The sequence below is a fragment of the Microbulbifer sp. ABF4_143 genome, from assembly GCF_056160225.1.
In genome coordinates, this window is the sequence record NZ_JBSWWT010000004.1 from 113,782 (window position 1) to 219,749 (window position 105,968).

Genomic DNA, 105,968 nt, shown 5'->3' on the forward strand with positions numbered 1-105,968 from the left:
TCGAACAGGACTTTATCGATCACATTACCAAAGGCGGCTGCCCCTATGTGTAGGAGCCCCAAAAAGTGTCAGTAACGGCAAAATAAAACGGACTCAAAATGCCAACCATCACTATCGACGGCGAACAGTATCGGGTAGATGAAGACCAGAACCTGCTCAGCGCCTGCCTGTCTCTGGGCATAGACCTGCCCTACTTCTGCTGGCACCCGGCCATGGGTTCGGTGGGCGCCTGCCGCCAGTGTGCGGTGATCGAGTACAAGGACGCGGACGACCAGCGCGGGCGGCTGGTCATGGGCTGCATGACACCGGTCAGGGAGGGCGGCATCTACAGCGTCGATGCGGATTACGCGCGGGAATTCCGCGGCGGCATCATCGAAGATCTGATGACCAACCACCCCCACGACTGCCCGGTGTGCGAGGAGGGGGGCGAGTGCCACCTGCAGGATATGACCGAGATGACCGGTCACACCAGCCGGCGCTACCGCGGCACCAAGCGCACCCACCGCAACCAGTACCTGGGCCCCTTTATCAATCACGAGATGAACCGCTGCATCGCCTGCTACCGCTGCACCCGCTTCTACCGCGACTACGCCGGTGGCGAAGATCTGCAGCCACTGGGCAGGAACAGCCAGGTCTATTTCGGGCGCGAACGGGACGGCATGCTGGAAAGCGGCTTCAGCGGCAACCTGGTGGAGGTCTGCCCGACCGGTGTCTTCACCGACAAGACCTTTAGCGAACACTTCGTGCGCAAGTGGGATCTGCAGACGGCACCGTCGATCTGCGAACACTGTGCGGTGGGCTGCAACACAGCCCCCGGCGCGCGCGAGGCGGGCAACGGCCAGGACGCGATACTGCGCCGGGTCGTCAACCTGTACAACCGGGATATCAACGGCTATTTCCTCTGCGACCGCGGCCGCTTCGGCTACGACTATGTGAACAGCGACGCGCGCATCAAGGAAGTACTGGCGGCGCGCCGCGACCCCCTGATCGGCTCCACCGCGCAGACCGGCAACAAGGTGCACGAGGCGATTGCGCCGGAACAGGCCGTGCGGCGCTTCGCAGACAGTCTCTCCGCCGCACAGAAAAACCGGCGCCGCCTGATCGGCATAGGATCGCCGCGCAGCTCGCTGGAAAACAACTTCGCGCTGCGGCAACTGGTCGGCGCGGATAATTTTTATTCCGGTCTGAACCGCCGCGACCTGGCGCTGCTGCAACTAGTCGATGAGATCCAGCGCGACCGGCGTATCCACAGCCCGACCACACCGGAGATCGAAGCCGCCGACGCAGTGCTGATTCTCGGCGAGGATATCGGCAACACAGCGCCGCGCATCTCACTCGCGGTGCGCCAGGCGGCGCGCAACCGGCAGCGACAGCACGCCACCGAACTGAAAATTCCCCTGTGGCAGGACGCCTCGGTGCGCCAGCTGCGCGGAGAATACAGCCCCGTTATCTTCGCCGGCAGCGAACCGCCGGATCTGGCGGATATCACCTGCGCCTCGCTGCTAGACTCGCCCGCGCAGATCGCGCTGTTTGCCGAGGCAATAGCGCAACTGATTGGCGGCAGCAGCCCGGCGGCGCTCGAGCTGCCCGCCGAAATCCGCGAACTCGCCGCGCGCAGCGCGGATATCCTCAGCGCCGCAGACAGGCCGCTGGTCATCTCCGGTTGTGCCACTCGCAGCGGCGATATTATCCGCGGCGCCGGCAGGATCGCCACGGCGCTCGCGGATAAATCCGCGCGCAGCTGCCTGCTCTACCTCGCCTGCCCAGAGGCAAACAGCCTCGGTATAACGCAGCTGTTCCAGCCCGGCCGGGGCGATCTGGAACGGCTGGCACAACGGCTGCAGGACGCTGGCGCGGAGGCCGCCCCGCTGACCCTGGTGATTCTCGAGAACGACCTCTACCGCCGCGCAGAGCGCGCAACCCTGGAGCGGATTCTGTCCCGCGCCGACGAAGTGATACTGCTGGACTCGCTGCTGAACGAAAGCGCCAGGCGCGCAGACCTGATCTTTCCGGCGGCGGCGACCGCGGAATCCCAGGGCACCTTTATCAACAGCAACGGCGTGGCACAGCGTTTTTACGCGGTCTACGAGGGGCCGGGATTTATCCAGGAGAGCTGGCGCTGGCTGGTGGATGCCGCCGGCTACTGCGAACAGAAGTCCGCCCAACTGTCGGCCATCGCCGGCTGGCGACACAGTGTGGACTTGAGCGAGGCCGTCGCCACCGAGTTTCCGCAGTTCGAGGTACTGGAAAAACTCGGTCCCGACGAAGACTACCGCATCGACGGCCTCAAGGTCGCGCGCCAGAGCCACCGCTACAGCGGGCGCACGGCCGTGCGCGCCAGAGCCCAAGTGGCGGAGTTCCCCCCGCCTGTCGATCCCGACGCGCCCATGACCTTCAGCATGGAGGGTATACAGAGCCCCGGCATCACGCCGCTATCCGCCAATATCTGGTCGCCGGGCTGGAACTCGAACCAGTCGATCCTCAAGTTCCAGTGCGGTGTCGGCGGTGCGCGCAAGGGCGCCGACGGCGGCGTACAGATACGCCGGCAGCCGCGGCAGATACCCGAGTGGAGCTCTCCCCCGCACGCGGGAGAGGCGCTGCAGGCCGGCCAGTTGCAGCTGCTGCCCCTCTATCGACTGTTCGGCTCTGACGAGTTGAGTGCAAGCGCCGCCGCCATCGCCAGTGTCATAGAGGCACCCTTTGTGCAGATGCATCCCAGCGATGCCGCGGCACTGGACATCGGTGACGGAAATCTGCTGGAACTGGAAGTCAGGTCGCAACACTATGTGCTCGAAGCGCGCCTCTCCGGCACCCAGCCGCCGGGCACCGTCGGAATTCCCTGCGGTACGCCGCAGGTGCAAAGCCTCTCCCCCCTGCTCCCGGGCCGCGCAACCCTGAAGCGAGCCGCATCGCCCACCACCGAACGCGGAGAAAGCCAATGACCTCTTCCGCCATCATGACCCTGTTGAATATCTTCGGCGTACTGCTCGCGGCGGTGCTGCTGGCGGCACTGCTGACCTGGGGAGAGAGGCGCCTGCTGGGCTTCTGGCAGGACAGGCCGGGGCCGAACCGGGTGGGCCCCTTCGGCCTGCTGCAGGTGGTGGCGGATATGATCAAGCTGTTTTTCAAGGAGGACTTTGTCCCGCGCTTTGCCGACATACCGGTGTTCGTGCTCGCCCCCACGGTGGTGATGGCGACCATGCTGCTCGCCTTTGCGGTGGTACCCTTCTCACCGGCGATCGGCGTGATCGATCTCAATATCGGCCTGCTGTTTGTTCTCGCTATGTCGTCCATAGCGGTTTACAGCGTGATTCTCGGCGGCTACGCCTCCAATAACAAATACGCGCTGCTGGGCGGTCTGCGCGCGGCCGCGCAGACGGTCTCCTACGAGGTGTTTATGGGGCTCAGCCTGATGGGCGTGGTCATGCTTGCGGGCAGCTTCAACCTGCGCGAGATAGTGCTGGCCCAGCAGGGCGGCTGGTTCATACTGCCGCAGTTTATCGGCTTTCTGGTGTTCTTTGTCGCCGGTGTCGCCGAGAGCCACCGGCTGCCGTTCGACCTGCCGGAGGCGGAACACGAACTTACCGCGGGCTTCCACACCGAGTATTCGGGCATGAAGTTCGGCATGTTCTTCGTCGGAGAATACCTGTCCGTGATCCTGATTTCCGCGCTGATCACCACCCTGTTCCTCGGCGGCTGGCTCGGGCCCTGGCTGCCGCCGCTGATCTGGTTCGCCCTGAAGACAGCGCTGCTGGTGATGGTGTTTATCCTGCTGCGCGCCGCAATACCCAGGCCCCGCTACGACCAGCTGATGCAATTCGGCTGGAAGGTGATGCTGCCGCTGTCGCTGCTCAACCTTCTGGCGACCGCGGGGGTGCTGCTGTGGATCGGATAAATAAACGCAAAAGAGCCGGAGAATACCGATGATTACGAGCCAACTGCGCAGTATGTGGCTGGTCTTCAAGCACCTGTTCCAGCGCAACGCGACGGTGCAGTACCCGGAGCAAAAGCCCTACCTGGCGCCGCGCTACCGCGGCCGCATCGTCCTGACGAGAGATCCCGACGGCGAAGAGCGCTGCGTGGCCTGCAGCCTGTGCGCCGTCGCCTGTCCGCCCGATTGCATCTCGCTGCAGAAAACCGAGAGCGAGGACGGCCGCTGGCGCCCGGCCTATTTCCGTATCAATTTTTCCCGCTGCATCATGTGCGGGCTGTGCGAGGACGCCTGCCCCACCTATGCAATCCAGCTCACGCCTGACTTCGAAATGTGTGAATACGACCGGCAGAACATGGTGTACGAAAAAGAGGATCTCCTGATCAGCGGGCCGGGCAAATACCACGACTACAGCTTCTACCATGTGGCCGGCAAGGCGATTGCCGGCAAGGACAAGGGCGAGGCGCAGAATGAGGCCGAACCGATCAATGTAAAAAGCCTGAATCTATAAATAACCATAAAAGAAGGCCCCCTCCCCCCGCAGGCGGGAGAGGGGGCTTACTGTTCACGTTGAGGAGTAGCTATGGTCTTCTACCTTACCGCGGCAATCGCCATCGCCTCGACGGCCATGGTCATCTGCAGCCGCAACGCGGTGCACGCCCTGCTCTACCTGATCGTCTCCCTGCTCGCGGTCGCCGTGATCTTCTACCAGTACGGTGCGCCCTTCGCCGCCGCGCTGGAAGTGATCGTATACGCCGGCGCCATCATGGTGTTGATGGTCTTCGTCATCATGATGCTGAACCAGGGCGACGCTGCGGTGGAGCAGGAAAAGGCGTGGCTGCAACCGCGCGGCTGGCTCGGCCCCGCGCTGCTCTCCACAGTACTGCTGGTACAGCTGGTGCTGCTGCTCGGCGGCGGGGCGGAAGACGCGCCGCAGGCCCATTACGTCGGCCCCCGGGAAGTGGGCGTGGCCCTGTTCAGCCGCTACCTGCTCGCGGTGGAGCTGGCCTCGATGCTGCTGCTGGCCGGGTTGGTAGGCGCCTTTCACCTGGCGCGACACAAGCGCGAAATACCGCCGGAGGTGGACCATGCCGACTGAAGCGATGCCGGGCCTGCACGCCGGCCTGACCCTGGCCGCGATCCTTTTCTGCCTCGGGCTCGCGGGGCTGCTGGTGCGACGCAATATCATTTTCATGCTGATGTGTGTGGAGATCTGCACCAACGCGGCCGCACTCGCCTTCGTCGTCGCCGGTGCCCACTGGGGCAATGCGGATGGCCAGGTGATGTTCATTTTCGTCATCACACTGGCCGCCGCGGAAGTCGCCATCGCCCTGGCCCTGGTACTGCAGTTCTATCGCCGCCGGCACACGGTGGATATCGACCAACTGAACGGACTGAGAGGTTGATATGCAGGAATCCACAACCTGGGCTGTGAACACTATGGTGGCCTGGATCCCGCTGCTGCCGCTGCTTGGTTTTCTGCTGCTTGTTTCCATACCGCTGTTTCGCAGGGATGAGCCCCCCGAAAGGGTCAGCGCCCTGATAGGCGCCGGCAGCGTCGGCCTGGCCGCGCTGCTCACCGCGGCCGTCGCGCTCTCGGTTTTCCGCCGGGATGCGTCGGCGGTGCTGCAGGTGCCGCTGTGGCAGTGGCTCAGTATCGGCGACCTGCAACTGGGCTTCAGTTTTTACGCCGACTGGCTGACGCTGGTGATGCTGCTGGTGATTACCGGCGTCGGCTTCCTGATCCACCTCTACTCCGCCGGCTATATGCGCAACGATGCCGGCTATCGGCGCTATTTCGCCTATCTGAACCTGTTTGTCTGCGCCATGCTGATCCTGGTACTGGCGGACAACCTGGTACTGCTCTACCTGGGCTGGGAGGGGGTGGGGCTGTGCAGCTACCTGCTGATCGGTTTCTGGTACCGGGATCCGGCCAACGGCGCGGCGGCGCGCAAGGCATTTATCGTAACCCGCGTCGGCGACACCGCCATGGCCATCGGCCTCTTCCTGCTGTTCAGCCAGTTCGCGACGCTGAATATCCGCGAGCTGATCTCGGCGGTGGGCAGCTCTGCGGCGAACGATCCGACCATCACGCTGGCCGCACTGCTGCTGCTCGGCGGCGCCGTGGGCAAGTCCGCACAGCTGCCGCTGCAGACCTGGCTGCCGGATGCGATGGCGGGCCCGACGCCGGTCAGCGCGCTGATTCACGCGGCCACCATGGTTACCGCCGGCGTCTACCTGATCGCGCGCATGCACCCGCTGTTCGCGCTTTCGGAAACGGCAATGAGCGCGGTCGCAATCGTCGGCGCCCTGACGCTGTTGCTGGCCGGCTGCAGCGCGCTGGTGCAGAGCGATATCAAACGGGTGTTGGCCTACTCCACCATCAGCCAGATCGGCTATATGTTCCTGGCTCTCGGTGTGGGCGCCTGGTCCGGGGCCATCTTCCACCTGATGACACACGCGTTTTTCAAGGCGCTGCTGTTTTTGTCCGCGGGCTCGGTGATTCTGAGCCTGCACCACGAGCAGAATATTTTTAATATGGGCGGCCTGCGCCGGAAAATCCCTTTCACCTTCCTCTGCTTCGCGATCGGCAGCGCCTGCCTCGCGGCCCTGCCGTTCTCCTCGGGTTTCTACAGCAAGGATCAGATTCTGCTCAGCGCCTGGGACTACCACCACGGCTTCAGCGGCATCTGGCTGGCGGGAATACTCGGCGCCCTGGTGACCGGCGTCTACAGCTTCCGCCTGCTGTTCCTGGTGTTTTTCGGCGCCGAGGGGCCGGCCTCGGCCCGCTGCAAGAATGCCAACAACGGTGTCATGAGCACACCGCTGCTGGTGCTGGCCGCGCTGGCCCTGTTCGGCGGTCTGCTGGCGCCGCCACTGCAATCGGTGTTCGGCCAGTCCCAGGCGGGCCACCCCGCGGACTGGGTGGAGGGCATTGCCACGGCGATGCCGATTGCCGGACTGGTCATCGCCTGGTGGCTCTTTGTGCACAGGCGCCGCGCCGCTGCAACGGCGCCAGCCCCGCGACGCGCGCCCTCGGCACTTTATAAATTGTGGTTCGGCGGCTGGGGGTTCGACTGGCTCTACGACCGCCTGCTGGTGAAGCCCTTTGTATTTCTCGCACGGGTGAACCGCAATGACATCGTCGACGCGCTCTACACGGGCACGGCCACTGCGAGCCGGCAGATGAACCTGCTGCTCAGCAGCTCCCAGAACGGGCAGGTGCGCTGGTATATGGCCACGCTGGTGGCCGGTTCCATTCTCTTCCTCGCGCTTTTGGTGGCTCTATGACCCTACTGGCTATTATCGCGATACTGTTTGCCGGCGGGCTGCTGGCCTGGCTCGCCGAGCGGCTTTACAACCGCGGCGGCGACTGGGTTTCGCTGTTCTCCCTGATGGCGGCGACGGCACTGCTCGGCGGCTACTGGCCAGAGTTTTCCGCCGGCGCGGCGCCTGCCGGCGGCGGCCCCTGGTGGGACAGCCTGCAGATAGAATGGATACCGCGCTTCGGTATCAGCTTCCATCTCGCAATCGACGGCCTCGGCTTCCTGATGCTGGCGCTGACACTGCTGATGGGGTTGTTCGGCCTGGTGGCGACCTGGAGGGATATCCGCTTCCGCCGCGGTTTCTTCTATTTCAATTACCTCTGGACCCTGGCCGGCGTGGTCGGCGTCTTCACCGCAATAGATCTGTTCCTGTTCTTCTTTTTCTGGGAAGTGATGTTGATCCCGATGCTGTTTCTGATTGCCGTGTGGGGCTACGAACAGCGCATCTATGCCGCCATCAAGTTTTTTATTTTCACCCAGGCCAGCAGCCTGCTGATGCTGATCGCGATAGTCGCGCTCGTGTATATGCACTACAGCAGCAGCGGCCAGCTGACCTTCGACTACCGCGAACTTCTGGCCGCACAGCTTTCTGCGGACGCCGCCTACTGGCTGATGCTCGGCTTCTTCGTCGCCTTTGCGGTGAAGCTGCCGGCACTGCCGCTGCACACCTGGCTGCCGGACGCGCACACACAGGCGCCCACGGCGGGCAGTATCCTGCTGGCGGCGATACTGCTGAAGACAGGCGCCTACGGCCTGCTGCGTTTTACGCTGCCGCTGTTTCCAGAAGCCTCGCTCGCCTTCGCCCCGGTCGCCATGTCGATCGGCGCCATCAGTGTGATCTACGGCGCCGTGCTGGCCTTCGCCCAACGGGATATGAAGCGGCTGGTGGCCTATTCCAGCGTCAGCCATATGGGCTTCGTCCTGCTCGGCCTCTACGCGCTCAACACCATTGCGATCCAGGGGGCGGTCATGCAGATGATCGCCCACGGGCTCAGCACAGCGGCGCTCTTCGCCCTGGTGGGCGCGCTGCAACACCGCTTGCACACGCGCGATATGGCACAGCTCGGCGGCCTCTGGGGCAGGCTGCCGAAACTCTCGGCGATCGCACTGTTTTTCGCCGTGGCCTCCCTCGGCCTGCCCGGACTGGGCAACTTTATCGCCGAGTTCCTGGTGCTGCTCGGCAGCTTCGGCACCAACCGCTGGATCACCGTCCTCGCCGCCACAGGCCTGGTGGGTGCGGCGCTCTACGCACTGCTGATGATGCAGCGGGTCTTCTTCGGCGCGGAGCGCGGCGCCGAACGGGAAGGTACCCTGGCCACGGACCTGAATGCCCGCGAAACCCTAGCGCTGCTGTCCCTCGCCGTCGCGCTGCTGTTCCTCGGTCTGCGCCCGCAGCCGGTGTTCGATATCGCCGGGCCCGGTATCGCCGGATCCATCGGGCGAGTTGAGGCGGCGCTGACGCAACGGCGCGAGGGCTTTTTTGCAACCGATTTTCAGGCAGCCGCCGACAGCGGCTGGCCGGACTCGAATCACAGCGGAGGGGAATCGCCATGAGTGCCCGGGAACTGTTCGCGATACTGCCACTGCTGGTATTGAGTGGCGGCATAGTACTGCTTCTGTTGCAGGTGTCTTTCTGGCGCGGGCACCTGGCCGCACTGGCCACGACACTGGTCACATTGACGGCAGCCATCTACGCCTGCTTCGGGGTCGCCGGCACACTGTCCGGCGGCGTCGGTTCCATCGAGGTCACGCGCCTGCTGCTGGTGGATCACGCGGCGCTGTTCTTTTGCCTGCTGCTACTGTTGGCGGCGCTTGCGGTTGCCGTACTCGGCTTCAATTACCTCGAAAAGCGCTGTGGCCACCGCGACGCTTCCGACAGCTATCCGGAAGAGTTCTATATCCTGCTGTTGCTGGTCATGCTCGGCGCCTCGGCGCTGGTATTTGCCAACCATTTCGCCAGCTTCTTCCTCGCCATGGAGCTGATGGGGCTCGCACTCTACCCGCTGCTCGGCTTTTCGGTCAGCGGCCTGTTCTCCCGTAACAGAGAGCAGATGCACGCGCTGGAAGCGGGCATCAAATACCTGCTGCTGTCCGCGCTTTCCACGGCCCTGGGGCTTTTCGGCATAGCACTGATCTACGGCGCCGGCGGCGCACTGGATTTCGACGGCGTGGCGGCGGCGGTGGCGCGGCTGTCGCAGGCACCGTCACTGCTGCTGGCGGGACTGACGCTGCTGCTGATCGCGCTGGCTTTCAAGTTGTCGCTGGTGCCCTTCCATATCTGGACCCCGGACGTCTACCAGGGGGCGCCGACACCTGTGACGGCGCTGATCGCCACCGTCGGCAAGGGCGCCGTGGTCGCACTGCTGCTGCGCTTCTTTGCCCGCGCGGACCTCTTCTCGGTGCCGGCGCTGACGGACCTGCTCGCGCTCGCCGCCGTGGCCAGCATGCTGGCGGGCAATCTGCTGGCGCTGATGCAGAACAACATCAAGCGCCTGCTGGCCTACTCCTCCATCGCCCATATCGGCTATTTGATCGTCGCCTTCCTGATCGGCAACAGCGCCTTCGGCAGCGAGGCGGTGGTCTACTACCTGGTGGCCTATGTGATCACCACCCTGGGGGCGTTTGCGGTCGTCGGCCTGATCGCAGACTCGGCAGTGGCAAAGGCGCCGGGGGGCACCGGCCCGATCAATGACCCCGCCGCGGATCCCTATCAGCGGGTTTTCTACCGCGGCCTGCTGTGGCGCTCGCCCTGGCTGGCCTGCTGCCTGGCGGCAATGCTGCTTTCCCTGGCGGGCATTCCGCTGACTATCGGCTTTATCGGCAAGTTCTATATCTTCGCCGCCGGCGTGCAGGGCCAGCTGTGGCTGCTGCTGGCGGCGGTCGTGCTCGGCAGCGCACTGGGCCTCTACTACTATCTGCACCTGCTGCTGACGATGGTACAGCGGGACCCGGAGCCGGCGGCCGGCGCGGAAGCCGCTCAAATAGCCGTGTCCGGCCGGCTGCTGCTTTTCTCCCTCACCGCGGCGCTGTTGCTGTTTGGAGTGTTTCCGCAGATCTTGATCAATTGGATAAATGCACTATAAACAACATATGGAGCGATGATTGACGAGACACGCATTCTGTTTTGCCGCCATCACAAAAGATAAAACATCAAAAGGCGATTCTATGAAAACCTTCAAGCAGGCGTTCGAAATCCTCAAGGACGCGGAAAAATTCCACCTGGAAATGGCGGACCTATACGAAGAATTACTGAAAAAGTCCGAGGATAAGCGAACACAGTTGCTGCTGAAGCATATGCTGGAGCACGAGCGGCGCATGGCGAGAAACCTGGCCAACTACGGCGAGGTTGCGCAGCACAAGGTGATGCAGACCTGGCTGCAGTACACCCACGAGGAGTCGGCGAAGGATTTCATCAAAAAGCTGGAACTGAGCGACCCGCCCACCATCAAGGAAATCAACAATATGGGCCGCGAGGTGGACCGCTATTTTTCCGACCTCTACCAGGCGGTCTACGGCGCCATCGAATCCTCCGAAGTGAAGGAGGTCTTCGAGGACCTGAAACAGATCCAGGACAAGGAGCGTATCACCCTGTCCATGGCCACCAACTCCCTCTGGGATATGTAGGCAAACCCGAAAACGGATTTGAACAGGCTTGCCTAAGGCCGATCGACAGAAACTTGACGAACCATCGCACAAAAGAAAAACCCCACTGCCACCAGCGGGGTTTTTCTTTTATCGACCCGGCATCGAAGCTGCCGGATTAAGGCTCGCCTTCCACTGGCCGCTTAGAACTCGTAGCGCGTACGCAGATAGTAGAAGCCACCGTCGAAGCCAAAGGGCGAGAACTGGCTGTAGCGGTTGCCCACGCCATCGGCCGCGCCGGGATTCTCCTCCGGAGTCTGATCCAGCAGGTTCTGGGCGCCGAGGGTCACCGAGACCTTTTCGGTGAAGTTGTATGCCAGCTCCGCATCGACGATATACTCGCCGCTGTAGACCTGCCCGTCCTCGGAGTCGAACCAGTCATCGAAATAGCTGACCCTGGCCATCAGGCGCCAATCCGCCAGCAGTGTATTGGCGGAGAGGTTCCAGCGGGTCTGCGGCAGCCCCTCTTCCAGTTCGCGAATACGCGTCGCGTCGATGGTTTCCGGGGAGTACTTGTCGACGCTGGTATCCGTCTGGTTGAACGCCAGGCTGAAGTCGGTGCTGTCCCCTATTGCCTCTGTGCTATAGGTCGCGACTATATCGATGCCCTTGGTAGTGGTATCGAAGTCGTTGGTAAAGAAGCGGAAGTTCTGCAGGTTGGCGGCACTGGTCACACCGGAGGCCACCAGATTGTCGATTTCGGCCTGCGTCAGCGAGTAGAGTTGCGACGGCGCTATCCGGTCTTGCAGCTCGATATTGAAGTAGTCGATGGTCACATCCACCGGCCCCAGGGCCAGCACTGTGCCCACTGTCCAGCTGGTGGACTTCTCGGGGTCCAGCGCCTCACCGCCGCGCAGCTCTGCCACCGGGTTGGTCGACGGAATGGTGCCGTTGTTGACCAGCTCACCCAGCGCAATATCGAACTCGGTGGAGACGTTGAAGGCGTTGGACTGCCCCGGCGTCGGCGCGCGGAAGCCGGTGCTGACGGAGCCGCGCAGGGAGAGGTTGTCGCTGATATCGATATTGGTGGCCAGCTTGCCGTTGGTGGTGGTGCCGAAGTCCTCGAAATCCTCAAACCGCAGCGCCAGCCCCAGCAGCCATCCCTCGGTTACGTCGGCCTCCAGATCCAGGTAGGTGGCGACATTGGAGCGCCCCCAGCTGCCCCCCGCCAGCGGGCCGAAGCCGGGGAAACCGTTGGAGGCGGCGCCGAAACCCTGCGCCGCCAGCGGGCCTATCTCGTAGGAGGCCTGGTCGCCGGTGGTGATCTCGAAGATCTCGTCGCGCCACTCGAAACCGGCCGCGACGCTGAGCTCGGAAGCCAGACCCACCTCAAAGCCCTTGTTCACATCGATATTGAAGTTCTTCTCCAGCTGGGTATAGGCGCCGGGATTGAAGGAGGTCGGGGATTGCGGCCCCAGGGAGGCGTTGACGGTGTTGTAGATAAAGAAATCCACATCGTTGTAGCCGAGGGCGGCGCTGATATCGTAGTGCCAGCCGCCCTCGGTTTCGCCGCGCACACCGGCGACACCCGCGAGGTCGGTCACATCGCCGCCGAAGCGCGGGGTAAAGCCGCCGGGGAACATTTCGTTAAAAACGAAACAGTTCGGATCCGACATGACAGCCGCCAAACCAGCCGTATCTTTGCTATCTAAATCCGTGGGGCAGTTTCCACTCATGTTTCCGGTTAAGTCACCCACGAGACGATGGAAAACATTATCCCCGCCTGCATCTTTAAGCGGGATCTTATCGCCATTCCCGTCGAGTACGAAGTCGCCATTAATATCTTTTTCAAACTGCTGTACCCCAAAAACTCCAGAGCGAGTATTCGGGTTGCGGAAGTAGAAACCGCCGTCCACCGTCTTGCTGCCGTAGTTGCCGAATGCGTAGAACTCCTTGCTGCTGTCCAGCTCGAGCCCGAGATTGAGCACCGACTTGAAGTCGTCCTTGATTTCCGGGCGTCCCCAAACCTGTGCCGGGTCTGCCACATGGGTGTTGCCCGCCTCGATCAGGGCGATGGCGTCGTTGCGCTGCACGCTGCGGTCGGTGGGATCGGAGCTGCCGTACTCGAAACTGACATTGGCGAAACCATTGGCGGTAAACGGCATGCCGTAGTTCGCCGCCACCGTGTACTGGGTGCCATCGCCCTCGTAGAACTGGCCCGCCTTGACCTCGATGGAACCGCCGTCGGGCGAATCCTTGAGCTTGAAGTTCATCACGCCGGCGATGGCATCGGAGCCGTACTGGGCCGCGGCGCCGTCGCGCAGTACTTCCACCTGATCCAGCGCGATCGACGGAATCTGGGAGATATCCGGCCCCTGGGCTCCGTCGGACACGCCGTTGCCCAACCACGCAATCACCGCCGCGCGGTGGCGACGCTTGCCGTTGACCAGCACCAGCGTGTGGTCCGGAGCCAGGCCGCGCAGGTTGGCCGGGCGCACGATACTGGCCGCATCGCTGATCGGCTGATTGTTGACGTTGTACGACGGTACTATGTTGCGCAGAAGATTATTTAAATCCGTGTCCCCCTGATTGACGAAGTCCTCGCCGGTAACGATATCAATGGGCACCGCCGAATCCGTAGCCGAGCGTCCCTCGACCCGGGTGCCTATGGTGATCACCTCTTCAATCAGTTCGTCCTGCGCCAGCACCGGCGTCGAGACCGAAGAAATGGCCACAGCCAGCAGAGATGGAGCAGAGATTATTTTCTTGTTGATCATAAAAAAATACCCGAGAGCTTATTATCGTAGTTAGTACGCAGACCCAATTTGTCGCGGAGACGAGCGTAAAAACCAGCTTTCGACTCCCAAAGGCATTATGCAAAAACTGTGACGAAAATGTGCATCGGTTACCGAAGTCGAGAGAGAAATAAACTATTTTTTTGCGGAAAATACAGACCGTTTTTTTATTTCACGAACAAACAGCTTTTGTTTATTTTCTACAAGAGAATAAAAATCCTGACTTTGCTGCCGAAAGGTATTCACATTAAAAAGCTGCAAGCCACCGACCGGTAGCGAGGACCAGTGGCGCGGAAAACGGTTTGCGAAAGAAACCGATCTGCGCCCCCGGGGAGGCGTCCGCCAATCGGCGGTGACACAGCCTCGCAAATCTTCGCAATTCCACCCCCGGCCGGAGAGTCGGTGACGATCAAAAAACAGGCGGGCACCGCGAAAACTGGCATCAAATACTTTTTGTACTTCACAAATACGGCAATTTGCCATTGCCTCCACCGGGTCGAGGCTGCTAGTTTTGACAGCGGTGTCATCTCTTCGCGGCGCGCCAGCTCTTCCCGCGGCGCCCGCGGCCCGGCTCTATCGCCGCCGGGGGCACGACAACCATTGGTACCCGGAAAATTTCAATAATAACGGTGAAGAAGATGAAACTAAGACTCGCAGTGGCACTGGCGTCCGGCCTGATCGGCGCCCAGGGCTACGCCTACGATTGCGGCGGGCTGCCCGTCTATATGGACGGCTCCAGCTACAACACCGGCGATCAGGTTAAGAACAACGGCGCGGCCTACGAGTGCACTGTGGGCGGTTGGTGTACCGTCGGCGGCCCCTATGAGCCGGGTGTCGGCTGGGCCTGGAGCAATGCCTGGAGCGAACTGGGCGCCTGCGGCAGCGGCAACCAACCCCCGACCGGCGCCATCACCGCCCCCGCAGACGGCGCCACTTTCAGCGAAAATGACAGCGTTATCATCTCCGTCGACGCCAGCGATCCGGACGGCCAGGTGGTCGCCGTGACTTTCCTTGTCGACGGCAGTGCGATAGGCACCGACAACAGCGCCCCCTGGTCCATCGGCTGGACCGCCACCGCCGGCAACCACCTACTGAGCGCCCGCATAGAAGACAACGCCGGCGACAGCGTTACCGCGGCGCCCGTATCGATCAGCGTCAGCTCGGATCAGCCGCAGCCGCCGCAGGTGAACCTGGACTCCCCGGCCGACGGCGCCGCCTACACCACCGGCGACAGTGTCCAGATCAGCGCCAGCGCGAGCGATGTGGACGGCAGTGTCACCGCGGTGGAGTTCTTCGTCGACGGCAACAGCATCGGCACCGACAGCAGCGCGCCCTATGCGGTGACCTGGACCGCGACCGCCGGCACACACACGATCACCGCGACGGCCACCGACAATGACCAGATGAGCGCCGACTCGGCGCCCGTCTCGATCAGCGTCGGCGATCCCGACAATCCACCCAGCGTCAGCCTGGATTCCCCCGCCGACGGCAGCGTTTTCGACGAGGGCGTCAGCGTCTCCCTGGCGGCCAGCGCTTCGGACAGCGAGGGCGCCGTGGCCAGAGTGGAATTCTATGTCGGCGGACAGAAGGTCGGTGAAGACAGCAGCGCGCCGTTCACCTACGACTGGACCGCCACCGCCGGCAGCCACTCGGTCTACGCCCGCGCCTACGACGGCGTAGGCCAGTTTGCCGACTCCTCACCGGTGTCCATCACCGTCAACGGCGAACCAGTCAGCAGCGACCACCCCTGCCGCCCGGACGGCCTCTACACCACGCCGGGCACCAGTCCGAACTACTGCGATATCTACGATGCCAACGGCCGCGAGAAGATGGGCGCGGACCACCCGCGGCGCATTATCGGCTACTTCACCAGCTGGCGTAACGGCGCCAACGGCCAGCCCAGCTACCTGGTGAAGGATATCCCCTGGGACAAGATCACCCATATCAACTACGCCTTCGCCCACGTCGGCAGCGACTACTCGGTATCCGTCGGCAACACCGCGGATCCGGGCAATCCGGCCACCGGCATGGAGTGGCCCGGCGTGCCCGGTGCGGAAACGGACCCCGACTACGCCTACAAGGGGCACTTCAACCAACTGTCGAAATTCAAGGAACAGTACCCGGATGTGAAGACCCTGGTATCCGTCGGCGGCTGGGCCGAGTCCGGTGGCCACTTCGACGAGCACGGCAACCGCGTCGCGGACGGCGGCTTCTACACCATGACCACCAATGCCGACGGCAGCATTAACCACCAGGGCATAGAGGCCTTCGCGAACTCCGCGGTGGACTTTATCCGCACCTACGGCTTCGACGGCGTGGATATCGATTACGAATACCCCACCTCGATGAACGACGCCGGCAACCCGCTGGACTTCGGCGTGGCCAACCCGCTGCGCGCCCACCTGATGGACTCCTACGTGGAGCTGATGCGGGTGCTGCGCGAGAAGCTGGATGAAGCCGGCGAGCAGGACGGCACCCACTATATGCTCACCATCGCCTCGCCCTCCTCCGGCTACCTGCTGCGCGGCATGGAGACGATGCAGATCACCCAGTATCTGGACTACGTCAACATCATGACCTACGACCTGCACGGCGCCTGGAACGAGTATGTGGGCCACAACTCCGCGCTCTTCGACAACGGCGACGACCCGGAGCTGAAGGCGGCGAATGTGTACGGCACTGCCCAGTACGGCGGTATCGGCTACCTGAATATCGACTGGGCGGTGAAGTACTTCCGCGGTTCCATGCCCCCGGGCCGGATCAATATCGGCATTCCCTACTACACCCGCGGCTGGCAGGGCGTGAGCGGCGGAGTCAACGGCCTCGGCGGCAGCGCGGTATTGCCCAACCAGTCCGACTGCCCCACCGGGACCGGCATGAACGATCCCTGCGGTTACGGCGCCATAGGTATCGACAACATGTGGCACGACCTGGATGAAAACGGCAACGAAATGGGAGCCGGCTCCAACCCCATGTGGCACGCAAAGAACCTGGAAAACGGCATACTCGGCAGCTATGCAACCGACTACGGCCTGGATCCGGCCAACGATCCGGACGACGCGCTGGTGGGCAACTATGTGCGCCACTACGATTCGGTTTCCGAGGCCCCCTGGCTGTGGAACAGCAGCAAGAGCGTATTCCTGTCCACCGAAGACGAAGAGTCCATGGACGCCAAGGTGCAGTATGTGATCGACCAGGGCGTGGGCGGCATCATGTTCTGGGAACTGGCCGGCGACTACGACTGGGATGCCAGTAGGGGAGAGAGTGGCGAGTACTTTATGGGCTCCACCCTGACCAGCCTCGCCTACGACAAGTTCAAGACGGCCCCCCCCTACCGCGAACTGCGCAGCGACCGCCCGCTGCCGGCAGAGGCGGTGGATATCCAGATGGTGGTGGACGGCTTCAAGCTGGGCGACCAGAACTACCCGCTCAATCCCAAGCTCTATATCACCAACAACACCGGCAGCACCATTCCCGGTGGCACAGTGTTCGAGTTCGACATGCCGACCTCCACGTCCGACACTATCAGCGACCAGAGCGGTGCCGGCCTGGAGGTGATCGAGAGCGGCGCCAACGCCGGCGGTGGCAATGTGGGCGGCCTCGAGCACGAGTTCCACCGGGTGCGCTTCTCACTGCCCGGCTGGCAGGACCTTGCCGACGGCGAGACCTGGGACCTGACCCTGAACTACTACCTGCCGGTTTCCGGCCCCCAGGCCTATACCGCCACCATCAACGGCACCACCTACGCGCTCGCCTTTGAGCACCCGCAGCTGCCGCTGGCGGACCTGTCCAGCGGAGGTGGCGGCGGCGATGGTGGCAGCGGCGGCACCAGCTGCGCGTCCGCCGGTGTCAATCCGGGTGACTACCCCACCTATCCCGACTGGCCCTCCGGCAACCACGCCAAAGGCGGCGAGCGGATAGTGCACGACGGCAGCGTCTGGCAGGCCAAGTGGTGGACCAACTCAGAGCCGAGCAGCAGCGACGGCAGCTGGGAATTTGTCTGCAGTGTGAATTAAAGAAGTCGTTCTCACAGGATGGACCCACAGGAAGTTCTCTCTCGTTGTTGATCTATAGGCAATGCTCCTATCTTGCCCCGACTTCTCCGGGGCTTTTTTCGTTTTTATCTGTAACGGAAGTGCACCCATGTATAAAAAAATGATCGCCCTGACCGCAGTACCGTTACTCGGGCTGCAACTCGCCGCCTGCGGCGACACCCGGAAACCGGAAGCGGCCGCAGAAGAAAGCGCGCCGATATTCTTCGACGACTTCTCCTATACGAATCTGGACGCGATGCGCGAAAACGGCTGGCGCGTGCGCACCGAGACAGGCCACCCGGGTGTGGCCGGCGCCCGCTGGTCCGCCGACGGCATCTCCTTCCCGGCGGACGGCGAACAGCGCGGCAACACCCTGCTGCGCCTGACCTCCTCCACCGACGGCAGCGGCGAAAACACCAATCACACCCAGCTCTGCCACCAGCGCAAATACCTCGAAGGCACCTATGCCGCGCGGGTATTCTTCCGCGACGAGCCGGTACAGGGTCCGGATGGCGACCAGATTATCGAAACCTTCTACACCATCAGCCCGCTGAAGGCGCCGCTGGATCCGGACTACAGCGAGATGGATTTCGAATATCTGGCCAACGGCGGCTGGGGCGAGACAAACAGTGCCCTCTTCGCCACCAGCTGGGAGACCTTCAAGCTGAACCCGTTCGAAAAGGTCAACGAATACTCGGTGAAACCCGGTAGCTTTGCCGGCTGGCACACTCTGGTGTTGCAGGCAGCGGACAATGAGATCCGCTACCTTATCGACGGCGAGGAGTTCGCCCGCCACGGCGAACAGGTGTTCCCGGAGGAGCCCATGTCGATCAATTTCAATCTCTGGTTCACCCAGGAGGGACTGATCGACTCTGACGCGCTGCGCGTCTACCAGCAGGACGTGGACTGGGTATTCCACAGCGCGAACAAAATCCTGAGCCCGGATGAGGTCACCGAGGCGGTGGCGAAGCTGCGCGCGGACAGGGTCGCGTTCAGGGGCACAGTGCCGGACTGGAATCCGAAACTGGATTCCCCCTGCGGCCTTTAGCGAACTGTAGGAGCGGCCCATGGCCGCGATCGGTCTTGCCGAAAACCGCCGAACGCCAATCGCGGCCGCGGGCCGCTCCTACCAACAACAGAAAGAAATGCAAGAAGTACCCATGACCACAAAAAAACAACGCTTGGCCTCGGTGGACGCCCTGCGCGGCTTCGACATGTTCTGGATTATCGGCGGCGAGGCCCTGTTCCTGCCCCTGCTCGCCCTCACCGGCTGGTCTGTCTTCGCCTTCGGCCACGAACAGATGCAGCACAGCGACTGGCACGGCTTTACCTTCTACGACCTGATATTCCCGCTGTTTATCTTCCTGTCCGGCGTCACTCTCGGCATCGCCGACAAGTCCCTGCGCGGCCAGCCGATGGCAGAGCGCGCGCCCGTGTACCGCAAATCCGTCAAGCGCCTGCTGATACTGATTATTCTCGGTATCGTCTACAACCACGGCTGGGGCAGCGGCATCCCCGCGGACCTGGCGGAAATCCGCTACGCCAGCGTGCTCGCGCGCATCGGCTTCGCCTGGTTCTTGGCCGCGGTGATCGTCTGGCACTGCGCCCCGCGCAGCCAATACCTGATCGCCGCGGCGATACTGCTGGGCTACTGGCTGCTGCAGGTGCTCTTCGGCTCACTGACCCCGAGTGGTTCCGTCAACGCCTGGCTGGACCAGTGCTGCCTGCCGGGCATCACCTATCAGAATCGCCCCTACGATCCGGAGGGTCTGCTGTCCACGATACCCGCTGTCGCCAACGCGCTGATCGGTGTCTTCGCCGGGCGCCGGTTGCGCAGACACGCCGGCCACCACCCAAAAATCCTCCAGGGCCTGGCACTCGGCGGCCTCACCTGCCTGCTCGGCGGTTTCTTATGGCACTGGATCTACCCGGTCAACAAGGAACTCTGGACCGGCTCCTTCGTGCTGATCACCAGCGCTTGCAGCCTGTTGCTGCTGGCCCTCTTCTACCTGCTGGTGGATGTATGGCAGTGGCGGCTGTTCAACAGTTTCTTCGCGGTCATCGGCTGCAACGCGATTCTCGTGTACCTGGGCACCAGTCTGGTGAACTGGAAATACAGCAGCGAGAGTCTGTTCGGCGGCATCGCCGCGGCGCTGCCGGAAGCCGGCGGCGCACTGGTGATTGCCTGCGGTGTGCTTCTGTTGCAGTGGCTGGTGTTGCGCTGGCTGTACAAACGCGGAATCTTTATCAGCCCCTGAGTCCTCCCGTAGGAGCGGCCCATGGCCGCGATAGAACCCGAAAATTTCCACAGGTCGATCGCGGCCACGGGCCGCTCCCACAGCGCAGAGGAAACTACCGATAGCGGGTAACATCCACTTCGAGACAGGACGCAATCAGATTGCGCTTGCTGAAATTGTAGCGGCTGAAGACACTCATCATATTCTCCCTGCCCAGCAGGCGCAGGGTGATGGCCCGCAGCTCCAGTCCCTGCCGCTGCAGAGCCTGCGCGCGATCGGACAGCTCGAGCAGATAGTCGTACTTTTCCCGCAAGCGCTGTTTGCCGTTTTCCACCACGCCGCGGTGCGGACACAGGATCACATCGAAGTCGCAGCCGAGTACCTTGCGAATGCTGTCGAGCAGCGTCGGGATATGTTCGTCGCTGCGCAGCAGTTTCAGATAGTTGGCGATATACAGATCGGCGCTGAACAGCCAGCCCCGCTCCGGCAGCAGATAGCAGGTCATATCCTTGGCGTGGCCGGGGGTGAAAACCGGCTCCACCGCCTCACCGTCGATGCGGATTTCTTCCGGCAGCACCTCGGCATCGGCCTTGCCGGCACTGCCCCAGATCAGCTTCTGTAGCGGCGGAATACGAAAGCCGCGCCTGAGGATCTCGACCGTCTTTTCCGGCGCAAGCGGCCGGATGCCAGTCAGCGCTTGAATGGCGCCGGCATTGCCGCTGTGGTCCTCGTGATGGTGGGTCAAGAGCAGCTGGCTGAAAGGTTTGCTCTCGACAAAAGGCCTGACGTACTTCCACTGATTGCTGGGCCCGGTATCGACGATGGTATCGCCCAGCCGGTAGACAATAAACGAGGTGTTGATCCCGAGGTTGAAACGACCGACCCGCAGGGCATCCAGCTCTTTGTAGCGGAAGGAATCGAGCACAGACACGGCAAACCCTCAACATCGAGTGAAGGCTATTTGTACGGAATTGCGGGATCGGGGGAAATTGCAATTTCCACGAATATGCGTGACATATCTGCCCTGCTGCCCAGTCGAGCCACAAAACTAATCAGTCAACGCAAGCCTGAGCTGCAACCCCCACTTGGACGTGGTGCCGGATGTCACCCAGGCCACCCGGCCGTCGCTGCCGACGATCACGATCGACGGCGTGACCCGCACACCCCAGGAACGGCTCAGCGCACCGCCGGGGTCGTTGATGGTCGGGAACTCCAGCGCGTTATCGGCCATATACCGGGCCAATTCGTCGTCGCCGCCGGACTGCATCGCGACCGAGATGACCCGGTGATCTTGCGCCAGCTCGGCAACCGCCGGCGACACCAGGCGGCAGTAGCCGCACCAGGTGGCCCAGAAATAGATCAGCACCGGGCCCTCGGATAGATTCTGCCGCAGATCCAACAGTTCACCTTCCAGGGACAGGCCCGCGAGCGGCGGCGCCTGGTCCCTGGGCATGTCACGCTGCTGGTAGTAGGCAACGGCGCTGACCACCACTGTCGCCAGCAGGGCAAATTTGACAAAAGGAAGCAAACGCTTCCCGAAGATGCTCAACCGGTGCATTCGAGACCCACCACCTGGATACCGCCCTGCGGCGGGTAGCGCCAGCGCAGATTGAAACCGCACAACTGCATACCGTAGATACGTTCCGGGTCCGGCTTCTGGTAGGCGGGTTTCGGATCCTGGGCCAGCACCTGCTCTATCAGCAACGGCAGGTCCGTGCCCCAATCGTCGCGGTAGGCGGCGGCTTTTTCCAGGATATTATCGGGAATGGAAACCTCCAGCGCCGGCGGCGGCGCTTCGGCGAAGGCGCTGCGCGCGTGCGCCAGTGCGTCCGCATAGGGAATATAGGGTTTGATATCCAGCACCGGCGTGCCGTCCACCAGGTCGGCGCCGCCGACAATCAGTTCGACGCTCGGTCCGGTGCGCACTTCGAGCAGGCGCACCACCGACAGGCCTATATTGTTCGGGCGAAATGGTGAACGGGTAGCGAGGACGCCCAGTTTTTTGTTGCCGCCGAGGCGCGGCGGGCGCACCTTGGGAGACCACTGCCCGGCGGCCTGGTGGAACTGGAAGATCACCCAGATATGGGTGTTTTCCTCCAGGCCCGCTACCGCGTCGGCGGTATCCAGCGGCGGCAGCAGTTCAATCGCCGCGCGACTGGCGCCGGCCAGCAGCGGCTGGCGGGGAACGCCGAACTTCTCGCCAAAGCAGGAGCGTACACGCGCGATCGGTTCGACGTTCATTGACAGCCAGAATTATTTATCGATACCGCCGAGGCACAGGTATTTGATTTCCAGGTAGTCGTCGAGACCGTACTTGGAGCCCTCGCGCCCCTGGCCGGATTCCTTGACGCCGCCGAAAGGCGCCATCTCGTTGGAGACTATGCCCTCGTTGATGCCGACCATACCGTATTCCAGCTGCTCGGCGACGCGCCAGATGCGGCCGATATCGCGGGAGTAGAAGTAGGAGGCGAGGCCGAACTCGGTATCGTTGGCCATGCGGATCACCTCCTCCTCGGTGGAGAACTTGAACAGCGGCGCCACCGGGCCAAAGATTTCTTCCTTGAACAGGCGCATCTGGTCGTTGACCTGCGTCAGCACCGTGGGCGCGTAGAAGCATTCGCCCAGTGCGCTGGGACCGCCCTCGGCCAGGGCCACGGCGCCCTTCTGCAGCGCGTCGTCCACCAGTTCCTGCACGCCCTTGACCGCTTTGCTGGTAATCAGCGGGCCCACCTCGGTATCCGCGTCGAAGCCGTTGCCCATCTTCAGCCCGTTGACCGCGGCGGCGAACTTCTCGGCGAACTCGTCGTAGACGCCCTCCTGCACGAAGATGCGGTTGGCGCAGACACAGGTCTGACCGGCGTTGCGGTATTTACAGATGATGGCGCCCTTGACGGCCGCATCGATGTCGGCATCGTCGAAGACGATAAAGGGCGCATTGCCGCCGAGTTCCATCGAGGTCTTCTTGATGGTTCCGGCGCACTGGGCCTGCAACTGCTTGCCGACGGCGGTGGAGCCGGTAAAGGTGAACTTGCGCACCAGCGGGTTGGTCGTCATCTCCTCGCCGATCTCCCGCGCACTCCTGCCCGCGACCACGTTGAAGACACCGGCGGGGATACCGGCCTCCTCCGCCAGCGCCGCCAGCGCCAGCGCGGACAACGGCGTCTCAGAGGCCGGCTTGGCCACGAAGGGGCAGCCGGCGGCCAGGGCCGGAGCCATCTTGCGCGCGATCATCGCGCTGGGGAAATTCCACGGCGTGATAGAGCAGGTGACGCCGACGGACTGCTTGATGACGACAACGCGCTTGTCGTTGGACGGCGGCGCGATCACGTCGCCGTAGACCCGTTTGGCCTCCTCGGAGAACCACTCGACATAGTTGGCGCCGTAGAGAATTTCCGTGCGCGCCTCGGCCAGCGGCTTGCCCTGCTCGGCGGTGAGTATCTTCGCCAGGTCGTCGACGTTTTCCACGATCAGATCGAACCAGCCGCGCAGGATTTTTGCGCGCTCCTTGACGGTAGCGTCGCGCCAGGCGGGCCAGGCCCGATTGGCGGCCTCGATGGCGCGGCGGGTCTCTGCGGCGCCCAGATTCGCGATGCTGGCGACGACTTCACCGGTGGCGGGGTTGATAACTTCGAAGGTATCGCCGGTGTCGGCGTCTATCCACTTTCCGTCCACATAGGACTGGGTGCGCAGCAGCGAGGGGTTTTTCAGGTCCAGCATGGCGATCTCCTTGTTTGTTCGCCTGCAAGCAGGCTCCTACGGCGGGCCTGTGGCCCGCGTGCCGAGTTGTGGCTCGGCGTTCCCGGGTTATTTTTTCTTTTTGACGAATTTCATCAGGCGCCGCTTCTTGGCTTTCTGGCGGTCGGTCAGCTTGTTTTTCTTGCCCGCATAGGGGTTGGCACCGGTGCGGAATTCGATCTTGATCGGCGTGCCGTGCAGGTCCAGGGCCTTGCGGAATGTTTTCTCCAGGTAGCGCACATAGTGCGCCGGCACCTGCTCGGTCTGATTGCCGTGAATCACGATCACCGGCGGATTCTGGCCGCCGGCGTGGGCGTAGCGCAGCTTGATGCGGTGGCCGTGCACCAGCGGCGGCTGGTGTTCACTCACCGCCCACTGCAGTATGCGCGTCAGGTGATTGGTGGACAACTTGTCGGTAGCGCTCTGGTAGGCCGATTCGATGGATTCGTACAGGTGGCCGACGCCGGTGCCGTGCAGCGCGGAGATAAAATGGATATCGGCGAAGTCGACGAAGCGCAGGCGCCGCTCCAGTTCCGCCTTTACATAGTCGCGGTGATCCGCCTCCAGGCCGTCCCACTTGTTCAGCGCCACCACCAGCGCGCGGCCGGCCTGGATAACGCTGCCCATCAGGTGCATATCCTGGTCCACCAGGCCCTCGCGGGCGTCGATCACCAGCACCACCACGTTGGCGTCTTCCACCGCCTGCAGGGTCTTGACGATGGAGAACTTCTCCACCGACTCCTTGATGTTCTTGCGCCGGCGTATGCCCGCGGTGTCGATGATCGTGTAGGGCTTGTCGTCGCGCTGGTAATTGATATAGACGCTGTCGCGGGTGGTGCCGGGCTGATCGTAGACGACGACCCTGTCCTCGCCCAGCAGGCGGTTGACCAGCGTGGACTTGCCCACGTTGGGGCGCCCGACAATCGCAATCTTGATGCCGGTGGCCTCTTCCACCTGCTCCGGCTCGGCCTGCTCGGGCAGGTCCTCGACCACCCGCTGCATCAGGCTGCGCACGCCGCGGCCGTGGGTGGCCGTGGTCGGGAATATCTCGCCAATACCCAGTTCGTAGAAGGGCGCCAGGGCGATATCCGGGTTGACCCCGTCCACCTTGTTGGCCACCAGCAGCGTGGGCTTGGAGCGGGTGCGCAGCTGCTCGGCGATCATCTCGTCCGCCGCCGTCAGTCCCGCGCGGCAGTCGACCAGGAAGAGCACCACGTCCGCCTCTTCGATGGCCAGCATCGACTGCTGCGCCATGGCCGCGTCTATGCCCTCCTCGTCGCCGCTGATACCGCCGGTATCGACCAGGATCACCTTGCGCCCGTCGATCTCCGCCTCGCCGTACTTGCGGTCGCGGGTCAGGCCGGCGTAGTTGGCCACCAGGGCGTCGCGGCTCTTGGTGAGCCGGTTGAAGAGTGTGGATTTGCCCACGTTGGGGCGCCCGACCAGGGCGATTACTGGCAGCATATATATCTGGCTTAAGCCTATACAAAAAATACAAACGCCCGCGCTGGGCGGGCGATCTTCAATTCACCTGGCAGATTTTGCTCCTGCAAAATCTGCATTTCCGCCATCCATGGCTGTCACAGCAGGCTCCTACAGCGGGCCTGTGACCCGCGGGCGAACACAAGGTTCGCACCAGCCGCTCCAGGTATTCACGGCGCCTTCGGCCCTACAAAATTTTCCGCGATTTTCCGCGCGATTACTGACGGCGCTCCAGGCGCAGGGCCACCAGCTTGCCGTCGTCGGACAGGGCGAAGAGCAGGTCGCCGTCCACCAGCATCGGTATACGCACCGGATCGCCATCGATACGCTCGCGGCCGACAAAGTTGCCGCTGACGGGATCCAGCAGGTGCAGGTAGCCCTCGAAATCGCCGACCACCACTGTGCCGCCGAAGTAGGCGGGGCCGCTCAGTTCGCGGCGCAACAGCTGGTCATTGCTCCAGACGATCTGCCCGTTGCCCACATTGTAGGCGTAGACGGTACCTCCGGCATCGCTCAAGTATACATTGCCCGCACCCACGGCCACGCCGTGGTGGGTGGAGGCATCCCGCGCCCAAAGGCCGCGGCCGTCCTCGCGGGACAGGGCCACGACACGCCCCTGGTAACTGGCGGCGAAGACCAGGTCGCCGCGCACCACCGGTGCGCCGTCGATATCGACCACCCGCTCCAGTTCCGCGGAGCCCTGGGGAATGGCGACGCGCTGCTCCCAGCGCGGTACGCCGTCGCGCGCATCCAGCGCGATCAGTTTGCCGTTGTCGAGGCCGGCGATCACGGTAGCTCCGCTGATCACCGGCGACGCGGTGCCGCGCAGGGTCAGCACCGGCAGCACGGTGCTGTGACTCCAGCGCTCCTCGCCGCTGGCTGCGTCCAGCCCCACCAGCTTGCCGTCCACTGTCTGCAGCACTACCACGCCGGCGCCGACCGCCGGTGCCGATACGACTTCGCCGGACACCTGGTAGGTCCAGAGTTCGCTGCCGTCTGTCAGGTTCAGCGCCACCGCGCGGCCGCGGTAGTCGGTCACTACCGCGATACCGAGACCCACGCCGACGCCGCCGCTGATCTCGACGTCGAGGTCGGTCTTCCACTGCCGCTTACCGGTACTGCGATCGAAGGCGATCACGTCGCCGTCGCTGTTGGCCACCACCAGTTTGCCGTCGGCCAGGGCCGGCTGCAGCATCGCATAGCGCTTGGTGTCTATATCGCCGATATTGGCCGACCAGACCCTGTCCAGCGCTACGCTGGCGGTGATGTCCACCAGTTCTACCGGATCGGTATCTTCCTTCTTTTCGTCATTGGAGGCGCAGGCGGCGACGGTCACCGCCAGAGCCACCGCTGCAGCGCGCGCTGTCGCGCGGGTTAGGAACTTCATTGTTCGCCGCTCTCCTCAGTGTCCGCTTGCGCAGGCTGCGCATTCTCTTCGCGCTCGCCCTCTTCGGCTTCCGGCTCGGCGACCGCCAGGCCGTCCACCTTCAGGCGCAGCAGCTGGGCACTGCCGGACTGCTCAGGCAGCAGTTGCGCCAGCGCCTGCTGGTAGGCCGCGCGCGCCTCGGCCTCCTCGCCCTTCTGCAGCAGTATGTCGCCGCGGGTTTCGGCGAAGAGTGCGGCGAAGGACGCCGGCACGCTGCCCTCGACCAATTGCAGCGCCTCGTCCGGCTTGCCGCGCGCGGCCATCACGGCCGCCAAGCGGCGCTTGGCCAGCAGCTGCAGGCTGGTCTCACCGGTGTTGTCGAGCACCCACTGCAGTTCTTTTTCCGCCGTTTCCAGGTCGTTTTCCGCCGCGGCCAGCGCGGCCAGGCGCAGGGATGCCTGGCTGGCGTAGATACGCTTGGCGTATTCGTCCTTCAGCTGCTGGGCGATGGTCTTGGCGGTGGTCAGCTGTTTGTTGTCAGGCTGGCCGTCGTTGGCGGATACCGCTTCGACGAAGTTCTGGTACAGGTTGGAGGCGGCTTCGGCCTTGGCGCGCTCGGCGCCCTGCCACCACTGGAAGCCGAAGTAGCCGGCCAGCGCCAGCACCACGCCGGTGACTATGCCCCTGCCGTTTTCCGCCCACCAGCGCTTCAGCGTTTCTATTTGTTCTTGTTCGGTAATGTGGTCAGCCATTGAATGGTTCGCCTTTCCTGTAATTTCTTAGATTTTCCCTGTAGGAGCGGCCCATGGCCGATGGTGTGCTCCCTGCACAATCGGCCATGGGCCGCTCCTACATAGCTCTCTTTGCAGCCCTGCCCTTTCTTCAGCCCGCGAGCAGTGCCGGCAGTTCGGCCAGCGCGACTGTCTGCTGGGGCTTTTCCTCGCGCAGGAACTTGACCGCGACCTGCCCGGCGGCGGCCTCGTCCTCGCCGATAATCAGCGCGTAGTCGGCGCCGCTCTTGTCCGCCTTTTTCATCTGGCTCTTGAAGCTGCCGCCGCCCATATGGGTCTGCAGGCGCAGCCAGGGCAGCCGATCGCGCAGCTGTTCGGCCGCGGCCAAAGCCGCCGATTGTACATCACCCACGGCCACCAGATAGGCGTCCACCTGCTGGTCCAGTGCCTCGGGCAGCACCTCGAGGGTTTCCAGCATCAGCACCAGGCGCTCGACGCCGAGGCCGAAGCCGACCGCCGGAGTCGGCTTGCCGCCCATCTGCTCCACCAGGCCGTCGTAGCGGCCGCCCGCGCACACAGTGCCCTGGGCGCCGAGGCTGTCGGTGACCCACTCGAATACGGTCTTGCCGTAGTAGTCGAGGCCGCGCACCAGGCGCGGGTTGATCTCGTAGGCGACACCGGCGGCGTCGAGCAGCTGGCGCAGCTGACTGAAATGCGCCGCCGATTCCTCGTCGAGGAAATCCAGTAGACAGGGGGCATCGGCGAGCAGTTCCTGAGTCTGGGCGTTTTTGCTGTCGAGAATGCGCAGCGGGTTGCGCTCCAGGCGGCGCTGGCTGTCTTCGTCGAGCTGCTCGCGGCGCGCGCTCAGGTAGTCCACCAGTGCGTCGCGGTAGGCCTGGCGGCTGGCGGAATTACCCAGCGAGTTGAGCTGCAGCGTTACATGCGTATCGATACCCAGCTGGCGCCACAGGCGCGCGGTCATAATCAGGATTTCCGCATCGATATCCGGCCCCTCGATGCCGAACACCTCGACGCCGAACTGGTGGAACTGGCGCAGGCGGCCCTTCTGCGGGCGCTCGTAGCGGAACATGGGGCCGAAATACCACAGGCGCTGGGGCTGGTTCAGCAGGTTGTTCTGGATGGCCGCGCGCACCGTGCCGGCGGTGCCCTCCGGGCGCAGGGTGACGCTGTCGCCGCTCTTGTCGTCGAAGGTGTACATCTCCTTTTCGACGATATCGGTGGCCTCCCCGACCGCGCGACTGAACAGCTGGGTCGCCTCCAGGTAGGGGGTGCGGATCTCGCTGTAGCCGTAGCGGGCGAAGAGTTCGCTCAGGGTGGATTCCACATACTGCCAGACCGGAGACTGTTCCGGCAGCAGGTCGTTCATGCCGCGTATGGCGCGAAGCTGTTTCAACGGTGTTCCTTAATTACTCGTTATTCCGGTACCACTGGGACCCGTTAGCTGGCCCAGTGGCGGCGCTGCTGCCGGCGGCCTTTTGCCAGACACGCTGTGAATACGTCCCTGTACGCTCTCCACGGCCATCCATGGCCGCAGAAGGTCTGGCAAAAGGCCGCCGGCATCAGCGCCTTAGCATTTGATTTCTGTGTTCTTTCCCGAGTCCCGAGTCCCGAGTCCCGAGTCCCGAGTCCCGAGTCCCGTAAATTATGCCTTGGCGATAATGTCCGCCTCGCGCTCGGCCTTGGCCGCGGCCTTTTCGCGAATCAGTTTTTCCAGGTCGTCGACCAGATTTTCATTGGTGAACTTGCGGTCCGGCTTGCCGTCCACGTAGATGGCGTGGCTGGGCGTTCCGCCGGCGAGTCCGATATCCGCCTCCTTGGCTTCACCCGGGCCATTGACGATGCAGCCGATCACCGCCACATCCAGCGGTGTGGTGATGTCCTCGAGGCGCGTCTCCAGTTCGTTCATGGTTTTCACCACGTCGAAATTCTGGCGCGAGCAGCTGGGGCAGGCGATAAAGTTGATACCCTTGGTGCGCAGGCGCAGGCTCTTCAGCAGGTCCCAGCCCACCTTGACTTCTTCCACCGGGTCCGCCGCCAGGGATACGCGCAGCGTATCGCCGATGCCGTCCAGCAGCAGCGCGCCCAGGCCGATGGCGGACTTGACGGTGCCGGAACGCAGGCCGCCGGCTTCGGTAATACCCAGATGCAGCGGCTGTTCAATCAGCTTTGCCAGCTTGCGGTAGGCGGCAGTGGCCATGAAGATGTCCGAGGCCTTGACGCTCACCTTGAAGTTGTGGAAATCCAGGCTGTCGAGTATCTCCACGTGGCGCAGGGCGGACTCCACCAGCGCGTCCGGGGTCGGCTCGCCGTATTTTTTCTGCAGGTCTTTTTCCAGGGAACCGGCGTTGACGCCGATGCGGATCGGGATATTCAGGTCGCGGGCCTTGTCCACCACCGCGCGGATACGCTTCTCGCGGCCAATATTGCCGGGGTTGATACGCAGGCAGTCGACGCCCAGGTCGGCGACCCTGAGCGCAATCCGGTAGTCGAAGTGGATATCCGCCACCAGCGGCACACTGACCTGCTTCTTGATCTCGCCGAAGGCTTCGGCCGCATCCATGCTCGGCACCGATACGCGCACTATGTCCGCGCCGGCCTGCTGCAGACGCTGAATCTGGGCCACGGTGGCGGCCACGTCGCAGGTTTCGGTATTGGTCATGCTCTGCACCGAGATAGGCGCACCGCCGCCGACGGGCACATTGCCCACCATAATTCTCCGCGACACGCGGCGGACAATGGGTGACTCAAATTGCATAGGCTGACCTGGCAGTTTCGCAGACAGAAAAACGAGGGGGAGATTATAGGGAGTTTGGGCGCAAACCTACAGGGTTCGCGCCCTCCGGGCGGGAGAGATACCTATTCGCCGACCGTCAGGCGGCGGGTGCGGCGGTTGCCGATCGGGGCGCTGTCGATCAGCTCGCCCCGGTAGCGCACCTGGGTGCTGCGGGCATTACCGAGCATCAGCTGGAAGGGCGCCTGGCCACTCAGCGACACCTCGGAGCCGGCGGGCTGCAGCTTGGCCAGCAGCACTGCGCCGGTAGCGTCTTTGACCTCTACCCAGGACTCCTCGTCGAAGTTCAGCTGCAGGTCTTCCACACTGTCCGCGGCCTGAGCCGGCGCCGTTTCCGCTGCTGCCGGCGCCGGGGTTTCCGCAAGCGCCCCGACCGCTTCGCTCGGCGCCTGTCGATCGGCGACAAGCGGCTCCGCGGCGACCTCTTTCTGCACAGGAGCCCCGTCGCCGGTGGGCGCCTCTATATCGCCGCCGAAGGATACTTCGCCCACGGGCTGCTCCGGCTCCATCTCCGCCGCCAGCGATGGCGGCTCGGGCTCGCCCGGCTCGCTGCCGAGCGCCGGCAGCTGCGCGCTGTCGGCGGCGGGCGCCTGTGCGACCGGCGCCGCCTCGCGACCGTTGAGCCACCAGAAGGCGGCGCCGGCGATCAGCAGCGGCAGCAGGAGCAGACCGCCGTAACTGCGCCTGCGCGCCTGCAGCGGGACGCCGCGGCTGACATGGGAGACTATTTCACGGCTGGTATCTTCGGCGCTGCAGTAGCCGGAAAAGGCCTGCAGCACCGGCTCCGCGTCGATACCCAGTTCCTTGCAGGCATTGCGGATATAGCCGCGCACATAGATGGGGCCCGGCAGGCGGTCGTATTGGTCGCGTTCCAGCAGCTCGAGCTTGTTGCCGATCATACACAGGCGGCGGGACAGCTCCTCCCGGCTCAGTCCGGCCTCCTCCCGCGCGCGCCGCAGCTGGCTGCCGGGAGAGTTGTCCAGTGTCTGCGCATCGCCCTGCAGCGAGCGCTCTTGTGCGGTTTCGGAAACGTTATCCGTCATTGGCCATCATCTGTTGGTACTTCAGCGTCTCCGCCGAATAGGGGTAAAGGTTTTTCAGCGCCAGGGCGTAACTGCGTTCCTTGTCCCGATTGCCAAAGATTTTCTCGATACGGATACCCAGCCACAGGGACTGGGGTATCTGCCGGTTCTTCGCACTGAATCTATCCAGATAGTGCTTCGCCTGCGCATAGTCGCCGGCCTCGAACTTGAGTTCCGCCAGCTCCAGCAGGGCCTGCGGCAGGTCGGGGCTCAGCGCCAGGGCGCGGGTATAGGCATTCTCCGCCTCCTCCAGCAGCCCCAGCTTCACCGCCGTGCGGCCGTAGTTGGCCAGGGCGTAGGAGCGGCGCACATAGGTGAGATCCGCGGCGGCCAGTTTGAACTGCTCCAGCGCCTCCTCGTAGCGCTCCTGCTGGTAGAGGAAGACACCGTAGTTGGTGCGCGCCATGGAGAAGTCGTCGCTGTAGCGCAGCGCCTTCTTGAAGTGGGATTCGGCCACGCTCAGCTCGCCGTCCGCCTGGTACAGCAGGGCCAGACCGTGGTGCGCGAGCGGGTTTTTCTTGCCCAGTTCCAGGGCCTTGTTGAAGTGGTGGCGCGCCGCCTCGCGGTTGTTGCCGTCCTGCAGGTAGCGCAGCCCCAGCTGCACGTGGGTCTGTAGCGCCTTCTCCAGATTGACTTCCTGGCGCGGCGCGCCGCCGGTGGTCACACAGCCACCCAGCCAGATACTGAGGATCAGCCCCACCAGCGGCAGGGTCAGGGATTTCGCAAGCACAACTTCACCTGTGTCATTTTTATAGTGCGTCCAACCCGGCAACCGGCGGAGTTATGCGGCGCGGCGCTCAGCCGACGATGCGGACCGGGCTCTCGATATCGCCACGGCGTTCCGCGTTGCGGTAGCGTTCGGAGCGGCGCGTGCGGTCGTTGACGCTGCCGGCCAACTGGCCGCAGGCCGCGGCGATATCGTCGCCACGGGTGGTTCGCACGGTTACCGTATAGCCTTTGTCCAACAAAATCTGCTGAAAGCGTCGCAAAGCGTTGTTGCTCACGCGCTGGTAGTCGGACAGCTCGAACGGATTGAAGGGTATCAGATTTATCTTTACCGGCACATCGCGCAGCAGTTCGGCCAGCTGCTCGGCGTGCTCCGGGCGGTCGTTGACCTCCCGGATCATGGTGTATTCGATGGTGATCTTGCGGTGGCTGTCCGGCATGCGCTCGATATAGCGCTTGGCGGAGTCCAGCAGCATCGCGATCGGGTACTTCTTGTTGATCGGCACCAACTGGTTGCGCAGCTCGTCATTGGGGGCGTGCAGCGATATAGCCAGGCTGACATCGGTCACGTCCGCGAGGCGGTCCAGGGCCGGCACCACACCGGAGGTGGACAGGGTAACCCGGCGTTTGGAGATGCCGTAGGCATTGTCCTCCATCATCAGGTTCATCGCGTCGACGACATTGTCGAAGTTGAGCAGCGGCTCGCCCATGCCCATCATCACCACGTTGGTCACCTTGCGCGGCCCTTTCGGCTGCAGTTGGCCGAAGGATTTGCAGGCGATCCACACCTGGCCGATGATCTCGGCCGCGGTCAGGTCGCGGTTGAAGCCCTGTTTGCCGGTGGCGCAGAAGCTGCAGTCCAGCGAGCAGCCCACCTGGGAGGAGACACAGAGGGTGCCGCGGTCGCCGTCGGGGATATAGACGGTCTCGATGGCGCTGCCGCCCTCGACCTGGATCAGCCACTTGCGCGTGCCGTCGGCGGAGTCCCACTGGCCCAGCACTTCCGGCGCGCGTATCTCGGCCACCTGGGCCAGCTTCTCGCGCAGCGCCTTGCTGACGTTGGTCATCTGCGCAAAGTCGTCGACCCCGTTCTGGTGAATCCATTTCAGCACCTGTACGGCGCGGAAGCGCTTCTCGCCCAGCGACTCGAAGAACGCGGCCAGCTTGTCCAGGGACAGGCCGAGCAGGTTCGTTTTGGCGGTTTCTGTGGTGCTCATGGATTCAAAGCCCTCTAACAGAGCAAATCAGGCGGATGCGAAGGTTCTGCTGCCGGTATTGGCTTGCGGGACTGTCTGCGAGAGGGACCTCGCAGACAAGCCTACAGGGGCCGAAGGCGCCGCGAAGACGTGGAGCGGCCGGACCGTATTCACGGCGTGTCCCGCAAGCAGAACCGCCTCGAAACGGGGATAGAAGCCCCGCTCCGAGGTAAGAAATCAACCGCGCGGGCAGATTTCGTCGTCGGCGAAGAAGTAGCTGATTTCACGCGCGGCGGATTCCGGGGAGTCGGAGCCATGTACCGCGTTGGCGTCGATGCTCTGGGCGAAGTCGGCGCGGATGGTGCCCGGCGCGGCTTCCTGCGGGTTGGTGGCGCCCATCAGGTCGCGGTTGGCGACGATCGCGTTCTCGCCTTCCAGAACCTGAACCACTACCGGGCCGGAAGTCATGAAATCAACCAGATCCTTAAAGAAGGGGCGCTCCTTGTGCTCAGCGTAGAAACCCTCGGCCTTCTCGCGGGACAGCTGCAGCATTTTCATGGCGACGATACGCAGGCCGGCCTTTTCGAAGCGGCTTTCAATTTCGCCGATCACATTCTTGGCTACCGCGTCCGGCTTGATGATGGAAAGGGTGCGTTCCAGGGCCATGCTTTTCTCCAGTTCAGTGTTTGTCGTTACATACAAGAAGAGCAACCTAAACAGTTGCTCTTCCTTGGATATTCCTCTGTACCCGCTGTCGGAGTACTCATTTTTTGACCACCGCGATTCGCGGCGGGCGGATTATACGGGGTATTGGTCGACTTTTGTACTCCATTGATCGCCGGCGTCGAGGCTCCCCTACTCCAGCTCTTCGATCCAGGCCGCCTGTATCGCCTCGAGTATCTTCTCGCCGCAGCGATCGGGATCGTCGTCGAAACCGGGCAATTCCAGAACCCAGTTGCGCAGATCGACGAAATTGACCGTCAATGGGTCCACATCCGGATGGGCTTCCGCCAGCTCTATCGCGATATCGTGAATATCCGTCCACAGCATAGAAATGACTCCTCGGTTCCCTTGCCGCTCAGTGCTTTTCCGACACCTGGTTGATGGTGTATTTGGGGATTTCGACCACCAGGTCCTCGTCGTCCACTATGGCCTGGCAGGACAGGCGCGAGTCGGGCTCCAGGCCCCAGGCCTTGTCCAGCAGATCCTCTTCCAGCTCGTCCGGCTCCTCGAGGGAGTCGAAACCCTCGCGCACTATCACGTGGCAGGTGGTGCAGGCACAGGACTTCTCGCAGGCGTGCTCTATCTCGATGCCGTTGGCCAGGGCCGCGTCGCAGATGCTGACACCCGGCTCAACTTCCACCACCTTGCCCTCGGGGCAGATCTCGGCGTGCGGTAAAAATACGATCTTTGGCATGGGTCTGTGGCTCTCTAATGGTCTCAATCCGCCGGGCTTCGCCCGCCGGGTCGGGCAAACACAAGGCTCGCCTCAACAGGCGGAGATCGTCGGCGATCTCCTATTTATCAAATTCGTCCAGCGTATGGCCCTGCATCGCGCGCTTGATGGAGGCGTCCATACGCCGCGCGGCGAAGGGCTCGGTCAACTGGTTCAGCGCCTCGATCCGCCTGCGGATTTCCTCCACGTCGCCGCCGTTGTGCGCCAGTCTCAGCGCCTCCATGGCGCGCTCTATCTCGTTCAGCTCGCGCTCGTCGAGCAGCTCGGCGCCGTTTTCCCGCAGCGCCGCGAGCAGGCTCTCGAGCACCCGCTCCGCCTCCACCTGGGCCTCGCGCAGCGCGCGCGCGGCAATATCCTCCTCCGCGTGGGCGTAGGATTCCCGCAGCATCCGCGCTATATCCCCGTCCTCGAGGCCGTAGGACGGCTTGACGGTGATATCGGCGCTGACGCCGCTGCTCTTCTCCATCGCAGTCACCGACAACAGGCCGTCGGCGTCCACCTGGAAGGTCACGCGGATATGCGCGGCGCCGGCCACCATCGGCGGTATGCCGCGCAGCTCGAAGCGCGCCAGGGAGCGGCAGTCCTTGACCAGTTCGCGCTCCCCCTGCACCACATGGATCGCCATCGCTGTCTGGCCGTCCTTGAAGGTGGTGAATTCCTGCGCCTTGGCCACCGGGATGGTGGTGTTGCGGGGAATCAGCTTCTCAGTCAGCCCGCCCATGGTCTCGATACCGAGCGACAGGGGGATCACATCCAGCAACAGCAGGTCGTCGCTGGACTTGTTGCCGACCAGCACATCCGCCTGCAGCGCCGCGCCTATGGCGACCACCTGGTCCGGATCGATATCGGCGTGGGGGGGGCGGCGGAAGTAGTCCTCGACCCGCTCGCGTACGCGCAGGGTGCGGGTGGAGCCGCCCACCAGCACCACCTCCTGTACCTCTTCCACCGCGAGGCCGGCGTCGCGCAGCGCGCGCCTGCAGGCGCGCAGCGTCTTGTCGATCAGCGGATCCAGCAGCGCGGCCATGGCCGCGCGATCCAGGCTACCGCGCCAGTCTCCGTGGCTCAGTTCCACCTGTTCGCGCTGCGCCAGGGCCTCCTTGGCTGCGCAGGCGCTGTCCAGCAGCGCGCGCTGGGTGGCCGCGTCCAGGTCTGTGCCCAGCCCTGCCTGTTCGGCGATCCAGGAGGCGATGGCGCGGTCGAAGTCGTCCCCCCCGAGGGCGGTGTCCCCGCCGGTGGACAGCACCTCGAACACACCGCGGGACAGGCGCAGTATCGAAATATCGAAGGTGCCGCCGCCCAGGTCGTAGACGGCGATTATTTTGTCTCCGCCCTCTGAGTCCCCGCCCTTGTCGAGGCCGTAGGCCACCGCCGCCGCGGTGGGCTCGTTCAGCAGGCGCAACACCTTGAGGCCGGCCAGCTGCGCCGCATCCTTGGTGGCCTGGCGCTGGGCGTCGTCGAAATAGGCGGGCACTGTGATCACGGCGCCGTCCAGCTCGCCGCCGAGCGCCTCGCGGCCGCGGCGCGCCAGCTCCTTCAGTATCTCCGCGGACACCTGTACCGGGTTTACCGGACCGGCCGCGGTCTCTATCGCCGGCATGCCTCCGTCACCCGGGGCGAACCGGTACGGCAGTTGATCTCCAAAGCTCTTCACATCGGCGATACCGCGGCCCATCAGCCGCTTGACGGACAGCAGCGTGTTGTAGGGGTCGCCGCCTGCGCGCGCGCGCGCCGCGGCGCCCACGGTAACGCCGTTTTCGCCGTAGTGCACCGCCGAGGGCAGTATCACGCTGCCGTCCTCGCCGGCTATGGCCTCGGCGGAGCCGCTGCGCACCGTCGCGACTAAAGAGTTGGTGGTGCCCAGGTCGATACCCACCGCGCGCTTGCGCTGATGCGGCTCGGGCGTCTGGCCGGGTTCGGAAATCTGCAGTAATGCCATCTTCAGTCCAGTAAATCTTGCCGAGTCTCTAAAAATCTACTGCGCGCGCCGGACGCCGCCAGCCACCCGCTCACCACGATTTTCAGAGACCCTCATCTTCCAGTTCTTCCACCTGCCGCTGCAACTTGGTCAGAAACTGCAGCTTCAGCAGGGAGTCTTTGCCCGCGTCCAGATCGCCCGCGGCGAACACCTCGGCGAAATGTCTCTGCTCGCGGGCAAAGAGATCCCGCACCTCGTCGCCCAGCTGGTCCAGCGCAGCAGCCGGATCCGCCTCGCCGCGCACTTCCTCCAGCCGCTCGCGCAGCAGCATCTGCTGCATCAGGAACTCGGCGTCGGACGTGGTCTGCTCGGGGCTCACCTCGACGCCGGCGAGATTGAGCAGATAGGCGGCGCGCTGCACCGGATCGCGCAATGTCGTATACGCCTCATTGATCCGCGCCGCGTACTGCATCGCCAGCAGCTGCTCGCGCTCGGACCTGGATGCGTACTTGTCCGGGTGGAATTCCCGCTGCAGCTCGCGATAGCGCGTGGCCAGGGCCGCGCGGTCGATTTCAAACGCGGGGCTGAGGCCGAATATTTCGAAATAGGTCTGCGTCATTACCCTCTCGACTTTGATGATGTGGGGGCGAACCCAGTGTTCGCCCGGGCGGACCTATGGCCCGCAAGCGGAGCTGGAGCCCTCTGCCCTCTGAGGAACAGCTCCGCGCTCCCGGGTATTAAAAAGGCCGGCGTGCGCGACGCACCCGGCCTCTCCGCGGCGAGCGGCGGTCAGACGTGGAAGCTCTCGCCGCAGCCGCACTCGTTCTTCACATTCGGATTGGAGAAGGCGAAGCCCTCGTTCAGCCCCTCCTTGACGAAATCCAGCTCGGTGCCGTCCAGGTAGACGAGACTCTTGGGGTCCACCACCAGCTGCACACCCTCCTGCTCGAAGACCACATCCTCGGCTTGCGCCTCGTCGACGAACTCGAGCACATAGGACAGGCCGGAACAGCCGGCGGTCTTGACGCCGACGCGGATGCCGATACCCTTGCCGCGCTTGGCGAGCTGGCGCTGGATATGCGCCCGCGCCGCCTCTGTCATGGTAATAGCCAAAACAATACCCCTACTGCCAGTGGGTTTAACCGGCCGCCTTTTCCTCGGCGCCCTGATCCGCGGCACCGGCGAGCTGGCCGCGCTTCTCGCGGATATTGCGCACCGCCGCCTTGATCGCGTCTTCCGCCAGCACCGAGCAGTGGATCTTCACCGGCGGCAACGCCAGCTCTTCGGCGATGGCGGTATTCTTGATCTGCTCCGCCTCGTCGATGGTCTTGCCCTTGACCCACTCGGTCAGCAATGAGCTGGAGGCGATGGCGGAACCGCAGCCGTAGGTCTTGAACTTGGCGTCCTCGATGACGCCCTCGTCGTTCACCTGGATCTGCAGGCGCATTACGTCGCCGCAGGCGGGCGCGCCGACCATGCCGGTACCGACATTGTCCGCCTTGTCGTCCAGACGGCCGACGTTGCGGGGGTGTTCGTAGTGGTCGATTACTTTATCGCTATAGGCCATTGTTACCGTCTCCTAAACCTTTTTAGTGCGCCGCCCATTCAATGGTATTGAGGTCGATACCGTCTTTGTACATATCCCACAGGGGGGACAGCTCGCGCAGTTTTTCCACCGCCTTGCGCACTTCCGCGGCCGCCGTGTCCACGTCCTGCTCGGTGGTGAAGCGGCCGAAGCTGAAGCGCAGGGAGCTGTGGGCCAGTTCGTCGTTCACACCTAGCGCGCGCAGTACATAGCTGGGCTCCAGGCTCGCGGAGGTGCAGGCGGAGCCGGAAGAGATCGCCAGGTCCTTCAGCGACATGATCAGACTCTCGCCCTCGACGAAGGCGAAGCTGACGTTCAGGTTGCCGGCCACCCGCTGCTCGACAGAGCCGTTGATGTGCACCTCTTCCATATCCTTGATCTGGTCCCAGAAGCGGTTGCGCAGGGCCAGCAGGCGCTCGGATTCAGCGGCCATCTCCTCCTTGGCGATGCGGAAGGCCTCGCCCATGCCGACGATCTGGTGGGTCGGCAGGGTGCCGGAGCGCATACCGCGCTCGTGGCCGCCGCCGTGCATCTGCGCCTCGATGCGCACGCGCGGCTTGCGGCGCACATAGAGAGCGCCGATGCCCTTGGGTCCGTACACCTTGTGCGCCGAGAAGGACATCAGGTCCACTTTCAGCTCTGCCAGGTCGATCGGCAGCTTGCCGGCACTCTGGGCCGCATCCACGTGGAAGATGATCTTGCGGGCGCGGCACAGTTCGCCGATGGCGGCGATATCGTTGACCACGCCAATCTCGTTATTGACGTGCATCAGGCTCACCAGAATGGTGTCCTCGCGCAGCGCCTCCTCGACCTGCTCCGGATAGACGATACCGTCCGCACGCGGGTTCAGGTAGGTCACCTCGAAGCCCTCGCGCTCCAGCTGGCGGCAGGTGTCCAGCACCGCCTTGTGCTCAATCTTGGAGGTAATGATATGTTTGCCCTTGCCCTGGTAGAAGTGGGCCGCGCCCTTGATCGCCAGGTTGTCGGACTCGGTGGCGCCGCTGGTCCAGACGATCTCGCGCGGATCGGCGTTGACCAGCTCGGCCACATGGCGACGCGCCTCTTCCACCGCCTCTTCCGCCTTCCAGCCGTACAGGTGCGAACGCGACGCGGGGTTGCCGAAGTTGCCCTCCATCGTCAGGTGCTCCGCCATTTTGGCGGCGACGCGCGGGTCCACCGGGCAGGTGGCCGAGTAATCCAGATAGATGGGAAGCTTCATAGTCATACCGTTTCCGCTCGTAAAATCTCAACAAGTCTGCGCTGCAGGCAGCGCTTACAGGCCGCCGATTACGGCGACCCGCTCTTCCGGCGCCTCGCGCATATCCTGGCGGCGCGCCACTTCCTGCACTTCCGCCCGCGCCACTAGGTTGGCGAGGCTGATGCCGTTCAGGAAGTTGTGAATCTGTTCGCTCAGGTCGGTCCACAGGTAGTGGGTCAGGCACTGCTCACCGCCGGCGCAGTCCGCGTTGCCGCCGCAACTGGTGGCATCGACGGACTCGTTCACCGCGTCGACGATCTGCGCCACGAAGATGTCGTCGCCGGAGCGCGCCAGGCGGTAACCGCCGCCGGGGCCGCGCACACTGGAAACCAGGCCGGACTGGCGCAGCCGGGAGAACAGCTGCTCCAGATAGGAGAGGGAGATACCCTGGCGCTTGGATATATCCGCAAGACTGATCGGACCGCAGTCGGCGTGCAGCGCCAAATCCAGCATAGCCGTGACCGCGTAGCGGCCTTTGGTAGTCAAACGCATATCAGCTCCCGACTGACACCTTTTCCCGATCGGGCGCGAGTATGGAATAACCCAGCAGTCCAGTCAAGTATATAACCCAGCAGCACAGTCGGGAATCGATGAGGGATAAATGCCGAATAATGTCGAACAGGCGTTAGAAGGCAGTGCCGCCGCGCGGCCGCAAGCCCCGCCAATCGCAACACACCTCGCCCGCGTTTCATCATTCAGCTTTCATCATTCACCCGCTCCGGCCTGCCCTTGCCGCCGGTGCGGTGAATATAGTTCTGCATCGCGGTCAGCCAGCCGCGCAGTATTCCCAGCTCCATATCGTCCGGACGCACGCGACTGAATAGTCTGCGCAGGCGGGTCATTGTCTGGCGGGGATTGTCCGGATCGATAAAGCCGATCTGGCCCAGCGCCTGCTGCAGGTGCTCGAAGTACAGCTCCATATCGCCGGCCTTGGCCGGTGGCCTGTCCCAGTCCGCGTAACTCAGTTCCCCGCCGCGCTCGGCTTCCAGCGCGGCTATGCGCACCTCGTAGGCCAGCACCTGCACCGCGGTGGCCAGATTCAGGGAGCTGTAGTCCGGATTGGCCGGAATATGCACATGGAAGTTGCAGGCCTGCAGCTCCTCGTTGGTCAGGCCGCGATCCTCGCGCCCGAACACCAGCGCCACCGGGTGGGTCTGCGCCTCGGCCACGGTGCGCTCGCCGCACTGCCGCGGCGTCAGCAGCGGCCAGGGGATACGGCGCTCGCGCGCGCTGGTGGCGACCACCAGGCCGCAGTCGGCCACCGCCTCCTCCAGTGTGTCGACGACCACGGCCCGCTCGAGCAGGTCCGCGGCGCCGGCGGCGCGCCATATCGCATTGGCGGCGGGAAACTCCCGCGGCGCCACCAGGTAGAGCTGACTCAGCCCCATATTCTTCAGCGCGCGCGCGGCGCCGCCGATATTGCCCGGGTGTGCGCTGTTCACCAGCACCACACGCACATTGTCGAGGGCGGAGAGCGGAACCTTGTCCTGGAGGGGCTTGGCCATACTAAACGAAACTGTCTGGTGAATGAGTTGGATGCTGCGGGCGCGCGAGTGTAGCAAATATGAGCGGGAATCCCTACAATCGCACCGCCCGGCCGGCCCGGGGTCTGCTTTTTTCAACCACTAGTGCGGAATAGTTATGGAACCCATGCTGAATATCGCCCTGCGCGCGGCGCGCAAGGCCGGAGAACTGATCGAGAGAGCCTGGGAGCGCGGCGACCTGGCGAAGTTCGAGGAAAAGGCCCGCAACGATTTCGTCACCGAAGTGGACAAGGCCAGCGAGCAGGAGATCATCTATCACCTGCGCAAGGCCTACCCCAAACACAGCATTCGCGCCGAGGAGAGCGGCCTGCTGGAGGGCGCGGAGCCGGACTACGAGTGGATTATCGATCCGCTGGACGGCACCACCAACTTCATCCACGGCGTCCCCCAGTTCGCGATCTCCATCGCCTGCCGCTACCGCGGCCGCATCGAACACGCGGTGGTACTGGATCCGATCAAGCGCGAGGAGTTCACCGCCAGCCGCGGCCGCGGCGCGGCCCTGAACGGTCGCCGCATCCGCGTCTCCTCCCGGCAGAATATGCGCGGCGCGCTGATCGGCACCGGCCTGCCGTTCAACGGCCCGGCACTGGACAATATCGACCCCTATCTGGCGGCGCTGAAGGAAATCGCCGGTCAGACCGCCGGCATCCGCCGCCCCGGCGCCGCCGCGCTGGACCTCGCCTATGTGGCCGCGGGTCGCTTCGACGGCTTCTGGGAGATGTACCTGAACACCTGGGATATCGCCGCCGGCTCGCTGCTGGTGAAGGAGGCCGGGGGCCTGATCAGCGATTTCCGCGGCGGCGAGGACTACCTGGAAACCGGCCACCTGGTATGCGCGACGCCGAAGGTCTTCAAGCCGCTGCTGCAGATTGTCGGCAGACATCTGGGCGGCGTGCGCTAATCGCTGCAGGCCGCCACCCGCTCCTCGCCTTTCACCCCGCCGGCCAGCAGCCGCTCCAGCGGCTGCGGCCTGCCGATATGGTAGCCCTGTAGCAGGTCGACACCGATGTCGCGCAACCGCGCGGCCGTGGCGGCATCTTCGACATACTCGGCGATAGTCCTGGCGCCCAGCCGGTGTGCCACCTGGTGGATGGATTCGACAATAATCAGATCGACGAAGTTGGACTCCACCTGGCGCACGAAGCTGCCGTCTATCTTGATAAAGTCGATGGAAAAGGCCTTCAGGTAATTGAAGGAACTGAGACCGTTGCCGAAGTCGTCCAGCGCGACCTTGCAGCCCATCCGGCGCAGTGTCGCCACGAAGTGGCTGGCGCTGTCCATCTGGTTGACCATCGCGGTCTCCGTGATCTCGAAACTGATCCTCGACAGCGGAATCGGCGTCCGCTCCAGCAGCCCGATCAGGTGGGCCTGGAATTCCGGGTCGCCGAGGGCGTCGGCGGACAGATTCAGGGAAAAGCAGATACGCGCCGCGTCGATCCGCGCCGCCTGCCGCGCCAGCACCTCGTCGATCACCCAGCGGTCCACCTGCAGCATCAGGCCGTAGCGCTCGGCCGCGGGAATAAACGCCGCGGGCAGGATCAGCTGGCCGCTGTCGTCGACCATGCGCACCAGCATCTCGTAGTGATTGACCGCACCGGTGTCGCGGGTGCTGGCTATCGGCTGCGCGCACAGGGCCAGGCGGCCGCCGTCGAGCGCCTCGCGGATCGCCGAGGCCATGATGATCTCGCGGTGCTGTTCGGCGGCGGCACTCTGCTCCATTTCGTAGATCATCACGGTGCCGCGGCTCGTGTGCTTGGCGGAGTAACAGGCCACATCCGCCTGGCTGAGCAGATCCCCCAGGCGGTCGTTGCGCCGGTTTATTTCCGTGATCCCGATACTCGCCCCCACGTCGTAGACGCGCCTGTCCCACGGGAAGCGCAGCGTCACTATCTGGCGGATCAACTGCTCGCAGCGCAGCTTGGCCTGCGCCTTGTTGCAGTTGCGAAACAGCAGTCCGAATTCATCCCCGCCGAGCCGCGCGACACTGTCCGAGGTGCGCAACATAGCGCGCAGGTATTTGCTGATCTTCTTCAGCAGTGCGTCACCGGCCAGGTGCCCGGCACTGTCGTTGATCACCTTGAAGCGATCGAGATCGATATAGGCCAGCGCGTGGCACTCGCCGGTGTCGCGTGCATTTTCGATCGCGTCGAGCAGTTCGCGCTTGAACGCATCGCGGTTGGGCAGGCCGGTCAGATCGTCGTGGGAGGCCTTGTAGCTCAGCTGCCGGATCAACTGGCGCGACTCGCTGACATCCTGGAACACCATCACCGCGCCGAGCAGTTCGCCGCGCTCCGTCTTCAGCGGCGATGCGGAATTCTTGATGTCGTAGATCCTGCCGTCGCGGCTGTGCAGTACCGCACCATCGCCACCGCGCACCGCCTCGCCCGACTGCAGGCACTCGCCGACCGGATTCGCCTGCCGGCCACCGTCGCGCCCCTGGGTCACGTGGAAGATATCGTCGATCGGCCGGTTGAGCGCCTCCTGCAGTGAAACCCCGGTCATCTGCTCGGCCACCGGGTTCATAAAGTTCACCCGTTGATGGACGTCGGTGGCGATGACCGCGTCGGCGATGGATGACAGGGTGACCTGCAGCCGCTCCTTGGTTTCCAGCAGACTGGACTCGCTGCGTTTGCGCCAGTCGATATCCTCGACCTGCGCCAGGGAGTACATGGGCTCGCCGTCGGCGCCGCGCGCCAGACAGCAGGATAAATAGCCCCAGACGATCTGGCCGTTTTTGCGCACATAGCGCTTCTCCATCTGCGGCGACTCGCGCTTGCCGCGCACAAAGGCCAGCCACAGCGCCCGGGTGGCCGAGTGATCCTCCGCGTGGGTAATATCGAAGATAGTGCGGCCGACCAGCTCGGCCTCCTCGTACTGCAGAAAATCACAAAAGCTGCGGTTGGCGCGCAGAATAACGCCGTCCAGAGAGACCATCAGCATACCGATGCGGGACTTCTCCACCGCCGCGCGAAAACTGCTCTCCACTTCCACGATGCGCGCGTTGCGATTGCGCTCGATATTGGTGTAGACCGCCATCACATAGGCGGGGAAGGCCGCGGCGAATATCACCAGCAACAGCAGGCTCCCGGTCCGCTCCCCGGGTTCGGGCGCGATATACGGGTTCGGGTGCTCCGCTATGCCGACATACTGAAAGGTCAGCAGCAACACGGCGCTGAAAACCACCGCCAGAGTCTGCAGCAGCGGCAGGCGGGTGGCCACCCAGATCAGTGGCAGCGCGACGAACACAAAGGGCAGCAGGGCCACTTCCAGAATCAGGAAAACTGCCGCTATGGCCAGCCCGGCGACAAACAACAGCCGCCCCAGCAGAGCGCGATCCAGCAGCCCGCGGAGCGAATCCACGGTGCAGTTCAGGGCCAGCGGCAGCAACACGAGAATCCCGGTCGCGTCGGCCAGATACCAGACGGGCAGTATGTCGAAGTAGCCGACGCCGGTGCGCAGTGTGGCGATGGCGGCGCCAATAACGGCGCTGGCCAGCGGCGGCAGGATTGCGGTGATCAGCGTAAAGCCGGCCCAGCGCTCCAGACTGTCGAAATAGCCCCCGGCGGGGAAAAAGCGCCGCAGCAGCAAGGCCGCGGGCAGCACCTCGGCGAGCCCGGCCAGGGTGTAGATGGCCGCCGCCCCGCCCTCGAAGCCCATCGCCAGCCCCGTCAGCACATTGGCGGCCAGGAAGGCGCCGATCAACACGGGCCAGTCCCACAGGCGATGCCGGTACAGAAAGGCGATGGCGATGGCGTCGGCAAACCAGATCACGGCGGCGCCGTCGTCGAAACTGAGCAGTTTTTTGCAGATCACCACAAAGACGGCACTCAGTACCGCCAGTAGCGGTACCGCTACCCAGAGGCTCAGACGGGACTCTCTCTCGGAGAGCCGGTAATCCGGCAGCAGTACAGACATCCACTTCCTCGCCTATTGATATCGTTCCGTGAAAACTGACGGATTTTTTTGCCCCCCCGGCACGATTGACCTGGGCGCGATCGGCCTGGCGCCTGCAGGAGTCCTATCGGGCCGACAATCTCGAGTGCCGGGTGAATAGAAAAGGGGCGGCGAATCCTGGCGCGCGCAACGACAGAAAAATGAGACCCCGCCTACCCGTCTAAGGTAACGGCTAATGCCCGCCCGGCGCCACACCGGGGGCACATTTTTTCAGAACCTGGGATAGCTGTACCAGATCAAAACCGTCTGGCAGGACCGCGTCGCACGCCTCTGTGCCGTGATCTCCGACGGCCACGAAGCGGATCGCCTCCGTCAGCGGATCCTCCTTTAATATGCGCGCCATGTCCGCGGCCGCCATACCCGACACAGAGGCATCGAACAACACGATATCCGGCCGCCGGGTGCGCGCGGTGAAAATCGCCTCCACCGCATCGGTCGCCAGCAGATGCTGAACCTGTGAAAAGCCATTCAACATGGATTTCACACGATTGATTCCCGTGGGGCGGTTGTCCACCTGCAGCAGGCGGCACGGGGGAAGATTCACCGGCGCGCTGGGCTGCGCAGACAGCTGCATCAATTCCGCCGGCGCGTCGATCAGCGGGAACTCAATCCAGAAAACGGAGCCCTGGTCCTCGTGGCTGTCGAAATCAATGCGCCCGCCCATGGCCTCGGTAAGCCGCTTGGCGATGGCCAGCCCGACGCCGGTGCCCTCTATCTGCCCCTTCTCCGCCCCCAGGCGGTTGAACGGCTCGAAGACTTGGGCGCGCTTCTCCTCGGGAATCCCCCTGCCCGTGTCGAGGATACTGAGCCGCAGCCAGCCCTCCGCCTGCGGTGCGAAATTGATCACCACACGGCCGTTTTCGCGGTTGTATTTCACCGCGTTGCCGGCCAGGTTGAGCACCACCTGCTTGAAACGCACCGGATCGGCGCAGATATAGGCGGACTCCCAGCCGAGCGGCTCGAAAATAAGGCTGACGCGGCGGGTTTCCGCCAGCGGCTCCAGCAGGCGGCGGCAGTCCGCCACCAGCGCCGCGGGCTGAATCGGCTCCATCGACGGGGCCAGGCGCTGGCTGTCGATCCGCGCCAGCTCCAGCACATCACCGACCAGGTGCAGCAGGTGCTGCCCGGCGCGGCGTATCTCGCCCAGGCGCTGGCGCTGGTCCGGGTTCAGACTCTGGTCCAGCTCCACCATCTGGCTGTAACCGAGTATCGCGTTCAGCGGCGTGCGCAATTCGTGGCTGAGGCTGAACAGCAGATCGGCGCGGTTGGCGTTTTCCCGCCGCAGCTGCTCCAGCTCGCGCTCGGCGCGCAGCAGGGCCTCGCGGCTGCCGGTGATATCCTGCAGCACGCCGAGCACACGCAGCGGCTCCCCTTTGCTGTTGCGCTGTGCCTTGCCGCGGCAGCGCACCCAGACGATGCCGCCGTCGCGGTGCCAGAGGCGGAACTCCACATCCAGCGGCAGCTGTTCGCGCACATGGTCCCGCATCGCCTGCTCGGCGCGGGGATAGTCCTCCGGCAGCATGCGCGTTTTCCAGAGGGACAGCGCCGAGCGCGCATCGCTGTCCACCGGCCCCTGATCGTAGCCGAGCATCGCCCAGCAGGCCCTGTCCAGCACGACTTCGTCGGCCCGCAGGTCCCACTCCCAGAGGCCGTCGCCGACCCCGGCCAGCGCCTGCAGCGGACGCTCGCCGGGCAGGTTGGACAGATAGCGCACCGAAAGAGATTCCGTATAGTCGGCGCAACTGCCGATCACCACGCTCTCCCCGGTGTCCGCGGCAACCGCGCGCCCCCAGAGTCTCAGCCAGTGCAGCTGCCCGACACTGTCGTAGGCGCGGAAAGTCGTGTCGAACGCCCCCCCCTGGTCACAGACACGCCGGCGCAACACCTGCAGTTTCTCCCGGTCGTCGGAATGCACCAGGTGCAGATCGCCACTCCAAAGCCCCTCCAGTGCCGACTGCCCGCCGTCGCCGAAACCGGACCAGATACCGCCCTGGGCCCGCTGTCGGCCACTGTCGGGATGCCATTCCCACAGGCCGCAGTCCACATCCAACAGCAGGCTCTGCAGGTAGGCCGCCTGTCTGGCCAGCTGTACCGGATCGAGGGAGCTCAACTCATCGGGCGCGGCCAGCTGCAACGGCAGTTCGCGGGTTTCGGGGGGCGATTGCTCGGACACGGGTCACTTTTATGGATTTTCACACAGCTCTAGTGAAGCATTTATCCCCACCCGTGAAAAGGGCGCCAGCGCACCCAGCCTAGAAGCAAAAAGTCTCGTGCCTGACGCCGGTGGACGAACCGGTTATAAAGCCCGGTGAAATATCGATATCCGAAAAAAGCCCCCCGGTATGGGGGGCAAAGTCAGCGATGATGAGAGAAAACGGGGCGCCGCGCGTCGACAGGGGCTGTCGAGACCCGCGGTGCTCCCGAAGCGAGAGCCTCGCGGCTCACAGGAACAATCCTGCAACCCCTGTGCCAGACTTGTAAGATCGCCGCCGGCGCGGGCGAGGCCGCGCACGCGGCGGATACCGGCGCCGACGTGACCGGAAAGCGGAAAGAATTCCCAAACTGCAACTGCCGGGGATGCCTAACCGCGAGGGATCGGGTAGCATCAAGTGTCGAACCGCATGCGGTTTTCGGTCGACTGGCTAGTCGCGATCTACAATGCTCCATCGGAGCCTGGCGACCACTCAGCACACAAGAAAGGTTGTACTATGAATTCAGTTTCCAAGACCCGGCAGCCGTCCGAGCCGCCGCGCCTTTGGGTGACCACCATCCTGTTTTCCAGCACGGCGCTGGCGGCCCTGATACTGGTGCCGCTGTACGGCGTGCTCTACGGCTACCACTGGTACCAGTGGCTGGCCTTCGCCATCTACGGCGCCCTGTGCGGTTTTTCCATTACCGCCGGCTACCACCGCCTCTGGTCGCACCGCACCTATGAGGCCCACTGGTCCCTGCGCCTGCTGTTCGCCCTGTTCGGCGCCGCCGCGCTGCAGAACAGCATCCTGATCTGGTGCTCCGGCCACCGCCGCCATCACCGCCATGTGGACGACAACGAGCGCGACCCCTACTCCGCCAAGCGCGGCTTCTGGTTCTCGCATGTCGGCTGGATGCTGCGGGACTACCCCAGCGGCAAGGTGGATTTCGACAACGCAAAGGATCTGCAGCGGGACAAGATCGTAATGTGGCAGCACAACCACTATGTCCCGATTACCCTGGCCATGAACCTGGGCCTGCCGCTGCTGCTCGGCTGGCTCACCGGCGATATCATCGGCATGCTGCTGCTCGCGGGTGTGTTGCGCATCGTGGTCAACCACCACACCACCTTCTTTATCAATTCCCTCGCACACATCTGGGGCCGCCGCCCCTACACCGACGAAAACAGCGCGCGGGACAACGATCTGCTCGCCTTTTTCACCTTCGGCGAGGGCTACCACAACTACCACCACATTTTTCAGACCGACTACCGCAACGGCATCCGCTGGTACCAGTGGGATCCGACCAAGTGGCTGATCAAAACCGCGAGCTGGCTCGGACTGGCACGCAACCTGAAGACGGTGCCGGCGATACGTATCCAGCGCGCCATTCTGACGATGCAATTCAAACGCGCGGAGCAGAAGCTGCAACAGTCCAGCCACAAGGAGCGCTGGCGCCAGCTGCTGGAGAAGGAAGCGCAGGAGTTTTCCGCCGCTCTCAACGAGTGGAAGGAACTGCAGTCCCGCCGCTATGAAAATGCGCGCGAGCGCCTGCTGGCCAAATGGGAGAGCGCGGCTATCCGCACGCGGGTGAAAGAGCTGGAGTACAGCCTGAAGATGCAGCGCAAGCGCCTGCAGATCATGATGGAGCAGTTCCACCTCTGCCCGGCGCAGGCGGCCTGACGGGAAGCCTCCAATACCTTCGTAAGGGCGAACCCAGTTTCGCCCTTTTTTTGTGCCTCGCGCCAGCCCCACGCCCCAGGGCGTGTCCGCAAACCCTCCGCGACAGATCAAGCGCGCAAGTACTTGACCTTAGGCTGCTGACAAAGGCAGGCGGTCGGGATTGAAGGCAAAGTGCTAGGACGGGTATTTCGAACCGTCGGCGACAGGGACGTCGCCGACGGAGCGTACAGGGATGTATTTACAACGTTTCGAAATACCCGTCCTAGCACTTTGCCGCCACAGCCCCTGCTTAGAATGACGAAGGGGGTTGTCTGCACGCTGAGATCAAGTACTTGCGCGCTTGATCTGCGGTCCGAATATCCGGGCTAGAGGCCGCGCCCGGCGGCGAACTCCCGCATGGAATAGGCCACCCGCTCCTCGACATTCTTTTCCAGCTGCTCCAGATCCAGACTCTCGATATGGCGCAGGCGCCCGCCCAGGCCGACGCCGTTGGCGACCTGGATGGCGAGGCCGGGCCGGGCGTTGGCCTCCAGCAGCAGCGGGCCGCGCTTGCGGTCCAGGACTATGTCGCAGCCGAGATAACCGAGCCCGGTCATCTCGTAGCAGCTCGCGGCGAGGCGCACCAGGTCCCGCCAGCCGGGCACCTCCAACTGGCCGAAGGGCATCTCCGTATCCGGGTGTTTGCTGATGCGCAGGCCGCGCTGCACCGCGTGGCAGCTCTTGCCGGTGGCCAGATCTATACCGACCCCCACCGCACCCTGGTGCAAATTGGCCTTGCCGTCGGAATCGTGGGTAGAGCAGCGCAGCATGGCCATCACCGGAAAACCGCGGAAAACGATAACGCGGATATCCGGCACGCCTTCAAAGGAATAGTTGTCGAACACCGGATCGAAATCCACCAGCGCCTCGATCATCACCCGATCCGGCTTGCCGCCGAGACTGTAGAGGCCGCTGTGGATATTGCTGACGTGGCGCAGTATATCCAGCGCCGTCACAGTTGCGCCCGAGGGCTTCTTGTACTTATCGCCGTCGCGCCCGACAATCACCAGAATACCCTTGCCGCCGGACCCGCGCGCCGGCTTGATCACGAACTGCCACAGCGGCTCGATCACCTCCATTACGCGGGAACGGCTGGGCTGGGTTTCGAAGGCCGCGATCAGCTCCGGCACCGGTATACCGTAGCGCTTGGCGGCGCGCTTGGTGTTCAGCTTATCGTCGACGATCGGATACTTGTCCCGGTCGTTGTAGCGCGCGATGTAGTTCACATTGCGCGCATTCATGCCCAATACGCCCATGCGCCGCAGCGTCAGCGGCGACACTATGCCGCCGCGCAGCTTGCTGACCAGGTGTTTCATGGAAAAGCCGAGCATTCCGGGTCCCTACCTGACCAGCGGGCGGAAGCGCATCAGCTCGCCGAGGCGGTAGCCGGTGTAGTTGCCGACCACCAGGATCAGCGCCAACAGCACCAGCAGCAACTCAGGGAAATTGAAGGTCCAGTGCTCGATATAGCGGTTGGTCATCACCCACCAGGCGAGCACCGCCACCAGCAGGCTGCCGCCCGCCTGTACCACCACCTCGTAGGGGCCGTCCTCCTCCCAGACGATCGACATGCGCTCGATGGTCCAGGCGAGAATAATCATCGGGAAGAAGGTCACCGTCAGCGCCTGCTCTATCCCCAGCTTGTAGCTGACCACACTGATGGCGCCCATCAGTATCACCACCGTGACCACCACCGCGGCGATCCTCGCCACCAACAGCAGGTTCAGGCGGCTGAGATAGAAGCGCACCCACAGGCCCAGCACCAGGATCAGGATGAAGATCGACAGGCCGGTGAACAGCTGCGTCTCGATAAACGCGATGGCCAGCAGCACCGGCATAAAGGTGCCGGAGGTGCGCAGGCCGACGAACACGCGCAACAGCACCACCACCAGCGCGCCCACCGGTACCAGCAGGATCAGCTTGAAGATACTCTGCTGCTCGATCGGAAGGCTGTAGATGGAGAAGTCCACCAGCGCCTCTTTCTCCTTGCTGGTGCTGAGCATCGACACATCCCGCGCCGGCACATCGTTGGAGATCACCGAGAAGGTCACCTGGGAGTTGCGCCCGCCCTCGACGTCCAGCAGGCTCTTGCCGCCGCGCTGCCAGATAAAGAAGTTCTTCGGCACGCCGGGCGAACCGGTGCTGGGTTCGAACACCACCCAGCGCTTGCCGTCATAGACCTCCAGCAGGTCCTCCGGATCCAACCGGCGACGGTCATCCTCCAGGTAGAGGCCGCGTATCCTGTGCGCGGGGATATCCGCCGCCGCCAGCACCAACAGCGCCACATCCACCAGGGAGCGATCTTTGTAGTAGCCAAAGATCATATTGCGGTCCTGGTTGCCGGTATCCGCCAGGGCGGTGAGCAGCTGGGTGGTAAAGGTCTTGGTGTCGGAGGAGCGCTGGTGCGCGTACTCCACCAGCGAGTAAATCGCCAGGCGCACCGCTTCCTGTTCCCGCGCCTCGAGGAAAGGCTTCTGCACCTCGGTACTCAGGTCCAGCGGCTGCTCCAGCGGCGCGCCGGGGGTCTGGTGCACGTCCAACTGGTAGAACAGGGACTGGCTGCCGCTGGCGGAGCGCCGCGACCAGACAGCGCGGTACTCGTCGTCTTCGCGAATGATGTTGAAGCCGTAACCGGAAGAGCTGAAGGTCTCCCCGAGTATTTCCATATTGCGCTGTTCGCGCGGCAGGGTCAGCGCGGCCTTGACCGGGCCGCCGTCGGCGTTGAAACGCACCTTGGCCTCGATGGTCCAGACGGTGCGGTACTCGCCGGGCAACAGCGGGAAGCCCAGTTCGCGATTCTTGTAGATGGTCAGGCCCACCCCCATCAGCGCGAGCAGTGCAGCGAGAATATAAACCTGAGCGCGTGGCGACATTCGCCATTCCCCATAAATCTAAAGGCGCCGGGCAGTCCGGCGCCAAGTGTGTTTTTTACGATTATTTGTCCAGCGGCACCTTGGGCGCGCCCTGGACGTTGCGTCGGCTCACGTCGACCACCGCCGCGTCCTTGAGAAAGTTGCGCCCGATCAGCATCAGGAAATCCGAACCGCTGCGGTTGGTGAGATTGACCTCGACCATATGGGTGGCATCGCCCACCGTCAGGCTCATCTCCACCACCGGCCGCCGCTGGCTCTCGAAGCCGGGGCGCGACACGCGCATATAGCGCTTGATGGGCAGCTCTATGGAGACCGGCTCGGCCTCGGCTTTGTCACCGGGCGGCACCAGTTTGAACTTCACCCACTCTTTGCCATCCCGCTCAAAGGGCGTCAGCTCCCGGGCGCTGAGGGAGGAGGTGGACGAACCGGTATCGATGACCGACTCCAATATCAGGCCGCCGGGCTCGATGGATACCGTCTCCACGGCACCGAGCACCAGCTTGTCCTCGGCGACCGGCACTTCGACCACCTTTTCGAATCTTCGTTCGATCACCCGCTCAACGACTTTGACTTCCGGTTCGGCACAGACCACCTCCACGGGTTCGGGGCACTGCGCCGCGGCGTCAGAAGGATCGGGGATTTGCGCCACTGCGCCGGGCTCGGCTGCGGACGGCTGTGTCTGCCAGGGGACATGTATGGACTCACAGCCGACCAGTATCTGGGTAGCCAGCAACAACCAAATAGGGGGAAAAGTCCGCATTCTTTATTAACTACCTTAGGGCCTTCTCGGCCATCCCTGTGCGACCGGGGGCTTGTGTCAACTCTCACCTTGCCCGGAGCAATCTGGCTATCCATGCTTTTTATACGTCGGAGTATCCCGCCTCCGTTTCGCGTAAAAGCCGGATATTAACGCATCCGCCCGGTCACTGAACAGCGACCGGGATCTGTTCACGCCCGCGCCGCCGTCCGACTGCGCAGAAGTATAGACGGGCCGGCTGAAGTTCAACGCCGGTACGGACAGTAACCCCTCACTAACAGCTGGCGCCACATTCGGCAGAATAGCCACCGACGTCTACAGTCCCTCTCGCGCCGGCGGCAAAGCCCGGGCTGCGGAGCAAACCCGCGCACTTTGTATCCACCGGCGCAGAAGCGTATAGTCGGGAAGACGCTGCTTCGCAGTCGCGATAAGAATAAGACGATGACCGAAAGCGCAGACCCGCCCGCCCTCAGTGGCGGCCAGATTCTCGTACGCTGCCTGCTGGCCCGGGGTGTGGAGCGTGCCTTCTGCGTACCCGGTGAAAGCTACCTGCCGGTGCTCGACGCCTTCGTCGACGCCCCGCAGATACAACTCGTCACCTGTCGCCAGGAGGGCGGCGCCGCGATGATGGCGGAGGCCGACGGCAAACTCAGCGGCAAACCGGGAATCTGTTTCGTCACCCGCGGCCCCGGCGCCACCAACGCCAGCGCCGGTGTGCACCTGGCGCGCCAGGCTTCGACACCGATGATCCTGTTTATCGGCCAGGTGGGCCGCGGCGCCCGCGACCGGGAGGCATTCCAGGAAATCGACTACCGGCAGATGTTCGGCGGCATCGCCAAATGGGTGGCGCAGGTCGACAGCGCCGAACGCATGGCGGAATATGTGCAGCGCGCCTTCGCCGTCGCCTGCGCCGGCAGACCCGGCCCTGTGGTCCTGGCCCTGCCCGAGGACACGCTGCGCGAGACCGCGCCCCCGCCCCTTCAGCACGATACACCACACCCGCCCGCCGACCCGGCGCCGCACGCAGCGGCAATCGAGCGCATCCAGCAGCTGCTGGCGGAGAGCCGCAAACCGCTGGTGATCTGCGGCGAGGCGCCCTGGGGCGGCGCCCGCGAACCGCTGCACGCCTGGTGCGAAAAGCTCCAGCTGCCGGTGGCCGCGGCCTTCCGCTGCCAGGACCTGTTCGACAACGACAACCCCCTGTATATCGGCGATATAGGTCTCGGGATCAATCCGGCCCTGCGCCACCGCGTCGAGAGCGCCGACCTGGTGCTTTTCCTCGGCGGCCGCTTTAGCGAAATCGTCACCCAGAACTACGGCATCCTGCAACCGGGCGCGCGGCAGAAGATTGTCTACGCCCACCCCTGTACCGACGAGCTGGCCAGCGCCCCACCGGTGACCCTGACACTCGCTACCGGCATGCAGCCGCTGCTGCGCGCACTCGTCGGCGAGAGCGCCGCGGAGCTTCCCGCCGGGCGGCGCGAGTGGCTGCGCTCCGCGCGCGCGGATTACGAGCGCTGGAACACGCCGGGCCGGATACCCGGCCCGCTGCAATACGGGGAGCTAGTCGCCTGGCTGCGCGGACAATTGCGCGACGACGCCATCGTCTGCAACGGCGCCGGCAATTATGCGATCTGGGTGCACCGCTATTTCCGCTACCGCTGCGCGGGCACCCAGCTGGCGCCGATCAGCGGCTCCATGGGCTACGGCCTGCCCGCGGCCATCGCCGCCAAGCTGCGCTTTCCCGAGCGGCAGGTGGTCTGCTTCGCCGGCGACGGCTGCCTGCAGATGACGCTGCAGGAATTGGCCACCGCGCGCCAGTACCGCGCCAATATTCTGCTATTGGTAGTAAACAACGGCTGCCTCGGCACCATCCGCATGCACCAGGAGCGCCACTACCCCGGCCGCACCAGCGCCACCGAGCTGCAGAACCCGGACTTTGTCGCGCTGGCGCGGGCCTATGGCTTCTACGCCGCAGCGGTTGCCGAGACGGATGCCTTCGCGCCGGCCTACGCCGCGGCCCTGGCATCTGGCAGGCCGGCGCTGTTGGAACTCAAACTGCCGCTGGAGGCGCTGACACCCAACCTGAAATTGTCCGATTTATAGACGGGAGTGGACTATGGATCTGAATCTGCTCGGCAAGCGCGCGCTGGTGTGCGGCTCCAGCCAGGGTATCGGCCGGGCCTGCGCGGAGCAGCTGGCCGCCCTGGGCGCGTCGGTGGTGCTGTTTGCGCGCAACCGGGAAAAACTCGAAGCGGCGAAGGGGGGCCTGGACACCTCCGTCGGCCAGAGCCACACCGTTCTGGTGGCGGATTTCGCCTACCCGGCGCAGGTCGAGGCCGCCGTGGAGCGGCTGCTGGCGGATTCCACCCCCTGCGAAATCCTGGTCAACAACACCGGCGGCCCGCCCCCCGGCCCGGCGCACAGCGCCGATCCCCAGGCGTTTGTCGACGCCTTCAACCTGCACCTGATCTCCAGCCAGACACTGGTGCAGGCGCTGCTGCCGGGCATGCGGAGCGCCGGCTACGGCCGCGTGATCAACATCATCTCCACCTCGGTCAAGCAGCCGCTGAACGGCCTCGGTGTTTCCAACACCGTGCGCGGCGCCATGGCCAACTGGGCCAAGACCCTGGCCAACGAGCTGGGTCAATACAATATCACCGTCAACAACGTGCTGCCCGGCGCGACCAATACGCTGCGCCTCGCGGCAATCATCGACAACAAGGCAAAAAAACTCGGCAGGAGCCGCGAGGAGGTGGAGGAGGCCGAGAAGGCCAGTATTCCGATGGGGCGTTTCGGCGAGGCCGCGGAGGTCGCCAACGCGGTGGCCTTCCTCGCCTCGCCGGCCGCCTCCTATATCAACGGCGTCAACCTGCCGGTGGACGGCGGCAGGACGGGATGCCTGTGATAGACGCGCAACGCAACCCGATCGGCCACTATATCGGCGGCGAAACCCTACCGCCGGCCGCGGACGCCCGGCTGCTGGACAATATAGAACCGGCCACCGGAAAAGTGTACGGCAGCCTGGCGGACGCCAGCGCGGCCGACCTGGAGGCCGCCGTCGCCGCGGCGGAATCCGCCCTGCCCCATTGGCGCGCGCTGGATATCGAAAAAAGGGCGGCCTATCTCGAGCGCATCGCCGCGCTGATCGAGGAAAACCTCGACGAACTGGCCCGGGCCGAGTCCCGCGACAGCGGCAAGCCACTGGCGCTGGCGCGCAGCGTCGATATTCCCCGCGCGGCGGCCAATTTCCGCTTCTTCGCCCGCGCCATCACCCAGTACGCGTCGGAGTCCCACGCGATGGGCGAGCGCGCGATCAACTACACGCTGCGTTCGCCGCTCGGCATCGTCGGCTGTATCTCGCCCTGGAATCTGCCGCTGTACCTGCTCACCTGGAAGATAGCGCCGGCCCTGGCCGCGGGTAACTGCGTGATCGCCAAGCCGTCTGAATTGACACCGGTGAGCGCCGCGCTGCTGGCACAGATCTGCCGCGATGCCGGCCTGCCCGCCGGCGCGCTGAATATACTGCACGGCCGCGGCGACGGTATCGGCAGCGCGCTGGTGGCGCACCCGAAGATCAAAGCCATCTCGTTTACCGGCGGCACGGAAACCGGCAGCCGCATCGCCGCCGAGGCCGCGCCCCGCTTCAAGAAGCTGTCCCTGGAACTGGGCGGCAAGAACCCGACACTGGTGTTCGCCGACTGCGACCGGGACAAGGCCCTGGACGGCGCGCTGCGCGCCGCCTTCGCCAACCAGGGGCAGATCTGCCTGTGCGGCTCGCGCATCTATGTCGAGTCCTCCATCTACCGGGATTTCAAGATGGCGCTGCTCGAACGCATCGCCCGGCTGAAAGTCGGCGATCCGGCAACCGATGTAGACCAGGGCGCGCTGGTCTCCGCCGCCCATATGGAAAAGGTGCTGAGCGCGATTGACCTGGCCAGGGAGGAAGGCGGGCGGGTCCTGTATGGCGGCGGGCGGCTGCGGATCGACGGCCGCTGCCGCGACGGCTACTTCGTCGCGCCGACCCTGATCGAGGGGCTGCCGATCCACTGCCGCACCAACCAGCGCGAAATCTTCGGCCCGGTCGCGACCATCCAGCCCTTTTCCAGCGAAGAGGAGGCGCTGCGGCTCGCCAACGGCACCGACTACGGCCTCGCCGCCTCCGTCTGGTCGCAGAACCTGGGCCGCAGCCACCGCCTGGCCGCACAGCTGGATTTTGGCATCGTGTGGATCAACTGCTGGATGCAGCGGGATCTGCGCACCCCCTTCGGCGGTATGAAAAATTCCGGCGTCGGCCGCGAGGGCGGCTGGGAGGCGCTGCGGTTTTTTACCGAGTCGAAAAACGTGTGTGTCGATTACGGCGGATAAACTCGGAAAAGAAAGGTACAGCCTGATGCGAAGACCCTGATACCGGTGGCTGTTTGCGGGACTGTCTGCGAGAGGGATCTCGCAGACAAGCCCCAGGGATGGGTTCACGGCGTGTTCCGCAAACAGCCACCGGTAGCAGGGCCGCCACCGGCCTCATCTTTTCACCCAGCCCCAGGAGGAATACCGATGCGCGACGCGATTCATTCGAACAAGGCACCGGAACCCGTAGGTCTCTACCCCCACGCGCGCCGGGTCGGCAAGCTGCTGTTCCTGTCCGGCGTCGGCCCGCGGGTGCGCGGTAGTAAGGAAATTCCCGGCGTCACTCTGAACGCGCGGGGGGAAATCGTCGACTACGATATCGCCGCCCAGTGCCACTCGGTGTTCGACAATGTCAAAAATATTCTCGAGGCGTCCGGCTCCGGCTGGGAGCGGCTGGTGGATGTGACCGTATTCCTGACCAATATGAAAGCGGACTTCCAAACCTACAACGCCATCTACGCAGAGTACTTCCGCGATAACCAGCCGGCCAGGACCACGGTGGAAGTGCTGTCGCTGCCCACCCCCATCGCCATAGAACTCAAGTGCATCGCAACCGTCGACTGAAAGGGCTATTCCGATGACGCCAATCATGCCCCCGATCAATCTGCGTGAGTGGATAGAGAAACACCGCGAATACCTGAAACCACCGGTGTGCAACAAACTGGTATTCGAGGAACAGGGATTCTTCGTCATGGTCGTCGGCGGGCCCAACACCCGCAAGGACTACCATGTGGACGAGGGCCCGGAACTCTTCTACCAGGTGGAGGGCGACATGCTGCTGAAGACCATCCAGGGAGGCCGGGTGGTGGATATCCCGATCCGCGAGGGCGAGATGTTCCTGCTGCCGCCGAAGGTGCCCCACTCGCCGCAGCGCTTCGCCGATACCGCGGGGCTCGTCGTCGAGCGCCGGCGCACCGAAGGGGAACTGGACGGACTGCAGTGGTACTGCGACAAGTGCAACCACCTGCTGTACGAGGAATTCTTCACACTGCGCAATATCGAAAAAGACTTCCCGCCGGTGTTCGAGCGCTTCTTCGGCTCCGAGGAAAACCGCCGCTGCGATGCCTGCGGCCACCTGATGCCACTGCCGCCGGCCAGGCCGGAACACAAGGGCGAAACATGCTGACCATCGACATCCACACCCACATACTCCCGCAAACCTGGCCCGATCTGAAAAAGCGCTACGGCTACGGTGGCTTTATCCACCTGGACCACCACCGATGCGGCTGCGCGCGCATGATGCGCGGGGAACAATTCTTCCGCGAAGTGCAGAGCAACTGCTGGGACCCGCAGGTGCGCCTCGAGGAGTGCGACGGCTACGGCGTCGACGTACAGGTGCTGTCCACGGTGCCGGTGATGTTCAGCTACTGGGCCAAGCCCGAGCACACACTGGATCTGTCGAAATTGCTCAACGACCATATCGCCGGCGTCGTGGCGGAACAGCCGCGGCGCTTCGTCGGCCTCGGCACACTGCCGATGCAGGCGCCGGAACTGGCGGTGCGGGAACTGGAGCGCTGCGTCGGGGAACTGGGCCTGGCCGGTGTGCAGATAGGCTCCCACATCAACGGCTGGAACCTGTGCGACGAAAACCTGCACCCGGTATGGGCGGCGGCGGAATCCCTCGGTGCCGCCGTATTCGTACACCCGTGGGAAATGATGGGCAGCGAACAGATGCCGAAATACTGGCTGCCCTGGCTGGTGGGTATGCCGGCGGAAACCTCGCGCGCCATCTGCTCGATGATTTTCGGCGGCGTGCTGGAAAAATTTCCCCGCCTGCGCGTGGCTTTCGCCCACGGCGGCGGCGCCTTCCCCGGCACCATCGGGCGCATCGAACACGGATTCGAAGTGCGCCCGGACCTGTGCGCGGTGGACAACGGCCACAGCCCGCGCAGCTACCTGAAGCGGGTCTACTTCGATTCCCTGGTACACGACCCGCGGATGCTGAACTATCTGATCGAACTGGCCGGAGCCGATCGCATTGCGCTGGGCAGCGACTACCCATTTCCCCTCGGTGAGCCGGAACCGGGCAAACTGATCAAATCCACCGCGGTGAGCGACGAGGTCAAGGCCCGCCTGCTGCACGGTACCGCGCTGGAGTGGTTGGGTCTGGAGCGGAGCCGATTCCTGTAACGACAGTGACCCACGGAGGTCGCCCTATGGAAGTCACCATCACCCTGAATGGCTGTACCTACAGAGCGGATACCGACAGGGCCCTGAACCTGGCCATACCGCTGAATTTCGACGGCGCGCAACCCAATCACTTCGGCGCCCCCAGAGCCAGCGCAGAACCCCTGGAGGCCGACGGCTTCATCGGCGACACCCGCCGCGGCGGCAGCTGCAATGTCCGGCAGCTGACACTGGTACCCCACTGCAACGGCACCCACACCGAATCCGTCAGCCATATCGTCGATGAACTGAAACCCGTAGGCGAACTCCTGTCGCCACTGCTGGTGCCCTGCATCCTGGTCAGCGTGGCGCCGGAGGCCCTGGGCAACTGCAGCGAACACTACAGCCCCAACCCGGATGGCGGCGACCTGGTGGTGAGCGGCAGAAGACTGGCGGAGGCGCTGTCCCAGCAGCCGGCCGCCAACCACTGCGCCGCGATTGTGATCCGCACCCTGCCCAACGGCGAGGAAAAGTGCCGCCGCGCCTACGCCGAGGGACAACCGCCGGTATTTTTTTCCAGCGAGGCGATGACGCTGTTGCTGACTTTCGACCACCTGCTGGTGGACTTCCCGAGCCTGGACAAGATGTACGACGAGGGCGCGCTGGACAACCACCACAGTTTCTGGCGCATAGACGCGGGCAGCCACAGGCTCAACACCCGGGCCAGAACCCAGAGCACCGTCACCGAGATGGTCTATGTGCCGGACAGTGTCCCGGACGGGCTCTACCTGCTCAATTTGCAGATTCCCGCCTTCCGCACCGACGCCGCACCGAGCCGGCCGGTGCTGATGCCGCTGGAGGAAATTGACTAAGGAACCTCTGAAAGCCCCGCAGGGCGGGCCCTGAAGCATGCATCTGCGGCGTTGCAGCTCTTGCAAAGGGCCGGGCCATTCGCTGCGAGCTGCGCCTTGCATCTGCACGCGTCAGGGCCGCAGAGAGGCTATGGAGTTATTCAGAGGTTCCCTAAGCACTCCCGACCCGGCTCGGCCGCGGTCAAGAATCAGCAATAGAGAACGGCAATATGCATTTTGAAACGGGCATCGATTTCGCCAGAAAACTGGACCGCGGGGATCCACTGGCGCGATTCCGGGACCAATTCAATTTTCCGACCCGCGCGGACGGCAGTCGCGAAATCTACCTGTGCGGCAACTCCCTCGGCCTGCAGCCAAAGAGAGCCAGGGACTGTGTGATCCGCGAGCTGGACAACTGGGCCGCCCTCGGCGTCAGAGGGCATTTCAGCGGCGAATATCCGTGGATGCCCTACCACGAGTTTCTCGCCGAATCCTCGGCGGCCCTGGTCGGCGCGGAGCGCGACGAGGTGGTGGCCATGAACTCACTGACCGTCAACCTGCACCTGATGATGGTGACCTTCTACCGGCCGACGCGACGGCGCTTCAAAATTCTTATTGAAGACCACGCCTTTCCGTCGGACCACTACGCGGTGGAGAGCCAGCTGCGCTTTCACGGCGTCGATCCCGCCGAGGGGCTGCTGTTGCTGAAACCCCGCGACGGCGAGACACTGCTGCGCCTGGAGGATATAGCCGCGCTGATCGAGCGCGAGGGGGATGCGATAGCACTGATACTGCTGCCGGGCGTGCACTACTACACCGGGCAGGTGCTGCCAATGGCGGAGCTGACGCGGCTGGCCCGTCAAAACGGTATCTGCATCGGCTTCGATCTGGCCCACGCGGCGGGCAATGTCCCGCTGCGGCTACACGACTGGGAGGTGGATTTCGCCTGCTGGTGCAGCTACAAATATCTGAACTCGGGCCCCGGCTCCGTGGCCGGCTGCTTCGTGCACCGGCGCCACGCGCGCGACACAGAGCTGCCGCGCTTCGCCGGCTGGTGGGGGCACGACAAAGAGACCCGCTTTCGTATGGAAAACCGTTTCCAGGCCATGCCCAGCGCCGAGGGCTGGCAGCTGTCCAACCCGCCGATACTCTCCCTGGCCGCCGTGCGCGCCTCACTGGATGTTTTCGGCGAGGCCGGCGGTATGGCGCCGCTGCGTGAGAAATCCGAACGGCTCACCGCCTACCTGCTCTTCCTGCTGAAGTCGGAGGTGGGCGAATTTATCTCGGTCATCACACCCGAAGATCCGGAGCAGCGCGGCTGCCAGCTCTCCCTGCGCTGCAGTGCCAGACACCCGGGCGGCAGAGCGCTGTTCCAGCGCCTGGAGGAGAAAGGCGTGACCTGCGACTGGCGCGAGCCGAACGTGATCCGCGTGGCGCCGGTGCCGCTGTACAACAGTTTCGAGGATGTATATCGCTTCGTGGAAATACTGAAATCCGCGTGCAACGCATAGCGATGCCGTCGAAAAGGGGCGAATAAAATGTCGGAAAAAATCCTTATCGCCGGCGGCGGACTGGTCGGCGCCATGGCCGCGTGCTTTCTCGCCCGCCGCGGCCACAGGGTGACTGTCTGTGAACGCCGCCAGGACCTGCGCAAACACGATATTTCCGCCGGCCGCTCCATCAACCTGGCGCTGGCGAACCGCGGCATCGACGCGCTGGAAAAACTCGGCCTGATGGAGCGCGTATCACAGCTGCTGATCCCGATGCGTGGGCGCATGGTGCACGACACCGACGGCGACTGTAATTTCCAGCCCTACGGGCAGAAGCCCGAGGAGGTGATCTATTCCATTTCCCGCGGCGCACTCAACGCGCTGCTGCTAGACGCGGCCGAGGCGGCGGGCGCGGTGGCGCTGCGCTTCGAGCGGGAACTGCTCGATATCGACTTCGCCGCAAAGCGCGCGCGCTTTGCCGATACCGCCGGCGGCCGGCGGGAAAGCCTCTCCTTCGACCGCTTTATCGGCGCCGACGGCGCCGGTTCCAGGACGCGCGCGCTGTTGCTGAACGCGGTGCGGCAAACCCAGCCGCAGCGGCCATGCCGCGACAGTCTCGAGCCGCTGGATCACCAGTACAAGGAACTGGAAATACCCGCGGGCGCCGGCGGCGGCTTCCGGTTGGAAAAGGAGGCGCTGCACATCTGGCCCCGCGGCGGCTTTATGCTGATCGCACTGCCGAACCTGGACGGCAGTTTTACCGTAACGCTGTTCCTGCCGAAAACATCCACCGGCGGCCAGCCCGGCTTCGACAGGCTGCAAAGCGGTGCGCAGGTCCGGGATTTCTTTCGGCGCTATTTCCCCGATGCAGCCGCGCTGATGCCATCGCTGGTGGAAGACTTCCTGCGCCACCCCTGTGGCCACCTGGGCACAGTGCGCTGCGCGCCCTGGCACCTGGACGGCACGGCCGCGCTGATCGGCGACGCGGCCCACGCGATAGTGCCCTTCCACGGCCAGGGTATGAACTGCGGCTTCGAGGACTGTGTCGCGCTGGACGAGTGTCTCGGGCGAAATCCCGGCAACTGGAAAGCGGTTTTTGGACAGTACAGTGCATCGCGTATCCCGAATGCCGATGCCATCGCCGATATGGCGCTGGAAAACTATATCGAGATGCGCGACTCGGTGCGCGATCCGCAGTTCCTGTTGAAGAAAGCCATCGGCTTCGAACTGGAGAGACGCTTCCCCGGCCGCTTCACGCCCCGCTACGGCATGGTGATGTTCCACCGCCTGCCCTACGCCGAGGCGCGACGCCTGGGCGAGATCAATCGCAGGATTCTCGCCGAGCTGGCGCAGGGCGTGGACTCGGTGGAACAGGTGGACTGGCACAGGGCGCGGGTGTTGGTAGATACACTGTTGCCAAGCTAACCGCTTGCTGAAAAAAGCTATCCAGAGTTTCTTCAACGCCGGCTCAGCGTGCCGCCCCCTGTCATCCCTGTAGGAGCCTGCTTGCAGGCGAACAGGAGCGGAGCTTCGCGGCCATTTGCCTGCAAGCAGGCTCCTAGGGAACCTCTGAAAGCCAGAGACATCACGGACTTATTCAGAGGTTCCCTAGCGCAGAGTCCAGCGCTTGGTTCGAGGGTTTCGGCTTCAGCCCCGCTGCAGCCGCTCGTCGATTTCCGCCAGCAGTTTGATCAGTTCGCCCGCCGGCGTCTCGCCGCCGCGGAAGAATTCCTCGGCGATCGGGGCTATGCCACAGCGTTGCGGCAGCGGCAGTTCCCGTTCGATCAGCTCTTGCATACGCGGCAGGAACACAAACTGCAGCCACTGCGGCAGCGTCAGGGTGTCGACGCAGAACGGCTCAGTGCTCGCCAGCGCCTCGGCGGAGGGCATTTCCACCTGCCACAACTCCAGGCGGCGCATTTCCGCCTCGATCAGCAACAGCTGCTCGGCGACTTCCGAATAAATCACTTTCATAACCAACAGCTCAATCCAATTTCCCGGTAGGAGCGGCCGTTGGCCGCGCCGACAACAATGCAAGGGGAACTTCTTTTCCCGCTATTCAATAAGCCGCGCAAAGGGCGGCAGCGAGTCGAGTATCGCGCGCCCGTAGCGACGCGTGACGATGCGCCTGTCCAGCAGCGTGACGGTGCCGCTGTCGCCCTCGGTGCGCAGCAGGCGGCCGCAGGCCTGCACCAGTTTCAGCGCCGCGTCCGGCACTGTGATCTGCATAAACGGGTTGCCGCCCCTGGCCTCTATCCACTCCGCCAGCGCCGCCTCTATCGGGTCGTCCGGCACCGCAAAGGGCAGCTTGGCGATCACCACATGGCGGCAGTAGTCGCCGGGCAGGTCCAGGCCCTCGGCGAAGCTGGCGAGGCCGAAGAGCACGCTGTTGCCGCCGCCGTCGACCGTCTCCTTGTGGATCTCCAGCAGCTGCTGGCGGGACTTCTGCCCCTGCACCAGTATGCGGTTGCGCCAGGTGCCGGGCAGCGCCTCGTAGACGGTCTCCATCTGCCGCCGCGAGGAGAAGAGCACCAGGGCGCCGCCGGCGTCTTTCAGCAGGTCCGGCAGCGCATCGATTACCGCGTCTGTGTGCGCGTCGGCGTTGCCGGCATCCACCGCGCAGGCGGGCACCCGCAGGGTCGCGCGGGAGAAATCGAACGGGCTGGGCACCACCTGGTAGCTGGCGTTGTCGGGGGTGCCGGCGCGCATCTTCAGGCGGTCGAACTTGCCCAGCGCAGTCAGGGTCGCGGAGGTCAGCACGGCGCCGTAACAGCGGCGCCAGAGACTGTACTCCAGGGTCTTGCCGGCCAGTATCGGCGAGCTGCACACCTCGAAATCGGTCGAACCGCCCCAGTCCACCAGCGTGACCCAGCGCGCCTGGGGCAGCGCGCCCTCGGCGTCCGGGCGCGCATAGTTGGCCCAAAGCTGCAGATTGGCCTCGGCGCGGCCGTACCAGCTGCCCAGCTGCGGGTACCAGCGCTCCAGGTCCACCGCCGGCACCGGCGAGTGCGGGTCCTCGAGCAGCTTCTGCGCCGCCAGCAGCATCTTGTTCAGCAGCGCTTCCAGCTCGTCGAAATCCTCGCGCAGTTTTTCCGCCAGCTGCACCATCGCATCCGGCACCACGCCGCCCTCGAAGCGGTGGCGGGCGCTGCCGTACTGGTTGCCGCGCTCATCCTCGAAGTCGCACAGCTCCTCGAGCAGCGGCCACATCTGCTCCAGGCCCTGCTTGGCCGAGGTCAGCACCGCCGGCAGCTGCTCGCCGCAGCGGTCTATCTCGCCGCCGTCGCCTATCTCGCCGAGCATCTGGCCGAGATTCTTGTTGGCCTGGTCCAGCCAGCCGGTGGAGGCGCCGACGCGGCTGTGATGGGAGAAGTGGTTCAGGGCCTTGTCCGGCAGGTGGTGCGCCTCGTCGAGCACATAGATGGTCTCTTCCGGCGGCGGCAGTATGGCGCCGCCGCCGAGGGCCAGGTCCGCCAGCAACAGGTCGTGGTTGGCGACGATCACCTGGGTCTTGCCGAGACTCTCGCGGGCGCGGAAGAAGCTGCAGTTACCGACGTGGGGGCAGCGGCGGCCGCTGCACTGGCGGTGGTCGGTGGTGACGCGGCTCCAGTCCTCCACCTCGATGGTCTCCGGCCAGTTGTCGCGGTCGCCATCCCAGCCGCCGGTGGCCAGCTTGTCGGCCATATCCCGGTAGAGGGCGACGCTGTCCTCGCCCACCTGGGGCAGTTCGTCCTCGTAGAGGCCGAGGGAAAAGCCGCCGCCGCTGGCGCTGAAGCTCGACAGCAGCTGATCCAGCTTGGACAGGCACAGGTAGCGGCCGCGGCCCTTGGCCAGGACATAGTCGAATTTGAGGCCGCTGTGGCGCGCCACTTCGGGCAGATCCTTGTGGATGATCTGCTCCTGCAGTGCCACCGTCGCGGTGGACACCACCAGCTTCTTGTCCTGGGCCTGGGCCAGTGGGATCGCGGCGAGCAGGTAGGCCACCGTCTTGCCGGTGCCGGTGCCCGCCTCGACCACGCAGATATGCTCGCCATTGGTCTTGGCCGCGTCGCGTTCGCCGCTGTCGTCCTGCGCGATTGAACCGAGGGTGCGCGCGATCGCCGCCACCATCAGCTTCTGCCCGTAACGGGCCTTGAGGCCGCGCCCGGCCAGGAACTGGCTGTAGGCGGACTGGATGGAATCTTTCTGTTGTTGGCTGAGCACTGTGAATGGCGAATTAGTTGGTGGGGCCGAAGGCGCGTGAACACCTGCAGCGGCCGGGTTGGGCAAAGTGCAGCCTGCCCGTCAGGGCTGTCCGATGGGCAGGCTGCGCTTTGCCCATCCTACCCGCTGGTCACTCATACGCAAGCCGCGAGACCACCGCGTTCGCGTAGCCCTGGATCGCCTTGTCGCGCCAGCGTTCATCGATCGCCGCCATGCGCTCCTCGAATTTGCGCCGGGTCGCCTCGTGCTCCTGCGGCCTCCAGGGTTTGGCCGGGTAGCCGACGGGCAGGTCCGGCACCTCGCCATAAAGCATCTGGTAGGCGATCAGGTTGGTGGGGTGCAGCACATATTCGCTGATGATCTGCCGGTCTATCTCCTCGGCCAGGGAGGCCACATCGTGGAAATCGTCCTCGATCGGCGTGCCGAAGGCGGCGTGCACATGGCCCTTCTGGCCGACGACCCCCTTGGCAATCGCGCCCAGATCCTCGTGCTCGCCCTTGCGGTACTCCTCCTTGTGCTCGGTGATATACAGCTGCTTGGCCTTCTGCGCGTCGCAGGGGTCCCACTCGTAGGAGATGGCGAGCGGGACTATGTGCAGCTTGCGCCAGAAGTCGGCGAAGGGGGTCTCCTTGTCCTTGGTCATCGCAAACATCGCCGCCAGCGCGGGATTGGTGCGGTCCAGGCCGTCTTTGGCGCGCCCGGAGCGCTGCGCGATCCACACATGCTCGTTGTCGTTGACGATGGAGTGATAGATATAGTTGGACAGCTGGGTCGCCGCCTGCAACTTCTCGCGGCGGCTGCCGGCCTGGCGCTTGACAGTGAAGCACTTGTTCAGCTTCATCAGGTCGGTGGCGAACTGCTTGGTGAGCAGGTTGTCGCCGATAGCGATACGCGCCGTCTCGTGGCCCTCCTTGAACATGGCGACGATGGCGAGCGCCGGGTCCATGGCGATATCCCGGTGGTTGCTGACGAACAGGCATGCGCGCTCCCGCGGCAGCCGGTCCAGGCCGGAAATGGTGAACTCGCTGGTGGTGCGGCGCACCACCAGGTCCATGTACTTGGAGATCACCTCCTGCACGCCGCGCACATCCCGCGCCTTGCGGAACTCGAAGCGCACGAACTGGCGCACCAGCCAGGCCACCGGGCCCTCGAGCCTGGCCAGCTTGGGGACCAGAAAGTGCGCGACCGCGTGCGACATCTCCGGATCGGCGATCAGCCGGTCCAGTACCGCGCGCACCTCGTCGTCGCGATAGGGGCGAATATCTTCGAATTGAGCGGGGTCCAACTCACTTGCTCTCATGAAATCACTACCTGCCAGCCGCACTCTGCGCGGGGCTCGTTCTTATTGTGGTCAACAGCGGACCGGTATCGGGCCGGCGCAGAACATACCGGAAGCGCCGGCGAACTGCCAGCGCCGCGCCCGACCGGCCGGGCGCACGGGCGCGGCCGGGGAGCGGCGGGCGCCGCCAAGTGCCCGCGTCCGGCGGTGGACTTCACCGACGTCAGCCGGGAGAATAGGCCGCTTCGCACCGTCGCCGACGGCTACAACAACGATAAAGAACAGAAGTAGACCAGGAGTTCACCTTGAGTCAGACCAGTTCCTCCCACACCGTCTCCCAGAGCGAGCCGCGCACGCCCAGCCTGGGCGACGCCCTGATTCCGCTGGGAATATTGATCGCGCTGCTGTCCCTGTCGGTTTATTTCTACGGCGCCGACTCCTCCTACGGTCCCAACCAGATAGCCCTGCTGCTGTGCGCCGGCATAGTCGCGCTGATGGGCATGAAGAACGGCCACAGCTGGAGCGATATGGAAGGCGGCATGCTGCACGGTATAGGGCTGGTATTCGGCGCCATCCTGATCCTGCTCGCGGTGGGCGCGCTGATCGGCAGCTGGATACTCGCCGGCACCGTGCCGTCGATGATCTACTACGGCGTGCAGATACTGTCGCCGCAGTGGTTCTACGCCGCCAGCTGTATCATCTGCGCCATCGTCGGCCTCAGCATCGGCTCCAGCTGGACCACCGCCGGCACCCTGGGTGTGGCGCTGATGGGGATCGCCGGCGCCCTGGGTCTGAACCCGGCCATCACCGCCGGCGCAGTTATCTCCGGCGCCTACTTCGGCGACAAGATGTCGCCCCTGTCCGACACCACCAATGTGGCCGCGGCGGTGACCTCCAACGACCTGTTCCTGCATATCCGCCATATGCTGTGGACCACATTGCCGGCTTTCGTCGCCGCACTGGTGATCTTCTCCATCATCGGCCTGACCGCCGACACCGCCAACGCGTCGGCCACCGATATCGAGCAACTGCTGGGCGCGCTGCAGGAGGAGTTCAACATCTCCCTCGTCAGCCTGCTGCCGCTGGCGCTGCTGCTGTTTATGGCCTGGCGCAAGATTCCCGCCTACCCGACCCTGATTATCGGCGCCCTGGTGGGCTGCGCCATAGCGCTCATCTTCGAGCCGGAAACCGCGCGCCGCCTCGGCGGCGGCGACGGCACCATGGCGGCCATCAAGGGGGCCTGGTACAGCCTGTTCGACGGCTACAAGTCCACCTCCAGCAATGAGAATGTGGCCGAGCTGCTGTCCAAGGGCGGCATGAGCAGCATGCTCAATACCGTGTGGCTGATCGTCTCCGCGATGGCCTTCGGCGGCGCGATGGAGCGCGCCGGCTTCCTGCAGGTAATCGTCGACTGGACCCTGTCCCGCGTGAAGACCGTCGGCGGCCTGATCTCCTCCACGGTACTGACCTGTTTCGGCATGAACGCCGCCGCCGGCGACCAGTACATGGCGATCATCATCCCCGGGCGCATGTTCCGCGAAGCCTACACCGACAAGGGTCTGCACGGGCTGAACCTGTCGCGCACGCTGGAGGACTCGGGCACCATCACCTCGGTGCTGATTCCGTGGAACACCTGCGGCGCCTATATGAGCGCAACCCTGGGCATAGCCACTTTTTCCTACGCCCCCTACGCACTGTTCAATCTGATCTGCCCACTGCTGGCGATCGCCTACGGCTGGTTCCACTTCAAGCAGATGCCGCTGTCCGCGGTCGCCGTGGCGCGCTGAACGGCGGGCGAATAATCCGTGCAACGCCCGGTTGAGTTATGAGTGAAAGCAATACCCTGAGCGCCCTGATCGGCGCGGCCGACTTCAAACTGCGCTGGTTCGATCTCGGCCGGCGCCTGCAACCGGTGTCGCGGGCGACTGCCGAGGCCTTCGAAGAGGGCCGCGCGCCCTGGCCCCACCCCTACCTGCGCCAGGCCTGGGCGGGGCTGCTGCTGTGGCCCCGAGAGGGCGGCGAGCCGGTGGTCTGGTTTCTGCGCCTGCCGCTGGACGAACAGGGCAAACTGCAGCTGGCGGCGCGCGACGCCTTCCTGCGCCTGCTGGCACAGAAGCTCAATCGGGGCGATCCGTCGGAATCGGCAACACAGCTGCAGGCCGCGCTGGAGGAGAGCGGCCTGCTGTTCAGCCCGGCGCCGGAGCGACAGGCCAGCTTTCACGCCAGGGCGACACTGCTGCTGAAAAAACCGGCGAGCGCGCACTACGAACCTGTGCGCGCCTACTTCGCCAAGCCCCAATCCCACCGCTGGGAAGAGCTGGCACTGCAGGGGATTGCCGACCTGGCGGCGCGCTGGCGGGAAGAAAAGAAACTGCTGCTGCAGCGCCTCCCGGCACTGGCGCCGCCGGTGTTTATCAGCCTGTGTCAGTGCCTCGAGAACGAAGCGATAGACCACCAGCTGGCGGAGGCGATCATCGCCCGCGCCGACGGCGAGCTGCGCGCTGAAGCGGCGGACTGCGCCCTGGTCGCGGCCGCGCTGCGCGGCGTTTCCCACTCCCCGGCCCGGGGTCTGCGGCTGGCGTTTCTGCGCCGGACACTGGATGCCGCCGCCGGTGCAAACGGCGAAGTCCTCGCCGCTATCGGCAGCCGTTGCGCCTACGATCTGCAGGATGCGGCGCTGGCCGCAGACTGGCTCGCCGCCCTGGCGCAACACCAGAGCCAGGACGCGTTCAACCTGCTGCTGGCAGACCTGATGTTCCTGCCCGAGGTGCGCGGGACATGTCTCGCCGCGTTGCGCGACCCGGCGCGCCCGGAGGCCCTGGCGCGTGCATTCGGCAGCTTCCTGCACGGCCCGCAACCTACCCACTGAAACAAAACCGGCGCGGCCGCCGCGCGCCGAACATATCTGCACATGCGAAGGCGCAGAAAATTTGCGCGCCTTTCCCAGGTTTTTTTCAAGTTTTCGCCAAAAAATATCTAGCCGCCACGCAATGGTCTAGGGGCCAGATTGGCGGAAAAACCCCTTAATTTAGGTACTTTGGCGCGACAAACTGGCGTAGAATTTATCCCGACTTCGCCGCTGGCAGCTATTTTAACCGTGCGCCTATTACACTCCATTGGGCGGTATCTTTGTAGAAAAGATTTTTACAAAGCAGACCAAACAGGTGACGTTTTATTGGCTATGCTAATGGCTAACATCAACGGAAAGGAGTTAGGGGATGAATTTCACTCCAGCCAAGTACTTAATGGGAATTATCAGTGCACTGGTTCTGGCGGGCTGCTGTGCGGCACCTGCGCCACCGGCCTCCTGCCCTCCGGGTTCTGAGCAAATTCCGCTGTCTATGGCCTGTCCCGCAGACGCGGATTGTTGGATGGCTTCCGACGACGTGCGCTGCATGAAGGTAGTCAAATAAGACTGCTTTCATTCAGGACCAGTGTGGTGATTCATACTAAATGAGGCTCAAATCAGGCTTTGCCGCCGACCCGCCGGAAGCATCATTTAGTATGAGTCACCACACCGAATGCCGCTTTTCGAAGCGGCATTTGTTTTTCCAACATCCCAACTCCCCCCCTCTGGCCGGCGGCGGCGAATACCGCTAGCATTGACGCTCGATTTCGGCGCGTCGCCGGATCCCACCTGTCGTACGAAAAACAACCATTAGCCAGTAGCATCCCATGACAAGCGAATCCCTTGTGGCCAGTCGCAGCGCCGCAATTGCACGACTGCAATCCCACCGGAAGCAAACCAAGTGGTCACTTCGCGATCTGTTTGCGAGCGACGGACAGCGGGCGCAGCGCTTTAGCGCCGAGGCCGCCGGCATCTACCTGGACTACAGCAAGAACCACCTGCGCGACGACACCCTGCAACAGCTACTGGACTACGCCGCACAGATAGAGCTGCGCGAGCAGATCCAAGCCCTGCTCGGCGGAGCCAATCTCAACAACACGGAGCACCGCCCCGCCCTGCACAGCGCGCTGCGTTTTCAGGGGCAACCGCAGACAGATCACGAGCAGGCGGTGGCCGACTGTCGCACGCAGATGGAAAAATTTGCCGACCAGATACACAGCGGCAGCTGGCGCGGCTTCTCCGGCGAGCCGATCCGGCATATCGTCAATATCGGTATCGGGGGCTCCGACCTGGGACCGCGCATGGTGGTCGAGGCGCTGCGCCCCTGGCACCGGGAGGATATATCGGTACATTTCGTCGCCAACATCGACGGCGCCGACCTGAGCGACACCCTGGCCGGGCTGCCGGCGGAGCGCACCCTGTTTATCGTCGCCTCCAAGTCTTTCTCCACCCTGGAGACGCGCCAGAATGCGCTCTCCGCACGCCGCTGGATGCTGGACGCGGGCTGCCGCGAGGACCAGCTGGCGCAGCACTTCGTCGCGGTGAGCAGCAATATCGTCGCCGCGCAGGACTTCGGCATCGCCGCGGAAAATATCTTCCCGATGTGGAGTTGGGTGGGCGGCCGCTATTCGCTCTGGTCGGCGATCGGCCTGCCGATCGTTCTCGCCTGTGGCTACGGGACCTACGCACAACTGCTCGCCGGCGCCCACGCGATGGATACACATTTCGCCAACGCGGCGCCCGGTGAAAACCTGCCGGTGCTGCTGGCCCTGATCCACTTCTGGTACCGCCAGTGCTGGGGCGCCGGCAGCCAGGTGGTACTGCCCTACGCGCAGCGGCTGGCCAAGTTTCCCGCCTGGCTGCAGCAGCTGGATATGGAGAGCCTGGGCAAGGGCGTCGATCGCGACGGCCACGCGCTGCACTACCCGAGCGGCAGCGTTATCTGGGGCACCGAGGGCAGCAATGGCCAACACTCCTTCCACCAGCTGCTGCACCAGGGCACCGACCTGATTCCGGCGGACTTTATCGCGGTGCGGGAACCGACTTCGGAACTGCGCGAACAGCACCGCTGGCTGCTGGCCTGCTGTATCAGCCAGAGTCAGGCACTGCTGCGCGGCAAGAGCCTGCACGAGGCCCGCCGGGAACTGGAGGAGCAGGGTTACACCCACCGCGAGGCCCACGCGCTGGCGCCGCACAAGGTGGTGCCCGGCAACCGCCCGAGCAACACACTGATTATCGAGCGGCTGGACCCCTTCCATCTCGGGGCACTGCTGGCGCTCTACGAGCACAAGGTATTCGTGCACGGCTGCCTGCTGGGCATCAATCCCTTCGATCAGTGGGGCGTGGAGCTGGGGAAGATTCTCGGTGCACAGATTCACGCGGCCATCGATGGCGAACCACCAGCGGACTGGGACGGCTCTACGCGGAATCTGATCGAGCGGCTTTTCTGAGTCCTCCGGGGCGGACAGCGGGTTCGCCCCCACACTTCAATCAGGTCGTATTGCCACTCGCCTGCGTCCAGCCCTCCGCGTTGACCACCTTGGCACACCGCGAGCGCTCCGCCTGGCGCGCGGTGGCGCGAACCATACTCCGGTAGAGCGCATCGGCAGCGGACTGGAAATTCAGTGGATCAAAGATCCTCCAGATTATTCATCAGCTGATAGAAGAACCCGATGGTCTTCGCATATTCATCCACTCTAATCCGTTCGTTCACACCGTGAAAACCGGCAAACTCGTCCATTGACTCGAGCTGAATCCCGGTAAAGGTATAGACATCCGGGGCGAACTCGCGCGCCTGGAAATGCTTCGAGTCCGAGCCGCCGATCACAAAGAACGGCGATACAATCAGATCGTTGCCCCATGTCTGGCGGATGGTTTTTTCCAGCAGCTTGTACCCTTTGCCGTCCGGATCGGCCACGTTGGTAGCGGGGGTGGATGCGGAAATCTCCTTGATCGTGACTCGATCATCGTCAATCGCTTTTTTCACATGCGCGATAATCACTTCGGGCGTATCGCCCGGCATGGGCCTGAAATTGACCACCGCGGTCGCCGAAGGCGGCAGCACGTTATCCTTGATGCCGGCGTTGAACATGGTGACTGCTATCGTGGTATGCAGCATGGCCCTGGTGACCTGATTGGACGCCATTTCCTCGATAAAGGCCTTTTCAAGATCGGTCATTTCACCATCTTTGCCGAAGGCAACCGCGGCGTACATCGGCTGTTTTTCCTTGTCCAGTTCCGGGCCCATGTACCGATACTGATGGCGAACCGCCTCGTGGATCCGGTAGGGGAACTGCGCGTCTTCGAGCTTCGTAATGGCTTTCGCGAGAATGCCGATATTGGATTCTTGCGGTGGTTGCGACGAGTGACCGCCCTCACCGTGAACGGAAAGCTCCAGGCTGATATAGCCCTTTTGCGCGATACCGATCAGCGCCGTGTTGTCGGGGACGCCCGGAAAGATACCGGGGATCAGCGGAGCCGACTCATCGAGGACAAAGGCGATTCTCTCTATGCCGCGCCCCTCCAACACATCGACAATATGCTTGGCACCTTCTGCACCTCCCACTTCCTCATCCTGGCCAAAGACGAAGTAGAGCGTCCTGGAAGGCTGCCAACCTTCCTTAATTTTCATTTCAGCCGCTTCCAGAATCCCGTGGATCTGGTTTTTGTCGTCCAGCACACCCCGCCCCCAGATATAGCCATCGGCGATGGCCCCGGAAAAGGGTTCTTGCTTCCACTGATCCAGTGAATCCTCCGGCACGGGCACGACATCCTGGTGCGCATAGAAGACCGCCGGCGGCAAGTCCGGATTCTTGCCCTTCCACGTATATAACAAACTGTATGGGCGCGGATCCCCCAAGACCTCTCTCTTCAATGTCTTGTGCACACTGGGATAGGCCTCCAACAAAAACTGGTGATAGTCACTAAACGCCTTGGCATCAAAGTCGTTTCTATCCTGGTTCGAGATGGTCGGGAACTGCACCGCCCTGGACAACCGCTTTGCCGCCGCATCAATATCCACCTCGATTGTCACCGGCTCGACGCCCTGCATCTGCAGGGACTTGAGTTCACGCTCATCGGCGGCGCAGGCCGACAGGCTGATCGATAGCGCCACCAGCGCGAAGAGGCTCAACACACAGTTTTTTTGGCACTTTTTCATCAGACACTCGCCTTCCGGGTTGACGCCCCATGCACCGAATAGACTTAAGGAACCTCTGAATAAGTCCGTGATGTCTCTGGCTTTCAGAGCGGTTCACAATCAAGGCGCGGCTTCGCAGGAATGTCTAGACCTTTCAAGAAGTCGCAACGCAGAGTGTGAATCGCTCTGAAAGCCCCGAAGGGCGGGACCTGAAGGCCGCAGCTGCTGCGTTGCAGCTCTTGCAAAGGGCTGGGCCATTCGCGGCGAGCTGCGCCTAACATCTGCAGCCTTCAGGCCCCGCAGAGACATTACGGACTTAATCAGAGGTTCCTTAAGCATAGTAGAAGGCAATAGAAGCTTTGGAACAGTGCGGCTCGATCACTGCCCCGAGCCGCACCGCATTTTCGGCAGAGCCAGGGAGGCAACCCGGCAGGCCGGAGAGAACTTTTAGAGCCTGCGCCCTCGGCGCTCACTCAACCTCTCAGGGCTTGTTGCCGGTCGCCGCCTTCATCAATGGCTGGATCAGATCCAGCGGCAGCGGGAAGACGATGGTGGAGTTCTTCTCACCGGCGATATCGATCAGCGTCTGCATATAGCGCAGGGTGATCGCGTTCGGATTTTTCGACAGCTGATCCGCAGCCTCGGTCAGCTTCTGCGCCGCCTGCGCCTCGCCCTCGGCGTGGATCACCTTGGCGCGGCGGGAGCGCTCCGCCTCCGCCTGGCGGGCGATGGCGCGGATCATGCTCTCGTCCAGATCGATATGCTTGATCTCGACATTGGTCACTTTCACGCCCCAGGCATCCGTCTGTTCGTCGAGAATCTTCTGGATATCCACATTGAGCTTGTCGCGTTCCGAGAGCATCTCGTCCAGCTCGTGCTTGCCGAGCACCGAGCGCAGCGTGGTCTGCGCCAACTGGCTGACGGCCTCGTGATACTGCTCGACATTGATGATCGCCGACTGCGGGTTGACCACGCGGTAGTAGACCACCGCGTTGACCTTGACCGAGACATTGTCGCGGCTGATCACATCCTGGGTCGGCACGTCCATGACCACGGTGCGCAGATCGACCCGCTCCATGGTCTGGATCACTGGGATAATGATGATCAGGCCCGGCCCCTTGACCGCCTGGAAGCGGCCGAGAAAAAACACCACCGCCCGCTCGTACTCACGCATAATGCGGATGGCGTACATGATCAGCAGCACCACCGCCGCGATCAACAACCCCATAAAGTAACTGACCATTCCTGCTCTCCTTTTCCTCGTTATCCCGGTTCTACGTGCAACGTCAATCCCTTTTGTCCGACCACCCGCACCCGCTGCCCCGGCTGTACGGGCTGGTCGCTGCGCGCCTGCCAGATCTCGCCATCGAGATGGACCAGAATGCCGTCAGCCTGAATTTCACTGACGATTGCGGTGCGCCCCACCAGGGCCTGGTCGATCGCGACACGGGGCTTGCGCAGGCTTTTGCCCACCGCCATCAGCAGGCCGAGCAGCGCCAGGCCGCTGACGCCGGCGATGGCGCCGATCAGCTTGCGCGATACCTGCATGCCCGGCACGTCGCTGTCGATCAACATCACCGAGCCGATCACCAGCGCGATCACGCCGCCGATACCGAGGGCGCCGAAACTCGGCATAAAGACTTCCGCCACTATCAGCAGCGCGCCGACGATAATCAGCGCCAGGCCGGCGTAGTTGATCGGCAGCACCTGCAGCGCGTAAAAGGCCAGCAGCAGGCAGATGATGCCGACAATCCCCGGCACCAGCGCGCCGGGGTTGTAGCCTTCAAAAATAAGACCGTAAATACCGAGCAACAACAGAATATAGGCGATCTGCGGGTTGGTGATCAGCGCCAGTAACTCGTTGCGCCAGTCCGGCTGGTAGGATTCCAGCGGCAGATCGGCGATATCCGCGGAGAGGGTCAGCTCCCCCTCAGCCAGCATCACTTTGCGCCCACCGGCCTGCTTGAGCAGGTCTTCGTTGTTTCTGGCCAGTATATCGATGACCTTCAGTTCCAGCGCTTCGCTGGCGGTCAATGTGGCGGCCTCCCGCACCGCCTTTTCCGCCCAGTCCGCGTTGCGGCCGTGGCGTTTGGCCAGCCCGCGGATAAAGGCCACCGAGTCGTTGACCATCTTGCGCTCCATCGCGGTGCCGGGGGGCGGCGCGTCTTTTTCCTCGCCCCGCTCCTCGGCGGACTTGTCTTTTTCTTCGCCCTCCTTCTGGCCGGCCTTGCCGCCGGAGGAGCCGGAATCCTCCCCGGGCGGCGGCTGCCCCGGCATGCCGCCCATCTGTACCGGGGTGGCCGCGCCCAGGGTGGTGGCCGGCGTCATGGCCGCGATATGGCTGGCGTAGAGGATATAGGTGCCGGCGCTGGCGGCGCGGGCCCCGGCCGGGTGTACATAGGTGGCGACGGGCACCGGTGAGGCGAGGATATGCTGGATGATGTCGCGGCTGGCCGCGTCGAGGCCGCCGGGGGTGTCCATCTGGATCAGGATCAGCTGCGCGCCCTGCTCCTGCGCCTCTTCCGTCGCGCGCACCAGATAGTCGGTGGTGGCGGGGCCTATGGGCCCCTCGATGGACAGCAGCGCCACATGGGGGCGGGGCTCCTGCTGGCCGCTGGCGAAGAGTGCCAGGCCGGCCAACAGCAGCAGCGCGGCGATCCTTATTCGCGGCAGGCACACCACAGTTGAAATCCGATTCGGCATGGCATCTATCCCGGATGCTAAATGGCGATAGATGCAGCCTAACAGAAAACTGGATGCCTGATTATTCGCGGTGGGAATTTGCGAATCGTGTTCGCTCACCCCTGCCCCTTATTCCCAGTAGCCGATTGGGTGGCGACCCTGCTACCGGTGGCTGTTTGCGGGACACGCTGTGAATACATCCATGTACGCTCTCCGCGGCCATCCTTGGCCGCGAAAGGTCCCGCAAACAGCCACCGGCATCAGGGCCTTAGCATTAAATTTCTATAACTTTTTAATCTCCGAATCCTGTACTCGCACTCCGGAAAAAGCTACACCGGATTGCGCCGGCTGTGCCAGCGCACTTCGTGGGCGTATTGGTCCACCTTGTTCTCCACCCCCAGCAGCATCGCGAACAGCGCCATGCGCACCAGCAGGCCGTTGTCGGTCTGGCGGAAGATGGCCAGACTGGGGTGCTCGTTCAGGTCGGTATCCAGTTCGTTGGCCTCGGCGCGGGAGTCCCGCGGCAGCGGGTGCATGATGACGGTGTTGGGTTGCGCGTAGCGGGTGAAGATCTCCCGGTTCAGGCGGAAGCGGCCCCGGTAGAGGTTGGCCTCCTCCTGAGAGGCGAAGCGCTCCTCCTGGATGCGGGTGGAGTAGACGATATCCACGTCGGAGATGGAGGTCTCCAACTGGTCGGTGACCGTCACCCGGTGTCCGGCGGCGCGCAACAGCTCCACCACCGCCTCCGGCATCGCCAGTTCCGGCGGGGATACCAGCACTATCTGCACATTGCTGTACAGGCACAGCAGCTTGCACAGGGAGTGCACGGTGCGGCCGTATTTCAGATCGCCGATCATCGCGATGCGGAACTGGTCCAGCGAGCGGCCCTGGCCCTCCAGCTCCTTGCGGATGGTGTACAGATCCAGCAGCGCCTGGGTCGGGTGTTCGTTGGCGCCGTCGCCGCCGTTGACCACCGGCACGCGGCTGGCGGCGGCGAACTCCGCCACCGACCCCTCCTGCGGGTGGCGCATGCAGATGACGTCGCTGTAGCCGGACAGCACCCGCGCGGTGTCGTACAGGGATTCGCCCTTGGCCATGGCGCTGGCAGTGATGCCGACGGTCTCGCGCACGGTGCCGCCGAGCAGGTTGAAGGCGGCGCCGAAGCTGAGGCGGGTACGGGTGCTCGGCTCCAGGAACATATTGCCGAGGATGGCGCCCTCCAGCACCCGGGTGACCTTCTCCCGGCGCGCGTAGGGGGCCATGGTATCCGCCACGTCGAAGACACGCTCGATATCGGCGCGCTCGAACTGGCTGACGGAAAGGATATTGGCTCCGATAAAGTCCATTGCTACTCCGTTGGTTGCGCCTTTTGGGCGCTTGATTCTGGCGGGGGCATTCTACTCGCGCGGCAGTAAAGAGCCTACAGGGGGCTATCGATCAGGCGAGGAGGCTGTCGCCCCAGGTCTCCAGCTGGTCCAGCAGCTCCGCCTTGTGCGGAAACTGCTCGCGCAGTTCCGCGATCTGCTCGAAGTAGGCCTCCAGGGTGATGCTGGCGCCGGCGGCGGGATCGGTCAGGCGGCGGTAGCGCCACTGCTGCCAGCGCTGCTGCTCCTCGGCGGACAGCGTCTCGGGGAAGTTGCGCGCGCGCAGGCGGAACAGCAGCTCCGGCAGCCGCCGGTCGGCAAAGGGCACCTCGCCGGCCAGCGCCTCGGGGCCGCGCTCGGCCAGGTCGCGGTGCAGCTGGCGGCACAGGTCGCGGTCGGCGTCGTTCAGGAAGCCGTCGTAGAGGCTGGCCTCCACATCCCGCTGCGGGAAGTCGCGATCCAGGAATACCTGATGCAGCTTCTCGGTCAGGTCGACCGCCCGCAGCCGCTGCCAGTTCGCCTCGCAGGCGGCCTTGTCGATACCCAGTTCCCCGGCGCGGCGGTCGTCGAGCATCTTCGCCGGCGCCAGCACCGGGCATTTGTTCAGGTGCACCAGTTTCAGGCCCACCGGCAACTCGCCCTCGCCCAGCTTGTCGCGGGCCGTGTAGAGGCGCTCGCGCAGTGCCTCCGCGTCCAGGCTGAACAGCGGCTCCGGGTCCATGGCCAGGTTGGCGGCGATGACCGCGTTGCGGTTCACCGGGTGCATGGCCAGCGGCACTATATAGGTGAGGTGCCCCTGGGCGGCGGGCACCTTGCCGGAGATATGCAGCAGCGGCCTGCGGTTGCGCAGATCGATCAGCTCGGCCGCGGCCTGCTTGCGCCGCAGCCGGTACACATAGTCGTAGAGCTTCGGCTGCCTGGCCCGCACCAGGCGCGCCAACTCGATGGTGGCGCGCACGTCCGACAGCGCGTCGTGGGCACCCTCGTGAGCGATACCGTTGGCGGCGGTCAGCTCCTCGAGGCGGAAGGACGGCACTCTCTCCCCACTCACAGCTTCGCGCTCCGGCCACTCGATACCCTGCGGGCGCAGCGCGTAGGTCAGGCGCACCATATCGATAATGTCCCAACGGCTGTTGCCGGAGCGCCACTCGCGCTCGTAGGGATCCAGCAGGTTGCGGTAGAGGGTGTGGCGGGTCACCTCGTCGTCGAAGCGCAGGCTGTTGTAGCCGACGCCGCAGGTGCCCGGCGCGCCCAGTTCATCCAGTATACGCCGGATAAATTCGATCTCGGGGACACCCTCGGCCAGGGCGCGCTGCGGGCTGATACCGGTGACCAGGGCGGCCATTGGCTGCGGCAGGCAGTCGTCCGAGGGGCGGCAGTAGAGCATCAGCGGCTCGCCGACGATATTGAGGTCCTCGTCGGTGCGTATGCCAGCGAACTGGGACGGCTTGTCCGCGCCCGGGTCCGTGCCCCAGGTTTCGTAATCGTGCCAGTAGAGTGTGGTATTGCTCACATGTCCCCCTGTTTTTGGGGAGCATCATAGCATCGAGGTTCGGGACTCGGGCAGGGTTGTAGGATGGGCAAAGCGCAGCGTGCCCATCAAGCCCGCGGAAGAGGGGCACGTCGCTGGGCTCCTTTGCCCATCCTACGGGGGCTGGACAAGTCCACCGACTCGGCACACCATTGCCAGACACCAAAAAGGAGACTTTGATATGGCAGTCACCCCCGTTCCCGACGGCTTCCACAGCGTCACCCCCTACCTGAGCGTCAGCGGCGCGGCCAGGGCCATCGAGTTCTACCAGCGCGCCTTCGGCGCCAAAGAGCTGTTCCGCTTCCCGATGCCGGACGGCAGTATCGCCCACGCGGAAATCCAGATCGGCGACACCCGTATCTCGCTGGCCGACGACAACGAGGAAAGCGGCCTGCTGAGCCCGCAGGGCAGCTCGCCGGTGGGGCTGCTGCTGTATGTGGAGGATGTGGACAGCGTCTTCGCGCGCGCGATCGAGGCCGGCGCGACGGTCAAGCGCCCGCTGGAAGACCAGTTCTACGGCGACCGCACCGGCACCCTGCAGGACCCCTTCGGCCACGTCTGGTTCCTGGCCACCCATATCGAAGATGTGCCCATGGACGAACTGGAGCGCCGCGCCGCGGAACTCTCCTGATCCGGCATTCCGCATCCCCACGGGGGCGGCCGTTTGCAAAGCCGCCCCCGCCCATTAAAATCCCGCGTTCCCCACGAATTACTGCAGCAGTTTCTCCCCTATGAATATTCGCCAACTCCTCTCCGACAAATTCCAGGCCGCCATGCTGGCCGCCGGCATTCCCGAAGACTGCGGCCCGGTCGTGGCGCCGGCCAAGAAGGCGGGCTTCGGCGACTACCAGGCCAACGGGGCCATGGCCGCGGCCAAGCGCATGGGCACCAACCCGCGCGAGCTGGCGGGCAGGATCCTCGAGCAGTTGGACAAAGGCGAGATGATCGACAGGGTGGAGATCGCCGGCCCCGGCTTTATGAACATCCACCTGAGCGAAGCCTGGCTGGCCGACAGGCTGGCCGCAGCGGAAAAAGACCAGCGCCTGAATATCGCCCCGGTGGCCGAACCGCAAACGGTGGTGATCGACTATTCGCACCCGAATCTGGCCAAGGAGATGCACGTCGGCCACCTGCGCTCCACCATTATCGGCGACGCGCTGGCGCGCCTGCTGGAATTCCAGGGCCACAAGGTGATCCGCCAGAACCATATGGGCGACTGGGGCACCCAGTTCGGCATGCTGCTGGCGCACCTTTCCGACAAGCTGGAAGACAATGACGCGGAAGTGGCGCTCGCCGATCTGGAAGCCTTCTACCGCGAAGCCAAGGTGCGTTTCGACGAGGAGCGGGGCTTCGCCGACCGCGCGCGCGCGCATGTGGTGAAGCTGCAGGGCGGCGACCCGGAGAGCCTGAAGCTGTGGCAGCAGTTTATCGATATCTCCATCAGCCACAGCGAGGAGATCTACCGGAAGCTGAACGTGACTCTGAAACGCAGCGACGTCTACGGCGAGAGCCAGTACAACGACGACCTGCCGGTGCTGGTCAAGGAATTGCTGGATCGCGGCATCGCCGTCGAGGACCAGGGTGCGATCGTCGTGTTCCTCGAGGAGATGGCGGACAAGGAAGGCAACCCCAGCCCGATGATCGTGCAGAAGAAGGGCGGCGGCTACCTCTACGCCACCACCGATCTGGCCGCCATCCGCTACCGCGCCAACAAGCTGAAGGCGGACCGCATTCTGTACGTGGTGGACGCACGCCAGTCCCTGCACCTGCAGCAGGCCTTCACCGCCGCGCGCAAGGCCGGCTTCCTGCCGGAATCCGTATCCCTGGAGCACTGCGCCTTCGGCACCATGATGGGCGACGACGGCAAGCCGTTCAAAACCCGCACCGGCGGCACGGTAAAACTCGCCGCACTGCTGGATGAAGCGGTGGAGCGCGCCGAGAAACTGGTGGCGGAGAAGAACCCGGACCTGGACGCCGACACCAGCGCCGAAATCGCACGCAAGGTCGGCATAGGCGCAGTCAAGTACGCGGACCTGAGCAAGACCCGCACCAACGACTATGTGTTCAGCTGGGAGGCCATGCTGAGCTTCGAGGGTAACACCGCGCCCTACCTGCAGTACGCCTACACCCGCGTGCGCTCCATCTTCCGCCGCGCCGGCATCGAGCCGGGCGCACTGGGCGGCGACATACAGCTCGAGACCGCCGAGGAGCGCGCACTGGCGGTCAAGCTGTGCCAGTTTGGCGAGGTGCTGGACCAGGTGGCCAAAGACACCTTCCCGCATATGCTCTGCAGCTACCTCTACGACCTGGCCAGCGCCTATATGGCCTTCTACGAGGCCTGTCCGGTGCTGAAGGAAGGCGTGACTGAAGCGCAGAAGCAGAGCCGCCTGCAACTGTGCGACTTGGTCGCGCGCACCATCGCCACCGGGCTGGACTTGCTCGGTATCGAGGTGATGGAGCAGATGTAGAGTGAGTTTGCCCCGTCCCCGCAGGAGCGGCCCATGGCCGCGATCGGGCTTTTCGCGTATTCCGAACATCGATCGCGGCCATGGGCCGCTCCTGCAAGGAAAACCCATATCTCGAGGACAATCCGGACAGGGGAGACCACCATGAATGTTCTGATCACCGGCGCCTCCGGCCTGCTCGGCCGCAGCGTCTTCAAACGGCTCAGCGCCAATCCCACTTTCACTGTAACCGGCACTGCCTATTCCCGCACCGGCGACAAGCTGCGAAAGCTGGATCTCACCGATGCCGCCGCGGTGGCGGACACGCTGCGCGAGATTCAGCCACAGGTGGTCATCCACTGCGCCGCCGAGCGCTGGCCGGATCGCTGCGCCGGGAACCCCGATGCGGCCTGGCAGCTCAATGTGCAGAGCACGGAGAGGCTGGCACGGCTGTGCCGCGACAGCGGGGCGCAACTGGTGTATATCTCCACCGACTATGTGTTCGACGGCAGCGCACCGCCCTACGCCGCCGGCGACCGCCCCAACCCGCTCAACTTCTACGGGCGCAGCAAACTGGCCGGCGAAGAGGCGGTGCTCGGCAGTGGCGATCACTGGGTGTTGCGCGTGCCGCTGCTGTTCGGCCCGGTTACCTATCTGCGTGAATCCGGCGTCACCGCGCTACTGGGAACGGTGCGCGACCCGCAACCGGTCGCGCTGGACGACTGGGCCATCCGCTTTCCCACCAGCGTCGAGGATGTGGCCGAGGTCCTGCAGCAGTGCCTGCTGAAAAGCGCGGCCGGCACCCGCCTCGGCGGCATCTACCAGTGGAGCGGCGACACCGCCTGCACCCGCTACCAGCTGGCGGGAATAGTCGCGGAGGCCTGCGGTCTGACGGCGGAGCACCTGTCCGCCGACCCGGCGCCCCAATACAGTGAGCCCCGCCCACACAACTGCCAGTTGGACAAGTCGCGCCTCACCGACATGGGTATCCAGGTCGGTGAACCGCTGGTGCAGCAGTTGGCGCGTTACCTGCGCCCCTTCCTGTAGGGGGCGGCCGGCAAAAACAGTAAAGGGAGAAAATAGGCGGAAACCGCCGGGCGATTTCCGCAGAGGGGATGAAAAGAGTGAAAGGGGATCAGGCCGGGCGCCTGGTCCGCCCCGGCGGCGCCGGTTCCTCGGCCAGCGCCCGCTTCAGCAGCCGCGCGGCGCTGTCCAACTGGCGGTCCCGCATCACCCACAGCTCTGAATACCAGGCCAGCGGGCCGCTTTCCTCCTGCGGCACGTCGACCACAGACTTTTGCGTCAGCACAGAGATGCCGGCCCTTTCCAGCAGGGTGTACAGGTGGCTCACTAACAGTTGGTCGCTGGCGATGAAGATCCTTTGCGCCATGGTGGGATTATCCGCAATCCTTGTCGGCCACTGGCCTCGGCAGTGTCCTTATCCTTGTCGTTCCATTCCAGCCCCGGCGACGACAAAAAAACGCCGGGGGTACCCTTTAAAGTAGACCAGCGGCGGGCATCGCGCGACACGGCCACAGCCGCCGCGCGGAGACAGGCGCCAACGGCGGATCGGCCGGCGGAGCGCACACCGGCGCCGCCACCCACCCCAGCCAGAATAATGTTGCGCCAAAATGGCAACCACAGGATATAAACCACTTTTTTTGCCGCAAAACAGCACTTTTAACGCGGCAAAACGGCAGATTGCCGGCATCGCTTGCGGTTGCTAAGATGCGCGCCGGCCGATACGGCTGCGGCGCCCCTAACAGACCCCGCTATCCGCCTGTCTGGCGGTCGCCACCCAGATTTTCCCGAGCGCAAAAATGTCGCCCCGCCGCAGCGCGGCGGCGCCCTTTTAGCGGAAAGCGCTACAGATACCAGGTGCTACTTTTGCACCAGCGACTCCCTGCGATTACAGGAACGAAGTTTATGACCCAGCCATCTCTTCAGCAGTTGGAACAACACGACGCCTTTATCCACCGCCATATCGGCCCCGACGCCGAACAGGTCCAGGCGATGCTGAGTGCCCTCGGCGTGTCCAGCCTCGACGAGCTGATCGAGAAGACGGTGCCCGCGTCCATCCGCAAGCGCGACGAACTGGATCTGGCCGACGCGGTCAACGAGGAGGAGGCGCTGGCAGAGCTGAGGGCGCTGGCCAAGCGCAACAAGATTTACCGCACCTTTATCGGCATGGGCTACCACGACACGGTGACGCCCAATGTGATACTGCGCAATGTGCTGGAAAACCCGGGCTGGTACACCGCCTACACCCCCTACCAGCCGGAGATCGCCCAGGGCCGCCTCGAGGGCCTGCTGAACTTCCAACAGATGATCATGGACCTGACCGGCATGGAACTGGCCAACGCCTCGATGCTGGACGAGGGCACCGCCGCCGCCGAGGCCATGGCCATGTGCAAGCGCCAGGTCAAGCGCAACAAATCCAACGTCTTCTTCGTCGACGCCGACTGCCACCCGCAGACCATCGCCGTGGTCAAGACCCGCGCCGAGCACTTCGGCTTTGAAGTGGTCACCGGCGATGTGGAGAAAGATATCCCGGCGGAACTGTTCGGCGCCCTGCTGCAGTACCCGGGCTCCACCGGCCGCGTGCGCGACCTGACCGATATCATCGCGAAAGTACACGAGGCGGGCGGCCTGGTGACCGTCGCCGCCGACCTGATGAGCCTGGTAGCGCTGAAGGCGCCAGGCGAGATGGGCGCCGACGTGGTGGTCGGCTGCAACCAGCGCTTCGGTATCCCGATGGGCTACGGCGGCCCGCACGCCGGCTTCTTCGCCTTCCGCGAGGCCTACAAGCGCTCCGCACCGGGCCGCATTATCGGCGTGTCCGTCGACAGCAAGGGCAAACGCGCGCTGCGCATGGCCATGCAGACCCGCGAGCAACACATCCGCCGCGAGAAGGCCAACTCCAATATCTGTACCTCCCAGGTACTGCTGGCAGTGATGAGCGCCTTCTACGCCATCTACCACGGCCCCGAAGGCCTGAAGACCATCGCCGTGCGCATCCAGCGCCTGGCGGATATCCTCGCCGCCGGCCTGAAGAAAGAGGGCTTCGACCTGGCCCACGACAGCTGGTTCGACACCCTGACCGTCAATGTCGGCGCCAAGCAGGGCGAGATCTACCAGCGCGCGCTGGACGCCGAAATCAACCTGCGCAGAGTCGGCGATGACGCACTGGGTATCAGCCTGCACGAGACGGCCACCCTCGAGGACGTGTCCGACATCATCACCGCCTTCTGCGGTTCCGAGCACAGCCTGGACCTGCGCGCGCTGGACAGCGAAATCGCCGCCAAGGGGCCCCTGGGGCTGCCCGCCTCGCTGGTGCGCACGAGCGAATTCCTGACCCACCCGGTGTTCAACAGCTACCACTCGGAAACCGAGATGCTGCGCTACCTGAAGTCCCTGGAGTCCAAGGACATAGCGCTGAACCACTCGATGATCCCGCTCGGCTCCTGCACCATGAAGCTGAACGCCACCGCGGAGATGATCCCGGTAACCTGGCCGGAGTTCGGCAAGCTGCACCCGTTTGCGCCCGCCGACCAGGCCCAGGGCTACGCGGAAATGTTCAAACAGCTGCAGCAGATGCTGGCCGCCTGTACCGGCTACGACGCGGTCAGCCTGCAGCCGAACGCCGGCTCCCAGGGCGAGTACGCCGGCCTGGTGGCGATCAAGAAATACTTCGAGGCCAAGGGCGAGACCCAGCGCGATATCTGCCTGATCCCGGCTTCCGCCCACGGCACCAACCCGGCGTCCGCGATGATGGTCAGCATGAAGGTGGTGGTCGTCGCCTGTGACAACAAGGGCAATGTCGATATCGACGACCTGAAGGCCAAGATCGAGGAGCACGGCAATCGCATCGCCGCGCTGATGGTCACCTACCCGTCCACCCACGGGGTGTTCGAGGAGGGTATCGTCGAGATCTGCGAGCTGGTGCACAAGGCCGGCGGCCAGGTTTATATCGACGGCGCCAACATGAACGCGCTGATCGGTGTCGCCGCGCCGGGCCAGTTCGGCGGCGACGTGTCACACCTGAACCTGCACAAGACCTTCTGCATCCCCCACGGCGGCGGCGGCCCGGGCATGGGCCCGATCGCGGTCGGCGAGCACCTGAAGCCCTACCTGGCCGGCCACCCGGTGACCGAGGTACCGGAAACCGACGCCGCCAACGGCACCATCTCCGCCGCGCCCTGGGGCTCCGCCAGCATTCTGCCGATCAGCTGGATGTATATCCGCATGATGGGCCGGCAGGGCATGAAGCGCGCCACCGAGATGGCGATACTGAACGCCAACTATGTGGCCAAGAGGCTGAGCGAGCACTACTCGCTGCTGTACACAGGCAGCAACGGCTTCGTCGCCCACGAGTGCCTGGTGGACCTGCGCCCGCTGAAGGAGGCCAGCGGCATCACCGAGGAGGATATCGCCAAGCGCCTGATGGACTTCGGTTTCCACGCGCCCACCATGTCCTTCCCGGTGGCCGGCACCCTGATGATCGAGCCCACCGAAAGCGAATCCAAGGAGGAGCTGGACCGCTTTATCGAGGCCATGGCAATCATCCGCCAGGAGGTGGAAGACGTGGCCAACGGCAAGTACAGCGCCGACGACAACCCGCTGCACAATGCGCCGCACACCCTGGAAGACGTGATGGCGGACCAGTGGACCCACAGCTACTCCCGCGACGTGGCCGGCCGCCCGGCAGCCTGGCTGAAGGAGCACAAGGTGTGGCCCGCGTCCAACCGCATCGACAACGTCTACGGCGACCGCAACCTGATCTGCTCCTGCCCGCCGGTTGAGAGCTATATGGACTGATAAAATGCCGGAGTGCTGCTCCGGCATTCGGAGTACTGATAGGCCCCGGATTCCGCTCTAAGCGGGTCCGGTGGCGGCAAAGCACTGGGACGGTTCGAGATACCCCCTACTTTGCCTTCGATTTTGGCTACAGGACTTTGTCAGCGGCCTGAAATACTGGGCCAAGTTAACGCTCGGCCGCATCCCGGCACTCGCCGCGCACTTCACCACCCAGCCGCGACACCGCGCGATCGATAACAAAATAACCGTCGCGGCAAAATCCGCTTTCCTTCAACTTCAGCTCCAGCGCGTGATCGAAATCGACCCGCTGCCCGCGATCGCGGCGACCGTTCCTGAGCCTATCGTCCCGCTGCGCCAGGCCGCCCCGCATCGCCGGATTTTCCGTGTAGGGGCCGCGTACCACCGGCGCAACCACCTCCAGGGAATAGGTGAAGCGTTTGGAGCCGTTGGCCGAAATTTCCGTATGGAAGGATTCTTTCAGCCCCGGGTTCGGAGCCCTGGGCTCGCTGGCACAGGCGGCCAGTAACAGCGGAGACGCAACCACTACACATTTCGCTAACAGACGGCTGAACATCCTTCCCCCCTGTCGATGTCCGTTACTTGAAAACAACCGTGCGGTTGCCGTGGATAAATACCCGCTCTTCCAGCACCAGTTGCAGCGCGCGGCTCAGCACCTGCTTTTCCACATCGCGGCCCGCATCCGCCATGGCCGCGGCCGAGTAGCCGTGGTCCACGTGAATCACATCCTGCTCGATAATCGGCCCCTCGTCGAGATCGTCGGTCACGAAGTGCGCCGTGGCACCGATAATCTTCACACCGCGCTCGTAGGCCTGCTGGTAGGGCTTGGCACCGACAAAGGCGGGCAGGAAGGAGTGGTGGATATTGATGATGCGGCCGCGGTAGCGGTCCACGAATTCCGGCGTCAGCACGCGCATATATTTGGCCAGCACCAGGTAATCCGGCGCATAGTCGTCGACGAGCGCCACCACCTGCTCCTCGTGCTGCGCGCGCTCGAGGCCATCCGCCGGCAGGCAGTGGAAGGGGATATCGAACTTCTGCACCAGTGCGCCGAGATCCGGATGATTGCCGATCACCGCCGCTATCTCCACGTCCAGCGCGCCGGCGTAGCACTTCATCAGGATATCGCCGAGACAGTGCGGCTCGCGGGTGACCATCAGCACCAGGCGCTTGCGCCCGCTGGCCACCAGGCGCCGCTCCGCGCCGGCGGGCAGGGCCATATCCAGGTCTTCCAGCAGTGTGTCGTCGTTGAAGTTGCCCTCCAGCGCGGTGCGCATAAAGAAGCGCCCCTGGGCGCGGTCGACGAACTCGTCGTTCTTGATGATATTGAGCTGGTGCTTGTAGCAGATGTTGGTGATCTTCGCGATCAGCCCCTTGGCGTCGGGGCAGTCGGTCAGCAGTATCTTCTTTTCCATGGGCAAAATTCAGGCCAAATGTCCGGAATCAAGACTATACACTATGCGGATTCGCCGATTCACATACCCGTTCATCCATCTGGGGAAAACATGGACAAGAATCTCTACGCCGAGCATATCGCCACCCTGCGCAGCCGCTACGACGAGATACTGGAGCAGTGCGGCTTCGACACCCTGAACGTATTCAGCGGCGCGCCCAAGGTCCAGTTCCTGGACGACAACTACTACCCCTTCAAGGCCAACCCCCAGTTCAAGGCCCTGGTGCCGGTCACCGACAACCCCCACAGCTGGGTCATCTACCGCCGCGGGCAGAAGCCGAAGCTGCTGTTCTACCGCCCGGTGGACTTCTGGCACTATGTGCCGCCGACACCCCAGACCTTCTGGAGCGATCACTACGACATAGAGCTGCTGGCCAAGCCGGCGGACGCCAAGGCATTCCTGAGCGCCGAAGGGGCGGCCTTCCTCGGCGAAACGGCCGGCCTGGACGGCTGGCCCATAGGCACCCCCAACCCGGAGGCGCTGCTGGCGCGGCTGCACTGGGCGCGCGCCTACAAGACCCCCTACGAATTCGCCTGCCTGCGCGAGGCCAACCGCATCGCGGTCAAGGCCCACCGCGCCGCGGAGGCCGCCTTCCGCAGCGGTGCCAGCGAGTTCGAGATCAACCTCGCCTACCTGCAGGCCGCCGGCCAGGGCGAGAACCGCATGCCCTACGGCAATATCGTCGCGCTGAACGAGCACGCGGCGATACTGCACTACACCCATCTGTCGGGCGAGCGCCTGCCGCAAGCCGAGCTGAAGACCTTCCTGATCGACGCCGGCGCCGACTGCAACGGCTACTGCGCCGACATCACCCGCACCTACGCCTATAGCGACGGCGAATTCGCCGAGCTGGTGGCGGCCATGGATGAAAAGGAGCGGGAGCTGGTGGCCGGCCTGAAACCCGGCCTGCCCTACCCGGAGCTGCACCGCGAATGCCACCTGAAGGTGGGCCAACTGCTGAGCCGGTTCGGCCTGATCAAGACCTCGGCGGAGAGCGCAGTGGAATCCGGCCTGACCGGCACCTTTATGCCCCACGGTCTGGGCCACTTCCTCGGCCTGCAGGTGCACGACGTCGGCGGCCACCAGACAGCGCCCGAGGGCGGCACGACACCGCCGCCGGAAAAATACCCCTTCCTGCGCACCACGCGCACCATAGAGGCCAACCAGGTATTCACCATAGAGCCGGGGCTCTACTTTATCGACAGCCTGCTGGCGGAACTGAAAGACTCGGCGCTGGCGGGAGAAGTGCACTGGGACAAGGTGGACGCACTGCGTCCGTTCGGCGGCGTGCGCATCGAGGACAATGTCATAGTGCACGCGGACCGCGTGGAGAATATGACGCGGGACTGCTACGCACAGTAAAACGGCTCCACAGTAGGAGCGGCCATGGGCCGCTCCTACAAACGAGAAAAACAACCCCATTCGGGATCGATGCCAATCAGGCCAGTTCCGCCCGCACCGCCCGCGCCGCCTCCACCATATTCAGCAGCGACGAACCCACCTCGGCCCAGCTGCGGGTCTTCAGACCGCAGTCCGGATTCACCCAGAGTTTTTCCAGCGGAATCACCTCGGCGATCTTCTTCAACCGCGCCACCAGCTCCTCCCGCGCCGGCACATTGGGCGAGTGGATATCGTAGATACCCGGGCCTATCTCGTTCGGGTAGCCGCCGCATTTTCCGGCGAAGGCGCGCAGCAACTGCAGGTCCGAGCGCGCGGACTCTATCGTGATGACATCCGCATCCAGCGCGACAATCGCATCCATGATCGCGTTGAAGTTGCTGTAGCACATATGGGTGTGGATCTGGGTCTGCGGCTGCACTCGACTGCACGTATAGCGGAAGCAGGCCACGGCCCAGTCGAAATAGGCTTTGTGCTCCGACTCGCGCAGTGGCACGCCCTCGCGCAGGGCCGGCTCGTCTATCTGGATAATGCCGATACCGGCCGCCTCCAGGTCCAGCACCTCCTGGCGCAACGCCTTGGCGATCTGCAGGCAGCTCTCGGCCCTGGGAATATCCTCGCGCGGGAAGGACCAGTTCAGAATCGTGACCGGGCCTGTGAGCATGCCCTTAACCGGTTTCTTGGTCAGGCTCTGGGCGTAGCGGCTCCACTCGACCGTCATAGGCCTGGGCCGCGAGATATCGCCGAAGATGATCGGCGGCTTCACACAGCGGGAGCCGTAACTCTGCACCCAGCCGTTGCCGGTGTGCACGAATCCGTCCAGCTGCTCGCCGAAATACTCGACCATATCGTTGCGCTCCGCCTCGCCGTGCACCAGCACGTCCAGGCCGAGAATTTCCTGGCGGCGAATCGCCTCGGCGATTTCCGCGCGCAGATGGTCGCGGTAGTCCCGCGCGGAAATCTCGCCATTTTTGAACTGCCTGCGCACCTGGCGCAGCAGGTCCGTCTGCGGGAAGGAACCGATGGTCGTGGTCGGCAGCAGCGGCAGCTGCCAGCGCTCGGCCTGCAGCGGCGCGCGCTCGGCGTAGGACTGCGGCCTCCAGGTGTCTCGCAGCTCCTCGGCGACGGAAGTCGCCGCCTTCGCCGCTGCGTCCGCGAAAGTTTCCTCGACCAGATCCTGTTGTAACAGGGCTCGCAGCTGCTCCAGCTCGTCCAGCTTCTGACGGCTGTAGGCGAGTTTGTCCAGCTGCTCCGCCGGCAGCTGTGTCTCGGTGTCCAGGTCCACCGGGCAGTGCAACAGCGAACAGCTGGCGGACAGCCACAGGCGCTGGCCCAGTTTTTCCGCCAGCGGCTTCAGTGCGCGCTGCCAGCGGGCCAGGTCGGCGCGCCAGACGTTGCGGCCGTTCAGCACACCGGCGGAAAGCACCTGTCCCTCCCCCAGCGCCGCCGCGGCCGCGGGCAGCTCCTCGGGCGCGCGCACGCAGTCGATATGCACTCCGTCCACCGGCAGGCCGAACACCAGCGGCAGATTTTCCCGCAGCGGGGAGAAATAGCAGGCCAGCAGCAGCTTCAGGGCCGGCGCCGCGGTATCCAGTTTCCGGTAGGCGGGGGCGAAGGCATCGCGCCATTGCGCCGGCAGGTCCAGGCCGAGTATCGGCTCGTCTATCTGCACCCACTCGGCGCCGACATCCGCCAGTTGTTGCAGCAGCAGTTCGTAACAGGGCAGCAGCTGCGGCAGCAGATCCAGTGCCTCCCCCTCGGCGCGGCCGAGCCACAGATAGGTGAGCGGACCTATGACCACCGGCTTGACTCTGTGCCCCAGGGACTGCGCCTCACGCACCTCGTCGAGCAGCCAGCCGCTGTCCAGCTCGAACTCCTGCTCGGCGGCGAACTCCGGCACCAAGTAGTGGTAGTTGGTATCGAACCACTTGGTCATAGCGCTGGCCGCCACCGGTTCTCCGGACGGTGCGCGGCCGCGGGCGAGGCGGAAGTACTGGTCCAGTTTGTTGTCCGCCGCACCCTCGGCAAAGCGCGGCGGTATCGCGCCGAACATCAGTGTGTGGTTCAGCACCTGGTCGTACCAGGCGAAGTCGCCGACGGTCACCAGGTCCAGGCCGGCCTCCTTCTGCGCCTGCCAGTTGCCGCGGCGGATTTCGGCCCCCGCGGCCAGCAGTTCGCGCTGCGAGATATCCCCGCGCCAGTAGGCCTCCTGAGCCCTTTTCAGTTCCCGCCTCGCGCCTATGCGCGGATAGCCGAGGATATGTGTCTGTGCCATCTGTAATTCCCCAATGCATTTTTTTGTTCGCCCACCTCCAGGGGTGGAATCCGAAATCGGGGTTGATTCTGCGGGCCCTCTGTTATTCAATCAATTTCATATTTTTTGCCTGAAACATGAATATTTCTAAAGATGATTGAATTGCGGCATCTAAGGGCGCTGACGATATTGCGGGAGACCGGCAGCATGGTGCGCGCCGCCGAGCGGCTGCACCTGACCCAGTCGGCCCTGTCCCACCTGTTCCGCGAGATGGAGGACCGCTTCGGCCAGCCGCTGTTCGTGCGCAAGTCGCGCCCGCTGCGCTTTACCAGCGCCGGCCTGCGCCTGCTGGCGCTGGCGGACGAGGTGCTGCCGCGCGTCGCGGTCGCGCAGCGGGACCTGGCGCGGCTGGCCTCGGGGCAGGCCGGGCGGCTGAATATCGCCATCGAGTGCCACAGCTGTTACCAGTGGCTGATGCCGACCCTGGACAAGTACCGGGACGACTGGCCGGAGGTGGAGCTGGATCTGTCCAGCGGCTTCCACTTCGCGCCGCTGCCGGCGCTGGTGCGCGGCGACCTGGATCTGGTGGTCACCTCCAATCCGGATCCGGAACTGAAAGGCATCCACTACCAGCCGCTGTTCGGCTTCGAGATGGTGCTGGCCATCAGCCGCAAACACGCGTTGGCCGAGCGACGCTGGGTGGCGCCGGAGGATCTGGCCGGCGAGGTGCAGATCACCTACCCGGTCGAGCGCGAGCGGCTGGATATCTTCCAGCACTTCCTCGACCCGGCCGGTGTCGAGCCGGCGGCCGTACGCACCGCCGAGCTGACGGTGATGATGGTGCAGCTGGCGGCCAGCGGCCGCGGCGTCTGCGCGCTGCCGAACTGGGCGCTGCATGAATATCTGCAGAAGGGATTTGTCGCGCAGCTGCGCCTGGGGGAGAAGGGCCTGTGGAGCACCCTCTACGCCGCCGTGCGCGAGGAGATGCTGGCGCAGGCCTATGTGGAGGATTTTCTGCAGACGGCGCGGGATACCTGCTTCGCCAACCTGAAGGGGATTCGCGCGGTTTAGAAAAAGTATTTTCCGGCAACCGGGCCGAGCAGGGATATCCGGCGTTTTCCAGGCCCGGGCACAAGGTAAAGAATTCCTAAGCCGCCCTCTTTCCCTTCGCGCGCGAAATAGCGCTATGATAGACCGCAGTTTTTGTAAGGAGATTTTTCATGACCGACCGAGTTGAACGCTGGCACCCGGTCAGCAAGGGCCTGCACTGGCTGTTCGTGATTTTATTAATCGGCGTCTGGGGGGCGGTGGAGCTACACGAGTTCTACGACCGCGAGGACCCGATGCGCGGCTGGCTGGTGCGCCTGCACTTCTCCCTCGGCATCAGCGTTCTGCTGTTGCTGACCGTGCGCCTCTACTGGCGCGCCCGCCACAAGCGGCCGCAGGCCGAGGGGCCGGGTTGGCAGCGGACACTGTCGAAACTGACCCACGGCGCCCTCTACCTGATACTGCTGGCGATGCCTGTTTCCGGCATCACCATGCGGCAGCTGTTCGGACGCGATACGGAATTTTTCGGCCTCTTTGCGCTGCCGAGGTTGTTTACCGAAAACCCCGACCTGGGCAAACAGATCGCCTTCCTGCACAAGGAAGTTTTGTGGCCGGCACTGCTGGTGCTGGTGGGCCTGCACATTGCGGCGGCGCTTTGGCACCACTTTGTGCAGAAGGACAATACGCTCACAAGGATGCTGCCGCAGCGGTAGTTTCTTCCGGCATCGATCGCGGCCATGGGCCGCGATTGATCTCTCCGGCGCGCTTAGCGTTTCGGCTTGCGCGCCTTCGGTTTGCCGCGCGGCTTGCCGCCGCTCTCGGCCAGTCGGGAAATTTTCATCGGTCTGCCGGAGACCCGCACCTGCTTCAGGTGCTGGAATATTTCCTTCGGCATACCTTCAGGCAGATCCACGGTGGTGTACTCCGGGTAGATCTCGATGCGGCCGATATAGGAGCTTTCCAGATCCACCTCGTTGGCGATGGCGCCGACGATATTGCCCGGGCGCACGCCGTGCTCGCGACCCACTTCGATGCGGAAACGCTCCAGGCCCTCGTCCGGCGGCGGCATCTTCCGGTCCTTCTCGTAACCGCCCTTCTTGCGCCCGCGGCCCTCGAATTCCTCCTCCCGCTCGCGGCGCTCCCGGCGCGGTTTCTGCTCCACTTCCTTGACCAGCAGCGGCTGGTCGCCCTGGGCCATCGCGGCGAGGGCCGCGGCCACGTCCAGCGGATCCGCGTCGTTCTGCGCCAGGTACTCCTCCACCAGCTGGCGGTAGGGGGCCAGATCCGTCTGGCCTTCCAGGGTGCCGGTGATGCGCTCGCGGAAGCGCTGCATGCGCGCGCTGTTGACCTGGGCCGCACTGGGCAGCGCCAGCTGCTCGATCGGCTTCTTGGTGGCCTTCTCGATAATGCGCAGCATGCGCCGTTCCCGCGGGGCGACGAACAGGATCGCATCCCCCTCGCGCCCGGCGCGGCCGGTGCGGCCGATGCGGTGGATATAGGCCTCGGTGTCGTAGGGGATGTCGTAGTTGATCACGTGGCTGATGCGCTTCACATCCAGGCCGCGCGCGGCCACGTCGGTGGCGACGACGATATCCAGCGCGCCCTTCTTCAGCTTGTCGATCACCGCCTCGCGCAGGTTCTGCGCCATATCGCCGTTCAGCGCAGCAACGGCGAAGCCCCGCGCGGCCAGCTTGTCCGCCAGCTCCACGGTGCTGTTCTTGGTGCGCACGAAGATAATGGTCGCGTCCACCGGCTCCGCCTCGAGGATGCGGGTCAGCGCATCCAGCTTGTGCAGGCCGCCCACAGGCCAGTAGCGCTGGCGGATGGTCTCGGCGGTCTCCTGCTTGACGTGGATCTTGACCTCCACCGGCTCGCGCAGATGCTCGCGGGCGATGCGCGCGATCTCCTTCGGCATGGTGGCGGAGAAGAGCGCTATCTGGCGCTCCTCGGGAATCTGTTCCAGCACCCACTGCACATCGTCGATAAAGCCCATGCGCAGCATCTCGTCGGCCTCGTCCAGCACCAGCGTCTTCAGGTTGGACAGGTCCAGGGAGCCGCGGCGCATATGGTCCATGACCCGCCCGGGGGTGCCCACCACCAGCTGCACGCCGCGCTTCAGCTGCTGCATCTGGCCGCGGTAGTCGGCGCCGCCGTAGATGGGCGCGACGTGGAAGCCCTTCAGGTTGGCGGCATAGGACTGGCAGGCCTCGGCCACCTGGATCGCCAGTTCGCGGGTCGGCGCCAGCACCAGCGCCTGCGGGCGGCGGTCTTTCAGGTCCAGCTGCGCCAGCAGCGGCAGCGCGAAGGCGGCGGTCTTGCCGGTGCCGGTCTGCGCCTGACCCAGCACGTCGCGGCCCTCGAGCAGGGACGGAATCGTCTGCGCCTGGATCGGCGACGGCGTCTCGTAGCCCAGTTTTTCGATCGCGGACAGGATTTCGGACGGCAGACCCAGCTGGTCAAAGCCGGCGGGATTGGAGGTATCGGTCATTTCGGAATTCACTTGAAACTACAAAGGGGAGCCAGGCGCGGGCCATGGACCCGACCGGGTAACCATAGCTCACAGCCACACATTGCTGGGCAGGCGAGAAAGCCCAGCAATAGCACCCGCTATCTCAAGCTTATTCAACGCAGTACAGGGACCCGTGGCGAGGAGGTCTGTTACCCAATTAGGCTCTTGTCCCACTCAGGGGCCAGTTGGCGGCGGGGGACAAAAGGCCGCGCAGTCTAACAGGTTAGGCCCGGTTTCGACAGCGTATTTTTTGATCAGCGCCGGCGGGCAGCGCCAGCTTGCGCGACAGCCGCAGGCAGGCGGCCTCGGCGGTACGCCCGATCCCCCGGTAGAAGCTGCCGTCCAGTTGCGTGTGGTCGTAGAGGTAGCTGCGGAAGCGGCGGAACAGCGCCGCATCCACCGCCTGCGGCCGGCGCCAGAAGCTGGCCAGATCCCCCTGGTGTGTCAACCCGGGCATATCGTAGAGGGCCCGCCCCAGCACCTTGGTCGGCACCTCGTGCAGCAGTGCGGAGATACCGACGGTGCTGTTAATGGTGACTACCCCCTTGGCGTGGTCGAGCAGCGTCGGCAGGTGCAGATCGTGGCAGTAGAGCACCCGTCCGGAAATGCCCCGCTGCGCCGCCAGCGCACCGATCAGCGCGCCGTAATGGCAGAAGCCCCGGTCCATCGGGTGGTGTTTGATCACCAGCAGCTCGTCCGCCGCCGCGTTGGCGGCGAAGGAGGCGATAACCTGATCGATGGAGTGCTCAATGGAAATAAAGTCCGAGTGCAGGCGCACCTGGAAATCATCGGCGGTCTGCAACGGGTAGAGGAAGTAGCGCTGCGAATGCTCCTTCAGCAGGCGCTTCACCGTAGTGCGCTGGGTCAACCGGTACAGGCCCTTGCGGTAGAAGCTCGTCAGCCAGCAGAGCGTCTCCCGCTTCCAGTCCCGCGGACGGTGGTGGCGGTAGTGGGGGAAACGGGACCTGGCCAGGCGGGCCGCCACATAGTAGAGGCTGGCAAAGCGCGCGCGCTGCCAGAAGGTCTGCCCCACACGCGGCGCCGCGACCGGCGGCGCCGGCTCGTGCCGGTCGATCGCCTCGCGGGACCAATCGGTACCGGAAAATGCATTGACGCCGCCCCACTCGAAAGTGACGAAGTCCGGGCGCAGGTAGCCCTCCTCGAATACGCCAAAGGGCACGCCCAGCTGTTCGCAAACCTGCCGCGCGGCGCGGTGGTACAGGCGGCAGTCGCCGTAGACAAAGACGGCGTCGATCTGGTGCTTTTCCAGGTAGTCGCGAAAAAAAGCCGGCCAGTCCTCCGCGCACCCGCAGTAGTCGAGCTGCCGATCGGCCCAGGCGTAGAGGCGGTCGCCGCCGTTGAAATTAATCTTGTGGGTCACAACCCCGCGCCGGGACAGGCGCCGGGCGAGACTGGCGAAGAAGGGTCCCAGTGGCCCCTGTAGAAACACAACCGAAGACATTCAATCCCCCAACCCCAGGCCCTTGACCCCGCGGCACACCGTTTAGTTATTACTGTTACAAAGCGGCACTTCGCTGTGCCCAACTAGCAGGCTGCCGAAAAGGCCATTCCTGGCCTTATCGGCCCGGGTTTGCGGCGCGTGTTCGCAAACCCTCCACGACAGATCAAGCACTTAGGTGCTTGATCTGCGGCCCGAACATCCGTGCTCGGGCTAGCAGACTGCTAAAAAATGCTTTTCCAGCGCCTGCTAGTCGCTGTGGGTTAGTTGATTCGTCCAGAAACTCCGAAACCGGCCGGGAATGGCCGGCGGAGGAGCGCAGTTTACCGGCTCTGACGGTCGCTGTCGCCCGCCTGTGATGGGGCGTAATAGCGCAGCTATCCCGGGCGCGCCGTCTCCGCAGATAGGCGGCTGAAGCGCCCGACATAGCTGCGCTGCTCACCGCTGGCCAGCTTGCCCGCATCCAGGCGCCGCAGCACCCTGCCCCAGACCCACTCGAAGGCGCGCGCGGTGGATTGCGGCCAGAGGGTGAACAGCGGGTTGAAGGGATTGTCCCGCGCCTGCATCCACACCGTCATGCGGTTGGAGGCCTCCAGAGCCTCGCCGCGGCGGTGAAAACCGTAGACATTGCCGATCAGCAGCGTGTTCGCGGGCACGCAGAACTTGCGCGGGGCAAAGCCCATTTCCTCCAGCGCCTGTTCCGATACCCGGAAGGAGCCGTCCCAGTAGCGCCCCGGCGCCCGCGCCGCGCCCCGCTTGCAGGCCTCCAGGCTCTGGCGGTACTCCCACTTCAGGCGCCGCCAGCTGAGCCGGTGGGAGCCCGGCACATAGATATAGGGGCCGTTGCTGTCATCCACCGCATCTATGTACAGCCAGCCCTTTACGCAGGGGTGGAAGGTATCCGCATGCATATCCCGCTGCGGGTCCGGGCGCGGGGTGACATTGGCGTGGTTGCACAGATTCTCGATATGAAACAGCGGCGGCCGGTTCTTGGACGAGCAGTAGCGCATCAGCCGGTCCAGCTGCGGGTTTTCCGCAAACGCCTGCAGCGCCGGCAGCTTCTCCCGCTCCTCCCGCACCATAAAGGCACGCTGGGTCAGGGTCGTGCCCTCGACGAATTCGCGCACCTCCCCCCGATAGCGCTGCAGCTCCTCGCGCAGGCGCCGGAACTGCGCCTGCGGCAGGAAATTTTCCTTCAGGATATAGCCGTTCTTCAGGAAGTCGCGCCTGTCCGCGGCCGGCACCAGCGGCGCCAGCAGCAGCAGGCGGAAGCGGAACAGCAGCTGCGCCAGCACCACCCGCGCCACGTGCAGGCCGCACAGGTTCAGCCAGTAGCTGCCGATGATCGGGTTGTTATTGAAGCTCTTGCCCCAGGAGAACAACTCAAATAGCCACTGAGGCCACTTCCAAAGCACTCGAATAAACCGCTTCGCCATTTCCGTCACTCTGTATTCCTATCGGCGGGCGCAACAAAAACTGCAGCAGCGGCCGTTGGCCGCTCCTGCAGACACCATTCCTATTTTTGCAGGAAGCGGTTGCGAAGCAACCGGTAGAGCCTGGTCCCCAGGCCGGGTCTGCGCCGCCTGTCGCGCGCATCGGCCAGCAACTGCACCGCCGTCTCCACATTCACATGGTCGCCGCTGTACGGATCTATATAGAGCGGATACAGAATCAAAACCCCGGCCACCAACTGATCCAGGCTCAGCCGGCGCTTGCGGCGCGGGCAGACCAGCCGGTCCTCGGTCAGCCCCCAGCCGGCGTAAAAAGGCAATCCGTAGGTCGTTACCGCTACGCCGCGCAGCAGCGCCTCGAAGCCGGCCAGGGAGCAGAGGGTGTGCACCTCGTCCACCTGCTCCAGCAGTACCGGTAGCGCAATATCCGTCACCTGCAGGTCGAACAGGCCCGCGCCCTCCCCGCCGAGCGCGCCGAGGCGCGCCCCCTCGGCCACATCCGGGTGCGGTTTGTAGACAACAAACGCCCCCGGGTTTTCCCGGCGCACCGCGCGCAGCAGATCCAGATTGGTCTTGATCGCCGGCGAACCCGTTGCGATGGATGCATCCGTCTCCACCTGCCCCGGCACCAGAATCACACGCCTGCCGGCGGCCGCTTCGGGCAACTGCAGGGCTGTGCCGCCGACGTTGTATTTGCTCAGCCGCAGCCGCACCAGCCGCTCCCGCAGCCTGCGCGCCCGCGCCAGCAGCGCCTCGTCGAAACGGGTTTCGCCGAGAATCACCTCCAGGTCGCTGGGCGCACCGGCGTCGTAATAGATACCGCGGGAATCCAGCACCAGCGACAGCGGCCGCACCAGGTCCGCGCCCAGGCCGACGGAGCGCAGGAAGCCGTCCTCCATGCGCCACAGCGGCAACCCCGCCCGGCCGCAGGCGTCGGCAAAAGACTCGGGAAGGCCGCTGGCCCAGGCCAGCACCCGCGCCGTCGGATCGGCCCTGCGCAGGCTGTTTTCCCGCAGCGCGGCAAAGCGCAGGCCCCCGGGCCGCCCGAGAAATTCCGGTACGAAGCGGCGCTTCCAGGGGGAGAAGCCCACCGCGATCCAGCGGCCCGCCAGCCGCTCCCGCTGGCGCTTCTGCTCCGCGATCAGGTCGATGCTGTCTTCCAGCTCACAGCGCTCGCCGGTGTAGGGATTGACGTACCGGCAGTAGCGCAGGTAGGCGGCGGCGAACAGCTGTTCCAGGGAGCGCTTCAGGCCGCGGCGTTCACAGCTCAGCCGGTCTTGGGTCAGCCCCCAGCCGGCGTAGAAGGGCAGCCCGAAACAGTGCACCGCCCTGCCCGCCAGCAGCGCGTCGAAGCCGAACTGGCTGGTAACCACATAGACTTGCTCCACCGCCTCCAGCAGCGCCCAGGGAGAAATATCCTCGGCGAGAATCCGGCAGCCCAACTGCCGCGCCTTTTCCAGCAGGTAGCCGCGCTTCTTGCCCGCAATCACATCCGGGTGGATCTTCACGCACACCTCGGCGCCGGGGTTTTCCGCGATGGCGCTGTCGAGCATAGCGGCAAACCGCTGCGCGTCGGCGCAGCCGTAGGTCACCGAGGCGTCGCCGAGGGTCTGGTCCACCACCAGCACCCGCGGCCGGGCGTCCGGCCAGGTGATCGGCCTGTCCGCTGCGCAGTTGTATTTCGACAGCCGGTGTTTTCTCAGCAGCGCCCTACAGCGGCGCGCGCGCGCCAGTTCGGCCTCATCGAAAGGCGCCGCGGCGATCAGTGTTTCCAGATCGCTGGGGCGCGTCGCGTCGTAGTAGATACCGGAATAGTCCACCGCCAGGCTGTGCGGCGACGCCCCCTCGACGCCCAGGCCGAGGGAGCGCAGGAAGCCGTCCTCGATCGCGATATAGGGCAGCCCCCGGGCCGCCGCGATACGGCGCGCCCTGTCCGCGCTGGGCTTGCGCCCCCAACCGGCGATATGGGTAATCTCCCTGCCCGGGCTCTGCACGAAGTAGCGGCACGGCGCTTCCAGCAGCCGCTCGAGGGTGCGGAGGCGGCGCAGCCCCGGCGCGCAGTAGCCGATCGCGCGCCTGCCGGCTACAGACACGCGCGGGCCCCCTCGAGCAGACGGGCGCGCAGAGCGCCGTCGCCGGCCAGGCGCAGAATCGCATCGATCCAGGCTTTTTTCTCCATCGGCACCAGCAGGCCGTTCTCGTCGTGTTCGACGATAGCGCCGTACACCGGGCCCTCGGCGTAGACACCGACAGCGCCGGCGGCGGTGATATCGAAAAACTTGGTGTGGGAGCGGGCGCGGTTGAAGCGCGAGTTGAGCAGTGGCGCCAGGCCGATACTGCGGTCCGGGCGGCGCAGCAGCGCTTGGTAGCTGGGCCACTTCATCGGATGCAGCACCTGCACGCGCGGAATTCCCCTGAACAGGCGATTTACAGAAGCGTCGCCGATCACCTCGAAGGCCAGCCGCTCGTCGCGCGTCAATACCTCCGCGATCACCGGGCGCAGCCAGCGCAGGTCGGCGCCGTGGGAGGCGGAACCGTGATAGAAGACGGTCAGTAGCGGCGATTCATCCGGCCGCAGCGGTCGCGGCGCCAGCAGCTGCGGCCGCCAGTCGGCGTATTTCCGCTGCAGATAGGGGGTCGAGACCAGCAGTTGCGCGCCGATGGATTTCAGCCATTTTTGTTTCGACCAGCTGAGGCGCAGTATCTTCTGCTGGTAGCGCAGCGGCATGGTCGCGAAGGCGCGCCAGTCGAACAGGTCGTCGTCCATAAAGAAGCAGACGGCGGCTATCCTGCCCCGGCAGCGCTCCACCAGCGCGCGCCAGCTGGCGGGGATATAGCGCACGAAAACCAGCGTGGCGCCGTCCAGCTGCTCCGCGGGTGGTATCTGGGCAAAGGAACAGCGCACGGCGTCGACACCCTGTTCCCGCAGGAAGGGCATCACGAAATAGTCGGTGGAGGGGTTTGCGCCCTCCTCTACAATAAAATACTGCTTACTCACCACCAAAGCAGCCTGCCCCCGCCCGGCTTTATCACTCAATCGCAATTACTGGCCCGCCTGTTTGCGCAATTTGTCGATATCGCCGCTCTGAAGTAACGAAATCCAGATCCTTGGACTTGTACTGGTTATCAGAGTAAATACTGACAGCGCCGCCACCAGACAAAGTGGCTTTTATCTCTGCCGCCGAAGTGCTCGCCGTGATCGTCATGGGCTATAGGGCCTTACCGGTACGGCGCGGTCTCTGGCGCTGCCGGAAGTATTGCTGGATCACCTCGTCAGGCAGGCGCTCCAGCTCGGCCTCGAGAAATCTGCGTAAGTTCTTTACGGTAGCGCTGCGCGGGTTCCAGGTGAACACCCTCGTCCGGCCTACCACCCGGCTCACCAGAATACCCTCGGCTTCCAGGCGCTTCAGCTGCCGCTGGATGGCCATGTGGGATACACCGAATGTATCTGCAATCCGGCGGGCGTGGCCCTCGCCATAGTTCTGCAGGAACAACAGAGCCTGCGCCGCGGACCTGCTGCCGAACAGGGCTTCGAGTGCGGGATTCATGGGGTGACTCCAAGGCTGCAGACTGTAGCCATATTGCCACAATCTGTGGCCATATGGCTACAATATTAATCCAACCAGCAACCTGGAATCCGTGACCAGAAATCCGAGACAGTCTTGTCCGCTGCGGAAGCCGGCGTCTGCAAGCGTCAGGCGTAAAACGGAAACACGACCGGCAACAACACCAGCACCGTAACCGAATAGGCAATCGTCAGCGGCAGGCCCGCGCGCACGAAGTCGCGCAAATGGTAACCGCCCAGGTTCTGCACCATCAGGTTGGTCTGGTAGCCGAATGGCGTCAGGAAGCTGGCGCTGGCCCCGTAGGCCACCGCCATCACGAACGGCATCCAGCTTACGCCGAAGCTCTCCGCCAGGCTCCAGGCCAGCGGAAAGGCCAGCGCGGCGGCGGCGTTGTTGGTCATCAGTTCGGTCAGCGCCAAGGTCAGCAGGAAGATACCGACCAGGGCCACGAAGGGCCCGGCGCCCTGCAGCGCGGTGCGCATCCCCAGCGCCAGGGAATCCGCCAGGCCGGAGCCGGACAGCCCCTCCGCCAGCACCAGCGCGCTGGCGATAATGATCCAGATCTGGAACGGGAAGCGGCGCTGCAGCTCGCTGGTGGATACGATGCCCAGAGCGATCATGCCGCCGAGCAGTATCACCAGCCCCTTCAGCAGTGAGAAATACCCCAGCGCGGCCCCGGCCACCACGGCGGCAAAACCGAAGCCCAGCAGCCAGTTGTCGCGCCGCGGCAGCTGGCGCTGCACCTCGCTGCCGCTGATCACATAGAAGTTCTTGGAGATATTCAGGTGGTGCTTGAAGTCCGGCCCCACCGCCAGCAGCAGCGCGTCCCCCGCCTGCAGCTCGATTTCGCCCAACTTGCCGGAGAGGCGGTCACCGCCGCGGCGCATGGCCACCACCGCCGCATCGAAGCGGGTGCGGAACTTGGCCCCCTTTAGGCTCTGGCCGATCAGGCTGGAGGTGGGTGTGATCACCACCTCGGTCAGGTCCGGGGCCAGGGCCTCGTCTTCCAGCGCGAACAGGCGCAGCCCCTCGATATCCTGCAGCCGCCCCAGATCGCGCACATCGCCGCTGAAGATCAGCTTGTCGCCGGAGCGGATCACCTCCGTCGGCGATACCGGGCTGATCACCTGGCCGCGCCGCACTATCTCGATCAGGTAGAGGGTTTCCAACTGGCGCAGGCGGTTCTCCTCCACCGTCCTGCCGTCCAGCGGCGAGTCCGCCACCACCTCCGCCTCCAGCAGGTACTCGGTCACCGGCTCCTCGCTGACCGCCTTGTCCGGCAGCAGGCGGTTGCACAGAAACAGCACCGCCAGCCCCACCAGCGCCGCCGCGACCCCGATGGGAAAGAAGGCGAAGAAATCCAGCCCCGGCAGCCCCCGGTCCAGCACAAAGCTGTTCACGATCAGGTTGGTGGAAGTGCCGATCAGGGTCATGGTGCCGCCCAGAATGGCGGCGTAGGAGAGCGGCAGCAGCAGCTTCGCCGCCGGGTAGCGCCGCTGCGCCTTCACACTGGAAGCCAGCGCCGCCACCACCGCGGTGTTGTTCAGAAAGGCGGAGGTCAGCGCCGTGGCCCCGGTCAGGCGCAGCAGGCTGCCCTTCAGGGAGCCGTTGATCAGGCCGTCGGAAATCGCCCGCAGCCAGCGGGCCTTCTCCAGCCCCACGGAAACCAGCATCAGCAGAATCAGCGTCACCAGACCCGGGTTGACCGCCTTCTGCAGCACCGATTCCGCCGGCACCAACCCGGTGAGGAAGCAAACCGCCGCGCCGGAGGCGAACACCAGAGACGGGCGCATGCGGGTGCCAATCAGCGCGGCGATAACCAGCAGGAAGATACCGGCAACAACTATCTGGGAAAGGGTCATAGGGTCGGGGCGCCGCTCTGGTCACCGGAGTCGGTGTGTTTTTTATACAAGCCTTTGGAGATAGCGAATTATGCCAAATCTCGAGCGCATATGCCCCCGCCCCCGCAGATGTAGGAGCGGCCCACGGCCGCGATTGGGCTATCACCCAAGGCGACGTTCGACAGACAACCGCTCCCGATCCAACACCAGCGACGACACACCCGGAGCCCCGGATACCAGTTAGAAATATTGGAACTTCAAGCGCAGCCCGAAGCCGGGCAACCGGGCCGGCTCCGACGGACAGGCGAAGACCCTCCCGGAACCGAAAAGCCGAAAATCAAAATAAATTGGCGAAAGCTCCGAGCCACCGCCAAAAATTTTTCTCCCCCCCCCAACCCGTGCAGATTTTTTTGCATCGCATCACAAGCCCCGCCTTTGCCGCGATTTGCACTTGCTTTAGAATTTTGTGCCTCAAGGACGGCATGGGAAAAAGGCTAAGGGACTATCCATGTATTTGAATGTCGAGAATCGCCGGGGTGTTCGCTACCGGGTCAGAATGGGCTGGGCACACCAGGGCGAAATTCCCCACAACCTCAGTGCGCACCAATTGCTCGAGAGTTTCGACGACGAAGTGCTCGAGCAGATCTACGAGCAGTTTTTCGCCTTCGACAATCGGCTCGACGATCCCTTCGCGCCCGGCGGCTGTGAGAACCGCACCCCGCTCAGCCCCTACGCCGCCCCACCCCCCTTCCTGAGCGAGCGCCACAGGGAGATCTACCTGGCACTGGCCGACAACCGCCTGATCATCGAGGAAAACCCGCCGGGCGAAAGCGAACTGGCCGAGCGCCAGTCCCTGCTGCTGCCGAAAATCCGCATGGGGCTGCAGCAGATTATCGCCGAGGAGCGGGCCGAGGCGGCGCGCATCCAGAAGGTGCACGAGCAGCGCAACGCGCTGGAAAAGGTCGGCGCCTATATCGAGCGCGGCGCCACCGGCCTCGGCAACGCCGCCTGGGAACTGGCCGTATGGACCAAGGATGTGCTCGAAGTCGCGGCGCTGGTCAGCCCCGCGCGCCAGGCCAGTGCGGCGGCCTCGGCGGCGGTCGACTACGCCCTCTACGACAAACCCCTGGAGCAGTCCGCCCGCGAGCAGCTGTCCCAGGTGCACAAGGAAATCGTCGATGTGCTGGGCTTCGATCCGGCAAAGATCTCCGTAGAGCAGCTGGAGCAGGCCTTCGAGATAGCGCAGCTGATCTACGACGAGCCCACGCTGCGCGGCGCCATCCGCCAGTTCGCCAAGGACTATGTCAAGGCCCAGCACAGCCTGGAACTCACCGAACTGGCCGGCGGCGGGGTATTTGAAATCATCCTCACCATAGTGCTGGCGGCCTTCACCGGCGGCGTCGGCGCCGTGGCCAACATGGGCAAGAACGCCCGCCTGCTCAGCCGCTTCAAGGGAATAGGCGAGCTGATGATCGAGTTCGCCAAGAACCAGAAGCAGCGCCTGGCTCTGGCCAAGACCCGCGGCGCCCAGACCCAGGGCGCCAAGTTTTCCGACCTGGAATCCGTCGAGGTTTCAGCCCCGGCACCGGCCGAACCGGCGCCGCGCGCTGCGACATCCGCCGGCGCCGGCAACGCGGGTGCAGACGGCGGCACCCAGCGCCCGGCCGCAGCGGACGGCCCCGCCGAACCGGACAAAACCAACAGCGAGACGGGCAGCAACCAGAACGGCGCCAGCACCCAGTGCAACGCCAACGCCTGCGAGGGCGGAGAACCCATCAACCTGAAGACCGGCGAAGAGCGCCTGACCCTGGTGGACGCGGTGCTGGACGGCCCGCTGCCGTTAACGGTGGCACGCACCTACCGCAGCAGCAACCCGAAAGACTTCGGCCTGGGCCACGGCTGGACCCACACCCTCTGCGAGCGCCTCGAATACCGCGGCAAGGACAGGCCGCTGCACTTCCACGACGCCGAGGGCCGCGTCATCGCCCTGCCCGTGCCCGGCGCCAGCGGCCGCAGCCACAATGTGGTGGAGCGCCTCAGCCTGACCCGCATCAGCGACGAACACTGGGTGATCGCCCCCTACGGCGCGCCCAACGGGGTACAGAAACACTTCAAGCCCGCCGATCCCTTCTCCGAATACCTGGACCTGGCGGAAATCCGCGACGGCTACGGCAACGGCTACCTCTTCCACTATATCGACGGCCGCCTGATCTGCGTCGAGAGCAGCCTCGGCGAGGCCCTGCATATCACGCCCGCGGGCAATCGCATCGGCGAACTCAAGAAAGAGACCCGCGACGGCCGCATCACCACCCTCGCCCGCTACCAGTACAGCGACGAGGGCGACCTGATCGAAGCCGCCGACGCCGACGGCCACAGCGAGCGCTACCGCTACCACAAACACGTTATCGCGCAGCGCACCCTGAAGAGCGGCTACAGCTTCCACTTCGAGTGGGATGCCGAGGGCCCCGGCGCCCGCTGCCTGCGCCAGTGGGGCGACCCGATCGACGGCCAGCCCACCTACA

At 64.1% G+C, this 105,968-nt stretch carries 84 protein-coding genes (1 of these 84 running past the window's edge); 36 read left to right on the forward strand and 48 right to left on the reverse strand.

Annotated features, from left to right (window positions below; genetic code table 11):
- The 10 genes from nuoF to ACXAF3_RS04665 form a co-directional block, all read left to right on the forward strand.
- Positions 1–53: the end of an NADH-quinone oxidoreductase subunit NuoF gene (gene nuoF, locus ACXAF3_RS04620; RefSeq protein WP_475111116.1), read on the forward strand. 1,234 nt of this gene lie to the left of the window's left edge; only the last 53 of its 1,287 coding nucleotides appear in the window; its start codon lies off the left edge, out of view; it ends in the stop codon at positions 51–53.
- A gap of 45 nt (positions 54–98) precedes the next feature.
- The gene (gene nuoG, locus ACXAF3_RS04625) at positions 99–2,942 is read left to right on the forward strand and encodes an NADH-quinone oxidoreductase subunit NuoG (RefSeq protein WP_475111117.1); all 2,844 of its coding nucleotides are present in this window, start codon (positions 99–101) and stop codon (positions 2,940–2,942) included.
- Entirely contained in the window at positions 2,939–3,895 is a 957-nt protein-coding gene (gene nuoH, locus ACXAF3_RS04630) for an NADH-quinone oxidoreductase subunit NuoH (protein WP_475111118.1), read from the forward strand. Before nuoG ends, nuoH begins: the two co-directional genes overlap by 4 nt.
- 28 nt (positions 3,896–3,923) lie before the next feature.
- Complete coding sequence (gene nuoI, locus ACXAF3_RS04635; RefSeq protein ID WP_475111119.1) at positions 3,924–4,442, forward strand: NADH-quinone oxidoreductase subunit NuoI; 519 nt, start codon at positions 3,924–3,926, stop codon at positions 4,440–4,442.
- Positions 4,443–4,514: 72 nt separating this feature from the next.
- Positions 4,515–5,030: an NADH-quinone oxidoreductase subunit J gene (gene nuoJ, locus ACXAF3_RS04640; RefSeq protein ID WP_475111120.1), complete on the forward strand. Its 516-nt coding sequence runs from the start codon at positions 4,515–4,517 to the stop codon at positions 5,028–5,030.
- Complete coding sequence (gene nuoK / locus ACXAF3_RS04645; RefSeq protein WP_475111121.1) at positions 5,020–5,337, forward strand: NADH-quinone oxidoreductase subunit NuoK; 318 nt, start codon at positions 5,020–5,022, stop codon at positions 5,335–5,337. The genes nuoJ and nuoK overlap by 11 nt, the downstream gene beginning before the upstream one ends.
- A gap of 1 nt (position 5,338) precedes the next feature.
- Positions 5,339–7,222 (forward strand): NADH-quinone oxidoreductase subunit L, encoded by a 1,884-nt coding sequence (gene nuoL, locus ACXAF3_RS04650; RefSeq protein WP_475111122.1) that lies wholly within the window; start codon positions 5,339–5,341, stop codon positions 7,220–7,222.
- On the forward strand, positions 7,219–8,811 hold the full coding sequence (nuoM, locus tag ACXAF3_RS04655; protein WP_475111123.1) for an NADH-quinone oxidoreductase subunit M: 1,593 nt from the start codon (positions 7,219–7,221) through the stop codon (positions 8,809–8,811). The genes nuoL and nuoM overlap by 4 nt, the downstream gene beginning before the upstream one ends.
- On the forward strand, positions 8,808–10,340 hold the full coding sequence (locus ACXAF3_RS04660) for an NADH-quinone oxidoreductase subunit N (protein WP_475111124.1): 1,533 nt from the start codon (positions 8,808–8,810) through the stop codon (positions 10,338–10,340). The genes nuoM and ACXAF3_RS04660 overlap by 4 nt, the downstream gene beginning before the upstream one ends.
- Positions 10,341–10,422: 82 nt before the next feature.
- Positions 10,423–10,881, forward strand: coding sequence for a hypothetical protein (locus ACXAF3_RS04665; protein ID WP_475111125.1), 459 nt, complete (start codon positions 10,423–10,425; stop codon positions 10,879–10,881).
- Between the two features lie 161 nt (positions 10,882–11,042).
- On the opposite strand, the gene ACXAF3_RS04670 is transcribed toward ACXAF3_RS04665, so the two are convergent.
- Both ACXAF3_RS04670 and ACXAF3_RS04675 read right to left on the reverse strand, forming a co-directional pair.
- On the reverse strand, positions 11,043–13,616 hold the full coding sequence (locus ACXAF3_RS04670) for a TonB-dependent receptor plug domain-containing protein (protein WP_475111126.1): 2,574 nt from the start codon (positions 13,614–13,616) through the stop codon (positions 11,043–11,045).
- A gap of 153 nt (positions 13,617–13,769) precedes the next feature.
- Positions 13,770–14,117 (reverse strand): hypothetical protein, encoded by a 348-nt coding sequence (locus ACXAF3_RS04675; RefSeq protein WP_475111127.1) that lies wholly within the window; start codon positions 14,115–14,117, stop codon positions 13,770–13,772.
- A gap of 155 nt (positions 14,118–14,272) precedes the next feature.
- Here ACXAF3_RS04675 and ACXAF3_RS04680 point away from each other — a divergent pair, with 155 nt between their 5' ends.
- The 3 genes from ACXAF3_RS04680 (at position 14,273) to nagX (ending at position 19,926) form a co-directional block, all read left to right on the forward strand.
- Complete coding sequence (locus ACXAF3_RS04680; RefSeq protein ID WP_475111128.1) at positions 14,273–17,650, forward strand: glycosyl hydrolase family 18 protein; 3,378 nt, start codon at positions 14,273–14,275, stop codon at positions 17,648–17,650.
- Positions 17,651–17,777: 127 nt separating this feature from the next.
- A complete protein-coding gene (locus ACXAF3_RS04685) occupies positions 17,778–18,716 on the forward strand; it encodes a glycoside hydrolase family 16 protein (RefSeq protein ID WP_475111129.1) in 939 nt (312 codons plus the stop codon).
- Between the two features lie 112 nt (positions 18,717–18,828).
- Positions 18,829–19,926 carry a transmembrane glucosamine N-acetyltransferase NagX gene (gene nagX / locus ACXAF3_RS04690; RefSeq protein WP_475111130.1) on the forward strand — a complete coding sequence of 366 codons (1,098 nt, stop codon included), beginning with the start codon at positions 18,829–18,831 and terminating at the stop codon, positions 19,924–19,926.
- A 94-nt stretch (positions 19,927–20,020) separates the two neighbouring features.
- Here nagX and ACXAF3_RS04695 read toward each other — a convergent pair whose 3' ends face one another.
- From ACXAF3_RS04695 to trmJ, 22 genes are all read right to left on the reverse strand, one after another.
- Positions 20,021–20,836 (reverse strand): MBL fold metallo-hydrolase, encoded by an 816-nt coding sequence (locus ACXAF3_RS04695; protein ID WP_475111131.1) that lies wholly within the window; start codon positions 20,834–20,836, stop codon positions 20,021–20,023.
- 117 nt (positions 20,837–20,953) lie between these two features.
- On the reverse strand, positions 20,954–21,433 hold the full coding sequence (locus tag ACXAF3_RS04700) for a protein disulfide oxidoreductase (protein ID WP_475111132.1): 480 nt from the start codon (positions 21,431–21,433) through the stop codon (positions 20,954–20,956).
- 17 nt (positions 21,434–21,450) lie between these two features.
- Complete coding sequence (gene tsaA, locus ACXAF3_RS04705; protein WP_475111133.1) at positions 21,451–22,146, reverse strand: tRNA (N6-threonylcarbamoyladenosine(37)-N6)-methyltransferase TrmO; 696 nt, start codon at positions 22,144–22,146, stop codon at positions 21,451–21,453.
- Between the two features lie 12 nt (positions 22,147–22,158).
- Positions 22,159–23,622 (reverse strand): NAD-dependent succinate-semialdehyde dehydrogenase, encoded by a 1,464-nt coding sequence (locus tag ACXAF3_RS04710; RefSeq protein WP_475111134.1) that lies wholly within the window; start codon positions 23,620–23,622, stop codon positions 22,159–22,161.
- A gap of 87 nt (positions 23,623–23,709) precedes the next feature.
- Positions 23,710–25,104 carry a ribosome biogenesis GTPase Der gene (der, locus tag ACXAF3_RS04715; protein ID WP_475111135.1) on the reverse strand — a complete coding sequence of 465 codons (1,395 nt, stop codon included), beginning with the start codon at positions 25,102–25,104 and terminating at the stop codon, positions 23,710–23,712.
- A gap of 235 nt (positions 25,105–25,339) precedes the next feature.
- Positions 25,340–26,509, reverse strand: coding sequence for an outer membrane protein assembly factor BamB (bamB, locus tag ACXAF3_RS04720; protein WP_475111136.1), 1,170 nt, complete (start codon positions 26,507–26,509; stop codon positions 25,340–25,342).
- Positions 26,506–27,240: a YfgM family protein gene (locus ACXAF3_RS04725; RefSeq protein WP_475111137.1), complete on the reverse strand. Its 735-nt coding sequence runs from the start codon at positions 27,238–27,240 to the stop codon at positions 26,506–26,508. Before ACXAF3_RS04725 ends, bamB begins: the two co-directional genes overlap by 4 nt.
- 130 nt (positions 27,241–27,370) lie before the next feature.
- A complete protein-coding gene (gene hisS, locus ACXAF3_RS04730) occupies positions 27,371–28,633 on the reverse strand; it encodes a histidine--tRNA ligase (protein ID WP_475111138.1) in 1,263 nt (420 codons plus the stop codon).
- 249 nt (positions 28,634–28,882) lie between these two features.
- Positions 28,883–29,995, reverse strand: coding sequence for a flavodoxin-dependent (E)-4-hydroxy-3-methylbut-2-enyl-diphosphate synthase (gene ispG / locus ACXAF3_RS04735; protein ID WP_475111139.1), 1,113 nt, complete (start codon positions 29,993–29,995; stop codon positions 28,883–28,885).
- 101 nt (positions 29,996–30,096) lie between these two features.
- Positions 30,097–31,074, reverse strand: a complete 978-nt coding sequence (locus ACXAF3_RS04740) for a RodZ domain-containing protein (RefSeq protein ID WP_475111140.1) — start codon at positions 31,072–31,074, stop codon at positions 30,097–30,099.
- On the reverse strand, positions 31,064–31,843 hold the full coding sequence (gene pilW, locus ACXAF3_RS04745) for a type IV pilus biogenesis/stability protein PilW (protein WP_475111141.1): 780 nt from the start codon (positions 31,841–31,843) through the stop codon (positions 31,064–31,066). The genes ACXAF3_RS04740 and pilW overlap by 11 nt, the downstream gene beginning before the upstream one ends.
- A 67-nt stretch (positions 31,844–31,910) precedes the next feature.
- Positions 31,911–33,056: a dual-specificity RNA methyltransferase RlmN gene (gene rlmN, locus ACXAF3_RS04750; RefSeq protein WP_475111142.1), complete on the reverse strand. Its 1,146-nt coding sequence runs from the start codon at positions 33,054–33,056 to the stop codon at positions 31,911–31,913.
- 216 nt (positions 33,057–33,272) lie between these two features.
- Positions 33,273–33,701 carry a nucleoside-diphosphate kinase gene (ndk, locus tag ACXAF3_RS04755; RefSeq protein WP_475111143.1) on the reverse strand — a complete coding sequence of 143 codons (429 nt, stop codon included), beginning with the start codon at positions 33,699–33,701 and terminating at the stop codon, positions 33,273–33,275.
- A 189-nt stretch (positions 33,702–33,890) separates the two neighbouring features.
- Complete coding sequence (iscX, locus tag ACXAF3_RS04760) at positions 33,891–34,085, reverse strand: Fe-S cluster assembly protein IscX (protein ID WP_475111144.1); 195 nt, start codon at positions 34,083–34,085, stop codon at positions 33,891–33,893.
- A 28-nt stretch (positions 34,086–34,113) separates the two neighbouring features.
- Positions 34,114–34,452, reverse strand: coding sequence for an ISC system 2Fe-2S type ferredoxin (fdx, locus tag ACXAF3_RS04765; protein ID WP_475111145.1), 339 nt, complete (start codon positions 34,450–34,452; stop codon positions 34,114–34,116).
- 100 nt (positions 34,453–34,552) lie between these two features.
- Positions 34,553–36,427 carry a Fe-S protein assembly chaperone HscA gene (gene hscA, locus ACXAF3_RS04770; RefSeq protein ID WP_475111146.1) on the reverse strand — a complete coding sequence of 625 codons (1,875 nt, stop codon included), beginning with the start codon at positions 36,425–36,427 and terminating at the stop codon, positions 34,553–34,555.
- A gap of 82 nt (positions 36,428–36,509) precedes the next feature.
- Positions 36,510–37,025 (reverse strand): Fe-S protein assembly co-chaperone HscB, encoded by a 516-nt coding sequence (hscB, locus tag ACXAF3_RS04775; protein WP_475111147.1) that lies wholly within the window; start codon positions 37,023–37,025, stop codon positions 36,510–36,512.
- Positions 37,026–37,195: 170 nt separating this feature from the next.
- Entirely contained in the window at positions 37,196–37,519 is a 324-nt protein-coding gene (iscA, locus tag ACXAF3_RS04780) for an iron-sulfur cluster assembly protein IscA (protein ID WP_475111148.1), read from the reverse strand.
- Between the two features lie 25 nt (positions 37,520–37,544).
- Entirely contained in the window at positions 37,545–37,973 is a 429-nt protein-coding gene (gene iscU, locus ACXAF3_RS04785; RefSeq protein WP_475111149.1) for a Fe-S cluster assembly scaffold IscU, read from the reverse strand.
- A 22-nt stretch (positions 37,974–37,995) separates the two neighbouring features.
- Positions 37,996–39,210, reverse strand: coding sequence for an IscS subfamily cysteine desulfurase (locus ACXAF3_RS04790; protein WP_475111201.1), 1,215 nt, complete (start codon positions 39,208–39,210; stop codon positions 37,996–37,998).
- Positions 39,211–39,264: 54 nt separating this feature from the next.
- Complete coding sequence (gene iscR, locus ACXAF3_RS04795) at positions 39,265–39,741, reverse strand: Fe-S cluster assembly transcriptional regulator IscR (protein WP_475111150.1); 477 nt, start codon at positions 39,739–39,741, stop codon at positions 39,265–39,267.
- A 203-nt stretch (positions 39,742–39,944) separates the two neighbouring features.
- A complete protein-coding gene (trmJ, locus tag ACXAF3_RS04800; RefSeq protein WP_475111151.1) occupies positions 39,945–40,754 on the reverse strand; it encodes a tRNA (cytosine(32)/uridine(32)-2'-O)-methyltransferase TrmJ in 810 nt (269 codons plus the stop codon).
- A 136-nt stretch (positions 40,755–40,890) separates the two neighbouring features.
- On the opposite strand from trmJ, the gene ACXAF3_RS04805 reads away from it, so the two are divergent.
- On the forward strand, positions 40,891–41,694 hold the full coding sequence (locus ACXAF3_RS04805; RefSeq protein ID WP_475111152.1) for an inositol monophosphatase family protein: 804 nt from the start codon (positions 40,891–40,893) through the stop codon (positions 41,692–41,694).
- Here ACXAF3_RS04805 and ACXAF3_RS04810 read toward each other — a convergent pair.
- Both ACXAF3_RS04810 and ACXAF3_RS04815 read right to left on the reverse strand, forming a co-directional pair.
- Positions 41,691–44,708 carry an EAL domain-containing protein gene (locus ACXAF3_RS04810; RefSeq protein WP_475111153.1) on the reverse strand — a complete coding sequence of 1,006 codons (3,018 nt, stop codon included), beginning with the start codon at positions 44,706–44,708 and terminating at the stop codon, positions 41,691–41,693. The genes ACXAF3_RS04805 and ACXAF3_RS04810 overlap by 4 nt on opposite strands.
- A gap of 211 nt (positions 44,709–44,919) precedes the next feature.
- A complete protein-coding gene (locus tag ACXAF3_RS04815) occupies positions 44,920–46,920 on the reverse strand; it encodes a hybrid sensor histidine kinase/response regulator (RefSeq protein WP_475111154.1) in 2,001 nt (666 codons plus the stop codon).
- 535 nt (positions 46,921–47,455) lie between these two features.
- On the opposite strand from ACXAF3_RS04815, the gene ACXAF3_RS04820 reads away from it, so the two are divergent.
- A complete protein-coding gene (locus ACXAF3_RS04820; protein ID WP_475111155.1) occupies positions 47,456–48,619 on the forward strand; it encodes an acyl-CoA desaturase in 1,164 nt (387 codons plus the stop codon).
- A 365-nt stretch (positions 48,620–48,984) separates the two neighbouring features.
- Here the strand turns inward: ACXAF3_RS04820 and ACXAF3_RS04825 are convergent, their stop codons facing one another.
- The 3 genes from ACXAF3_RS04825 to ACXAF3_RS04835 all read right to left on the reverse strand — a co-directional run bounded on the left by ACXAF3_RS04825 (position 48,985) and on the right by ACXAF3_RS04835 (position 52,180).
- Positions 48,985–49,989 carry an alpha-L-glutamate ligase-like protein gene (locus ACXAF3_RS04825; RefSeq protein ID WP_475111156.1) on the reverse strand — a complete coding sequence of 335 codons (1,005 nt, stop codon included), beginning with the start codon at positions 49,987–49,989 and terminating at the stop codon, positions 48,985–48,987.
- Positions 49,990–49,998: 9 nt separating this feature from the next.
- Positions 49,999–51,531 carry an inactive transglutaminase family protein gene (locus ACXAF3_RS04830; RefSeq protein WP_475111157.1) on the reverse strand — a complete coding sequence of 511 codons (1,533 nt, stop codon included), beginning with the start codon at positions 51,529–51,531 and terminating at the stop codon, positions 49,999–50,001.
- A gap of 61 nt (positions 51,532–51,592) precedes the next feature.
- Positions 51,593–52,180 carry an ATP-dependent zinc protease family protein gene (locus ACXAF3_RS04835; RefSeq protein WP_475111158.1) on the reverse strand — a complete coding sequence of 196 codons (588 nt, stop codon included), beginning with the start codon at positions 52,178–52,180 and terminating at the stop codon, positions 51,593–51,595.
- A 549-nt stretch (positions 52,181–52,729) separates the two neighbouring features.
- Between ACXAF3_RS04835 and ACXAF3_RS04840 the strand changes: the two genes are divergently transcribed.
- The 9 genes from ACXAF3_RS04840 to ACXAF3_RS04880 all read left to right on the forward strand — a co-directional run bounded on the left by ACXAF3_RS04840 (position 52,730) and on the right by ACXAF3_RS04880 (position 62,567).
- Positions 52,730–54,394, forward strand: coding sequence for a thiamine pyrophosphate-dependent enzyme (locus ACXAF3_RS04840; protein WP_475111159.1), 1,665 nt, complete (start codon positions 52,730–52,732; stop codon positions 54,392–54,394).
- A gap of 13 nt (positions 54,395–54,407) precedes the next feature.
- The gene (locus tag ACXAF3_RS04845; protein WP_475111160.1) at positions 54,408–55,196 is read left to right on the forward strand and encodes an SDR family oxidoreductase; all 789 of its coding nucleotides are present in this window, start codon (positions 54,408–54,410) and stop codon (positions 55,194–55,196) included.
- A complete protein-coding gene (locus ACXAF3_RS04850; RefSeq protein WP_475111161.1) occupies positions 55,193–56,656 on the forward strand; it encodes an aldehyde dehydrogenase in 1,464 nt (487 codons plus the stop codon). Before ACXAF3_RS04845 ends, ACXAF3_RS04850 begins: the two co-directional genes overlap by 4 nt.
- A gap of 186 nt (positions 56,657–56,842) precedes the next feature.
- Positions 56,843–57,259 carry a RidA family protein gene (locus ACXAF3_RS04855; RefSeq protein ID WP_475111162.1) on the forward strand — a complete coding sequence of 139 codons (417 nt, stop codon included), beginning with the start codon at positions 56,843–56,845 and terminating at the stop codon, positions 57,257–57,259.
- A 13-nt stretch (positions 57,260–57,272) separates the two neighbouring features.
- Positions 57,273–57,821 carry a 3-hydroxyanthranilate 3,4-dioxygenase gene (locus ACXAF3_RS04860; protein ID WP_475111163.1) on the forward strand — a complete coding sequence of 183 codons (549 nt, stop codon included), beginning with the start codon at positions 57,273–57,275 and terminating at the stop codon, positions 57,819–57,821.
- The gene (locus tag ACXAF3_RS04865) at positions 57,815–58,825 is read left to right on the forward strand and encodes an amidohydrolase family protein (protein WP_475111164.1); all 1,011 of its coding nucleotides are present in this window, start codon (positions 57,815–57,817) and stop codon (positions 58,823–58,825) included. Before ACXAF3_RS04860 ends, ACXAF3_RS04865 begins: the two co-directional genes overlap by 7 nt.
- Before the next feature lie 26 nt (positions 58,826–58,851).
- Entirely contained in the window at positions 58,852–59,673 is an 822-nt protein-coding gene (locus ACXAF3_RS04870; protein WP_475111165.1) for a cyclase family protein, read from the forward strand.
- 209 nt (positions 59,674–59,882) lie between these two features.
- On the forward strand, positions 59,883–61,163 hold the full coding sequence (gene kynU / locus ACXAF3_RS04875; protein ID WP_475111166.1) for a kynureninase: 1,281 nt from the start codon (positions 59,883–59,885) through the stop codon (positions 61,161–61,163).
- A gap of 27 nt (positions 61,164–61,190) precedes the next feature.
- Positions 61,191–62,567 (forward strand): FAD-dependent oxidoreductase, encoded by a 1,377-nt coding sequence (locus ACXAF3_RS04880; protein WP_475111167.1) that lies wholly within the window; start codon positions 61,191–61,193, stop codon positions 62,565–62,567.
- A 222-nt stretch (positions 62,568–62,789) separates the two neighbouring features.
- Here the strand turns inward: ACXAF3_RS04880 and ACXAF3_RS04885 are convergent, their stop codons facing one another.
- The 3 genes from ACXAF3_RS04885 to ACXAF3_RS04895 form a co-directional block, all read right to left on the reverse strand.
- Positions 62,790–63,116 carry a YqcC family protein gene (locus ACXAF3_RS04885; RefSeq protein ID WP_475111168.1) on the reverse strand — a complete coding sequence of 109 codons (327 nt, stop codon included), beginning with the start codon at positions 63,114–63,116 and terminating at the stop codon, positions 62,790–62,792.
- Positions 63,117–63,197: 81 nt separating this feature from the next.
- Entirely contained in the window at positions 63,198–65,345 is a 2,148-nt protein-coding gene (dinG, locus tag ACXAF3_RS04890; RefSeq protein ID WP_475111169.1) for an ATP-dependent DNA helicase DinG, read from the reverse strand.
- Between the two features lie 130 nt (positions 65,346–65,475).
- Entirely contained in the window at positions 65,476–66,645 is a 1,170-nt protein-coding gene (locus ACXAF3_RS04895) for a 1-acyl-sn-glycerol-3-phosphate acyltransferase (protein WP_475111170.1), read from the reverse strand.
- Positions 66,646–66,929: 284 nt separating this feature from the next.
- On the opposite strand from ACXAF3_RS04895, the gene nhaC reads away from it, so the two are divergent.
- From nhaC to pgi, 4 genes are all read left to right on the forward strand, one after another.
- Positions 66,930–68,411 carry a Na+/H+ antiporter NhaC gene (gene nhaC, locus ACXAF3_RS04900; protein WP_475111171.1) on the forward strand — a complete coding sequence of 494 codons (1,482 nt, stop codon included), beginning with the start codon at positions 66,930–66,932 and terminating at the stop codon, positions 68,409–68,411.
- Positions 68,412–68,449: 38 nt separating this feature from the next.
- On the forward strand, positions 68,450–69,493 hold the full coding sequence (locus tag ACXAF3_RS04905; RefSeq protein ID WP_475111172.1) for a DUF3549 family protein: 1,044 nt from the start codon (positions 68,450–68,452) through the stop codon (positions 69,491–69,493).
- A gap of 138 nt (positions 69,494–69,631) precedes the next feature.
- Positions 69,632–69,949 (forward strand): hypothetical protein, encoded by a 318-nt coding sequence (locus ACXAF3_RS04910; RefSeq protein ID WP_475111173.1) that lies wholly within the window; start codon positions 69,632–69,634, stop codon positions 69,947–69,949.
- Positions 69,950–70,299: 350 nt separating this feature from the next.
- Positions 70,300–71,922 (forward strand): glucose-6-phosphate isomerase, encoded by a 1,623-nt coding sequence (gene pgi / locus ACXAF3_RS04915; protein ID WP_475111174.1) that lies wholly within the window; start codon positions 70,300–70,302, stop codon positions 71,920–71,922.
- A 179-nt stretch (positions 71,923–72,101) separates the two neighbouring features.
- Here pgi and ACXAF3_RS04920 read toward each other — a convergent pair whose 3' ends face one another.
- From ACXAF3_RS04920 to sbcB, 5 genes are all read right to left on the reverse strand, one after another.
- Positions 72,102–73,631 (reverse strand): M20 family peptidase, encoded by a 1,530-nt coding sequence (locus tag ACXAF3_RS04920; RefSeq protein ID WP_475111175.1) that lies wholly within the window; start codon positions 73,629–73,631, stop codon positions 72,102–72,104.
- A gap of 460 nt (positions 73,632–74,091) precedes the next feature.
- Entirely contained in the window at positions 74,092–74,853 is a 762-nt protein-coding gene (locus ACXAF3_RS04925; protein WP_475111176.1) for a slipin family protein, read from the reverse strand.
- 20 nt (positions 74,854–74,873) lie between these two features.
- Positions 74,874–76,313 (reverse strand): NfeD family protein, encoded by a 1,440-nt coding sequence (locus ACXAF3_RS04930; RefSeq protein WP_475111177.1) that lies wholly within the window; start codon positions 76,311–76,313, stop codon positions 74,874–74,876.
- A 308-nt stretch (positions 76,314–76,621) separates the two neighbouring features.
- Positions 76,622–77,638, reverse strand: a complete 1,017-nt coding sequence (locus ACXAF3_RS04935; protein ID WP_475111178.1) for an aspartate carbamoyltransferase — start codon at positions 77,636–77,638, stop codon at positions 76,622–76,624.
- A 91-nt stretch (positions 77,639–77,729) separates the two neighbouring features.
- A complete protein-coding gene (gene sbcB, locus ACXAF3_RS04940) occupies positions 77,730–79,169 on the reverse strand; it encodes an exodeoxyribonuclease I (protein WP_475111179.1) in 1,440 nt (479 codons plus the stop codon).
- 199 nt (positions 79,170–79,368) lie between these two features.
- Between sbcB and ACXAF3_RS04945 the strand changes: the two genes are divergently transcribed.
- The 3 genes from ACXAF3_RS04945 (at position 79,369) to ACXAF3_RS04955 (ending at position 82,678) form a co-directional block, all read left to right on the forward strand.
- On the forward strand, positions 79,369–79,818 hold the full coding sequence (locus ACXAF3_RS04945; RefSeq protein ID WP_475111180.1) for a VOC family protein: 450 nt from the start codon (positions 79,369–79,371) through the stop codon (positions 79,816–79,818).
- A gap of 100 nt (positions 79,819–79,918) precedes the next feature.
- Positions 79,919–81,655, forward strand: coding sequence for an arginine--tRNA ligase (gene argS / locus ACXAF3_RS04950; RefSeq protein ID WP_475111181.1), 1,737 nt, complete (start codon positions 79,919–79,921; stop codon positions 81,653–81,655).
- Positions 81,656–81,796: 141 nt separating this feature from the next.
- Positions 81,797–82,678 carry a dTDP-4-dehydrorhamnose reductase family protein gene (locus ACXAF3_RS04955; protein WP_475111182.1) on the forward strand — a complete coding sequence of 294 codons (882 nt, stop codon included), beginning with the start codon at positions 81,797–81,799 and terminating at the stop codon, positions 82,676–82,678.
- Between the two features lie 88 nt (positions 82,679–82,766).
- Here the strand turns inward: ACXAF3_RS04955 and ACXAF3_RS04960 are convergent, their stop codons facing one another.
- Complete coding sequence (locus tag ACXAF3_RS04960) at positions 82,767–83,021, reverse strand: hypothetical protein (protein WP_475111183.1); 255 nt, start codon at positions 83,019–83,021, stop codon at positions 82,767–82,769.
- A 536-nt stretch (positions 83,022–83,557) separates the two neighbouring features.
- Here ACXAF3_RS04960 and gcvP point away from each other — a divergent pair.
- Positions 83,558–86,449: an aminomethyl-transferring glycine dehydrogenase gene (gene gcvP / locus ACXAF3_RS04965; protein WP_475111184.1), complete on the forward strand. Its 2,892-nt coding sequence runs from the start codon at positions 83,558–83,560 to the stop codon at positions 86,447–86,449.
- A gap of 166 nt (positions 86,450–86,615) precedes the next feature.
- On the opposite strand, the gene ACXAF3_RS04970 is transcribed toward gcvP, so the two are convergent.
- Positions 86,616–86,993 (reverse strand): hypothetical protein, encoded by a 378-nt coding sequence (locus tag ACXAF3_RS04970; protein WP_475111185.1) that lies wholly within the window; start codon positions 86,991–86,993, stop codon positions 86,616–86,618.
- A gap of 52 nt (positions 86,994–87,045) precedes the next feature.
- The gene (purU, locus tag ACXAF3_RS04975) at positions 87,046–87,882 is read right to left on the reverse strand and encodes a formyltetrahydrofolate deformylase (RefSeq protein WP_475111186.1); all 837 of its coding nucleotides are present in this window, start codon (positions 87,880–87,882) and stop codon (positions 87,046–87,048) included.
- A 90-nt stretch (positions 87,883–87,972) separates the two neighbouring features.
- Between purU and pepQ the strand changes: the two genes are divergently transcribed.
- Positions 87,973–89,283, forward strand: coding sequence for a Xaa-Pro dipeptidase (pepQ, locus tag ACXAF3_RS04980; protein WP_475111187.1), 1,311 nt, complete (start codon positions 87,973–87,975; stop codon positions 89,281–89,283).
- Between the two features lie 76 nt (positions 89,284–89,359).
- Here the strand turns inward: pepQ and metE are convergent, their stop codons facing one another.
- Positions 89,360–91,594 carry a 5-methyltetrahydropteroyltriglutamate--homocysteine S-methyltransferase gene (gene metE / locus ACXAF3_RS04985; RefSeq protein ID WP_475111188.1) on the reverse strand — a complete coding sequence of 745 codons (2,235 nt, stop codon included), beginning with the start codon at positions 91,592–91,594 and terminating at the stop codon, positions 89,360–89,362.
- 132 nt (positions 91,595–91,726) lie between these two features.
- On the opposite strand from metE, the gene ACXAF3_RS04990 reads away from it, so the two are divergent.
- Positions 91,727–92,644 carry a LysR family transcriptional regulator gene (locus tag ACXAF3_RS04990; protein WP_475111189.1) on the forward strand — a complete coding sequence of 306 codons (918 nt, stop codon included), beginning with the start codon at positions 91,727–91,729 and terminating at the stop codon, positions 92,642–92,644.
- Positions 92,645–92,793: 149 nt separating this feature from the next.
- On the forward strand, positions 92,794–93,333 hold the full coding sequence (locus ACXAF3_RS04995; protein WP_475111190.1) for a cytochrome b: 540 nt from the start codon (positions 92,794–92,796) through the stop codon (positions 93,331–93,333).
- 53 nt (positions 93,334–93,386) lie between these two features.
- Here ACXAF3_RS04995 and ACXAF3_RS05000 read toward each other — a convergent pair whose 3' ends face one another.
- The 7 genes from ACXAF3_RS05000 to ACXAF3_RS05030 form a co-directional block, all read right to left on the reverse strand.
- Positions 93,387–95,108 carry a DEAD/DEAH box helicase gene (locus tag ACXAF3_RS05000; RefSeq protein ID WP_475111191.1) on the reverse strand — a complete coding sequence of 574 codons (1,722 nt, stop codon included), beginning with the start codon at positions 95,106–95,108 and terminating at the stop codon, positions 93,387–93,389.
- Positions 95,109–95,352: 244 nt separating this feature from the next.
- Positions 95,353–96,510 carry a capsule biosynthesis protein gene (locus ACXAF3_RS05005; protein ID WP_475111192.1) on the reverse strand — a complete coding sequence of 386 codons (1,158 nt, stop codon included), beginning with the start codon at positions 96,508–96,510 and terminating at the stop codon, positions 95,353–95,355.
- 455 nt (positions 96,511–96,965) lie between these two features.
- Complete coding sequence (locus tag ACXAF3_RS05010) at positions 96,966–98,003, reverse strand: phytanoyl-CoA dioxygenase family protein (protein WP_475111193.1); 1,038 nt, start codon at positions 98,001–98,003, stop codon at positions 96,966–96,968.
- A gap of 101 nt (positions 98,004–98,104) precedes the next feature.
- Complete coding sequence (locus ACXAF3_RS05015; RefSeq protein ID WP_475111194.1) at positions 98,105–100,132, reverse strand: capsular polysaccharide biosynthesis protein; 2,028 nt, start codon at positions 100,130–100,132, stop codon at positions 98,105–98,107.
- Positions 100,123–101,037: a glycosyltransferase family protein gene (locus ACXAF3_RS05020; protein ID WP_475111195.1), complete on the reverse strand. Its 915-nt coding sequence runs from the start codon at positions 101,035–101,037 to the stop codon at positions 100,123–100,125. The genes ACXAF3_RS05015 and ACXAF3_RS05020 overlap by 10 nt, the downstream gene beginning before the upstream one ends.
- A gap of 211 nt (positions 101,038–101,248) precedes the next feature.
- Positions 101,249–101,587, reverse strand: coding sequence for a MarR family transcriptional regulator (locus ACXAF3_RS05025; protein WP_475111196.1), 339 nt, complete (start codon positions 101,585–101,587; stop codon positions 101,249–101,251).
- 146 nt (positions 101,588–101,733) lie between these two features.
- Positions 101,734–103,467 (reverse strand): SLC13 family permease, encoded by a 1,734-nt coding sequence (locus ACXAF3_RS05030; protein WP_475111197.1) that lies wholly within the window; start codon positions 103,465–103,467, stop codon positions 101,734–101,736.
- A gap of 487 nt (positions 103,468–103,954) precedes the next feature.
- On the opposite strand from ACXAF3_RS05030, the gene ACXAF3_RS05035 reads away from it, so the two are divergent.
- Positions 103,955–105,968 (forward strand): DUF6531 domain-containing protein (locus tag ACXAF3_RS05035; protein ID WP_475111198.1); only part of this gene is annotated, 2,014 nt, incomplete at its 3' end.

Excerpts from the sequence above, each read along its gene's own strand:
- ACXAF3_RS04840 (WP_475111159.1), top strand. The coding sequence starts at position 52,730 with ATGACCGAAAGCGCAGACCCGCCCGCCCTCAGTGGCGGCCAGATTCTC.
- ACXAF3_RS04805 (WP_475111152.1), top strand. The coding sequence starts at position 40,891 with ATGGAACCCATGCTGAATATCGCCCTGCGCGCGGCGCGCAAGGCCGGA.
- ACXAF3_RS04660 (WP_475111124.1), top strand. The coding sequence starts at position 8,808 with ATGAGTGCCCGGGAACTGTTCGCGATACTGCCACTGCTGGTATTGAGT.
- ACXAF3_RS04930 (WP_475111177.1), bottom strand. The coding sequence starts at position 76,313 with ATGCCGAATCGGATTTCAACTGTGGTGTGCCTGCCGCGAATAAGGATC.
- nuoL (WP_475111122.1), top strand. The coding sequence starts at position 5,339 with ATGCAGGAATCCACAACCTGGGCTGTGAACACTATGGTGGCCTGGATC.
- trmJ (WP_475111151.1), bottom strand. The coding sequence starts at position 40,754 with ATGGCCAAGCCCCTCCAGGACAAGGTTCCGCTCTCCGCCCTCGACAAT.
- ACXAF3_RS04870 (WP_475111165.1), top strand. The coding sequence starts at position 58,852 with ATGGAAGTCACCATCACCCTGAATGGCTGTACCTACAGAGCGGATACC.
- ACXAF3_RS04710 (WP_475111134.1), bottom strand. The coding sequence starts at position 23,622 with ATGCTGGACCTGAAAAACCCCTCGCTGCTGCGCACCCAGTCCTATGTG.
- bamB (WP_475111136.1), bottom strand. The coding sequence starts at position 26,509 with ATGAAGTTCCTAACCCGCGCGACAGCGCGCGCTGCAGCGGTGGCTCTG.
- ACXAF3_RS04790 (WP_475111201.1), bottom strand. The coding sequence starts at position 39,210 with ATGAAGCTTCCCATCTATCTGGATTACTCGGCCACCTGCCCGGTGGAC.
- der (WP_475111135.1), bottom strand. The coding sequence starts at position 25,104 with ATGCTGCCAGTAATCGCCCTGGTCGGGCGCCCCAACGTGGGCAAATCC.
- ACXAF3_RS04925 (WP_475111176.1), bottom strand. The coding sequence starts at position 74,853 with ATGGTCAGTTACTTTATGGGGTTGTTGATCGCGGCGGTGGTGCTGCTG.
- argS (WP_475111181.1), top strand. The coding sequence starts at position 79,919 with ATGAATATTCGCCAACTCCTCTCCGACAAATTCCAGGCCGCCATGCTG.
- tsaA (WP_475111133.1), bottom strand. The coding sequence starts at position 22,146 with ATGAACGTCGAACCGATCGCGCGTGTACGCTCCTGCTTTGGCGAGAAG.
- ACXAF3_RS04895 (WP_475111170.1), bottom strand. The coding sequence starts at position 66,645 with ATGAGAGCAAGTGAGTTGGACCCCGCTCAATTCGAAGATATTCGCCCC.
- rlmN (WP_475111142.1), bottom strand. The coding sequence starts at position 33,056 with ATGAGCACCACAGAAACCGCCAAAACGAACCTGCTCGGCCTGTCCCTG.
- ACXAF3_RS04885 (WP_475111168.1), bottom strand. The coding sequence starts at position 63,116 with ATGAAAGTGATTTATTCGGAAGTCGCCGAGCAGCTGTTGCTGATCGAG.
- hscB (WP_475111147.1), bottom strand. The coding sequence starts at position 37,025 with ATGACGCAGACCTATTTCGAAATATTCGGCCTCAGCCCCGCGTTTGAA.
- ACXAF3_RS05030 (WP_475111197.1), bottom strand. The coding sequence starts at position 103,467 with ATGACCCTTTCCCAGATAGTTGTTGCCGGTATCTTCCTGCTGGTTATC.
- nuoG (WP_475111117.1), top strand. The coding sequence starts at position 99 with ATGCCAACCATCACTATCGACGGCGAACAGTATCGGGTAGATGAAGAC.
- pgi (WP_475111174.1), top strand. The coding sequence starts at position 70,300 with ATGACAAGCGAATCCCTTGTGGCCAGTCGCAGCGCCGCAATTGCACGA.
- ACXAF3_RS04860 (WP_475111163.1), top strand. The coding sequence starts at position 57,273 with ATGACGCCAATCATGCCCCCGATCAATCTGCGTGAGTGGATAGAGAAA.
- ACXAF3_RS04725 (WP_475111137.1), bottom strand. The coding sequence starts at position 27,240 with ATGGCTGACCACATTACCGAACAAGAACAAATAGAAACGCTGAAGCGC.
- ACXAF3_RS05025 (WP_475111196.1), bottom strand. The coding sequence starts at position 101,587 with ATGAATCCCGCACTCGAAGCCCTGTTCGGCAGCAGGTCCGCGGCGCAG.
- ndk (WP_475111143.1), bottom strand. The coding sequence starts at position 33,701 with ATGGCCCTGGAACGCACCCTTTCCATCATCAAGCCGGACGCGGTAGCC.
- hscA (WP_475111146.1), bottom strand. The coding sequence starts at position 36,427 with ATGGCATTACTGCAGATTTCCGAACCCGGCCAGACGCCCGAGCCGCAT.
- nuoM (WP_475111123.1), top strand. The coding sequence starts at position 7,219 with ATGACCCTACTGGCTATTATCGCGATACTGTTTGCCGGCGGGCTGCTG.
- iscX (WP_475111144.1), bottom strand. The coding sequence starts at position 34,085 with ATGCTGTGGACGGATATTCACGATATCGCGATAGAGCTGGCGGAAGCC.
- ACXAF3_RS05000 (WP_475111191.1), bottom strand. The coding sequence starts at position 95,108 with ATGACCGATACCTCCAATCCCGCCGGCTTTGACCAGCTGGGTCTGCCG.
- ACXAF3_RS04880 (WP_475111167.1), top strand. The coding sequence starts at position 61,191 with ATGTCGGAAAAAATCCTTATCGCCGGCGGCGGACTGGTCGGCGCCATG.
- ACXAF3_RS04830 (WP_475111157.1), bottom strand. The coding sequence starts at position 51,531 with ATGTCGCCACGCGCTCAGGTTTATATTCTCGCTGCACTGCTCGCGCTG.
- metE (WP_475111188.1), bottom strand. The coding sequence starts at position 91,594 with ATGGCACAGACACATATCCTCGGCTATCCGCGCATAGGCGCGAGGCGG.
- ACXAF3_RS04995 (WP_475111190.1), top strand. The coding sequence starts at position 92,794 with ATGACCGACCGAGTTGAACGCTGGCACCCGGTCAGCAAGGGCCTGCAC.
- ACXAF3_RS04955 (WP_475111182.1), top strand. The coding sequence starts at position 81,797 with ATGAATGTTCTGATCACCGGCGCCTCCGGCCTGCTCGGCCGCAGCGTC.
- kynU (WP_475111166.1), top strand. The coding sequence starts at position 59,883 with ATGCATTTTGAAACGGGCATCGATTTCGCCAGAAAACTGGACCGCGGG.
- ACXAF3_RS04825 (WP_475111156.1), bottom strand. The coding sequence starts at position 49,989 with ATGCTCGGCTTTTCCATGAAACACCTGGTCAGCAAGCTGCGCGGCGGC.
- nuoK (WP_475111121.1), top strand. The coding sequence starts at position 5,020 with ATGCCGACTGAAGCGATGCCGGGCCTGCACGCCGGCCTGACCCTGGCC.
- ACXAF3_RS04865 (WP_475111164.1), top strand. The coding sequence starts at position 57,815 with ATGCTGACCATCGACATCCACACCCACATACTCCCGCAAACCTGGCCC.
- gcvP (WP_475111184.1), top strand. The coding sequence starts at position 83,558 with ATGACCCAGCCATCTCTTCAGCAGTTGGAACAACACGACGCCTTTATC.
- iscU (WP_475111149.1), bottom strand. The coding sequence starts at position 37,973 with ATGGCCTATAGCGATAAAGTAATCGACCACTACGAACACCCCCGCAAC.
- iscR (WP_475111150.1), bottom strand. The coding sequence starts at position 39,741 with ATGCGTTTGACTACCAAAGGCCGCTACGCGGTCACGGCTATGCTGGAT.
- ACXAF3_RS04810 (WP_475111153.1), bottom strand. The coding sequence starts at position 44,708 with ATGTCTGTACTGCTGCCGGATTACCGGCTCTCCGAGAGAGAGTCCCGT.
- ACXAF3_RS04905 (WP_475111172.1), top strand. The coding sequence starts at position 68,450 with ATGAGTGAAAGCAATACCCTGAGCGCCCTGATCGGCGCGGCCGACTTC.
- ACXAF3_RS04845 (WP_475111160.1), top strand. The coding sequence starts at position 54,408 with ATGGATCTGAATCTGCTCGGCAAGCGCGCGCTGGTGTGCGGCTCCAGC.
- ACXAF3_RS04820 (WP_475111155.1), top strand. The coding sequence starts at position 47,456 with ATGAATTCAGTTTCCAAGACCCGGCAGCCGTCCGAGCCGCCGCGCCTT.
- ACXAF3_RS04855 (WP_475111162.1), top strand. The coding sequence starts at position 56,843 with ATGCGCGACGCGATTCATTCGAACAAGGCACCGGAACCCGTAGGTCTC.
- fdx (WP_475111145.1), bottom strand. The coding sequence starts at position 34,452 with ATGCCAAAGATCGTATTTTTACCGCACGCCGAGATCTGCCCCGAGGGC.
- ACXAF3_RS04680 (WP_475111128.1), top strand. The coding sequence starts at position 14,273 with ATGAAACTAAGACTCGCAGTGGCACTGGCGTCCGGCCTGATCGGCGCC.
- ACXAF3_RS04920 (WP_475111175.1), bottom strand. The coding sequence starts at position 73,631 with ATGAAAAAGTGCCAAAAAAACTGTGTGTTGAGCCTCTTCGCGCTGGTG.
- ACXAF3_RS04990 (WP_475111189.1), top strand. The coding sequence starts at position 91,727 with ATGATTGAATTGCGGCATCTAAGGGCGCTGACGATATTGCGGGAGACC.
- nuoJ (WP_475111120.1), top strand. The coding sequence starts at position 4,515 with ATGGTCTTCTACCTTACCGCGGCAATCGCCATCGCCTCGACGGCCATG.
- ACXAF3_RS04960 (WP_475111183.1), bottom strand. The coding sequence starts at position 83,021 with ATGGCGCAAAGGATCTTCATCGCCAGCGACCAACTGTTAGTGAGCCAC.
- ACXAF3_RS04665 (WP_475111125.1), top strand. The coding sequence starts at position 10,423 with ATGAAAACCTTCAAGCAGGCGTTCGAAATCCTCAAGGACGCGGAAAAA.
- purU (WP_475111186.1), bottom strand. The coding sequence starts at position 87,882 with ATGGAAAAGAAGATACTGCTGACCGACTGCCCCGACGCCAAGGGGCTG.
- ACXAF3_RS04675 (WP_475111127.1), bottom strand. The coding sequence starts at position 14,117 with ATGGCAAATTGCCGTATTTGTGAAGTACAAAAAGTATTTGATGCCAGT.
- ACXAF3_RS04685 (WP_475111129.1), top strand. The coding sequence starts at position 17,778 with ATGTATAAAAAAATGATCGCCCTGACCGCAGTACCGTTACTCGGGCTG.
- ACXAF3_RS04945 (WP_475111180.1), top strand. The coding sequence starts at position 79,369 with ATGGCAGTCACCCCCGTTCCCGACGGCTTCCACAGCGTCACCCCCTAC.
- ACXAF3_RS04670 (WP_475111126.1), bottom strand. The coding sequence starts at position 13,616 with ATGATCAACAAGAAAATAATCTCTGCTCCATCTCTGCTGGCTGTGGCC.
- nagX (WP_475111130.1), top strand. The coding sequence starts at position 18,829 with ATGACCACAAAAAAACAACGCTTGGCCTCGGTGGACGCCCTGCGCGGC.
- pepQ (WP_475111187.1), top strand. The coding sequence starts at position 87,973 with ATGGACAAGAATCTCTACGCCGAGCATATCGCCACCCTGCGCAGCCGC.
- nuoH (WP_475111118.1), top strand. The coding sequence starts at position 2,939 with ATGACCTCTTCCGCCATCATGACCCTGTTGAATATCTTCGGCGTACTG.
- nuoI (WP_475111119.1), top strand. The coding sequence starts at position 3,924 with ATGATTACGAGCCAACTGCGCAGTATGTGGCTGGTCTTCAAGCACCTG.
- ispG (WP_475111139.1), bottom strand. The coding sequence starts at position 29,995 with ATGCAATTTGAGTCACCCATTGTCCGCCGCGTGTCGCGGAGAATTATG.
- ACXAF3_RS04935 (WP_475111178.1), bottom strand. The coding sequence starts at position 77,638 with ATGGACTTTATCGGAGCCAATATCCTTTCCGTCAGCCAGTTCGAGCGC.
- ACXAF3_RS04740 (WP_475111140.1), bottom strand. The coding sequence starts at position 31,074 with ATGACGGATAACGTTTCCGAAACCGCACAAGAGCGCTCGCTGCAGGGC.